This window comes from Micromonospora sp. NPDC126480, assembly GCF_040302465.1.
GTDB lineage: Bacteria > Actinomycetota > Actinomycetes > Mycobacteriales > Micromonosporaceae > Micromonospora.
Genome location: NZ_JBEORU010000002.1, coordinates 190,950 through 304,832 on the forward strand (window position 1 = coordinate 190,950; position 113,883 = coordinate 304,832).

A 113,883-nucleotide genomic window follows, 5' to 3' on the forward strand; every position below is an offset into this window, starting at 1 on the left:
GGGCGGATGTGACGCCCACGCACCCCTCCCGTAAGCCTAGATCCCTGGTGAGGAGCTATGGACTGGTCCCTGGCCGACCGGCCGCTGCGCCTGGCGCCCGGCGCCGCCGTCGTCCCCACGGCGGACGGCTTCCTGCTCGTCACGCCGACCGAGGACTTCCTCACCGTCGACGTGGAGCCCGACCGCCGGGAGCTGGTCGTGGCCCTGCTCGACGGGGACGTCACCCCGCACACGGCGGTCGCGCGGGACGCCGACACCGCGGGACTGCTCGACGCCCTGGCTGGTGAGGGGTTCCTCACGGAGAAGCCGGAAGGCCCCATCGGTCCGGTGGTCCTGCTCGGTGACGGTGTCCTGGTCGAGCACCTGGGGCGCCTCCTCGACGCCAAGCGAACCGAGGACATCGACGGTGCGGCGATGGTCGTCGCCTGCGCCGACTGGCTGCCGGACAGCCGGTGGCAGCGCCTGGACGCCGACTGCATCACGGCCGGGATCCCCTGGCATCGCGGGTACGCCGAGGGTGGCCGCTGGTACGCCGGACCGTTGTCGGTGCCGCACGTCGGCCCGAGCTACGCCGATCTGCGGCTGCGGCGGCTGGCCGCCAGTCCGTTCCCCGACCAGCTGTTGTCCTACTGGGCGTGGCTCGACTCCGGCGGCCGGCCGGCCGGGCCCCCCGACCCGTCGGGAGCGGCTGTGGTCGCCGGCCTCGTCGCGGCCGACGTACGCGCGTACCTGGCGGGCCGGCCGGTGCCGGGCGAGCGCACCCAGTACGGCGTGGACCCGGGCACGGGGATCGTCCGGCGGCACCCCGTCCTTCCGGTGCCGGCGGACCTGATGGTGCAGGCACCGTGAGCATCCGGGTCGGTGTCGAGGTCGCCGGTCTGGCCGCCGACGGGTGGCTGCCGGACGAGCCGGCCACGTCGGTGCTGGTCCGCACGCCGTACGGGACGCCGGGCCTGTGGCCGGAGGCGGCAGCGTACGCGGCGGCCGGCTACGCCGTCGTCCTGCAGGACCTGCGCGGGCGGTTCCGGTCACCGGGCGACTTCGTCGCCGGCACCGACGAGACCGTCGATGGGCACGCCACCCTCGACTGGATCACCGGCCAGCCCTGGTCGGACGGGCGGGTCGTGCTCGTCGGCACCGGATACGAGGCGTACGCCGCCTGGTGCGCCAGCGGCCATCCAGCGGTCACCGGGGTGGTCAGCCGGCAGCCGTGGCCGCCCGCCGACCCGATCCCCCCGGTCGACGGCGAGCTGTGGTGGCGTACCGAACACGGCAGCGGCCGGGTCGGGCATCCGGGCCTGACCGCGTTGGCGACAGCCGCCACCGACCTGCCACTCGACGACGACGAACTGCCAGACCGGTGGCCGGTCGACATGCGGCCCTGGCCGCCACGTCGGGCGGACACCGCGACGGCGGTGCAGCGCGTCGAAGCGGCGGTGGCCGCGTGCCGGGTGCCGTCGCTGCACATCGGGAGCTGGTACTGCCGATCGGTGGCGGCCACCCTCCACCACGCGGCCCTCGCCGGCGACGCCACCTGCGTCGTCGGCGGCTGGGTCTCACCGCTGACGCACGAGCTGTCCGCCGAGTGCGCGATCGACGTACCGGTCGAACCGGACCCGACGGCTCTCACACTGCAGTGGCTCACCGGCACCTGGGGGACGTCCCGGACGCTGTGGCTGGGCAGCGGCGTCTGGCGCGACGGCTCCCCGGTGCCCGCACCCGGACACGCCGGGACGGTGCTCACCGGCCAGCCCGCCGTGCTGACCGCCGACCCGGCCCGGCCGTACCCGTCGCTGCCGCACTCGGCGGACCTCACCCAGCTCGCCGACGTACCGGGCGTCGCGCTGGGCGAGAGAGCCGGGCCGGTGCGCTACCACGGTCACGCCTCCTGCCAGGTCACCGGACGCTCGGACCTGCCGTCGCAGCTCGTCGCGACCCTCGTGCACCAGACCCCGGCCGGCATCCGCACCGTCCTGACCGACGGCCGCACTGCCGTTCCCGCCGGGAGCTGGACGACGGAGATCACCCTCGGGCCGCTCGCCGTCGATCTCCCCGCCGACCACCGGCTGCGGCTGGAGCTGACCACCAGCCGCTACCCGCGCCACCCGAGACCACCCGCGCCGGCGACGCTCCGCCTCGACACGGTCGTCCTGCGTGCCCCCATCCCCGAGGACAGGTGAGACGTGGACGCGCTGATCGACACCCGGACCGGCGTCGTGCGGGGAACCGTGCGGCTGCCCGCCGAGCACTGGTGGCCGCAGGGACTGGACGTCGCGGTCGCCGACGTCGCCGACATGATGCGCCATCTGCCCTGGCCCGCTGACCGGGTCGCCACCGGCACCGCCTTCGCCGACCCCGAGCAGGCCCACCGGGCCGCCGTCGGCGAGGCTGTCGAGCGGTACTGCGGCAACTTCGTGCCGGCCGACCTGCGCCGGGCCAGCCACCGGCAGCTGCGCGCCGCCGGGCACCGGGCAGTCGACCCGGAGTCCCTGGCGCTGCACTCGCCGGCCCAGCACGCGCAACCCGACTTCCCGTTCGAACCCTTCACGCGGGACGTGGAGGTGCTGTGGACGGCCGGCTATGCCCTGGCCGACGGTACCCCGACGGCCGTCCCGGCGTCCCTGGTCTACGTCAACTGGCTCCTGCCACCCCGGGACGGGGAACCTCGTACCAACTTCTCGATGCTGGCCGGGCTCGCGGCGGGACCGACCCGCGCCGCCGCGGAGACCGCCGCCCTGGAGGAGGTCATCGAACGGGATGCCACCGTGATCTGGTGGGCCAACGGCCTGCCCGCCCGACCAGTCGACGTCTCGCACCCGGCCCTCTCCCGCCTGCTGATCCCCGACCCGGAGCGCGGACCGGGCTGGGCCCGTGCCGCCGGCACCACCACCACTATCCGGTACCGGGTCGTCGCCATCCCCACCGTCTTCGACGTTGCCGTCGTCGGCGTGCTGATCGACGACCCGGAACTGCGGATCACCGCTGTCGGGGTGGCCGCCCGGCCCGAGCCGTCGGCCGCGGTCGCCAAGGCCCTCGCCGAGGCAGTCACCCTGCGCCGGTACGCGGCCGGCCTGCTCGACGCCGACGGCGAGATCTGGCAGGCCGCCCGCTCCGGGCTCATCGACGGAACGGTCTTCCGCCCCTGGCGCGCCGACCGCCGTTACACGCAGTCCTACCGTCCCGACTGGACCGACGTCGTGGATCTCGGCTGCCACGGCCAACTATGGCTCGACCCGGCCATGCGCGAGCACCTGCACCCGATCACCGGCGGCGAGGACCAGGTACACCTCGACGACCTGCCCCACCTGCACGGCGACATCCGCGCCGCCTACCTGCACCGGCTCGCCGAACAGGGCATCGACGCGGTGGCCGTGGACGTCACGACCCCCGACGCGGCGAGCGCGGGTCTCGCCGTCATCCGGGTGGTGGCAGCGGGGGCCTACGGCAACTCACCGGCGGCCTACCCCTTCCTCGGCGGTAGCCGCCTCTACACCGATCCCGTCCAGCTCGGCCTCCGCGCGGCACCGCTGCGCGAGGCGGAGGTCAACCGCGTCCCCCTACCCCACACATGATCACCGATCGACGTACCGGCCTCGTCACCGCGCTGCACCACGAACGCCTCCCCACCGACCTGCATGTCACGCACGCCGACCTGGCCTGGGTGGGCCCGACGGGCGGACGCCCCACCGTCTCCGGCGCGTCCTGGACCACCCCCGACGCCGCCACCGCCGCCGCCCTGGGCGAGGCGATGGAGCGCTACTGCGGCCACCGGCAACCCGGGGGGACGAGGGTGGACACCTGGCACGGATTGACCGACGAGGGGTCGCCGGCCGTCGATCCGCGGCTGGTCGCTCTCTACCGACCCGATCAGGCGGCCCCGTTCACCGGGATCGATCGCGGCGACCGGATCCGCTGGACCCCAGCCACCACACCGGACGGCGGCCGGGTGTGGGTGCCGGCGTCGCTGTGCTCGCTGTCCCCACCGCCGACCGGGCCGGCACCCCACCTACCGGTGGCGGCCGGCGTCGCGGCCGGACCCACCCGGACACACGCGCGCGCCGCCGCCCTCGCCGAGGTCGTCGAACGGCACGCCCTGGCCACCTGCTGGCACGCCGGCACCCGCTTCCCGCTGCTCGATGAGACCGTCCCGGGCTTCCCCGGGGTGCTGCGCGCCGTGCCGAACCTGCTGGCCGCACCCGTGGTGCTGGCCGTCGCCGAGGACGACGACGGGCTGCTCGGCGTCGGCTGCGCCCTGGCTCTCGACGCCCGGACCGCCGCCGCCAAGGCAGCGGCCGAGGCGTGCCAGAGCCTGCGCACCGTCCAACTGGTCGCCGACGGCGTCGTGGACTGGCGACCCTTGCACGCTTACCGCCGCGACCGCCGGTACGCCGACTCGTACGCCGTCGACCTGTCCGACGTCACTGACATCGTCTGCCACGCGCAGCTGCTCGCCGACCCGCGCGTCGCCGAAGCCGTCACCGCCCGGCTCGACACCGGTGATCCCACACCGCAGCGGCACGGCTGGACCACGACCGGTCCCGATTTGGACGCATCCCTCGCCGCCCAGGGCCTCACCCCGCTCACCGCCGACCTCACCACCGCCGACGCCGCAGCTGCCGGCTACCACGTCGTCCGCGTCGTCGTGCCGGGACTGCGGTCCACCGCGCCGGCCGCGTTCCCGTTCCTCGGGCCGGGTGCGGAGCCGCTACCGGACCGGCCCTGCCTGCTCCCGGTGCCGCATGTTTGACCGGGAACACCGCACCGACACCCGCCCGGACGTCCGGCGGTCCCGCTGTACCTGCCCGATGAGAGAGAAGGACAGATAGATGAGAAGATTCACCCTCGCCGGCGCGCTGACCCTGGTCCTGGCCCTGAGCGCCTGCGGTGGCGCCGCCGAACCAACCACCGCCGCCGCCGACGAGGCGGCCGGGCCGAAGACGGTGACGAACTGCGGCCAGCAGTACAGCTACCGGCAGGCACCCCAGCGCATCGTCACCTCCAGCACCCCGGCGACCGAGATCATCCTGGCGCTGGGCCAGCGCGACCGCCTGGTCGGCACCGTCGCCCCGGGCGAGCTACTGCCCGAGTACGCCGACGACATGCAGGGTGTCACCATCATCGCCAAGAAGGCGTTCCCGCCACCGTCGAAGGAGACGGTGCTCGCCGCCCGGCCCGAACTCGTCGTCAGCGCCTACCCCGACGACTACGGACCCAAGGCCCTCGGTGACCGGGCCAAGCTCGCCGAGGAGGGCGTCAACTCGTACCTGCTGTCCGGCGCGTGCCAGGGGCGCAAGGCGACGGTCGACGACACCTACGCGGACCTGAAGAATCTTGGCGACCTGCTCGGGGCGACCGATCAGGCCGAGGCGCTGGTCACAAAGCTGCGCGGCGAGATCGACTCGGTCAAGCCGGTGTCCGGCAACCCCAAGGTGTTCGTCTACTCCGGCGGCAAGGACAAGCCCACCACCCCCGGCTCCCAGGCACTCGTGGACGACCTGCTGCGCCGGGCCGGGGCCGCCAACGCCTTCCCCGAGGTCACCGGCTTCGGCCAGGTCAACTGGGAGGAACTGGTCAAGCGCAACCCGGACGCGATCCTCATCGAGGACCAGGCCTTCGAGCCCGCCGACGCGGCGATCGCCTTCCTGACCAGCTACCCGCCGATCCAGGGCGTCACCGCCGTGAAAGAGAAGCGGTTCATCGTCGTGCCGGTCAACGACAACCAGCCGGGGCTGCGCTCCGGCCGCGCCCTGCAGACCATTGTCGCCGGACTCGGCTGAGTGACCACTCGCGCCGCCACCCCCGCCCCGGTCGCCTCGACCAGGGCGGGGGCCCTGCGACTCCCACTCACCATCTGGTTGGGCACTCTGGCCGTGGTGCTCGTCGCCTCGATCGCCGCCGCCGTCAGCCTCGGCCCCGTCGCCATCCCCGTGGACGTGGTGTGGCGCGTCATCGGTCACGAACTCGGCGTCGGCGACGGCACCGGCATCATCGGTCCGGACCGGGCCATCGTCTGGGGTATCCGCCTACCGCGGGTGCTGCTGGGCGCGGTCACCGGCGCCGGGCTCGCCCTGGTCGGCGCCGTGCTCCAGGCGGTGCTGCGCAACCCGCTGGCCGACCCGTACATCATCGGGGTCACCTCCGGCGCCTCGCTGGGCGCGGTGAGCGTGATGCTGCTCGGCCTGGCCCCGGTCGCGGCCGTCTCCGTGCCGACCGGCGCGTTCGCCGGCGCGGTCGCCGCCTTCGCCGCCGTGCTGGCCCTCGGCCGCACCAGCACCGTCCGGCTGATCCTCGCCGGCGTCGCCGTCGCGGCGCTGTGCGAAGCCGTCACCCAGTACCTCGTCCTGACCACACCCGACCGCGACGTCCGCTCCGCGCTGCACTGGACCCTCGGCGGGCTGGCCGGCACCGAGTGGGCGCACCTACCGGTGGCTACGATCGTGACGGGCGCGGCGGGCGCCTGGTTCGTCACCAACATCACTCGGCTCAACGCGCTGACCCTCGGCGACGACACCGCCGCCAGCCTCGGCGTGGACGGCGACCAGGTACGCCGCCGGCTCGTCGTCGGCTGCGCCCTGGTGACCGCCAGCCTGGTGTCGGTCACCGGCGGAATCGGATTCGTCGCCCTCATCGTCCCGCACACCATGCGGCTGCTCGTCGGCCCCGATCACCGGCGCCTCCTGCCGGTGGTCGCGCTGGCCGGTGCGGTCTTCCTGGTCTGGGTCGACCTCGCCGCCCGCACTGTCAACGACCCCGACGAGGTACCCATCAGCGTCATCACCGCGCTGCTCGGCGCCCCCTTCTTCCTGTACCTGCTGCGTAAGGCCCACCCGTGACACCGGCCCACCTCGAACTACGCGCCGTCCGCTGGGGACCCCGCGGCGCGACCATCGTGCGCGACGTCGACCTCGTCGTCGAACCCGGAGAGATCGTCGGCCTGCTCGGCCCCAACGGCAGCGGCAAGTCCAGCCTCCTGCGCTGCGTCTACCGGCGGAACCGCCCCACCGGCGGCTCGGTCCTGCTCGACGGGACGGACCTGTGGCACCAGCCGGCCCGGCAGGTCGCCCGCCAGGTGGCCGTCCTCACTCAGGACACCCCGCCGGACCTCGAGCACACCGTCGCCGATCTGGTCGCACTCGGCCGCGTACCCCACCAATCCGCGCTCGGTGGGACCACCGCCAACGACCGCCGGATCGTGGCGGACGTGGTACGGCGCTGCTCCCTGGAAGATCTGGCCGGACGCCGGGTCGCCACGCTCTCCGGCGGTGAACGCCAGCGCGTCCACCTCGCCCGGGCCCTGGCCCAGCAGCCCCGCCTGCTGCTGCTCGACGAACCCACCAACCACCTGGACCTGGCACACCAACTGGCCGTCCTCGACCTGGTGTGCGGTCTCGGGACGACCGTCGTGGCCGCTCTGCACGACATCGAACTCGCCGCCGCCTACTGTGACCGCCTCGTGGTTCTGCACGCCGGCCGGGTGGCTGCCGCCGGGCCGCCGGGGAAGATCCTCACCGACCGGCTCCTGCGGGACGTGTACGGGGTCGTGGCTGAGGTGATCACCGACGAGACCGTTGGCCTGCGCCTGCGGCTCCCAAGCCCGGCGCACCGCCGGACCCCTGCCCCGGAGTCTCCCTCGGCCGTTGTCCCTCGCTGGTCGTGACGCGTGGGCGGACGGCCGCGCCGGCGGCGGCGCGTTCGGTGGTGATCGCGAACACCGTCCGCGACTGGTACACCGAGGCCCGGCACCTGCTCGTCCCGACCGGACTGCTCCTGGTCGCCGACGCCATGCCCGAGGCGCCTGTTACCGCGAAGCCGTGCAGCGGTGGCGTCGGCCCATGGACCGCGTGGTGGGCCGCGCTGTCCGCGCAGCCGTCGATGGCGCCGCTGCTGACCGAGCGGGCGGCCTCGACCATCGGGTCCCCGAGGCGGCCCTGGTCGGCGTCGAGCCGGCGGGAGGATTCGAGGCGGGCGCGTTGGCGCTTGAGCATCGGCGCCGCCAGGGGCGGCGGCACCGGGTCGAGGTGAACGGCGACATCGACGCGGCCGGGGTAGGACAGCAGCGGGTCCAGCCACGCTGGGCCGACCTCGGCGGGGTAGCCGCACACGGCGTAGGTGGCGGCGTACCCGTCGCCGACCTGCACGTGCCACGGCGTGACCGACAGCGCGGCCGGGGAGGGCATCCCCTCCCCGGCCACAACGTTCTTCTTGCGGGTCTTCAACAGGTTCACGGTGTGCTCCGTAGGGTGATCGGGGCGCCGGGCACCGCGCGGGGGCCGGGCACCGGTGGGGAGAAGGGATCGACCGCGCTCGCGAGGGCGGCGGCGAGCGCCAGCCCGTCCAGCGCGGTGGCTTCGACGCCGAGGCCGGACAGGGCACGCACGGCGCTGTCAGCGGCCTGCTCGCCGGTGACGACCGCGAGCACCTGACGCCGCAACGGGTCGCGCTCGCTGTCGAGGTCGAGCAGGAACTCGGCGTAGTCATCGGCGGCGGCCTGCAACGCCGGATGCGGCAGGCGCGGCGCGTGGTCGACGATGGCCTGCGCGTGAACGGTCAGGTCGTGCCGTTGCGCGGCCACGACGATCTGCGCCGACCCCGTCAAGGAGTTGAGGAACCGCCCGAACCCGTCGAGCAGCGCGCCCTGCTCGCTACCGGTGCGCAGGTGGATGTTCGTGGTGCCGCAGGCGATCAGCACCCGGTTCTTGCCCTCCGAGGTGAGGACTCCGGTCGGGCTGACCGCCGTGACCGGTGAGCGCAGCGGCGCCGGGACGCTCGGCGTGCCGGCCACGGCCGCGACCGCGCTGGCCCGAGGCGTGCCCGGCGCGAACGTGCGTGGGCTGCGGGACAGGGCCAGACCGTGCCGCAGCCACACATCGAGGGGTAGGCCGTCGCGGCGGCCGAGCGCGATCACGATCGCGACGGCGAACACGATGACCCCGGCGACGATCCACGCGATCGGCGGGAGTAGGTGCCCGACGGCGCGGTAGACGCCGAAGCCGGCCAGGCCGGTACCGCCGATGATGCCGAGCTGCCGGAAGGTCAGGCCGAACGCGATCCGGTCGGCCTCGCTGATGTTGGCCGGTACGACGGCGCGCGGGCTGGTGTCCTCGGTGTTCATCGCGCACCCCGCACACGTGCGAGCCGGCCGAACGGCAGGGTGCGGGTGATGCCCTGGATGAACACCGCGCGCAGCAAAACCCCGCCCATGTTCGGCGAGCCCGCGCGGGTGACGTACCGGCGCATCATGCCGGGGATCCTGACGGTGACCCACAGCACGACGATGACCAGCAGCAAGTTGAGGGTGTCCGAGCCGGGTAGGCCGAGCAGGATCGGCAGGTTGGCTTCCGGGTCGATCAGCAGGCTGATGCCTGCCGAGAACGCGACCGCCTGCAGCGTGGGTGTGGCCAGACAGCCCAGCAGGGTGCGCCACCACAGGTCGGCGCGGCCAGGCAGCCATGGGCGGTCGCGCGGAACCGAAGACCATCGTCCGTGGCGATGACAGGAGCATTGCGCCGTGATCAGTGTTTTCGATCTTTTCAGCGTCGGTATCGGGCCGTCCAGCTCGCACACCGTCGGGCCGATGCGGGCCGCCCGTACGTTCGTGGCGGGCCTGAAGGCCGACGGGCAGCTCGCCGACGTGGCGCGGGTACGGGCGGAGCTGTTCGGCTCGCTCGGCGCGACCGGGCACGGGCACGGCAGTGACCGGGCGGTGCTGCTGGGGCTGGAGGGCGAGGTCCCGGAGACAGTCGACACCGACTCGGTCGGGCCGCGTGTGGAGCGGATCCGCACCCAGCGGCGGCTCGACCTGTTCGGCAGCCAGGGGATCGACTTCGACCCGGACGCCGATCTGGTGCTGCACCGCCGGCGCTCGCTGCCGTACCACCCGAACGGGATGACGTTCTCGGCGTACGACGCGGCCGGGAACGAGGTGCGGGCGCGCACGTACTACTCGGTCGGCGGCGGGTTCGTGGTGGACGAGGCGGCCGCCGGTGCGGACCGGATCAAGGCGGACACCACCCGGGTGCGGCACCCGTTCCTGACCGGCGCGGAACTGCTCAAGGTCACCTCCGGGACCGGTCTGTCGATCAGCGAGGTGATGCTCGCCAACGAGCTGTCCTGGCGCAGCGAGACGGACGTCCGGGCGGGTTTGCTGGAGATCTGGCGGGTGATGCGCGAGTGCGTGGAGAACGGCTGCACCCGTGACGGCGTACTCCCGGGTGGGTTGAAGGTCCGGCGGCGCGCGGCCGAGATGCGGCGCAGCCTGGAGGCGGAGACCGGCAGCCAGGATCCGCTGCGCGCGATGGACTGGGTGACGCTGTTCGCGCTGGCGGTCAACGAGGAGAACACCCGGTTCGTGCCGGGCGCGTCCGAGGAGGGCGTGGTCCGGTTCCTGCTCGCGGCCGGCGCGATCGGCGTGCTGTTCAAGGAGAACGCGTCGATCTCCGGTGCCGAGGTGGGCTGCCAGGGCGAGGTGGGTTCGGCGTGCTCGATGGCGGCGGCCGGGCTCGCCGAGGCGCTCGGCGGTACGCCGGAGCAGGTGGAGAAAGCGGCCGAGATCGGCATGGAGCACAACCTGGGGCTGACCTGCGATCCGGTGGGTGGCCTGGTGCAGATCCCGTGCATCGAGCGCAACGCGGTGGCGAGCATCAAGGCGATCACCGCGGCTCGGCTGGCGTTGCGGGGCGACGGGGTGCACGCCGTGTCGCTGGACAAGGTCATCAAGACCATGCGGGAGACCGGCGCGGACATGAAGGTCAAGTACAAGGAGACCGCGCGCGGCGGGCTCGCCGTCAACGTCATCGAATGCTGAGGGCACCTCCGCGCCGGCCGTGATTCGTCGTGCGCCAGATCAGTCGTCGCCGGCGAGGTCGGCAAGCGTGATCGGCTGCATCAGCGTACGAGACGCATGTCCCTGAAGATCCACCGAACTCACCGGCCGGGCCGCTTCTCGGGCGGTGAGGCATGCAGTGGCGTAACCACATATTCGCCCCTGGCACCAGCCCATGCCGGCGCGGGTCAACAGCTTCGTGCCCCTGGCATCGCCCGCGGACAGTTCACGCACCGCCTGCCGAACAGCGCCTGCCGACACCTCCTCGCACCGACAGACGAGAGTCTGGTCGTCACACAGGTCGGGCCAGAAGGCCGGCACGGGATGAACCGCATGCATAACGGCGGCGAAACGACGCAGTCGACGCCGGATCCGCAGCAACCTACTGCGCTCACCCGCGCGCAGCGGCCTCGCACGACCGAGAGACCGGGCGACCGCGTCCCCGGCGAGGTGCCCTTCCACGAGCGCCAGCTTCGCCCCGCCGACGCCGGTCACCTCGCCCGCTGCGTACACGCCCGGTACCGAGGTCGCTTGATCCGGCCCGATCCTCACCACGAGACTTCCATCGCGGTTCATGAATGTCTCGCATCCCAGGGCGACAGCCACCTCCACCTGCGGGGTGAAACCGAAGCCGACGGCGAGACCGTCGCAGCCGACGTGTCTCTCGCTGCCGGGCACCACCGAGCCCAGCGGGCTGATCGCCGCCACTGTCACCCCCACGAGCTGATCGTCGCCGTGCGCGGCCACCACAGCCATACGCCGCCGATACGGCACCCGGCGACGCAGCATCCGCCAGCCGTACCGGCCTGCCTCGGTCAACTTGCTCGCTGCGCCAAGAACCGCACCGACATGCCGTGCGTACTGGACAGGGTTATTCGCCTCGTAGACGCCGACCACCGTGGCGCCGGCGTCGGCCAAGCCGGTCGCGACCGGCAACAGAAACGGTCCGGTACCCCCGACGACGACGCGTCGCGCGAACACCACCCCTTGACCCTTCAGCAGGGCCTGAGCTCCACCGGCGGTGACCACCCCCGGCAGATCCCAACCTGGGAAAGGGACAACCCGGTCATGAGCTCCGGTGGCGATGACGAGTCGCCGGCCGTACACGACCGTGGAGTGCGTGTGGACGGCGAACTGCGGACCGACGTCGTCCGGGCGAGACTCGACGAACCACACTGCCGCGTCCGGATGATGATCGAGCTGATCGAACCGTGCGCGCAGACCGGCGAACACCGCCCAGTCCGTGTGGCTGGGGGCGTCCGCACCGGATCGGTGCCGCCAGTACTGTCCGCCGGGACGCGGCCCGGCATCCAGGACGGCCACCCGGCAGCCGGCATCGGCCGCCGTGACCGCCGCGCCCAGCCCGGCCGGTCCTGCACCGATCACCACCAGGTCGTACGTGCTCATGTCCCCTCCCGCAGCTCGTCCTGAGGTTCGATCACGTCACCGCTGCGGGCGACCACAAGACAGGCCCGCTGCGACGGCACACCGTTGACCGTGACGAGACAGTCGAAGCACACGCCGATGCCGCAGAAGACCCCCCGGCGTCGCCCCTCGACCCGTGTGCCCCGCCAGGATCGGATCCCGGCGGCGAGAAGGGCCGCGGCTACGCTCTGCCGCCCGTCGTGAGGGATCGAGCGGCCGTCAAAGGTGAACATGGTGACGCTCCGGTGCGAACGGTCGTAGATCCACGTGCGGGCGTCGGTCGGTCAGCAGTGCGGCGATGGCGTGCCCGGTCGCCGGGGCGAGGCCGATACCGGCGCCCTCGTGGCCGGTGGCATGAAAGAGCCCCGGCACGTCCTTGTCCGCGCCGATGATCGGCAGATGGTCCGGACTGTACGGCCGGAAACCCCGGTAGGCGCGAATCGCGGAGACGCCGCCCAGGATCGGGAACAGGCGTATCGCAGCCGCTGCGAGCCCTCGCAGTGCCGGCAGAGACATGGCCGGGTCGAAGCCGACATGCTCCCGGCTGGACCCGATCAGGATCGTGCCGGCGCGAGTCCCCTCCACCACCGGAGAGATCTCCAGCCCAGCGGTGCTGCGCTCGACGTTCGCAACGTAACCGGCGGCGTAGACCTTGTGCCGCACGAGCTCAGGCAGCGGCTGGGTGACCAGGACGAAGCCACGTCGAGGCAGGATCGGCAGCTCGACGCCCGCCAACGCGGCGACTCTGCCAGCCCATACGCCGGCGGCGTTCACCACCCTGGTCGTCGACAGCAGGCCATGATCAGTCCGCACAGCTCGAATCCCCCCGGTGCCGTCCCAGAGCAGGCCGACGACGCAGATGCCGGTCAGTACCGTTGCCCGGGCCGCACGGAGCAGGTGTGCGGCGGCGAGCATGGACTGGACCTGCATGTCCTGGGGATAGTGCACCGCACCGACGAGATGGGGGGACAGGTGCGGCTCGTAGCCGGGCAACTCATGCGAGGCGACGGCGTGCGCCTCGACGCCCGCAGCACGCTGGCGGTCCGCGAACGCCGACAGCGTGTCGTGCTCTGTCGCCGAGGCCGCCACCACCAGTCCGCCCTTTCGTTCCAGTTCGATCTGCGCATCGCCTACGGTCTCTCCCAGTTCGCGCCACAGCGCGACGGAATGAAGCGCCAGGCTGAGTTCCGGTCCGGGTGATTTGTCGGACAGGAGGATGTTGCCTTCGCCGGCCCCGGTGGTGCCGGATGCGACGCCGGCCCGGTCCACCACTGTCACCGTCAGGCCAGCCCGTGCGGCGTAGTAGGCGCAGGCGGCACCGGTCATCCCGGCGCCTATCACCACCACGTCCGCGCCGGCGTCGATCACGACGACACCCGGTGCATCCACGCCTCGATCTCGTCGGGACGTCGAGGTAGCCCGGAGGAGAGGACTCGACAGCCGTTGTCGGTGACGAGAACGTCCTCCTCGATCCGAATCCCGATTCCGCGCAGCTCAGCCGGAACCAACTCGTCGTCGGGCTGGAAGTAGAGGCCGGGCTCGACAGTGAGCATCTGGCCGGCAGCCAGCCGTCCGTGCAGGTAGCTGCCGGCGCGGGCAGCCGCGCAGTCGTGGACGTCCAGACCGAGCATGTGGCCTGATCCACACAGCGTCCACCGCCGGTAGAGCCCGGACTCCTCGGTCAAGGCGCGTTCCGGCGACACGGGCAGCACGCCCAGGTCGGCTAGGCCGTACGCCAGCACGGTCATCGCCGCCTGATGGAACGCACGCCAGTCGGCGCCCGGCTTGAGGCAGTCCAGAGCTGCGTCGTTCGCCTTCAGGCACAACTCGTAGAGATCGCGTTGCAGCGGACTGAACCGGCCGGACACCGGTAGAACACGAGTGATGTCTGCCGTGTAGAGCGATCTCGTCTCGGCGCCGGCGTCGAGCAGCAGCAGGTCCCCGTCGCGGACCGCGCCGTCGTTGTCGATCCAGTGCAAGGTGGCGGCGTGCGCACCGGCGGCCACGATCGAGTGGTATCCGACGTCGTTGCCCTCCAAGCGGGCTCGCTGCCAGAACACCCCCTCCAGGTAACGCTCGGACGTACGCTTCGCCATCGGCAGGGCACGCACCATGTCCTCGAAACCGCGGGTGGTGATGGCTACCGCCTCTTCCAGCTGGCCGACCTCCCAGTCGTCCTTGACCAGCCGCATCTCATCCAGTACCGCAGCGAATTCCAGATCGCCGGATCCCGCGGCGTCGGCCGTCAGCCCATCCACGTGCACGTCGACTCCACGCAGCACGCGGGTCGGGACGCCCCGACCGGACAGGGCCGACTCCAGCTCGGCCAGATGACGGGTCGTCACAGCCAGCCGCCGACGGCTCTCTCCCAAGGTGGGGCGGCGTCCGGCCCACAGTTCCCCGTACATCCGGTCACGGAAGAACTCGGGCGTGCTCCGGTCGGATCGGGGGCGAAGAAAGAGCATCTCCTCACCGTCCGGCTCGATGACCAGGACCCCGTCTGAGGACTGGTCGCCGGTCAGCCAGACATAGGCAGAATGCGGGCGGAACCGATAGTGCTGGTCGTTGGAACGCCTCTTGAAGCTTCCGGCCGGGACGACGAGCCGTTCCCCGGAAAAGCGGCCGTGCAACTGTCTCCGGCGTGCCGCCGCCCAGCCGGCGACCTCGTCGACCTGTGTGACGTACTGCTCGCTGTCCGCCCACCCGGAGAGCATTAACTCCTCCAACGCGGGGCTGACCGGCAGATCATGACTACCGGTGTACAGGTCGACCCATTTCATGCGGCCTCCTCGGCGGGCTCGGGTGGGGGAGTGCAGAGGGTGATGGTGCGCAACGAGGTGTAGAAGTCCAACGCGGCTGTGCCCTGTTCTCGAGGGCCCTGGCTGGACGCCTTCTCACCGCCGAACGGCGCATGGAAATCGACTCCGGTAGTGGGCGTGTTGACCCGGATGAGACCGGTGTCGATGGCCCGGACCACCTCGAATAACCGGCCGATGTCGCGACCGTGGACGGACGTCACCAGCCCGTACCGAACGTGGTTGACCAGAGCGGCCGCGGCGGCCGGGTCCGACACGGTGAAGATACTGGCCAGCGGGCCGAACGTCTCCTCGCACGCGACCGGATGGCCGGGGTCGACCGAATCGAGCAGTACCGGCGCCACATAAAGGCCGTCAGCCCGGGACGCGGGACGAGTGAGAACTCGGCCTCCTGCCGCGCGGACTGCCGCGACGCCGTCCAGAACTCGACGGCGCGCGGCGTCGGTGATGACGGGACCGACTGCGACGCCGGCATCGGCCGGGTCGCCGACGCGTAGCCCCGCCACCGCGGCCACCAGGCCTTCGGTGAGCGCGGTGGCGTCGCCCACCACGATGATCCGCCGAGTTGCGGTGCACTTCTGGCCCGCATATCCCATGGCGGCACCTGCCAGCATCGTGGCAGTGGTGGCAGGGTCGGCGTCCGGCAGCACGACCGCGGCGTTCTGTCCGCCCATCTCCGCCTGAACCGGCAGCCCGGCGCGAACGGCGGCGACGGCGACACCCCTGCCGACCGTCGCGGAGCCGGTGAAGGACACGACGTCAGCCGCTTCGACGACGGCCTGTCCGGTGTCCGCACCTCCCGGCACCACATGGAGCAGATCGTCGGGCAGCAGCCCGTCGAACAGGCCCGCCACCAACTCGCCGCAAGCCAGCGCCTCGGGCGACGGCTTGAGCAGCACTCCGTTACCAGTGGCGAGGGCCGGTGCAGCCTTCCACAGAGGAATGGCCAGTGGAAAGTTCCACGGCGTGATCAGACCAGCCACGCCCCGCGGCCGACGCTCGGTGAACAGCAGTCCCGGCTGATTCGCCGGCAGCGTCGGCGCCAGCAGGTCGCCGATCGCCGCGAAGCAGGACTGTGCGTAGTAGTCGAGGATCGCAGCGGCCCGGCTGACCTCGGCGTTCGCCTCCACGACCGGCTTGCCCACCTCACGGACGATCAAAGCAGCCGCTTCACCGGCCCGAGCCCGCAGCCGGTCCGCCGCCCCGCTCAGGGCGGCAGCGCGGCCGGACGGATCCCGACGGCGCCAGGCGCCCTGCGCGACACGGACCGAATCGGCGAGCTTACGCACACCATCAGGAGTGACCGGGGCACGCTCCGCGACGACATCGTCCGGCTTCTGAGGAGAACGGCTCTGAATGAGACTCACAACATGAATCCCGCCGGGAAAGGGTCCTCGGGGTCGAGGAAGAACTGGGCGGTACCGGTAAGCCACGCCCGCCCGGTAACTGTCGGCACCACTGCGGGCCGACCGGCGACGGTGGTCGTATCGATCAGCCGACCGGAAAACCGGCTGCCGATGATGGACTCGTTGACGAATTCCTGTCCGAGGGGGAGCAACCCGCGGGCGTGCAACTGCGCCATCCTCGCCGACGTGCCGGTCCCGCAAGGGGATCGGTCGAACCAGCCGGGATGGATGGCCATGGCGTGGCGTGACAACCGGGCGGTCGCCCCCTCCGCCGCCAGGTAGACATGGTGGCATCCGGAGATGTGTGGCTGCTCGGGGTGCACGGGCCGGGCGATGTCGTTCACCCCTCTCATGACGCTGAGCCCCACCTCCAGCAGCCGTTGTTTGTCCATGCGATCCAGTCGCAGGCCCAACTCCGGCAGGTCGACGATCGCATAAAAGTTGCCGCCGAACGCGAGGTCGTAACGGACGTGGCCGTAGCCGGGGACGTCGACCAGGGCGTCCTGTTCCACCAGGAAGGAAGGAACGTTCTGGATGGTGACAGCGGTGGCGCGGCTCTGCTCGACCTTGACAGACGCCACCACCAGTCCGGCCGGCGTATCGAGGCGGATCGTGGTCACCGGCTCGGTGACCGGCACCATCCCGGTCTCCGCCAGTACGGTAGCCACACCGATCGCACCGTGTCCGCACATCGGCAGACACCCCGACACCTCGATGAAGACCACACCGACATCGGCGTCCGGGCGGGTGGGCGGCTGGAGGATCGCACCCGACATGGCGGAGTGCCCGCGCGGCTCGTACATCAGAAACGTGCGCAGGTCATCGCGGTGGTTCGTCAGGTACTCCCGACGTTGCGCCATGGTGTCGCCCGGCAGGAGCGGCGCGCCTCCGGTCACCACCCGGGTGGGCATTCCCTCCGTGTGGGAGTCGACGACGTGAATGAGGCGGCTACTGCGCATCAGCGGTGCCCTGCCGCGAGCAGCCGTTCGGTCGTGGTACGGATGACCGCGGCGTCGGTGGAGGCCAGTGGCTGGCGCGGCTGGCGCGTGAAGCCGCCAGAACGACCGGCTACATCCATGGAAAGCTTGATCGCCTGAACGAACTCAGTGCGCGAATCCCAACGGAGCAGCGGATGCAGTGCCCGGTAGAGGAGGACGGCCGTCCTGAGATCACCCGCCGTCGCGGCCTCGTAAAGGCGAACGCAGCTTGCCGGAATGGCGTTCTGGTAACCGCCAATCCATCCCACCGCGCCCGCGATCAGGAATTCGAGCGCGACGTCGTCCGCGCCGGCGAGGATGTCGAGACCAGGCGCCGTCTCGGCGATCTGGTACGCCCGGCGGGCGTCGCCGCTGAACTCCTTGACCGCGACGATCAAACCTTCGTCGTGTAGACGCCGCAGCAGGTCGGGTGTCAGGTCCACCCTCGTGTCCATCGGATTGTTGTAGGCGACGATCGGTAGACCTGCCTTCGCCACCTCGCGGTAGTGGGCCAGCACTGCTGCCTCGTCAGCGCGGTACGTCGTCGGTGGCAGCAACATGACGGCCGGGCAGCCTTCCTCCGCAGCCTGCTCGGTCCAGCGCCGTGCCTCGTCGGCACCGTAGGCCGAGACGCCTGGTACGACGGCGAACCCATCAGGGGCGGCTTGCACTGCCGTTCGCACCACCGAAGCCCGTTCCTCGCTGCTGAGCGCCTGGTATTCACCGAGAGAACCGTTGGGGACAACGCCGTGGCAGCCGTTGTCAGCGAGCCACCCGACATGTGCAGCGTAAGCGCCGAAATCGATGCCCTGGTCGGCGTGGAACGGTAGAGCGGTCGCTACGAGAACCCCACGCCACGGCGCCATTTCCATGCGGCCTCCATCAGTAATATGTTACATAGCACCATAGTGGCTGTGCCCGCCCCGTCAAGAGGTGAATCGGCCCGGCCCCGGCGCCTTCGAGGTCAGTCGAAGACGTGCTGAGGGCGTGACCGCATGCGATGGCGGGCCGGCTGCTGCCGGCGAGCACAGTAGGTGTGGCCCCGAGGTGCCATGCTGGCGGCCGGGGGCGGCAGCCAGCATGGCGGACGTGCTAACAGAGCACGTTGATCCTAGTCTTCACGACGGGCCGCCCAGATGCCCCGGACGTGCCGCAAGTGGTGTCGCATCAGGCCGACCACGGCCTCACGGTCACTCCCGGCGATGAGCTCGATCAACTCGAGATGCTCGTTCGCGGAGTCGACCAGACCTCCACTCTCCACCAGTGCGTCGAGACCGTATAAACGGGTGTGATTGCGCAGGTCGGCAACCGTCTCGACCAGCCGTTGATTCCCAGCGGCACGCAACAGTGTCAGGTGGAAGGCGTTGTCCGATTCGATGTACGCCACCAGGTCCCCACGTCCGGCAGCAGAAACGATGTTGTCCGCCAACCTCCGCAGTTCCCGCACCTGCGGTTCCGACAGTCTGCCCGTCTGGTCGGCCACCACCGGAATCTCGAGAAGCTCCCGAATCTGAGTGATCTCGTCCAGATCCCGCTCGCTGAGGGCCTTGACGCGGAATCCCTTGTTCTTGACGATCGAGACCAAGCCCTCCTTGGCCAGGTCGAGGATCGCTTCGCGAACCGGCGTGGGCGAGACGCCGAAGCGTCCGGCCAGCATCGGGACGGAGTAGGTCGAATCCGGCCTCAAGCTGCCAGCCACGATAGCCGCGCGCAGGGCGTGCGCTACGTCCTCGCGTAGGCTCTGCCGACTCTGAAGCGGGTTCAGGTCCAGCGTGGATGCGGCGGCGCTCGCATCGCCAGTCCGCTGGTTGCCTTTCACAGTTGCATCCGCTCCGGTCCCGTCGAGCCAACCCCGAGAACAAGCCGCCCGGGGCCCGCCCTTCATCCCTGCTGACGGCGGCCCTGTCTCTCAGCGCCACCGTCAACCACCGCGCCGATCTCGGAGCCTACCCAGTGGGTATCACCTCGACATCTACCGGGCGACAGCCGGTGGGTCGCAGCCTGCTACGCGACGGCGTAGCCGGATCGATCAGCTCGCCGGAGGACCTTTGTCGTAGCCGACGTCTGAGCAACCCGATGCGACGCGGACCCGATAACCCCAGCGCCCCAGGACAAGCGCGATTCTCGCGGCACCGCCCGGGTTGGCGGAATGGACGACGACCACACCGATGTTGAAGGGGCGGTCGTCGAAGGCGGCCTGCTCCAGGACCTCTACCACCGGCCAGATCGTGTCGTCGCCGCCCAGGTCGTGGTCCAGCCACAGTTCGTCCAGCCGACCATCCCTGTAGCGGGTAAGAAGCTCGACTCCAGCAGCGCTCGTACGGGCCACCTCCGCGCGGCGGCCATCGACGAACGACCGAAGGTCATCGATCAGAGCGATCGCTCGTCGGGCGTCCACCCGGTCATGATGCGCGGGCACCGCCACATGTCGCCATCCGGCTTCCCCGGCGAAGCAGGCGCCCAGAGCGTCGGGGGTGTTGCGGTGATCCATCATGCGAGTGCTTCGGCGGTGATCTCGGCCGCGGTGAGAGTGGCGTTGGTCGAGGTGAGCTTGCCCAATGCGCGGTAGTGGTTGAAGTGTGACTGCGGCGGCGGGTCGATAGGGCTGCAGGCCGGCGGTGATCCGGTCGGGGTGGTCGTTGACGCGTTGGAACATTTCCCCTCCGCAGCGTTCGCAGACCTCGGAGCGTAGGGGAGTGGTGAACTCGGTCTGGCAGGTTCTGCCGCAGTCGCGGCAGGTGCGGCGGCCGGCCAGGCGGTGAAGGACCTCCGTGTCGGGAAGGACGAGGTTGATTGCCCGGTCGAGGGGTGTGCCGAGGTCGGATAACAGGGCATCGAGTGCCACCGCGGTGACGACGTGGTTGGGGAAACCGTCGAGGACAAAGCCACTGGCAACGTCAGGCTGGGTGAGGCGGCTGCGGATCATGGCCAGAAACACCCGGTCGGGCACGAGTTCCCCGGCGTTCATATGCTGTCGGGCCTGAAGCGCCAGCGGGGTGTTCGCTCGAATCTCGGCCTGGGTGATTCGCCAAACTGATGGCGGGAACGCCGAGACGCGCGGCGATGGCGCCGGCGACGGTTTCACGGCCGGAGCCGGGTGGTCCGAGGACAGCCAGGCGCACCCGGACAGCCTATCGGCGCGGCAGCGAACGGCGATGGGTGTCGGGCGGTCATCACTGGCTGTGGCTGCGGTTCCCTCGGTGAGTTGGCCTGACGGATGCCAGGAGGGAGCGGGCTGGGAGCCGCGGGTGTGGTGCCGTCGAGACCGCGCCCCCGTCACAGCAGAAGTACCGGACCGCGCGTCGGATGTCTACCACTGACGCGCAGCCTGCGAGACGAGAGCGCGCCCGCCGATCAGCTGCCATCGGTCGACATGTCGAGGTGCGGGTGGGCGATGCCCAGCAGCCGGACTTCCCGGAAGGCAGCTTCGACGCGGTCCTGGCCGGGCTGGTCGTCTTCCTGCTGCCCGACCCCGGTCAGGCCCTTCGGGCGTACGCGCGGCTGCTCCAACCGGCGGGCCGGCTGGCGGTCAGCACCTTCGCCGCCCAGGACCCGGCGTTCGTCGCCGCCCTGGACGCCCTCGCCGGGCATCTGCCGGCGGACCGGCCCCGACCGGCGCCGGCGGCCGACCCGTTCGCCGACGACGTGGCGGTCACCGCGACCATGGCGGCGGCCGACCTCACCGTCACCGCGATCAGCGAGCACCGGGTGGACAGCCGCTTCCGCGACGTGGACCACTGGATGGAGTGGATGTGGTCCCACGGCGGACGCGCCCTGCTACGGCACATTCCCGCCGACCGGCTGGAGGCCGCGGCCACCGATGCCGCTCGCGCGCTCGAACCCGCCCGCCGTCCCGGCGGCGGTCTGATCTTGACCACCGCTGTCCGGATCACCGTCGCGACGCCGCACCCCGCCGCCGAGCCGCAGGAGACGTCGTAGCGGTCGGTGCGGCGAGCGCATTCCATCCGGGTGACGGTTTCCGCGACGCATAATGGTGGTGTCGCAGTGGAAGATGAGACCTGCAGGGGCAGCGATCCGCCCTGCCTCTACCCGACCCGGGGCGTCGCCTCGCGTGCCGGCGCAGGTCGCGCAGACGCCTCTGAGGTCGAGCCGGTCGGGGCGCGGGTGAAGCCGGTGTGCTGGTGCAGCTCGCTGAGCCAGTTCGTCACGATCTCGGGTGGGCACTCGGTCACCGTCTCGCAGCGGCGCCACACCGCGTCAGTACCCCGACGCCGGACCCGAACCACCGTCGGCGGGTCAGGTGCCGAGGCCGGGTGCGGCGGCACCGGCGGGGGTGGGCCGCCGGTCGACATCGGGTTCGAGGTAGATCGCCGTGGCGGTGGGCAGCACTCGGCGGATCCGGGCCTCGGCGTCGTCGATGGTGGCGGCGACGTCGGCTCCCCGGTCCGTCGTCCCGATGGCGATCTTCGCCGCGACGAGAAGCTCGTCCGGGCCGAGGTGCAGGGTGCGCAGATGGATGACGCCGTCGACGCCAGGGGTGGCGACCAGTTCGGTGTGGATCGCGGTGACCTCTTCGGGCAGGGCGGCCTCGCCGATGAGCAGGCTCTTGGTCTCGACGGCGAGGATGACGGCGATGACCATCAGCAGGACGCCGATGCACAGGGTGGCGATGCCGTCGAATAGGGCGTTGCCGGTGAGCACGCTCAGGCCGATGCCGGACAGGGCGAAGAGCAGGCCGAGCAGGGCGCCGGCGTCCTCAAGGAGGATCACCGGCAGTTCCGGGGCGCGGGCGCGGCGGACGAAGGAGACCCAGCTCCGCTTGCCGCGAACCTTGTTCGCCTCCTTCACCGCGGTCCGCAGGGCGTAGCCCTCGAGGGCGATCGCGATCAGCAGGACGGCGACAGCGATCAGCGGTGAGGTCAGCTCGTGCGGGTCGCTGATCTTGTGGTAGCCCTCGTAGAGGGCGTACAGGCCGCCGAGGGTGAACAGGATGATCGCGACGATGAACGAGTAGATGTAGCGCTCGCGGGCGTAGCCGAACGGATGCAGGGCGGTGGGGGCGCGGCGGGCGCGCTTGCCGCCGAGCAGCAGCAGCGCCTGGTTGGTGGAGTCCGCGACGGAGTGCACGCCTTCGGCGAGCATTGACGCGGACCCGGTGACGCCTGCGGCGACGAACTTGCTCACCGCGATACCCAGGTTCGCGACCAGCGCTGTCACCACGGCCTTGGTGCTGCCCTCCGCCGCCATCAGGTGTGTCCTCTCGTCAGCGGTAAAGGTGTGGGTGCATCGGTGTGCCAGCGGCGCCGCGGGTGCTGTCGGTGCCGGCAGCATGCCGCCGGCCCTTCCGGAAGGGGTTGGGCCGGCGGCACGGTGTGACGGTCAGTGGACGCGGCGGCGGCCGTAGGCCCCGGCGGCGACGGCGACGCCGATCGCGGCGAAGACGACCTGGATGGCCAGCTCGATCCAGTCGATGCCGCGGGTGTCATCGACACCGAGGGCGCCGGCGACGAGGGTGCCGAGGAATGCGGCGGCCACGCCGATGAGCAGGGTCAGCCAGATCGGGATGTTCTGCTTGCCCGGCACCACCAGGCGGCCAAGCGCGCCGATGATCAGACCGATGATGATCGCGGTGAAGAAGCCGGTAACTTCCACGAGAGCCATCCCTCCAGAGGGGGTTTGTCGTCGGCTCCGATCATTGCCCTTCCCCGCAACCGCCGAAACCAGCCACGCCAGCCGTCGCGGACCCGACACCCAAGGGGACGGAGGCCGAATCGCTGATGCCCGATGGCCCGGGGGGGAACTCCTGGCCACCGGGCATCCGCGGTGGTGCTACTTGCCGCCGGTGAGGGCGACCAGGGCGTTGGCGGTGCGGAAGTAGGGGTTACGGCCCAGGTCGCCGACAGTGGTGATGTTGAAGGCGTCCTTGAGCAGCTTGGCGTCGCCGTCGCTGACCCCGGCGAGGGCGGACACCGGGGCGTCGACGATCTCGGTGAGGTTCTTGTCCTGGTAGGCCTTGTCGACCAGCTTGGTGAGGTCGGCGGTGACGGGCATGCACACTCCTTCGAAGTCCGATCGGGCGATCCAACCGGTTACGGACAAACCTGCCGAACTAGATCAAAAAGCGGTGGTGAATTCCACGGTGGATCCAGACGTTCACGCCTCCTCGTCGACGCCCTCGTCGTCGCCGAAGGCGTCGAAGACCTCGTCGGCGACCATGCCGCCGGCGAAGCCGAGCGCGGCGCCGCCGACCACGCCCGCGGCGACGGCACCCATGCCGGGGCCACCATGCCGCTCGTGGTGCTCCTCCTTGTAGTGCCCGCCGGCGTGGCCGTACGCCGCAGGCCCGTGGCCGGGGGCGCCGTAGGTGGGCTGCCCGTAGCCGGGCGGCGGGGGCGGGTAGCCCGGCGTGCCGTAGCCCTGGGCGGGTGGGGCGTAGCCGTGGCCGGCGTGCACGTTCTGGTAGCCGTCGAGGGCCTGGCGGACCCAGCCGTCGACCTGCGCGGCCCAGTCCACGCGATCGGCGTCGGCGTGCGCGGCGTGGTAGCGGCCGTAGGAGTCGTGGCCGCCGGTGAACAGGCCCCCGCGCTTGTCGAACTCCAGCACGACGTCCACGCCGTGCTCGTTCGCGACGAAGGTCAGCTCGACCTCGTTGACGCTGTGGGAGTACCGCGCGGCGGCGTAGTACTCGATCTCCTGATAGAACGGCAGGCTCTGGTGCAGGCCGGAGATGTGCCCGCGCTCCAGGTCGGCGCCCTTGAACTGGAAGCCGAGCCGGCCGAACGCTTCCAGGATGCGTTCCTGCACCGGCAGCGGATGCACGTAAACCGGGTCGAGGTCGCCCTTGTCCACGGCTCCACGGATGGCCACCTCGGTGCGCAGGCCCATGGTCATGCCGTGCAGGTGTTGCCCGTACAGGTCGGTCACGGGGGTCTCCCACGGCATGGCCACCTGGAACGGCAGGGACAACTGCTGGCCCTCGCGCAGGTGCAGGCCACCGGCGACCTGTACGCGCTGGAACTCGACGAGAGCGTCGTACTCCTGCTCCGCGCCGTCGATCTCCACCCGGGTGACCAGCCCGACGGTGATGTGGTCGATCCCCACATCGTGGCTGCCACCGGTCAGGTTCACCTGCCCGCCCAACATCAGCCCCGGGCGGGTGTTCGGATTGGACAGGACGGTATCGACGCTGGGCCCGCCCACCCCGAACGCGCCCAGCATCTTCTTGAACACCACAAACCTCTCCCTCGACGCTCACCGGACGCGCGACACCCGGATCCGGTAGAACTTTCACTAAAACCCTTGTGTCGCAACGAGATCAGCGACCTCCATAATGGAGGCCGTTGCGCCGGGAAGCTACCAACGCCACCTGAGAAGTAGCTGAGTGCATCCGCACGACTACTCTCGGACAGTGCTGTGCGGGGTGTCGGCCTGGCCTCTGCACGCGGGTGCGGTCGACGCCCTCACATCACGCGTGTGCCAGTCGCCGGCCGACCCCTCCGGCTGCTACCCGCGCCCACCGGGGGACGAGGGCCGGCGGTAGGCACTGCCCCCGCGCTGGAAGTGTGATCTGGCCTGCGCAGGTCGTCGGACCCGGCACCTCCGCACGTGACGCACCAATCAAGGAATGTTGAGATCACTTCAGATCCATCGCGATCAGGGGGTAGCGCATTGCTGTCTGTCGTTGGATGATGGCCGCCAGTGTTTTGCTGTTATCGGCGTCAGCGCCAACCCGGAGGGCTTATTCCGTGAAGCACGACCATTCGCCCGTCCTGCCTGGTGCCGGTGCTACAGACTACGCCCGCTACATGCGGACAGATGTGTTGCTCGATCTGCAACGATCGTCGGACGAGGTCGTGCACCGTGACGAGCTGCTTTTCCAGGTGGTGCACCAGTCAACGGAGTTGTGGCTGAAGCTGGCGGCGGCGGAGCTGGCGGAGGCGACCGCTCGGGTGGACGCCGGTCAGCTACTGGCCGCGGAAGCGCTGCTGGTTCGGGCGACGCTCGCGGTCCGCTTGATCACCGACGAGCTGGAGATGCTGCGATTTTTGTCCCCAGTCGACTTCCAGGCGATGCAGCCTGCCCTGGGCAACGGTTCTGGCGCAGAGTCGCCAGGATGGCGGGCCGTCCATGGTGCCAGCCGACAGCTCGGCCGTGCGTTCAACAAGCAGCTTGTCACTCGCGGTCCCCGGGCGGCGGACCTGCGCGCGGCGGATCTGTCTGATCCGCTGCCCCGGCTCGCCGAGGCGATGGTGGAGTGGGACGAACGGGTGTCGGTGTGGCGGGTCCGCCACTACCAGGTGGCCCTGCGGGTTGGCGGTCATCCCCCGGCTGGTAGTCCCGGCAGTCCGGCGAACATGCTGGCGAAACTCGCCGGACATCGGTTCTTTCCCGAGTTGTGGCAGGCGCGGTTGCGTCCCACCACTAACGAATAGCTGCTCAACCCCAGATCTGCGGTCGGCGGCACATCCGGCGACCTCCGGTGTGATTCGTCTTCTCGATGTCGAGGGGTGGTCTGTGCGCGCGTTGATCCACTGGTTGTCCGGCCCGGTCGAACCGCGCAGCTTTCCCTACTCACCCGTGCTTAACGAATTTCACCGGGTCGGCAAACACTTTGTCGAAAAGAGCTTCCTCGCCCTGCTCGACAGTGCCCGACAGGCGGTGGCCAGCCAGGCCCCAGGCAGCAGCGACGCCGCGCACCGGCTACTGACCGACTTCCTGGACGTCGCACTCGACAAGTGGGACGGCCGTTACGACTATTGCAGTTACCTGGCCCTGCGGCTGCTTCGACTGCACTGTGGACCGGACGATCCGACCCCGGCAGGGGAGGCGGAAGCCGGGCGGCAGGCCCGGGATCGGCTCCTCGTCCGCCTGGTGGCCGACACGCTGGCGTTCGAGCTGGCCGCCGCCGCGCAAACCACCGCGCTACTTCCGCTGCAAAGACCCGGGCCAGCGGTGGTCGCCAAACGATGCCGACTCGGTGTCCGAGCCGTTGCCCCTGCACTGGGTCGTCTCGGTGTGGTCGGGGCGGTCAGAGCGGGCGCCCCGACCACTGCCGCCGCCGGCCTTCACACCGCCAGCCATGACCTGGAGTTCCCCGGAGATCCGCCGCTGCGGCTGAGTATGCTGCCGGTCCACGTCACACACGACGAGTACCTGTTCATCCGGGTGCTGCAGGGCTATGAGTGCCTCTTCGCCGGGATTGCCGCCGAACTTCGCGCGGCAGTCACCGCCTTGGCCGGGGATACGCCGACCGCAGCCGCCGACCGACTCGGGTACGCCGGTGACCTGCTGGGTACCGCAGGGCCGCTGTTCTCTCTCCTGGCCACCATGCAGCCGGAATCGTTTCGTACATTCCGGCAGTACACCGAGGGCGCCAGCGCGATCCAGTCCCGCTCGTACAAGCTCGTCGAGTCGCTGTGTCGCACTCCGGAGCCGGATCGACTGGACTCGGTGGCCTACCAGTCGGTGCCGGACGTGCAGGCTCGGGTGCGCCGCGGTCAGCCCACGATCGACGAGACGTACCGGGCAGCGGTCTCCGATGGCCGGCTCACCGGCGCCGACGCTGTCCTGGTGGCGCGGCGGATGCTGGCGTTCGCCGATGTGCTGACGCAGTGGCGCCGTACCCATCTCCGGGTGGCCGTGCGGATGCTCGGCTCGCGGTCCGGCACCGGCTACACCGAGGGCACGCCCTACCTGTCGTCGGTCAGCGCCACACCGGTCTTCACCGCGGTAGGCACCGATCGAGCCGCGGCCGGCCGGCATGGGAGGCGCAGCGCGTGAACCAGCCGGAGCAGACCGCCCGGTGTCTCGACGCCCGCACGCACGCCGCCCTGCGCGCCGAGTTCCCGCTGTTGCAGAGCTGCGTCTACCTCAACAGCAACTCCACTGGCGCCGTGCCGAGGGGGGCGGAGCGGGTGCTGCACGACTACTGGGCGACGTTGCGCACTTGGCGCGACGACGTCTGGCAGGACTGGCACATCGGACTTGACCGCTACGCCGACTCAGTGGCCGCGCTCCTCGGCGCGCCGCCGGGCAGCGTGCTCACCGACGCGAACCTGAGCACCTTCCTGGCTCGGGTAGCCTCCTGCTTCGCTTACCAACCGCCTCGCAACCGCGTCATCGTCACGGATCTCGACTACCCTACGGTGCCGTTCATCTTCCGGGCGTACGGTCGATACGGCGCCGAACTCGACGTGGTCGGTACCGGTGGCCCCCACCTCGACCAGGACGCCCTTGAGGCCAGCCTCGACGAGCGGACACTGCTGGTGTGCGTGCCACACGCCAGCTTCACCTCCGGGGCCACCGTCGACCTGTTCCGCCTGGTGGCCCGGGCCCATCAGGTCGACGCACTGGTGGTGGTGGATGCCTTCCAGACCGTGGGCGTGGTGCCGTTGGATGTCACCGCGACCGGCGTCGACGTCGTCCTCGGCGGTTCCCACAAGTGGCTGTGTGGTGTCGGCACCGCGTTCCTCTACGTCCGACCGGACCTGGTGCCATCGTTGACACCGGCGGCCACCGGCTGGCAGGCGGGCGACCGCGCACTGACGTTCCAGCCCTCGCACGGGTGGGCGGCCGGAGTGCGCCGGTTCGCCGGCGGCACACCGTACCCGCTCACCGCCCTGGTGTCACAGGTCGGCCTGGACCTGCTGTCCGGCGTCGGTGTCGACGCCATCCGGCGGCATTCGCTGGCGCTCACCCAACGGCTGCTTGACCGGGCCGAGGCCGCCGGCATCGTGGTGGTCAGCCCCACCGACGCGGCCCGACGAGGTGGGGTGGTGTGCCTGGACATCCCGGACGGCGAAGCCGTCAAGCGGCGGATGGCCGCCCGTGGCGTGATCTGCAGCTGGCGCGGCTATCTGCGGGTCGGCCCGCATGTCTACAACACCCTCGACGAGATCGACCTGTTCATGGATGTGCTGGAGAAGGAGCTGCATCGGTGACTGTCACCCTCTCGCCCCGGGCGTTGATGAGTCTGCTCGTCAACGGGCCCAGGGCCATGGATGTCCTGCGCACGGCCCTCGACCTGGGACTACTCGACACTCTGGAGCCCGGACCGGTCCGCCTCGACGTGCTGGCGGCCCAGTTGGGGGTGCTCCCGCTGCGGCTGTACAAGTTCCTCGACTGTATCGAGAGCCTCGGCTTCCTGCACCGCGTCGAGTCCGGTGACGACATCGGCGCGACCAGCTACCGAGCGGTGCCGGGGCTACGGGTCGCGGTCGACGCGGTGGTCGGACCTGGCTCCACGGAACAAGACAGGGAACGCTATCCGTGGCAGCAGTTGCACGGCCGGCTGGCCGAGAGCCTGCGGGGCGAGATCAGCATCGACGGGTTCGCCTGGCCGCCGAAGACGGCCGCGCAGACCGCTGAGTTCGAGCGCAGCATGGCCCTCGGGCTGGGGCCGGCGATCCAGGCAGTGCGCCGGCACTCAAGCCGACTCTGGTCAGACCGGCGCCGGTTGCTGGATGTCGGCGGCGGTGACGGAACCCTCGCCGCACACATACTCGACTCCGCGTCGCACCTGCGGGCCGACGTGTTCAACCTGCCGGCGGTGGCACCGCTGGTGGCCGCCACCCGGGAGGCTCGCGGTCACTCGGATCGGCTCGGCTTCATCGGCGGCGACTTCTTCGCCTCGCCCCTACCGCGCGGCTACGACGCCCTCTCCTTTGTGCGGGTTCTGCATGACTGGCCGAACGCCGTCGCCCGTGAACTGGTTCGGCATGCGTACGCGGCGCTGGAGCCAGGCGGCCTGATACTGATCTGTGAGGAGTTCCGTAGCCCCGACCGGCTGGCCATGCAGTTCTTCTGGAGCTACTTCCTGATCGGCGTCGACAGCAGCGTCAGCCGCCTACGCGAGGTGGCCTTCTACACCGAATTGCTCACGGAGGTCGGCTTCCACAGCGTGGCGGTTCTTCCCGGCACCTGGGAACTTGTCACCGCATACAAGCCGACTCGTTGACACAGGGCCCGTCCGGAGCCGGCCCGCTGGACACCAGTTGGGCGGCGCGGCGGGTGAGGTAGCGCTGTTCGGGCAAGCTGGCGGTCATGCGGGCGGCCCGCAGATAGCCGGCGCGGGCCGCAGGTAGGTCGCCGTACTGTTCGAGCAGGTGGGCGCGGACGACTTCGAGGCGGTGGGTGTGTGCCATCCGTTCGTCCGCGTCGAGGGTGCCGAGCAGGGCTAGCCCTGCCGTCGGGCCGTGCACCATGGCCAGCGCGACCGCGCGGCCGAGGGTCACGACCGGCCCCGGGTCGACCTCGGTGAGCAGGGTGTTGAGAGCGAGGATCTGCGGCCAGTCGGTGTCTTCGGCGGTAGTGGCCTCATCGTGAAGGGCGGCAATGGCGGCCTGGATCTGGTACGGGCCGATCGGGCCGGTACCGAGGGTGCGAGTCAGCAGGGTTCGACCCTCGGCGATCGCGGCGTGGTCCCAGCGGGTGCGGTTCTGCTCAGCGAGGGGAACGATCGACCCGTCGGCGTCGGTGCGAGACGCGCGGCGGGCGTCGGTCAGCAGCATGAGCGCGAGCAGCCCGGTGACCTCGGGTTCGCGGGGCAGCAGGCGGTGCAACAACCGGGCCAGCCGGATCGCCTCCGCGGTCAGGTCGTTGCGGTACAGGCTGGGCCCGGCGCTGGTGGTGTAGCCCTCGTTGAAGATGAGGTAGAGCACGTGCAGCACCACGCTCAGCCGCTCGGCGCGCTCAACCGTCGGTGGCAGCGTGAACCGCGCACCGCTGTCGCGGATGCGCTGTTTGGCACGACGGATGCGTTGCGACATGGTGTCTTCCGGAACGAGGAACGCGGCGGCTATTTCGGCCGTCGTCAGCCCGCCGACCGCTCGCAAGGTGAGCGCCAACTGCGAGGGCGCGGACAGGGCGGGGTGACAGCACAGAAACAGCAGCACCAGTGAGTCGTCCTCAACCGACGTGGCGTGGTCGGCCGGGTAGAGGGCGGCACGTACCTCTCGACGGCGACGTGCGCTGTCGGTGCGCCAGCGGTCGACCAGCGCGCGGGTCGCGACGGTCAGCAGCCAGGCCCGTGGCCGCTTCGGGATCCCATGGGTGGGCCACCGCATCGAGGCGGCCAGCAGCGCCTCCTGCACGGCGTCCTCGCAGGCGTCGAACTGTCCGTGCCGGCGGGTCAGCGCGCCGAGGACCTGCGGCGCGAGGTCGCGCAGCAGGTCCCCGAGCGCCGGCGTGAGGGTCATCGCTCCGGCGACGCCGACTCGTCCATGATTCCCCGGACCTCTATCGGGTACTCGGTGACCGCTACCACCCGCGAGGCGATCTCAAGGGCTCGTTCCCGCGTGACCTCGACGATCCAGTACCCGGCGAGGGATTCCTTGATCTCGGCGAACGGCCCATCGGTAGGCGTCGGGGTGCCTCCAGCGAACCGGACCGTGGTGGCCTGGGTGGGGTCCATCAGGTGCTTGCTGTCGACCACCTCGCCGGACTCGCGCAGCTCGCGATCCATGGTCATCAGCGTGGTCTGCATCCGGGAGATCCACTCCGGACTCCGGTCGGCCAGCGACGCACCCAGCCCACCGAACATCATGATCATATACTTCATGGTCGTCCCTTCGTCCGGCGCCCACCGCTCGGGCGCTGGCCTAGGTCGGAGCAGCCACCCCCGTACCCGACATCAACCCAGATTCTCGTACGCGGCGTCGCCGGCAGCGGTCGGAACGACCTGGGCCACACTGCCCGCGATGCGCGACCCGGCACGCGTCGCCGACCTCGAGACCGCCGTCGCGGCGCTGCTCGACACGGGCGCCGAGCCGAGCGAACCTACCCGCGTCCGGGCGCCGGTCGGCTTCACCGACGCCGGAGCGGCCGCCCGATTCGTCGTACGCGACGGCTTCCACGTCACCCACCGGTTGCCGCACCCAGCGACCATCGGAACCGGGGACTTCGTCGGCTGGTGCGCCGACACGCTGGCCCCCTACGCACCCGGTCCATCGATGGCTTACCGGCCACGCGCGCGCTCTCGCCTGAACCGGTGCGGCGGGGCGGTCGGGTCACCGAGCCTTCCAGCCGGCGGCTCGTTGCTCGGTGGGCACCAGCGATTCCGGCGTAACAGCGGAGGCAGCACGAGTACGCGCTCGACGGTGTGAAGGCCAGCCGGTCCGGTAGCCTGCGGAGCCGAGCTAGGATCTGAGCTTCTCCTGCGATCGCAAGGCGTAGTCGAGGACAGGGAGGTCGGGATGCCACTGCCGCGTTGGCTTGCCCGGTTCAACAGGCGGGTAGTCAACCCCAGGGAAATCCGTCGGGGCGTCCGGCCGGTGTTGACGCACGTGGGCAGATCGTCGGGCAGGACCTATCGAACCCCGCTCGACGCCCATCCCCTTCCCGATGGCTACCTATTCATCCCGATGTATGGACCCCGTACCGACTGGGTGCAGAACGTGCTCGCCGCGGGAGCGGCGAGTCTGTTGATCGGTGGTAAGGAGATCCAGTTGGAGTGCCCGCGCATGGTGCGGAAGCAGGACATCTGGCCGCTGCTGCCGGCAGGCACCAAGGCTCCCCCGGGCGTCTCGGGAGAGTCTGAACTGCTTCGTATGGACCTGCGCCAAGGAAACTGATGCCGGAGCCCCGCAGTCAAGAACTCAATGCGGGTCATCGGCTGTTCGAAGGCACCGGCGTACATGCCAACACCCAGCGCAGGTACTGGTAGGAGTGGTACGGCCTACCGCGCTGGCCTGAGGAGCGAGCCGTCGGGCAGTTCCCAGCCCGACGGCCGCCAGGTACACCGCCTCGAGTGCTGGCGGTATGGCGGTCAGCATCAACAGGACCGGCAGCCTGGCCCGAGTTGATTCGGAGCCGGTACCGCTGGACGGTCGAAGTATGCACTCGGCGATTCGCCCTTGAATCCCGGACCTCACCGAATCATCTGCCCGGTCCGACGCGGCGTAAAGGGCATTGACGTACTTCGTAGCGCCATCTAATCTCAGCCGGCACCGGTGCCGTGCAGTTCACGACCATGAACAGTTCCGTCGAAGGGTCGCTATGTGCTAACGCGGCGGGGCTCGGTCGTCGTTTGCTGCGCGTTTGGTGCAGCCCACCACCACGTCCGGAAGGTAGTACCTGTCATGAACTTTCTCGGTAAACGCAAACTCGCCACCACGTTACTGGCAACCATGGCGATCCTGGCCACTCCCGTCGTCGGGCAAAACGTCGCCGCGGCCGCTGCGCCGTGCGACTATCCTGCACAGCAACTCAATCTGAAGAACTGGAAGGTCACCCTGCCGACCGGATCCTCCGGATCACCGACCGAGATCAAGCAGCCCGCCCTGGCCACTTACTCGGCCAACCCCTGGTTCATGGTGAACGCCGCCTGCACCGGAGTGCAGTTCCGCTCGCCGGTCAACGGCGTGACCACGCCCAACTCCAGCTACGCACGCTCGGAACTGCGGGAAATGGCAGGCAACGGCACCACCAACGCTTCGTGGTCGGCCACCTCGGGCACCCACACCATGACCTTCAGGCTGGCGTTCAACAAACTTCCGAACGACAAGCCTCACGTCGTCGGAGCACAGATCCACGACGGCGATGACGATGTGACTGTTTTCCGTCTGGAAGGAAGCAATCTATACATCACCAAGGGCAACACCACCCATCACAAGTTGGTGACGAGCAGCTACAAGCTGAACACGGTTTTCGAGGGCAAGTTCGTTGTCAGCGGCGGCAAGATCAAAGTGTACTACAACGGCGTACTCCAGACGACGATCTCGCACACCGCGTCCGGAAACTATTTCAAAGCCGGTGCTTATACCCAGGCCAATTGTGGCAACTCATCTCCGTGTAGCAGTTCGAACTACGGTCAGGTGAGCATGTACAAGTTGCTCGTCACGCATTCCTGACAAAACAGTGGGTCGGGGTCTCCGGTGGCGGGGACCCCGACTCCCTCTTGTTTGGCATCGTATGCATGTCGCTGGTGGCGAAGACGGTCGATTGACAGGCCACCGGGCGTGCTTGTACGTTAAGCCCAAGATCGCAAGTGCATCGATTTACCGGCCGCTGCGTCGGACACGTGGGCCGGTGAGTCAGGGGGCCCGTGAGGTTCGCTCCCAGCGAGTCAGACGCCGAGAGGACATTGAGACATGAGGTTCATGCGAGTCGGTCGACCGGGCGGCGAGCGGCCGGTCCTGTTCGCCGGCGGCCGTCACTTCGACCTGACGGGTATCGCGGCGGATGTCGACGGGGCCTTCCTCGCCGGGGGAGGCGTCGATCGGGCGCGGGCCGCCTTGTCGGCAGGAGAACTGCCGGAGATTGAGGTCACCGGACAGCGGGTGGGCGCACCGATCGCCAGGCCCGGCACGGTGGCGTGCATCGGCCTGAACTACGCCCGGCACGCTGCGGAGTCCGGTGTCGCGCCGCCGACCGAGCCCGTCGTGTTCCTCAAGGCGTCCAACACGGTGGTGGGCCCGTACGACGACATTGTCATCCCGAGGGGTGCGACCAGGACGGACTGGGAGGTGGAACTTGCGGTGATCATCGGGCGTCGGGCCCGGTATCTGACATCACCCGCAGAAGCCGATGAGGTCATCGCCGGGTACGCGGTCTCCAACGACCTGTCCGAGCGTGAGTTCCAGATGGGTGACTCCGGCGGACAGTGGGCCAAGGGCAAGAGCTGTGAGGCGTTCAACCCGCTGGGCCCGTGGCTGGTAACCGCCGACGAGGTGAGCGATCCCCAGCGGTTGGCCGTGACGAGCTTCGTCAACGATCAGCCCCGGCAGGCGTCGACCACCCAGGACATGATCTTCGACGTACGCCACCTGGTGTGGTATCTCAGTCAGTACCTGGTGTTGGAACCGGGCGATGTGGTCAACACCGGCACGCCGGAGGGGGTGGCGCTGTCCGGTCGGTTCTCCTACCTGCGGGAAGGCGACGTGGTGCGGGCCGGTATCGAAGGGCTGGGTGAGCAGCGGCAGGTCTGTCGCGCTGCCTCCTGACCGCCGGCCGGATTCGACGGGCGCGGCCGGGCGCCGGGCCGGACGCGCCGACGACGTGAGTCGGCCGCCGCACCTGCTGTGCGGCGGCCCGATCTCTTTGCTGGTCAGGGAGCGTTGATCCCGACGTCCGTGACGTCGAGCGGGCTCCGGCGGACCGGAGTGTTGGACAGTTCGTCGGCCCCGACATCGGCGATTCCGCTCCGTGCCTGTCCGTCCATGTCCTGTGCCAGGAACGGGTAGTTACCCGTGGCGGTGTTGACAGCGGGGCTGCCGGAGGCGATCCGGTACACCTCTCCCTGCTTGGTAAGGAGCGGGTTGACGGTTCGGACGCCAACGGTGATGCCGATGCTGGCCGAGCCGGTCGGCCAGCCGATGTTGCCGGCGTACGTCATGTTCGTCGGGATCTTCACTTCGTTGAAGAGTCTGCCGTGGTTGCCGACGACGATGTTGTTGGCGACGGTGCTGTCGACCGGGGCGAGGGTGTAGTTGGCGCCGATCTCGATGTTCGAGACGTTGTTGACGAAGGTGTTGTGCACCGCGGTGGCCCGGTACACCCGCCAGTGCGCGGACAGCGCGCCCGACGTGTCGACGTCGCCTCCATCGAGCTGGAGCGCCGCGTCGTAGCCGGTGCCGGTCAGCCCTTCGAAGTGGTTGTTGTAGATCGTGTGGTCCTGGCCGTAGACCCGGACTCCGCCGGTACCGGGTTTGCCGCCGCCGAGGAAGAAGTTGCCGTACACCTGGCTGCGGTTGCCGTGGCGCAACGACAGGGTGCCTTGCGAGGTCCGGAACGTGTTGTACCGCACCGTGTTGTCATTGCTCTTCACCGAGATGATCTCGGGGTCGCCGTCGCAGTTCTCGAAGAGGTTGCTTTCGATCGTGGTGTAGCCGCTCGACCGGGAGATCGCGCTCCAACCCACTCGGATCGCCTCCATCTCGTTGGTGGCGCGCGGGCCGATGTTGCGGAAGTGGTTGTGGTCGATCAGGTCGTACTGGGACTGAGCGGTGGCCGACCCGTCGATGGTGATGAAGTTGCCGAGCTGGTGTTTCTCCTCGAACAGGTTGTGGTCGATGCGGTTGTGGTGACTGTTCGCGCCCTGGATGATCACCCACTTCAGCGAGCTCGACTCGGTGAGCCGGAAGTGGTTGCGGGTCAACCGGACGTGGTTCGAGCTGGTGATCTTCAACGTGTTGCTGTTCCGCCAGGTGAGCCCGGAGAAGGTGACGTACGACGAGTCCAGGACCTCGAGCTGTCCTCCGGCGATGACGGCCCTGCCCTGGTGGGCGGCCATGATCGTGATCGGGTTGCTCGCGGTGCCGTTGCGGGCGTTGAGCTTGCCGATCGAATAGTTGCCGTCGGCGAGGACGATCGTGTGGCCGGGCGCGGCGTTGGCCATCGCTGTGGTCAGCTGCGCCGACGAGGAGACGTTGACGACGGTCCCGCCGGGCGGCGGGACCGACGGTGTCGGAGTCGGCGACGCCGTCGGGCTCGTGCTCGGTGCAGGGGTCGGGCTCGTGCCGAGTCCGAGAACGTCCACTTCAGTGATCGAGGTCCAGGAGTTCTGGGTGTTGCCGTATCCCAGGATCCGTAGGTAGCGGGCGGAGATGCCAGCGAATTCGTAGGTCTCCGGTTGCAGCGTCGATCCCGAGCTGGCGCGGACCGGCACGGCGGTGGTCCAGGTCGAGCCGTTGGTTGAGGTCTGGACGGTGAAGGTGGTCTGGCGCTGGTCGCCCTTGTACCAGGCGATCGCCACCGCACCTGCGGTGGCGGTCGAGCAGAGGTCGTAGCGGATCCATACGGCATCGCCCGCGGCGGACCATCGGGTGGCGAGGTCGTCGTCGCGGGTGTTCGCGGGAACGTTGCCATCGTGGGCGCTCGCACTTACCGCGCAGACAGGCAACGGGGCGGCTGCGATCGCGGCGGCCTGCTTGGCCTCACCCACTGCCGATCCGCGGTGGCCGACGCCGGCCATGGCGGGAAGTGCCGCGATCACGGTGGCCGCGAGCGCCGCGACGGCGGTCGCACCGGACGTGCTGAGCGTCATTCGGTTCACTGGCCCTCCTGTAACGCATATAAAGACTTAAGATCATCAATCTCTGCCGCTGATCTCGTCCCAGCGCGAATGCCGAGCGGGGGTGGGGCTTGCGTGACGGCTGCCTCAGCCGGCCGCGCCGCCCGGGGGTCGGAACCCCCGGGCGGCGACTGGTTCAGGAGTGGGTGACGGTGAGGCCGAAGATCCGGGTCTGACCGTAGTTGCTGCTGCTGCACGGCGAGGAGTTGGAGCAGTTCGCCTGGGTGTACGCGCCAGCCTTGAAGTAGGCGCCGGAGAAGTTCTTGGTGATGGTGGTCTGCAGGACGTTGTTGTAGTACGCCCTCACCTGGCCGCCGCTGACCACGAACTTGGCCTGGAAGCGGGTGCCGAGCTGGTAGTTGCTGGTGACCAGGTGATAGTGCGTGTCGTTGTCGTTGGTGACGTAGAGGCTGGTGCCCTCGAGCCGGAAGACGGTGACGTCGTCGTCGGAGTCGTGGATCTGGGCCACCACCACGTGCGGCTTGGTCGAGGGCAGGGTGTCGAACACGGCGTCCACCACCAGGGTGTGCGTTCCCGAGGTCGACGACCAGCTCGCGTTGCTCGTCCCGTTGTTCGCCATCTCGCGCAGCTCCGAGCGGGCGTAGCTGGACCCGCTCGTGGTCACCCCGTTGACCGGGGAGCGGAACTGGACCGACTGGCACGAGTTCGCGGTGACGAAGTACGGAGAGACCTGGAAGCTGTCCAGGGCGGGCTGCTTGATCTCGGTGGGGCTGCCGGAGGAGCCGGTCGGCAGGGTGATCTTCCAGTTGGTCAGGTTGAGCACGTCGGCGGGGACGGCACAGTCGCCGCCGCCACCGCCGGTGCCGTCGGCGCCGTAGACCTTCGCCTCGGTGATGCTGTTCCAGTCGTTGGCCGTGTTGCCGTAGCCGACGATGCGGACATAGCGCGCCGACCGGTCGGTGAAGTCGTAGCTTTCCAGCTGGGTGGTGCTGCCGCTGCTCTGCCGCTGGGACACGACGGTCGTCCAGGAGCTGGCGTCGGCCGACGTCTGGACCGTGAAGGTGGCCTGCCGCTGGTTGCCGTTGTACCAGGCGATGCCGACCGAGCCGACCTGCTTGCTGGCGCCGAGGTCGAAACGGATCCACGATCCGTCGCCCAGGGCCGACCAGCGGGTGGAGAGACTGCCGTCGATGGCGTTGGCCGGCACGTTGCCGTCGTGGGAACTGGCCGTCACGGCGGTGACCGGCAGGGCCGTTGCTGCCTGGGCGGGAAGGGCGGCCAGAGCCGCGCCGGCGGCGACGACGAGGACGGCGGGTAGCGCGAGGATTGCGGTTCGTCTCATTAGGGATCCTTCTAATAGGAGTTCCTATATGTGAACTATGTCGCACTAGTGCCGGGTGACCATAGAAGAAGATGACTGGCCGGTCAACGCCGGATTTCAAGATTGTTAAAGCCTGCCGGTGAGACCGGCGGTTATGGCCGCCCGGATCGCGTCGGCGATCTCGCCGGCCCGCGGCTCGGTCAGGTCGGGTGCGCAGACGCCGATCGCGTCGTACGGGCCCAGTTTGGGTGGGGCGGCCACCGCCACACCGCTGCCACTCTCCCGGTCGGTCGACCTCGCGTCCACGGCGTGTCCACGCTCGATGATCCGACGGATGTCGTAACGCAGTGCGTCGAGGGCGTCGGGCGGCAACGCGGTCGACGCGGGCAGCATCCGGGCCAGTGATGTGTCATCAGCCGCGGCACGGGCCAGCACGACGCGGCCCATCGCGGTGGCGTACGCCGGGGCGGGCCAGCCCGTCCGGAGCATGGGTCGCACGTCTGCCTTCTCCCGGGTGAGCAGGCAGACCATGTGCCCGCCCACGAGGCGGCCGAGGTGCACGGTGGTGTCGAGTTCGCGGTGCAGCCGGTCGACGACCGGGGTGAGGCGCCGGACCGCGCGGTCGGTGCGCAGGTAGGCGGTGCCGGTGCGCAGCGCCTGGACGCCCAGGCCGTAGCGGGACCCGCCGGTGTCGGTCTCCACCCACCCGCGCTGCACCAGGGTGCGCAGCAGGCCATGCATGCTGCTCTTCGGAATTCCCAGGTCCCGGGCGAGTTCCACGAGTGTGCGCCGGTCCGGAGTGGCGGCGAGCAGTTCGAGCAGCTCGACGGTGCGGTCTGCCGACTTGACCCGGGGAGCGCCGCCTGTCGTCATCGTCGTGTTCCTACTCCCTGGCGTCGGGCGCCGGACCGGTGGAGGCACGGACCACCAGCTCCGGTCGGAGCAGCAGCGACTGGCTGGGGCCGGTCTCGGTGCTTTCGATCCGGGACCGCAGGTGGCGGAAGGCGGCCGCCGCCATGTCCGCTATCGGCTGGCGTACCGTGGTCAGTGGCGGTGCCGCGAGGTCGGCGAGCACGATGTCGTCGAAGCCGACCACGGAGATGTCCTGCCCCACCCGCAGCCCCGCGTCCCGGATGCCGGCGCTGATGCCGAGCGCGCACATGTCGTTGATCGCGACGATGGCGGTGGGTCGGTCGGTGGCCCGCAGCAGTTCGTGCGCGGCCCTCCGGCCCAGCCCGGCCGCGTCGAGGTCCCCGTACGGCTCCTGCTCCGCGCCGCCGGACCAGACGATCGCCCCGGCCGGATCCAGGCCAGCCTGCTCGAACGCGTCGGTGAAGCCGCGGAACCGTTCCCGGCGGTTGATGCTGCGCAGCGACCCGGAGACGAACGCGATCCGGCGATGGCCGAGCTCGAGCAGGTGAGCGGTGGCGAGGTGGGCGCCCACGACGTTGTCGACGCTGATGTTGACCAGGGTGCCCGGGTCGCCGGCCTGTGCGGTGCGGTCGAACGCGACCAGGCTGAGTCCCGTCTCGACCAGCGGCAACACATGGTCCAGTGAGGGCAGTGAGGAACAGAGGACCACCCCCCGGATGCCGTCGGCCCAGAGCTCTTCCAGGTACCGTCGCTCCCGGTCGGGTTCCCGCTCGCTGTTGCAGAGCAGGACGTGGTACCCGTCGGCCAGCGCGGCCCGTTCCAGGTAGCGGGCGAAATTGCCCCAGAACGGGTTGGCGACCGACGGCACGACGAGCCCGATCACCTGGATCCGGCCGGTACGCAGTTGCCGGGCCGCCCGATTCGGGCGGTAGCCGAGCCGATCGATCGCGTCGGCGATCCGCACCCGCGTCTGCGGGAGCATCCGGCCGGGACGGCCGTTGAGGAAGTTCGACACGGTGCTGGGCGAGACGCCAGCCTCTCGGGCCACCTGGTAGATCGTCACACCACTCACGTCGTACTTCTCCCGTTGTTCAGCGGAACGGAACCAGCCGAGTGTAGGGGTTTACCGGCGGATGACCACTCCTGGCCTCCTCAGTTAAGCCGGTGTTTCGCTGCTGTGTCTAGCCATTGACAGCTCTGCACCCCACTCCTAACCTTGCTGCATCGTTCCACCGGTAAATCGATGCATGATCTGACGTTCACAATCCGAACCGTGATGTGGCGGTTACCCAGTGCGGCGAAGTTTCGCCGCGGGAGGGAAGGCCAGGATGACCAGGACCCGGGGGAGCCGGACGGGTGCGATGGCGGTGGCGCTCGTCGGGGCACTGCTCGCCACCGCCTGTGGCGGGCCGGCGCCCAGCGAGGACAGTGACGACGGCAAGGTCAGCGGCGCGATCCGGCTGCTGACCCCGATCTTCGAGGGCGCCGACGGCAAGACCGTGCTGGAGAAGCAGCTCGGTGCGTTCAAGGAGAAGTACCCGGACGTCACCGTCGAGGTCGACTACACCTCGTACGGCAAGCTCAACGAGAAGCTCACCACCTCGATCGCCGGCGGCCGGCCGTACGACGTGATGCTGATGGGGGTCGGCTGGATCCCGCCGTTCGCGGCCAAGGGTGCTCTGGCCGAGCTCGACGAGAGCAAGCAGGACCTGGTCAAGCGGTACAACGAGCGGGTTGTCGAGCCCGGCATCTACCAGGACAAGGTCTACGGCCTGCCGATCATGCTGGACACCCGGTTCGGGTTGTACCGCAAGGACATCTTCGCCGAGGCGGGCATCAGCGCGCCGCCGAGCAACTTCGACGAGTTGCGGGAGATCGGTCGCAAGCTGACCGTGCGCGACGGCAGCGGCAAGCTCACCCGTGCGGGCGTGGACATCCTCTCCAACGACCTGCGTCAGACGTTCCTCCCGCTGATGTGGGCCAACGGTGGCGAGCTGTGGACCGCCGACGGGAAGCCGGCCTTCAACAGCCCTCAGGCCGTGGGCGCGCTGCAGCTGATGACCGACATCATCCGCACCGACAAGTCCGAGGACTTCGGCTTCACCCAGCCCGGCGCCACCGGTCTCCCGTTGGCCCAGGGCCGGGCGGCGATGATGGTGGGGCACAACAACCACCTGCTGGCGATCGAGGAGCAGGCGCCGGAGCTGGTCAAGGAAGACAAGATCGGCTTCTTCATGATCAAGAATGAGCGGCCCGCGATGTTCCAGGGCGGCACCCTGGCCACCGTCTCCGCCAAGTCCCAGCACCCGGCCGCGGCCAAGGCGCTGGTCCGCTTCCTCACCGACGAGCAGGCCTCGCTCGCCGCGAACGAACAGCGGGGCAATGTCCCGGCGCTCAACAGCCTCGCCGACTCCGAGTACGTGAAGAGCAACAAGGCCGCGCAGTTCGCCATGCAGAACCTCGACGCCGCCTACTCCGAAGGCGGGGTGCCGGCCTGGCTGGAGATCCGGGGCGACTTCAAGGCGGCGATCGAGTCCGCGCTGCTGGGCCAGAAGACCCCGCAGCAGGCCCTCGACGAGCTGACGGCCAAGGCGCAGGCAGCGATCGCCAAGGGTTGAGATGACCAGCACCCTTGAATCCGTGAGCGTGGCGTCCGCTAGCCGGGCGCCACGCCCGCCCCGCCGCCGAAGGCTGGGTGCCGAGCGCCGCCGTGCGGCGTATCTCATGCTCGCTCCATCGGTGATCCACCTGATCTGGTGGATCGGCATTCCGGTGGTGGCCACCTTCGGCCTGGCCTTCACCAACTACGACGTGATCGCCGGCACCGTCGAGTGGGCCGGCCTGGACAACTTCCGCGAGATCTTCGCCGACGACATCTGGAACCTGTCGATCTGGCACACCGTCGTCTTCACGTTCTTCACGGTGCCGGTGGCGATGGCGATCGCGGTGGTCATCGCGGTGCTGCTCAACCAGCAGATCCGGGCGCGGGCCTGGTACCGAGCGGCGTTCTTCATGCCGCACATCACCGCCACCGTGGCGATCGCGCTGGTCTGGATGTGGATGTTCGAGCCCAACCTCGGGCTGTTCAACCTGCTGCTGGACTGGGTGGGAATCAACGGGCCGGCCTGGCTGTCAGACCCCGACTGGGCGATGCCGGCGGTCATCCTGGTCAGCATCTGGAAGGGCATCGGACTGAAGATGCTGATCTACCTGGCGGCCCTGCAGAACATCCCGCACGAGTTGTACGAGGCGGCCGACCTCGACGGCGCCTCGGGCCCGCGCAAGTTCTTCCTGATCACCCTCCCGCTGCTGAAACCCGCCACGTTCTTCGTCTTCATCGTCTCCATGATCGACGCGTTCCAGGTCTTCGACCAGGTCTACGTGCTGACTCCCGACGGTGGCCCGGCGAACTCGACGACCGTGATGACATACGAGATCTACCGGACCGCGTTCGGCGAGTTCGACATTTCGGCGGCCTGCGCGCAGAGCCTGGTGCTCTTCGCGTTCCTGCTCGTCCTGACCGTGATCGGCCGCCGACTGACCGGGAAGGACGGCGATGAAGCCTAGGTTCGATCCGCGCCTGGTCCTGCACCTGCTGCTCGGCGTCGGCGCGGTCGTCATGGTCGTGCCGTTCGTCTGGATGATCCTGACGTCGCTCAAGAGCCGCGCCGACATCGCCGCCTACCCGCCGCAACTGCTGCCCGACGAGTGGGTGTGGAGCAACTACCAGGCCGCACTGGACTACGCGCCGTTCGGGACGTACTTCCGCAACAGCTTGTTCATCGCCATCGGACACACGGTGATCAACCTGATGCTGGCGACGATGGCCGGATACGCCCTCGCCCGGGTGCCCTTCCGGGGCCGGACCGTGCTGTTCATGGCCGTACTGGCGATGATGATGATTCCCACCTACACGAAGATCGTCCCGCAGTACCTCATCGCCAAGGGCATGCCGTTCTTCGGTGGCAACGACTACCTCGGCCGTGGCGGTTACGGCTGGCTCGACTCGTGGTGGGTCCTGATCATCCCGGGAGCGCTCACCCCGTTCGCGATCTTCCTGTTCCGGCAGTTCTACCTGTCGCTGCCCCGCGAGCTGGAGGAGGCGGCACGCATCGACGGGATGGGCGAGTTCGGGATCTTCGCACGGGTGATGACCCCGCTGGTGAAACCGGCCATCGCCACCGTCGCGCTGGTCACCTTCGAGAACAGCTGGAACAACTTCCTCTGGCCGCTGCTGGTCACCACCCGCGACGACCTGCGGGTGATCCAGGTCGGCCTGGCAGCCTTCCAGTTGGCCGAGCGGACCGAGTGGTCCTACCTGATGGCCGGGTCGACGCTGGCCACCGTCCCGATGATCGTGCTGTTCCTGTTTGCCCAGCGCTACTTCGTGCAGGGCTTCGCCACCGCCGGAATCAAGTAGAAGGAGCACCTTGATGACTTTCGACCTGACCGGACGCCGGGCCCTCGTCACCGGTGCCGGCCACGGTATCGGCGCCGCCATCGCCGTCGCGCTGGCCCGGGCCGGGGCGGACGTCGCCGTCCACCACGGGCACTCCGCCGGCCCGGCCGCCGAGGTGGCGGCGGCGGTTGAGGCGCTGGGCCGCAAGAGCGTCGTCCGGCAGGCCGACCTCACCCGGACCGGCGAGGTGACCGACCTCGTCGACGAGGTCACCGGTTTCTTCGGCGGCCTGGAGATCCTGGTCTGCAACGCGGGCGGAATGGTCGGCCGCAGCCCGGTGGCGGAGATGACCGACGAGCACTACGCCCAGGTCGTCGACCTGAACCTGGGCAGCACCTTCCGCACCGTCCGGGCGGCGATCCCGCACCTGCGCGCCGCCGGCCCGGCCGGGCGGGTGGTCACCATGTCGTCGCTGGCCGCGCAGAACGGCGGCGGCGCCGGCTCGGCGGTCTACGCGGCGGCGAAGGCCGGCGTACGCGGCCTGACCAAGGGACTCGCGAAGGAACTGGCGGGCACCGGAACCACCGTCAACGCGATCGCCCCGGGCTTCATCGGCGGCACCGCCTTCCACGACACCTTCACTCCCGCCCAGACCCAGGAGGCGATCATCGCGGGCGTGCCGCTCGGCCGGGGCGGTCGGCCCGAGGACGTCGCCGGCGCGGTGGTGTGGCTCGCCTCCGACGCCGCCGCCTACATCACCGGCGCCACGATCGACATCGACGGTGGCGCATGGTTCCGGTGACCGGCGCGCTGGCGCCGCCACTGCGCGCGCCGGTGCTCCCGGCCGAGCGCGGCGGCTGGTGGCACGCCTACGTCTGCCCCGCGCACGGTGTGGAACTCGACCACGCCGGTTTGCTCGACGGTGCCTTCCCGGCCGATGGCGCCCCATGCCGGCACGGCTGCCGCATCGACGAGCCGTCGGTGCGCGGTGCGTGGACGGTCCTGGCCCACCAGGCGAGCGCCCGACAGATCCGGGCGCTCGCCCGCTCCCCGCGGGCCGCCGACCGCCGCACGGCCGTCGAGCTGCTGACCGCCTACGCCCGTCAGTACGCGGCGCTCGGCGCGGCGCCGCACGACGGCGCCGCCGAGTGGATGCTGCGCGGGCGGCTGTTCCACCAGGCGCTGACCGAGGCCATCTGGGCGGTGAGCATCGGCCAGGCCGCCCGGGCGCTGCGGACGGCCGGACACCCGCTGCCCGCGGAGGTGTCCCAGATGCTGCGCGCGCTCGCCGGGGCGGCCGGGCAGGCCCGCGACGCCCTGATCGCCGCCGGCCGGTTCGACTCGAACTACACCGCCTGGCTGATCGCCGCCGGGGCGGCCTGCTCCGGCCGTCCCGAGTGGGTGACCGGGCCGCACGGCCTGTGCGACCACGTGCCCGCGGCGATCCGACCCGACGGTTGGGAATGGGAAGGGTCCACCTACTACCACGGATTCGTGCTGCGGGCGTACCTGCTGACCCTGGAGGCGATGCCGCACGTCCCGGTGCCGGACGAGGTACTTTCCCGGCTCACCGCGATGGCCGCGGTGCTCGACACCCTGGCCACTCCCGGTGGAATACTGCCCGCCCTGCACGACGGCCCGTACGACCGGCCACCGGCGCGCTACGAACTGGACGAACTGCGGGAGCTGCTGCCGCTGCTGGGCGCCGGGCCGACCCGGCCGGGACCGGTCACCGTGTACCGGGACGCCGGCTACGCGGTGCTGCGCGCCGACGGACTGCACGCCGTCGTCGACTTCGGCCCGCACGGCGGCTCGCACGGGCATCGGGACAAGTTGGCGCTCTACCTGTACGGCGCGGACGCCCCGTGGCAGCCCGACCCCGGTCAGGTGCCGTACGCACACCGTGACTGGCGGCGACACTACGCCTCGACCGCCGCCCACCCCACCTTCGCCGTCGACGGGCTCGACCAGGCGGAGTGCGAAGGACATCTCATCGGGCACGACGACCGGTCGGTGGCAGTCGGCTGCGACACCGCCTACCCCGGCGTGTCGGCCCACCGGCAGATGACCCTCCGCGACGGCACACTGATCGACGAGTTGACCGTGGAGACCGACCGACCCCGCCGGATCACCACCCAGCTGAGGCCCGACGTCGACCTCACCGTCCGGATCGGCGCCGACGGGGCGCTGGCGACAGTCTGGACCGGCCGGCAGACACTGCATGGCCAGCACACCGCCTCGGTAGCCGCGGACGCCCTCTGCCGTCCCGGCCCCGGGCCAGCAGACGATCCACAACGCGTCCGCACCTGGGTCGACTGGACCGCCGTCGACGCGACCGCGGTGACCTTCCGTTCGATCTACCGGCTGGAGACCTGATGCAACCCCTGCTCATCGGCGACCGCCTCGACCAGCTGCGAGCCGCGCTCACCACCACCCACGCCGCCCAGTGGCGGCGCCTGTACGAGCAGTGCGACTGGTATCGCGGGCAGAGCCCACCCGCGGAGCATCCGACCGCGAGCATCACCTACTTCGGCCCTGCCGCGATGAACCTCGCCCTCGCGTACCGCCTCACCGGACAGCACGGCTACCTGCTGGAGGCCCGCCGCTGGATCAGCACCGCCGTGTCGTACCCGCACTGGGGCAAGGCGAAGCTGCCCGATCACGACCTCGACGCGGGCTGGCTGCTGCACGGACTCTCCCTGGCGTACTCCTGGCTGCGCGACGACCTGCCCACCGACGAGGCGGAGGCGCTGCGCGCCAAGCTCACGCTCCAGGGTGAGCGCCTGTACGACTTCGCGGTCGAGACCGAGGGCTCCTGGTGGTCATCGAGCTACTGGCAGAACCACAACTGGATCTGCTACGCGGGCCTCGCCGCCGCCGGCTACGTCCTCGACAAACCGGAGTGGAGCGACCGGGCTCGCGACAACCTCGGCACCGTGCTGGACCTGATGCCGGCGGACGGCTCCGACTCCGAGGGCGTCGTCTACTGGCGCTATGGCGTGCCCTGGCTCGCCATCCACCTCGACCTGCTGCAACACGCCGAGGGCACCGACTGGTGGCAGCGGGGCGGCTTCCTGGGCCACACCTTCGACTGGCGACTGCACCAGTGCGCCCCTGGGTTCGAGGAGAACATCGACCACGGCGACTGCCACGACCGCCGCTCCGGGCACAGCGTCGCGCTGTACTACAAACTCGCCGCCGCCTACCGCGACGGCCGGGCCCGCTGGCTCGCCGACCGCATCGCCCAGCGGCACTTCTGGCGGGAGGCGTACGCCTCCGGTGTGAAGCCAGGGGTGATGCCCGAGGCCGGCTATGAGCTGCTCTGGTACGACCCGGCGGTGCCCCCCGTGGACCCGGCTGGCGACGTTCCGACCACCGCCCACTTCCCGGACCTCGGTCAGGTGACCGCCCGCACCGGTTGGCATGGCGACGCGGCTTTCGTCAGCTTCAAAGCGGCCCCGGGCGGCGGGCACACCGCCTGGGAGACCGCCGAGCGGTTCCGTCGCGACAAGGGCTGGGAGACCCTCAACGCCGGTCACCACCACCCCGACGCCGGGGCGTTCGTCTTCGGCGCGCACGGCGCGTTCCTCGCCGTCGACGACGGCTACTGCAACCGCAAGCGCGCCGCCTACCACAATCTGGTCCTGGTCGACGGGCAGGGTTGGGCGGGGGAGGACCGCTACCACGTGTACAAGGACCTGCCGTACGAGCGGCAGGCCCGGCTGCGCGACGTGCTCGCCGAGGACGGTGTGGTGCACGCGACGGCCGAATCGGCCGCCATGTTCGATCCCGCCCTCGGCGTACGGCAGGTGGACCGGACGTTGGTCTTCACGCCGGCCGGTAGGCTGGTCATCCTCGACGAACTCGCCGCCGACCAGCCCCGCGAGTGGACCTTCCTGCTGCACTCGGACTGGCCGGCCGAGCTCACCGGCGGCGACATCGTGCTGCGCTCCGGGCCGGCGCAGGCGCACGTGCGCCAGTTCGCCCCGGACACCGCCGCGGTCAGCCAGACGACGACGGAGATCGAGGCCAACCCCACCGCCAGTACGCCGAGCCTGCGGATCGTCCGGACCCTGCACACCGTCCGGGTCCAGGTGCCGCCGACTCCGCGCACCCGGATCCTCACCAGCGCCGAACCGACCTCCGCGCTCGCGCCGACGCCAGCCGCCGCCGAGCCGGTGGACTGCGCCGCGGGGACCGGGGTGCGGTTCGGTGTCGACGGCGAGACCGTGCTGCTGGCGCCGACCAGCCGGACGATCGACGGTGCGGCGGTGCGGGCCGACGCCGCGGCGGTGATCCTGCTGCCGCCGGTCGACGGCCGCCCGGCGCGGGTGGGCGTGGTCGGCGCGACCCACGTCGACGTGGCCGGCCGTAACCTGGTGCACAGCGCCGAACCGGTGACCGGGGTGCTGCCGTGGCCAGCCTGAGCACCGCCTCACCCGCCACCGGCCGTGGACCGGCCACCCGCCGCGGCGGGCCGGCGACCGCCACCCACGGCGGCTGGGAGGGCACCGCCCTGCGGGTGCTGGAGTTCGTCGCCTACCCGGCGCTGGCCGGCTGCGCCCTGCTCCTGCTGTGCCTGGGTGTCGTCACCTGGCTTCCGGCCCTGGCCGCCGCCGCGTACGCGCTGCAGCAGTGGCGTACGGGCGGGCGGGTCCGGCCGTTCCTCGGCACCCTCGGCGCGTTCGGGAACTACTGGCGGCGGCTGTGGCGGCACGCGCTGGTGTCCACGGCAGCCGGCGCCGTGCTGGTGGCCAACATCGTCTTCCTCGCCGCTCGTCCCGGCTACCCGGCCATGGTCCTGCTGGCCCTCCAGGCCGGCCTGATCCTGGTCCTGGTGCCGTACCACCTTGCGCTCGCCGTCACCGCCGCCCGCGATCCTGACGGCGACGCCGGCCGCTGGGGACGGGACGCGCTGCTGTTCGCCTTCGCCTCGCCCGGCCGTGGGCTTGCGTTGCTCACCGCGGCAATCGTGGTGCCGGTGGTCACCGCGCCGCTGGCCCTCGGCCCGCTGCTCCTCGGCGTCACGCTCCCGCTGCTGCTCGGTCTCCGGCTCGCGGACGCCGGACGACCCCCGATCTACACCGAGCCGGCCACCCCACCGGCCGCGCACTCCCCGCACGAGAAGAGGACGTCATGACGACACGTATCGTCGCACTGGCGCTGACCGTCGGCACGGCACTGGCGACGCTGCCGGCCACCGCTGCGGTCGCCGCCGTCCCGACCCGCCATCTGTATGTGAGTCCGAGCGGTGACGACAACGCCGCCGGCTCGCACCGGGCGCCGTTCGCCACGATCCAGCGGGCGTTGGACGCCGCGCCCAGCGGTGCGACCGTACACCTCGCCCCCGGCACCTACCGGCAGGACGCCGTCACCCGCCGGCCGGGCGTCACGCTCACCGGGCCGCGCGACGCCGTGGTCACCGGCGGCGGCGGGGCCCGGATCCTCCAGGTGCAGCACGACCGCACCACCCTCAGCGGCTTCACCATCGACGGCCTGCACGGAGCGGCGGACAGCCGCGACGGCTACCGCGACAAACTGGTGTACGTGATGAGCACGACGCCCGGCGACGGGGTCGATGGGCTGCGTATCCGCGGCATGCGGTTGACCAACGCGGGCGGCGAGTGCCTGCGGCTGCGGTACCTGATCACCGACGCCGGCGTGTCCCACAACGACATCGGCCCGTGCGGGGTCGACGACTTCGTCTTCGCCGGCGGCGGCAAGAACGGCGAGGCGATCTACCTCGGCACCGCGCCGGAGCAGCAGGGCCTCAACGGTGCCCCGGACGACCGCCCCGACGTCAGCCGGGACAACCGGATCCACCACAACCGGATCGACACCCAGGGCAACGAGTGCGTCGACATCAAGGAGAACTCCACGGCCAACGTGGTCGAGTTCAACTGGTGCACCGGTCAGCGCGACGACAAGTCCGCCGGCTTCGACGCCCGCGGCTCCGGCAACACCTTCCGGTACAACGTGGCGTTGGGCAACCTCGGCGCGGGCATCCGGTTCGGCGGCGACACCCCGACCGACGGCACCGGCAACGACGCCTACGGCAACGTGCTCGTCAACAACGCCTTCGGTGGGATCAAGTTCCAGGCCGTCCCGCAGGACCGGGTCTGCGGGAACCTGATGTACGGCAACGCCGGCGGCGACAGCGTCGGTGACTACGGCGACCTCTTCGACCCGGCCGCCCCGTGCGGGGTCGACCGATGACGGGACCGCTGGCCGCGCCCGAACTCGGAAACACCGTCCTCGACACGCTCGCCGGCGACCGGATCCTGCCGGTGGTGGTGCTCGAGGACGCCGACCGGGCGACACCGCTGGGCGCGGCCCTGGCCGGCGGGGGCGTCCGCACGATCGAGGTGACACTGCGCACCCGGGCTGCCCTGGCCGCCATCCGCACCCTGGCCGAGCGCACCGACCTGATCGTCGGCGCGGGAACGGTCACCAGCGCCGATCAGGTCGACCACGTCGTCGACGCCGGAGCCCGGTTCGTCGTCTGCCCCGGCTTCTCCACCGCCGTCGTCCGCCGCTGCCAGCAACGCGACGTGACGGTGATCCCGGGCGTCGCCACCCCGACCGAGATCCAGATGGCTCTCGACGCGGGACTGTCCGTGGTGAAGCTGTTCCCCGCCGAACAACTCGGCGGCCTTCCGATGCTCAAGGCACTGGCCGCCCCGTTCCCCGGCCTGCGCTTCGTACCGACCGGTGGCGTCACCACCGCCAACCTCCGCGGCTACCTGGACCACCCGGCGGTCCTCGCCGTCGGCGGTACCTGGATGGCCGCCGCCGCGCTGCTGGCCGCCGGCCGGTGGGATGACGTGACCAAGTTGACCACCGCGGCCGTGGCCGAATCCCGAGAGAGTGACCGATGAGCCTGACCATCCGCCCCGCCGCAGAGTGCCGCTTCGACCTGGTCTCCCTCGGTGAGGTGATGCTGCGCCTCGACCCGGGGGAGGGCCGGGTACGCACCGCCCGTACCTTCCGGGTCTGGGAGGGCGGCGGCGAGTACAACGTCGCGCGTGGGCTGCGCCGCTGCTTCGGCCTGCGCACCGCCGTCGTCACCGCCCTGGCCGACAACGAGGTCGGCCGGCTCGTCGAGGACCTGATGCTCCAGGGCGGTGTGGACACCTCCCTGGTCCAGTGGACCCCCTACGACGGGATCGGCCGCACCGTCCGCAACGGGCTCAACTTCACCGAACGCGGCCACGGCGTCCGTGGCGCAATCGGCACCTCCGACCGCGGACGCACCGCCGCCAGCCAGCTCAGCCCCGACCAGGTCGACTGGGAAAACCTCTTCGGCACCCTCGGCGTGCGTTGGTTGCATACCGGCGGCATCTACGCCGGCCTGTCCGAGGTCGCCGCCGAGACCGCTGCCGTCGCCATGGCCGCCGCCCGCCGGCACGGCACGATCATCTCCTACGACCTGAACTACCGGCCGAGCATCTGGCAGGGCGTAGGCGGTCAGGACCGTGCCCGGCACGTCAACCAGCGGCTCGCCCGGATGGTCGACGTGATGATCGGCAACGAGGAGGACTTCACGGCAGCGCTCGGCTTCGACGTGCCGGACACCGACGCGGACCTGTCCCACCTGGAGGTGGACAACTTCCAGAAGATGATCGACCAGGTGACCCGGGCGTACCCCAACTTCGCGGTGGTGGCGACCACGCTGCGCACCGTGCGGACCGCCACGGTCAACGACTGGGGAGCCATCGGCTGGTCCGCCGGCACCGGCTTCGTCACCGCCCGGCACCGGCCGGGTTTGGAGATCCTCGACCGGGTCGGCGGTGGCGACAGCTTCGCCTCGGGCCTCATCTACGGGCTCATGGAGCGCGGTGACCTGAGGGTCGGCGTCGAGTTCGGCGCCGCGCACGGTGCGCTGGCGATGACCACACCGGGGGACACGTCGATGGCCAGCCTGCGGGAGGTCGAGGCACTGGCGGCCGGCTCCGGCGCCCGGGTACGCCGCTGAGCGCGACCCGCCGCACCGGCACCGACCCCCGGCGCGCGGAGCCGACTCCCGCGCCGGGGGACGCGTCATCGGACGGCCGGCGAACCTGGTGGTCACCCGGTTTACAGATCATGGTCGCCGACACCTTCCTCATGGGCCTCGGCTTCTACGCCCTGGTGCCGCTGCTGGCATACCACCTCCTGCACGACCTCGGCCTCAGCATCGCACTCACCGGGCTGCTCGCCGGCGTACGGTCGGCCAGCCAGCAGGGCATGATGCTCTGGTCCGGCATGCTCGCCGACCGGTTCGGTCACCGGCGCGCGATCTGCCTGGGCGTGCTGCTACGCGCCGCCGGGTTCGCCGCGTTCGGCGTCGTCGACGCCGTGCCCGGCCTCGCGGTGGCCTCGGTCCTGGCCGGCCTCGGCGGCTCACTGTTCCACCCGGCCAGCTACGCCCTGTACGCCGAACTGACACCCGCGCCGCACCGCACCCGCGCCTACGCTGTGCGAGAGATGGCCAGCAATGCCGCCTTCGTTCTCGGACCGGCCCTCGGCGGCGTCCTGGCCGCCACCAATTTTCCCGCCCTGTGCTTCGTCGCGGCCGGCCTGTTCCTGCTCGCCGGGGCGATCACCTGGCTGGGGCTGCGCCCGGACCGCGCCAACGCCGGCGCGCCGGACCGGATGTCGTCCCTGCACCGGCTGCGTACGGTCGCCCGGGACCGCCGGTTCCGGCGGTTCGTCCTGGTCAGCGCCGCCGCCTGGGCCCTGTTCAGCCAGCTCTACCTCGCGGTGCCGGTCCGCGTGGGGCAGGTCCTACCGGGAACTACGTCACTGGGACTCGTCTACAGCGTCGCGGCGATCGTCATGGTCGTGGCGACCGTTCCGCTGACCCGGCTCGCCGAACGGTACCTCCGCACCGGCCAGACGCTCGCCGTGGGCACGAGCGCACTCGCCGTCGGCCTGTGGCTGCTGGGCGTGCTGCCCGGGCCAGCCGGGGTGGTCACCGGTGTCGTCGTGTTCACCCTGGGACAGGTCCTGCTACTGCCCACCCTCAACGGCACCGTCTCGCGACTCGCCCCGGCGGGCGCGGTGGCGTCGTACTTCGGTGCCAACGGCTTGGTGCTGTCGCTCGGTGGGCTGATCGGCAACCTCGGCGGCGGGTGGCTGCTCGACCTCGACGGCGGTCTCGCGCAGTGGGTGCCGTGGACTGTCTTCGCCGCGTGGGGCCTGGCAACCGCAGGCGTGTACCTGCTCGTGCTACGCACGCCCGAACCTGTCGGGAGACAGCCGTCGCCACCTGCCGGACGCACCGCTGAGGCGGCTTCAGACCAGCGCCGGTGACAGTCTGCTCATCGGGCTCGAGCCGCGGGCGATGCCCCGCCGTCCCGGACTGTTGATCAATCTGAGGCGAGGATCGCGTACAGGTCCGAGTCACGCCAACCGTCGCGAACGAACGCGGTGCCGCGCATCCGCCCCTCGTAGCGCATGCCGATCTTGCGGAGCACGGTGGCCGAGGCAACGTTGCGTGGATCGCAGGTGGCGAAGATGCGGTGACGCCCGTGGTCTTCGAAGCCCATCCGCACCAGCTTCCGCGCCGCGGCGGTAGCTATCCCCTGCCCCCACCATTGTGGATGCACCACGTACGCGATCTCACCGGTGCTGCGGCCGTGCAGCCTGAGTTGGGCGCTGCCCACCAATTCGCCGTCGACGAGCACCCCGAAGACCAGGCGCTCGGGCCCCGCCGCCACCGCGTCCCGCACGTACGCCTGTGTCTGCTCGTACGTGTTGGGCCCCCACACCTGGTAGCGGCACGCCTCCGGCAGACATGCCCAGCGGTGCACGGCGGCGGTGTCGTCGAGCGTGAGTGGACGAAGGTCGAGCTCCACGGCACCATGATAAACCCGGGCGGTGTTCATGATCTCGTGGTCGGGTTCCAGGTCGGGGCGACCGCGATGCCACGGGAGATGCAGCAGGCGTCCAATCCAGCAGGCCCGCAAAATTTCGCGGAGCATCTGACTGGGACGACGAGGACCGTCCAGCGTCGTACTGTGTGCGGATGGCAGGGCAGACGCCTCTGGTGGGCCGCCGGTCGGAATTGCGGAAACTGCTCGGCCTCGTGCGGGCGGCGCCGGCGGTGGTGCGCGTTGAAGGGGAGGCCGGCGTCGGCAAGACGCGGCTGTTGCAGGAACTGCGTGCGCAGCCGGGCTTGCGCGGCCGCACCTGGCTCACCGGGTCCGGGCAGCCGCTGCGGGAGCCGCTTCCGCTGGCACCGGTGATCGATGCCATTCTGTCCGACTACGGTGCGCCGTGGAGCACGGATCCGGTGCTCGGGGCGCTGGTCCCGATGCTGCCCGAACTGGGGGCGCGGTTGCCGCCCGCGCTGCCGCCACTCGGTGACCTGCGGGCCGAACGCCACCGGGTGTACCGGGCGTTGCGACATGCACTGGCCGCCGCAGGTTCCGTCGTGCTGGTGCTGGACGACCTGCACTGGGTGGACGATGTGACCGCCGACTTTCTGCGTTTCCTCGCGGGGCATCTGCCCGCTGGGCTGTCTGTGGTTCTTGCCCGCCGGCCGGCGGAGGCCGACCTGCCGGGGGACCGGCTCCGGATCGAGCCGCTGGGTCTCGACGAGACCGTCGAGATGGTCCGCGTGATGGTCCGTGACCGGCCACCTGCGCGCGCCGCGGCGACGCTGCTGCGCCGTACCGGTGGGGTGCCGTTCGCGATCGAGGAGGTTGTCCGGGCGGCGGTGGAACACGGCGCGTTGTGGGCGGGGCTTGACGACGGGTCGGTGCCGGACGGGTACGCCGACGCGATCGCCCGGCGGTTGGAGCGCCTCGACGAGGTCTCCCGGCAGATCGTATTCGCTGCGTGTGTGCTGGGTGCCCCGGTGGACGGGGTTGACCTGCTCACCGTCGCCGGAGTGCCGCTCGCCGCCGGTGAGGCCGCGTTGGACAAGCTGATCGCCGTGGAGTTGTTGCGCGAGAGCGGTGGGCGGTACCAGTGCCGCCACGAACTGGCCGAGCGGGCGGTGCTGCGGGCGATGGGCCCGGCCCGCGCACAGCGGCTGCACCGGCGCGCGACGGAGGTCCTGCTCGGGACGGCCACGCCGCCGCACCGCCGGGTGGCCGACCATCTGCGTGCGGCGGGCGACATGACGGGATGGCGGAAGTACGCGGAGCTGGCGGCGGACCGGGCCGTCGAGGTCGGTGACACGGGCACCGCGGTCGATGTGCTACGCGATCTTCTCGCTGCCGCCGCCGACGACGCGCGGGAACGGCACCGCCTCGCGGTGAAGCTGGGCCGGGTCGCGCTCGACGGCGTGGACGTGACGGCGACCGTGGCCCTGCTACGCGATCTGCTCACCATCGCCGATCTGCCGCAGTCGGTCCGCGGCGAACTGCGGTCGGACCTGGGCCTGCTCCTGCTCAACCAGACGGGCAATCCGACCGAGGGCTATCACGAGCTCGAGCGGGCCGCGGCGGAACTGCGCGGACCGCGGCCCGACCTTGCCGCGCGGGTGATGTCGTCACTGGCCAACGTGCACGCCGGACAACAGCACATCGACGTCCATTTACGATGGTTGGCCGAGGCGGAGAAGCTGTCCGGCGCGATCATCGACGAACGGGCGCGGGTGGCCTTCGAGGTGAACCGGGTGACCACCCTGATGACCCGCGGCGAACGGGACGCGTGGCAGCAGGCTGCGTGGATCTTCGACGAGCCCGCTGACGTGGAGATCGGCCGACACTGCACCCGCGGGTGTCTGAACCTGGCCGATGCCTCCGGTTGGCTCGGTCACCACGACCGGGCGGCCCGCTTCCTGGAACATGGGCGTGGCCTCGACTCGACCTCCAGCTATGTGGCGGAACTGCTCCAGGTCGCGTCGGTGCTGCTGGACTGGCTCGGCGGGCGATGGACAGGGCTGCGACCGCGCGTGGGGGAGATGGTCGTCCGATACGCCTCACTCCCGCGGATCGCCGCCGAGTGCCGCTTGATCGCGGGGGCGTTGGCCGCCGAACAGGGCGATGTCGCCGACGCGTTTCCGCTGCTACGGATGGCGGCAGCGGATGGGCCGCCGCCGGTGGTGGCGACCGCGCACGCGCTTACCGCCGAACTGCGACATCGCCGTCAGGTCCGGTCCGGAGTGGTGAGCGGCATCGAAAGCGCGTTGCGGATGATCCGGGCGACAGGCATGTGGGTGTGGGCAGCCGAGGTGACGCCGGTCGCGGTCGAGTTGTTGTGCGCGGCGGACCGATACGCCGCCGCGAGCGAAGTGATCGAGGAGCACCGGGCCGGGGTACGAGGCCTGGACTGCCCGGCCGCCTCCGGCGCGCTGGCGTTGGCCGAGGCGGTGCTGGCGCACGAGCGTGGCGAGTGGGACACCGCCGAGGCGTGGTACCGGGAGGCCGCGACGCTCGTCGGGGACCGGCCGCAGTGGCTGGCGCGGACCCTTCACCGGCGGGCGGAGTGCCTGTTCGCCGCCGGGCACGACGGCGTCGAGCCGCTGCGCGCGGCGGAGCGGTTGTTCACCGGGTTGGGCGCAACGGTTCGGGCGCAACGTTGCCGCGACGCGCTGCGCGAACACCACGCGCTGCCCGCGCCGAAGCGAGGAAGGCCAGGGTACGGGGAGAAGCTGTCACCGCGCGAGCGGGAGGCCGCGCGACTGGCGGCGCAGGGGCGTACCAACCGGCAGATCGCGTCCACCCTGGGGGTGTCGGTGCGTACGGTGGAACAGCACGTCGCTCGTGCTCTGCACAAGCTGCGAGTGGAGTCGCGGACGGAACTCGCGGCGGTGCTCGGCCCGCCCGAAGCGGATGGGCCGAGCACCGCCGCACCCTGAGTTACACAGTGATCGACCAGCGGTCGAGGACCCCGGTGTCACCGGGTCCGCTGTCCCGGATCCAGAGGTTCCAGGTACCCGCGGCCTGCTCGCCCGAGACCGGCACGTTGTAGGTAGCCGTGCCGGGGAACGGGTGGCAGACGTAGCCGCCGTACTGGTGCAGTGCGTACCACCGGCCCGACGGCGAGAGCAGGTAGATGTCGAGGTCCTCGATGCAGGTGTGTTGCGCCGTGACCTCGACCCGCACCGGGCTGTTGGCGGCACCGGTCGCGGTGGAGCTAATCGGGCTGTACAGGTACTGGTAGTCCCGGATCGGGAAATCGGTGTTGTTGTTGAACGTCCGCGTGCCGCCGGATCCGTCGGCCGTGCGGACGGTGAGCGATCCGCTCGCCGCCGACACGTTCCCGGCGGCGTCGCGCGCCCGGACGGTGAGCTGGTAGCTGGTCGCGGGCGTCAGGCCGGTGAGCGTCGCGGTCGTGCCGCTGGTGCTCGCGGCGAGGGTGGTGCCGCGGTACACGTCGTACCCGGTGACCCCGACGTTGTCGGTCGACGCGGTCCAGGCCAGCGACACGCTCGTCGAGGTGACGCTTGTGGTCCGCAGGTTCGTTGGCACGCTGGGCGGCTGGGTGTCACCACCACCACCGGTGTAGAGGGTGAGGTTCCACTTGTGCAGTGCCTCGTTGACCGGCTGGAACAGGGACTGGTCCGGCAGGTTGCCCGGCGAGCAGCTGGAGTAGCCACCGGAGTGCAGCCCGACCGCCTTGTTCCCGGCCAGCCAGGCGCCACCGGAGTCTCCCGGCAGTGAACAGGCGGTGGTGAACGACACCCCGTCGATCGGCCCGCTGGCGTAGTTGATCGTCTGATTGACCGAGGTGACCCGACCGCACTGCCAGCCCGTCGTCACGCCCGAGTGGCACACGATCTGGTTCACGAACGGCTCGGTGCTGCCGGTCACCGTGACCGGGGCGCTGCCGTACGTGTTGACGGACGCGGACAGTGTCCATCCCGGCTCGGTCACCGCGACGACGCCCATGTCCCCCTCGCGGGCGAACACGCTCCGGGTGCCCCCGGTGTTCGACGTGCCGATCCGGTTCTGCTGGCCGGCGGCGCCGTACGCGGGCTGGTCCCGCTGGGTGGTGCAGTGCCCGGCGGTGAGGAAGTGCTTGCCGCCGGAGCTGTCGAGCGCGGGGAAGCCGATCGAGCAGTTGCCCAGGGTCCCGGGGAACCACGGATTGCCCGGCCGGATCTCGCCCCCCTGCGGGCTGGGCGATCCGGCCAACTCACGCACTCGGGCGCCGAGGGCCTTGGCGCGAACCAGGAACGCACGGGTGGCGGTGGTGGTCCGGGTGGTGTCGACGCGGACGAGCACGTCGTTGCCCTCGGGGTCGATACCCCAACCGATGACGCCGGGGACGTTGTCGGCAAGGTCACTGATCTTCTTGACGAGCCCGTTGAGGTCCGCCCGGCTCCGGCTCACCATCCTCGTCTCGGCTCCGGCGGCGCGGATCCGGCTCGCCGCGGCCGGGTCGGTGACCGCTACGACCACGGCACCGGTCTTCTCGTCCAGCCAGACCCCCGCGCCCCGTTCGGGCAACCGCTCGACGATCCGCTGGGCGGCGTCCTGCCTGTCCAGCGCAGCCCGGGCATCAGCGCGGGACATTTTCAGGTCGCGGCTGATCGAGGCGATCAGGCCATCGTCGGCGGCGGTTGCGGGACTGCCGGCCAGGGGAACGCCGAGGCCGGCGATGCCCAGGGCGAGAACCGCGATCACCGGTACGGTACGGCGCCTCATCGGGTCGCCGCCTGGTGGGTGACGCGGACATCGTCCACGCCCGCTTCGACGAGGCTGCCAGCGGCGACATCCCCGGCCTCCACGAGGATCCGCACCGAGTTCCCCGTCCATGGTGTCAGGTCGACCGTGGCAGAAGTCCAGACCGCGGAGGTGTTGGATGAAGTGGTCTTCTTCTCGAACACCGTCGTCGAGCCGGTTGCCGAGACCACCCGGACCCGCAGGAAGTCCGCGCCAGCCGAGTTGTACAGCCACCCGAGGTACCAGGACAGCGACAGTTTCGCGGTCCCCCCGGCCGGGATCTGGATGGGCGGCGAACTAGCCGACGTGATCCCGCCGTCGATGTCGCCGTCGCCAGCCGAAGCTCCCGGCGCGGCACCGCTGACCAGGGCGCGTACCCCGCTCACGGTGTTCCCCGGCTGCAACGTGTAACCGCTCCAGGAGGTGGCGCCCGGGTCGCCCACCTCGAAACGACCGCTCGTGGCGGTGTCGGTCCCGGAGGGGTTCAGTGTCCAGGTCCCGCTCTCGAAGTCGGTGGCGTAGACGGTGGTGCCCGGACCAGGGCCCGGATCGTCACTGGAGACCGCGCGCAGAGCATTGGCGATCCCCTCACCGAAGTGGGAGTTCTTCGCGAGCGTCCCGGTACAGCGGCTGTCCCCCGAGGGGCAGGGCGTGTCGATGGCCTGGGACAGCAGCATCGAGCGCAGTTGGTCGGGGCTGGCGCCCGGGTTCGCCGAGGCCAGCAGCGCCACCACCCCTGCCGCGTGCGGCGACGAGGCGGACGTGCCGCTGAACGTCGTGTACCCGTTGTTCAGGTCGGTGGTGTTGATCATCCCGTACGCGTCGCCGCCCGGAGCGGTCAACTCGACGGTGTTGAGGCCGTAGTTCGAGTAGTAGGCCAGTTCCTTACGCGCGGTCGTCGCCGTCACCGAGATCGCCTTCGGCAGGTCGCCCGGCAGGAACAGCCCCTGCTCGGTGTCGAGGTTCGTCGAGAAGTTCCCGGCTGCGGCGACGGTGACCGTACCGCGGCTGTGGGCGTAGTCGACCGCGCGCCGCACCGCCTCGATCACCGCGTCCTGGTCGAGGTTGGTCGGGTAGTTGAACGTGTAGGGGTCGACGTAGTAGCTGTTGTTGGTCACCTCGAAGCCGCGCGCCGCGGACCACATCAGTCCGCAGATGACGTTCTCCGGGTACATGTAGCCGGTCGGTTCCATCACCTTCACCGACGCGATCCGTACGTTCGGCGCGACTCCGACGACGCCGCGCCCGTTCCGGGCGGCCGCGATGATCCCGGCGACCGACGTACCGTGACCGGCGGCGGGCGCGTACGTGTCCGGCTCCCAGGCGCCCGGGGCGGTGTTCGTCTTGCCGTACAGGCAGGACACCGAGTTGGTGGCGTCGAAGTTGGCGCGCAGGTCCTCGTGGGTGCCCTGCACACCGGTGTCCAGTACGCCGACGGTGACCGACTGGCTGCCCGGGTTGATGTCCCAGGCCCGGTCGGCGCCCATCATCGACATGTTCCAGTCGACCGGCTCCAGGGGCGCCGAGATGGACGATCCCAGCTGTGGTTCCAGGTAGCGGTGAGCGGTCGAACCCTGGGTGGGAACGTCGGTGTCCCGCGACTGCCCCACTTTCTGCACGCCGGTCACCGCACGCATCCGGCTTGCGAAGTCCGTTGCCGTGGAGTGCGCCACGATGACGCCGATCTCGGCGTGCTTGTTCTGGACCGTGCCGCCCTGAGAGAGCACCGCCTGGGCGATTGTGCTGGTGGAGGCGGGTGCCGTGAGCACCAGGTAGGCGCGGACGCCCTGTGGCTGGGCGGCGGCTGGGGCGACGCCGGTGACGCCGGCCATACCCGCGCCGAGCGCGAGCGCGCACAACGCTCGGAAGGGCCCGATACGGGCCCGTGTTCGTGTCATGCCAGGGACCTCTTCTCGATGAAGCACTCGTTCATCTGCCTGCGATGGTCACGAGTCGTCCAGGCCGAGTTCAATCCGCGTTAACACGCACGAAATTCGAGCCCCACCGAGAAAAATGCGAAGCCACGTGAACGTGACTGCTTGTCAAGGAGGTGCCGGTACGACGGCGTTGGAAGGCCCGGGCCGGGTTCCGTGGGCTCGTGGCGCCAGCGCTCAGCGCTTGCGGCCGACGCCGCAGAAGTCGTTGTACCGCTCGGGGCGGTCGCCCGGATCGAGCGGCTCCTCGGGTCGCCACTCGGGCAGGTACACCACACCTGGCTCGACGAGCTCGAGGCCGTCGAAGAACCGGGTGACGGCGGCCCTGGGTCGCAGCGCGAGTGGGGTCGGGGTGGCCCGGGACAGCCGGAGCAGGCCGTCGACCTGCTCCGGGTCGCCCTCATTGGAGAAGTGGGACAACACAAGGTGGCTGCCCGGGGAGAGCGCCTCTCGGTAGCGCCCGACCAACTGGTGCGGGTCGTCGGAGTCGGGGATGAAGTGCATGAGCGCGACCACCAGTAGGCCGACGGGTCGATCCAGGTCGATCAAACCGCGTAGGGCGGGATCGTCGAGGATGGCGTCCGGCTTCCGGACGTCGGCGTGAAGCACGACGGTATGTGGCGCGTCGGCCAGGATCGCCCGACTGTGGGCCACCGCCACCGGGTCGATGTCGACATAGACGACTCGGGCGTCCGGCTCGATCGTGCGAGCGATCTCGTGGACGTTGCCCACGGTGGGTATGCCGGAGCCAAGGTCGATGAACTGGCGGATGCCCTGCTGCGCCAGGTGCCGGACCGCCCGGGTCAGGAAGGCACGGTTGGCGCGCATGATGCCCGGCAGTTCGGGCCAGAGCCGGGCGCCCCGGTCGGCCAACTGCCGGTCGGCGGCGAAGTTGTGTGAGCCGCCCAGGTAGTAGTCGTACATCCTCGCCGCGCTCGGGCGCTCGATGTCCACCTGAGCGGTGACCCAGTCTGGTTGCGGCACTTCTTCTCCCGTCGAGACGCGCCGGTCGGCGGTAATGGGTGTGGAGGCAAGGGTAGTGCGAAGTGGACGACGCTGTGGGTCCCCAGAAGCCGGCTGGGAGTTTCGCGAGATTACTGACAGGTTGCCATTGACGACATCCGTGTTCGCTGTATACAACGAATACGACGGTACGGATCGACGGAGGTGGCGTCGATGATCGATCCTTCCACCCAGGCTCGGCGCTCGTTGTGGCGGCTTCCCGGCAGCCCGGTGCCGGCGATGTCGCCAGGCCGCTCGCCATCCAGGCCGGCTACCGGCCCGGCGCCACCAGGTTCGGACACGGCCACCACCGTCCGTTCACCGGCCGATCCTTCCCCCACCACCCTCGATTCCGGTCGGCGACCGGATCATCTCCTCTTGGAGTCGCCATGACACCTTCGATCACAACAGGCATGTCCCGACGTCGCGCGTTGCAGCTGGGTCTCGGCACCGGTCTGGCCGTCGCGCTCACCAGCTGCGGTGAGGACGGCACGTCGTCCTCAGGGGGCGGCGACTCCCTCGGCGGCGGAAGCCTGACTGGCCTCATGCGGGCCAGCTTCATCCCCGCCATCCACGAGCTACAGCAGAAGCAGGCCGCCGCCTGGGCCGAGGCGCACGACGGCACCGTCGAGCTGACCTTCGCCAAGGAGTGGCGGGAGCAGATCGCCGCCGTCGTCGAATCCCGCGCCGGGGAGGATCTCGGTGAGCTCTTCGCCAACCAGGCCCACATCTACGCCGACCGGCTGGTCGACCTGACCGATCTGTGCGAGTCCATCGGCGAGAGCAACGGTGGCTGGTACGACGTGGCCAAGGACGCCTGCGTCGTGGACGGCCGGTGGCGGGCGATCCCCCGGGCGTACACGGCGCACGTGATGAACTGGCGGACCGACCTGTTCGAGCAGGTCGGCTTCACGCGGTTCCCGGGCTCCTGGTCGGAGCTCGTCGAGGTGGCGACCCGGCTGCGCGACGCCAAGCTGCCGCGGGTTGCCCTGACCATGAACCAGGCGGGGCCGAACGACTCGGCCAGCGTCGCGTACTCGCTGTTGTGGTCGTACGGGGCGGCGGAGGTGGAGGCGGACGGCAGGACCGTCGCCATCAACAGCAGCCAAACCCGCGAGGCGATCAAGCTGATGCAGGAGCTGGCGGCGGTCAGTGCGCCGGAGATCTCGTCGTACGACGAGGGCGGCAACAACACCAGCTTTCTCGCCGGAAAGATCGCGGTCACCCAGAACGCCACGAGCATCTGGTACACGGCTCAGAAGCAGGCACCGGAGATCGCGGAGAAGATGAGCCACGCGCGGTACCCGGCGGGACCGGTCGGACGCCAACAGCTCGTCGAGATGAACTCTCTGGCCATCTTCGGGCACAGCAAGCGGGTCGAGCCGGCGAAGGCGTTCTACCGCTACCTGATGGAGCCCGAGCAGCTCTCCGCGCTCGCCGAGATCGCCATCACCTACTACACGCCGCTGCTCAAGAACTACGAGGGCCTGCGGTCCATGCCGTGGAACTCCGAGCCCAAGCTCGACGGGCTCCGCGGCCTGGCGGCCGACGGGCGCATGCCCGGTTGGCCCGGCCCGGCCTCGCGGCAGTCGGCCCAGGCGTACAACAACCAGACCATCGTCAACATGTTCGCCCGGGTGATCAGCGGTAAGGCCTCGGTGGACGAGGCGATCCGAGCGGCCGAGGACGAACTCAAGAAGGTCTACGAGAGCTGATGACCATGGCCACGGACACCCTCGATCCGGCGGCGGGCATCGGCCCGCCGCCGGGGCGGCATGCCCCCGGGGCCGCTGCGGGCCGCTGGTCGCTGCTGGAGCGGGAGGCCCCATTGGGTTACCTGCTCGTGCTGCCGATGGCGGTCGTCGTGCTCGGCCTGGTGGGTTATCCGCTGGTGCTGACCGTCTGGTTCAGCCTCACCGACAAGTCACTCGGCAGCGATGCGGTCTCCTTCGTCGGCCTCGCCAACTACCTCGGTCTGATCGACGACCCGGTGTTCGGCCGCACCATGTGGAACACCTTCAACTACACGGTGACCGCGGTCGTCGCCAAGCTCGTCCTCGGCCTGGTGATGGCGCTGGCCTTGAACGAGGTACGGCGGTTCCGCCGGTTCTTCCGCGCGGCGTTCCTGCTGCCCTGGGTGGTGCCCTCGTCGTTGAGCGTGCTGGCCTGGATGTGGATGTTCCAGGCCGACTTCAGCGTGCTGACCTACCTCGGCCGGCAGGTCGGCCTGGTCGACGGCAACATCCCCTGGCTCGGCGAGGCCGGCTGGGCGATGGCCGCGGTGCAGACGGTCAACATCTGGCGGGGTGCGCCCTTCTTCGGGATCATCATCCTCGCCGGGCTGGCCACCGTGCCGAAGGACCTCGTCGAGGCGGCGGTCGTCGACGGTGCCAGCGCCTGGCAGCGGCTGCGGTACATCATCCTGCCGCACCTCGCGCCGATCCTCGTCGTGGTCACCCTCTTCTCGTTCGTGCAGACCCTCGGCGACTTCCAGATCGTCTGGATCCTGACCAACGGCGGCCCGGTCAACAGCACACACCTGATCAGCACGCTGGCGTTCCGTACCGGAATCCGGGGAGCGGACATCGCCACCGGTTCGGCGATCTCGTTCTTCGTGTTCCCCGCGCTGGCCGCGATCATCGCGCTGCAGTTGGCCGTGATGCGACGAAAGGCGAAGTGACATGACCGCCCTGTCCGGCCGGACCGCACGGCCACTGCCTGCTCCCTCGCCACGGACGGCCCGGCTGGTACGCCGGCTGCGGATCACCCGTGGGCTGCTGATCACCGTGACGATGACCCTGTTCAGTCTCTTCACCCTCTTTCCGTTCGCCTGGATGGCGCTGACCTCCCTGCGTACCGGCTCGGACCTCTACCGGGTCGCCGACCAGCCGTTCGCGGTCAGCGGGCTCACCCTGGAACACTTCCGGGCGCTGTTGACCGAGACGAAATTCCTCACCTGGTCCCTGAACAGCCTGATCGTCGCCCTCTGCGCCTCGGCCATCGCGCTGCTCATCGGGGTGCCCGCCGCGTACAGCCTGGGCCGGCTGCGCTACCGAGGCGGTGCGATTGTCGGCGTGATCGTGTTCTCGACGTACCTGCTGCCGCCGGCGCTGCTGTTCATTCCGATGAACGTCGTGATCAACCGCCTGCACCTGGCCAACACGCTCGGCGCGCTGATCCTGGTCTACCTCACCTTCCTGGTGCCGTTCATCGCCTGGATGCTCTCCAGCTACTTCCAGAGCCTGCCGGTCGAGCTGGCCGAGGCGGCGCGGATCGACGGCGCCAGCCGGCTGCGGGCGATGGTGGTGATCGACCTACCGCTGGTGCTGCCCGGAGTGGTGTCGGTCTTCTTCTTCGCCTTCACCCTCTGCTGGCAGGAGTACCTGTACGCGTTGACCTTCGTCCGCTCCGCCGACAAGCAGCCGGTGGCGGTGGGCCTGGTCAACGCCCTGCAAGTCGGCGACGTATTCGCCTGGGGCCAGCTGATGGGCGGCGCGCTGCTCGGAGCGCTGCCCGTGGTGATCGTCTTCTCGTTCCTCATGGACTACTACCTGTCCGGGTTGACCGCTGGAGCGGTGAAGGGATGACGATGCGCGAGCAGATCAACGGGCTCGACCACATCGGCCTCGTCGTACCGGACACCGAGGAGGCCCTGGCGCTCTGGCGGGACCGGCTCGGTTTCGTGGTCGACCATGCAGAGGCCGTCAATGACGGTGCCGTCCTGCTGACCCACCTCGATCTGGGCAACGTCCATCTGCAACTGGTGCAACCCCTGGTCCGGCCGCATCCGCTGTACGACTGGTTGGACCGGCACGGCCCCGGCCTACACCATCTCTGCTTCGCCGTGCCGGACGTCGGGATGGCCTGGCAGGGCGCCGGGGTCGGCGTGCCGCCGGCGCAGCCGGCACCGCACCAGGGCACCCGGGGCCGGCGCGCGGTCTTCCTCGATCCCGCCGGTAGCGGCGGGGTCCAGCTGGAGTTGATCGGGTCATGACCGCCGCTCCGTTCACACCGGACAGTCAAGCCCTGCCACCACCGTGGTCCGAGCCGTTCGTGCCGCCATTGTCGGAGCGGATCGGCGCCGTCGGTCGCACGGTCGTGGTGCTCGACGACGATCCGACCGGAACGCAGACGGTGCATGACGTGCCGGTGCTCACCCGCTGGGACGTACCGTCGATCGCTGCCGAACTCGCTGCCGGACCGCCGGCGCTGTACCTGCTGACCAATTCGCGTGCGCTGGACCCGGTACGGGCGGCGGAAGTCAACTTCCGTACCGGTTGGCAGGTCCGGACCGCGGCGCAGCGAACGGGGCGTGCCGTCGCCGTCGTGAGCCGGGGCGACTCGACGCTGCGGGGGCACTTTCCGAGCGAGACGCTGGCGCTGGCCGAAGGGCTCGGCGGTGCCGTCGACGGGGTGTTGCTGGTACCGGCCTTCCTTGAGGGGGGCCGGGTCACCATCGACGGCCGGCACTGGGTGGCCGACGGCGACCGGTGGCTCCCGGTCGGGGAGACGCCCTACGCCCGGGACGCCACATTCGGATTCACCTCCTCTGACCTGCCGGACTGGGTGGCCGAACGCAGTGCCGGCCGGATCCGGCGCGAGGAGGTCGGGGTGTTGGCCCTCGCGGACCTGCGCCGGGGCGGGCCGGCGGTCGTGGCCGACCGCCTCGCCGGGCTGCGGGGAGGTGCCGTTTGCGTCTGCGACGCGCTGGCGCTGGCCGACCTGGAGGTCCTGGTCGCCGGAGCGCTGGCCGCCGAGGCGGCCGGGGTGCGCCTGCTGTACCGTACCGCCGCCTCGTTCGTTCCGGTCCGCGCCGGAATCGCGCCACGTGGCCTCCTGACCGCGACGGAGGTGGGAACCGGGCGGCGAGGTGGCCCCGGTGGTCTGGTAGTGGTGGGCTCCCACGTACCCGCGACCACCGCACAGCTCACCCGGCTGCTCGCGTCCGACACGGTGCTCGGGGTGCAGACCGATGCGGCGGCCCTCGCCGGAGAGGGCCGGGAGGCAGACGCCGAGGTCGACCGGGTGGCCGGAATCGTCGGCGCCGCCCTCGGCTCCGGGCGGGACACCGTGGTCTACACCAGCCGGGCGGTACTGACCGCGCCGTCTGCGGACGAGACACTCCAGCGCAGCGTCCGGGTGTCGGCGGGTCTGGTCCGCATCGTCGCCCGGCTACCGGTACGCCCCGCGTACGTGGTCGGCAAGGGCGGCATCACAGCGAGCGACGTCGCTACGACCGGCCTCGGCATCGTACGAGCCGAGGTGCTGGGTCAGATCCGCCCGGGGGTGCCGGTCTGGCGGGCAGGCCCGGACAGCCGCTTTCCCGGACTGACCTATGTGGTCTTTCCCGGAAATGTCGGCAGTGCCGAGGATCTGCTGGCCGTGGTGCGGCGGCTCGGGGCAGTGGAGCAACAGGATGGGTGACAACATTAACGTATACGGCGAGCACAGCGAATCCGTCGGAACTTCCCTGATCGACGTGCACGGACACTTCGGCCGGTCCGCCGCTACCGGTTACACGGCGGACGCCGCCGCGCTGCTGACGGCAATGGACCGTTACGACATCACAACCACCCTCGTGATGCCGCAGCCGGACGCCGACCGGACGACGTCCGAACAGGTGCACGCCCAGATCCTCGACGCCGCCACGCGGTGGCCCGGGCGGATCGCGGGGATTGTCAACATCGACCCCCGGCTGCGGGAGGCGGACTACCGGCAGGCGGCCGGCGCGCTTCTGGCCGGCGCGAAATTTGTGGCCATCAAGATCCATACCCACGGGTTCCGGGTGGCGCCCGATGAGGATGCCTGTGACAAGGTGTTCCGGCTCGCCGCCGACCACGGCGTACCAGTGATGATCCACACCGGCCTCGGCGGGCCGCATACCCTCCCGCATCGGGCTCTGGCTCCGGCCAGCCGCTACCCGGCGGTTCCGACGGTGCTCTGCCACGCAGGGTTCGGCGCCTTCTGCGGTGAGGCCATCGAGGTGGCGCACGCCCGGCCCAACGTCTACCTCGAACCCTCGTGGTGCCCGGCCTTCAGTGTGCGGCAGATGGTGCGCCGGCTCGGCGCGCACCGGGTCATGTTCGGCAGCGACCACATCGAGAACATCCCGGTCGAGTTGGCGAAGTTCGACGCGGTAAGGCTCACCCCGGCGGAGCGTCGACAGGTATTCGCCGCCACTGCGGCCGCCGTCTTTCCGCTGACACCTGTGACCGAGGCCCGACCGGAGGTGCCCGCATGACCGAGTACCGCATCGCCGTCCTGCCCGGAGACGGCATCGGTCCCGAGATCACCGACGTGGCGACCCGCGTCCTCACCCACGTCACCAGCCGGCACGGCGGCGTGGGCGTCCACCTCGTGGCGCACGACGCCGGAGCGGGCCGGTGGCAACGCGAGGGTGTGGCGCTCACTGACGAGACGTACGACGAGTGCGTCCGCGCCGACGCCATCCTGATGGGCGCGATCGGCCTGCCCGAGGCGCGCCATCCGGACGGTCGGGAGGTCAACGGCGACGTGATCTTCCGGCTCCGGTTCGATCTCGACCTGTACGCCGGCATCCGGCCGGTCCGGTCCTGGCCCGGCCTGACCAGCCCGCTGACGGCGGCGCCGCCGATCGACTACGTCGTCGTCCGGGAGAACGTCGAGGGTCTCTACGCCTCCCGTACCGGCGGGTGCACCGTCCGGGAGGAGGTCGCGACGGACACCATCGTGATTACCGCGACCGGCACCCGGAAGGTCACCGAGCAGGCGTTCCGGCTGGCCACCAAGCGGACCGGCCGCCCTCGCGACGGCCGCAGCATCGTCACCTGCGTGGACAAGGCCAACGTGCTCAGCTCGTACGCCTTCTTCCGTCGAGTCTTCGACCAGGTCGCGGCCGGGCATCCCGGCATCGCGACCGACCACGTCTACGTCGACGCGATGACCGCCTACCAGGTGCAGCAGCCCGACCTGTTCGACGTGGTGGTGGCCGAGAACATGTTCGGCGACATCATCTCCGACCTGGCCGCCGCCACCGTCGGCGGGCTCGGCCTGGCCGCCTCCGCTGACGTCGGTGACCGGCACGGGCTGTTCCAGCCGGCGCACGGCTCCGCACCGACCATCGCCGGCAAGGGCGTCGCGAACCCGGTGGCCACCGTGCTCTCGGCAGCCATGATGCTCGACTGGCTCGCCGACCGGCACGCCGACCCGGCCGCGGCGGAGGTGGCGACGGTGATCGAGGGCGCGGTCGATGACGTGCTCGCCGCGGGCCGGGTGCTCACCCCGGACATCGGAGGCACCGCCGCAACGGTCGAGGTCGGCGAGGCGATCGTCACCGCCGCCGACCGGCGGCTGTGGCGCGGGGGAGGGAACTGATGGAACGGACGCTGCGGGGACTGATGGTCGGAGCCGGCTACTTCGCGCCGATCCAACTCGCGGCCTGGCGGGACGTGTCCGGCGCGGAGATCGTCGGCCTGGTGGGTCACCGGGACCCGGAACGGGTCGCCACGGTGGCCCGCGAGGCCGGCGTGGGCTGGTCCGACGTCGACCTGGATGCCGCGATCGACCAGCTCCAGCCGGATTTCCTAGACATCTGCACACCTCCCGCCAGTCACGGCGACCTGGTCCGCCGGGCCGTCGCCCACGGGCTGCCGGTGCTCTGCCAGAAGCCGCTGGCCCCGACCGTGACCGAGGCCGCCGAACTGGCCGAGTTCGCGGAGCGCCACCGGGTGCCGCTGGTGGTGAACGAGAACTGGCGGTGGCAGCCGTGGTACCGGGAGGCGAAGCGGCTGATCGACGACGGTGCCATCGGCCGGCCGTTCCACACCACCATGCGGATGCGGCCCGGCGACGGCTGGGGCGAACACCCCTACCCGGACCAGCCCTACTTCGCCACCATGCCGCGGCTGGTGCTGTTCGAGACGGGCGTGCACTACGTCGACACCGCCCGGTTCCTCTTCGGCGAGATCGAGCAGGTGCAGTGCGTCACCGCCACGGTCAACCCGGCGGTGGCCGGCGAGGACCTGGTGGTGGCGGTGCTGCACATGGCCCGGGGCGGCATCGTGGTCTACGACGCCGACCGGTCGGCCGCGACCGCGACGGTCCGCAGCCTGGCGTACGGCACGATGTCGGTCGAGGGTACCGGGGGCACCCTGCAGGTGGCCGACGACGGCACGATGGCCCTCCTGCGCCGGGGCGGCCGGATGGTCCCGCACGACTACCGGATTCCACCGGGTTGGAAGGGCGGATGTGCGGTGGCCGCCCAGCAGAACTTCGTGGACGCGTTGCTCGGCCGGACCGCAGCGGAGACGCCGGCGGCGGACTATGTCCGTACGATGCGGGTCGTGGAAGCCTGTTACCTGTCCGCCGCGCAGTCGCGGGCCGTCCGGCTGCGGCCCCATGGTAGCCGGGCAGGTGCACCGGACCCCGCTGACGAAGGGCTGCTGTGAGTACCGACGCGACCTATCTCCCGGTCGAGGAGAGCACCTACCGGCGGGTCCGCCAGATGCTGCTCAGCGGCGAGATCCCGGCCGGGCATCCGGTCAACCAGAGTGAGGTCGCCGTCGCGCTCGGGGTCAGCCGTACCCCCGTGCGCCGCGCCCTGGCCCGGTTGGAGGGCGAAGGGCTGGTCAGCGCCGGTCCCCGGGGTTGGCACGCCGAGGGCTTCGACGCCGAGCGCATGACCGCTGTCTTCGAGATCCGTGCCGTGCTGGAAGGGCTGGCGTGCCGCCTCGCCGCCGCCAAGGTCGGCCGCGCCGAACTGGCCCGGCTGCGGGTGCTGTTCGAAGAGGCGTACGAGCAGCTCACCGCGACCGGGTCGGCCGAGGCGTACTACCAGGCCGACGTCGCGTTCCACCGGGCCCTGCTGGCGTTGGCCGGCGAACCCCTGCTCAGCCGGACCGCCGAGGTGCACCGGATCCTCACCACGAGTCTCGCCCCCGGCCTCTACCGGGACCCGCATGAGACACATCCGGAGCACTTGGCGATCATCGAGGCGCTCGGCGCCGGTGACGCCGACCGGGCCGAGGAACTGGCCCGGTCGCACATCCGGGCAGCCGTGCCGAACATCCGCAGCGGCACCGTCGTGGTGCCCGCCATCGGCGCGTCCTGAGTCACGACCGGTCGTCGTCGGCGGCGTGCGTCGACCGGCCGCGCTGGACCGGCTCGGTGCGTTGAGGCTCGCTCCAAGTTACCAATCTGTATTTATTGACGTCGATGGTATCCAGTGTATTCAATGGATCCACACCACCAACCGTCCCGAAGGTAAGGAGGAAAGGCATGACACGAACCACCAGGCTGGCGTCGCGCACCATGGTGGCGGCCGCTGCCGCCGCGGCCCTGCTCGGTTTGTCGCTGGCGGCGCCAGCGGCTGCCGCCGCGCCGGCGCTGAACTTCAACTGCGCGCGGATCGCGTGGAGCTCGGACGGCAACTTCCACGACCGCGACGACATCGGCGCCTCGTCGATGGCACTGGCCCTGCTCGCCGAAAAAGGCCAGCAGTCCCGGCTGGTGCACTGGGACTACAACTCCCACCTCGGCAGCTCCAACGCGAGCTGGGAGCGCGACATGAAGACCGCGACCGAGGGAACCGGCGGCCAGTTCGGGTACAACGTGAGCGGAATCTTCCGGGACAGCCAGGCCAACCTGAACGGCGCGGTGACCAGTCTGCGGTCAGCGGTCAACGCCTCAACGGCTGGCAGCCGGCTGTGCCTGGTGGGGGCGGGGCCGATGGGGGTCATCTATCGGGCATTGCAGGGTTCGAACACTGCGGTTCACCAGCACGTCACCCTGATCTCGCACTCCGACTGGAACAACAACCACGACGACGAGCAGAACATCTGGAACCTGGCCGACATCCGTCGGGCCTTCCCTCAGGTGAAGTACACCAGGATCCAGGACCAGAACGGTGGTTTGGGCACCGGTGGCGGCGAGGGCAAGTGGTCCTGGATGGCCAACGACAGCGACGCCCGGCTGCGGTTCGTGCACAACGTCGTCAACAACATCATGAACAAGAACGGCGACGTCTCCGACGCGGGGATGATGTACTACATCATCACCGGCGACGCCGCGGGCAACGCCACCAAACTGCGCACCTTCCTCACCCGGTCCGGCGGCGGCAGTCCCGCGACCGTGCAGGGGGAATCCTTCACCGCACAGTCCGGGGTGCAGATCGCGCAGCACGCGGCAGCCGACGGTGGTGCCACCGTCGGCTACATCAACAACGGCGACTGGGTCGGCTACGCCTCGGTCTCCACGACGGGCAAGTCCACGTTCTCCGGCCGGGTTTCCTCGGGCACCAACGGCGGCACCATCGAGATCCGGTCCGGCTCAGCCACCGGAGCCCTGCTGGGTAGCGTCGCGGTGCCCGCGACAGGCGGCTGGACGACCTTCCGGACCGTCACGACCAACCTGTCCGGTTCCGGCGGCGGCGCAGTCCACCTTGTCTTCAGGGGCGGCGCGGGTTACCTGTTGGACCTGGACTCCTTCACCCTGTCCTGATCCGGGATCCCGCGGTCGGTCGGGCCGGTGGCGGTCTTCCGCCACCGGCCCGACGCCGATCAGTCGGCGGCTCGCCACTCACTCCTGGCCGGTGACCTCGGTGGCGGTGACCGAGTCACCGTCGGCCAGAGGTGCAGGTGGGAGCCCATGGGCGCCGATTGTGCCGGCGGTTCCTGGCCGGCGACTCGGTACCGGCTCGGAACTGCCTCACAGTTGTGCACTCCGAGATGGCTCCGAGGCGCGACCAAGGGCGGCCCGAGGTTTGTCCTCTCTGCCGGCCCAGTGCGGGTGTTCGTCCCGCCAAACGCCCGGAGGAGGAACCCATGTCTGGTAGCCGTCGGCGGCGAACGGTGGCCGTCGGTGCAGCCACGCTCATGCTCGCGGCGGGATGCGGTGGTGAATCTCCGGCGGAGCCGCCGGCGGTGGCCGATGCGGCGAACCGCCTGGCCGCGTACGTCGCCTGCCTGCGCGATCAGGGCATCGACGTGCCGGACGACCTGGCCTCGGCCCGTCCGGGTCGCAGCGGCCAACCGAACCGGACGGCCCGCCCCACCGCCCGCCCATCCGGTTCGCCCGGCAGCGCGGGGCGACCGGGCGGGGAGGACGCGCTGCGGCCGCCCGGCGTCGATGACGCCACCTGGCAGCAGGCACAGCAGGCGTGCGCGGGGTCGCGCCCGCAGGGCGGTCGCCGGGGCAACGGCTGACAGGGCTCGGGCCGACGGTCGTTTGTTTGTCCGTCCCGGACCGGGTTCTTACCGTCGTCGTACATTGGTACCGTACCGTCTGCCCGGTGACTGAGCGGGTGGCGGTGGCGCACCTGTTGCGCCGGGCGACGTTCGGGCCGACGGCCGAGGAGGTGGACGCGGCCGAACGCGACGGGTTCGCCCGTACCCTCGATCGGCTGCTCGCCCCGGACGGCCCGGATCGTGGCGCGGCGGACACCCCGGTGCCGGTCCTCGGCCCGGACCCGGCCGCCCAACTCGACCGCGGGGCGAGCTCGGAGCAGCGGCGGTGGGCCAACCAGCAGCGGCGAGAGCAGGTCACCCGGCTTCTCGACTGGTGGCTGGGACGGATGGTCGCCGCCGAGCACCAGTTGGCCGAGAAGCTACTGTTCTTCTGGCACGGGCACTGGGCGACCAGCGTGCAGAAGGTCCGCTCCGCAGGGTTGATGTTGCGGCAGCTGGAGACCCTGCGCCGGCTCGGGCGCGGAGCGCTGCCACCGCTGGTGGACGCGATGGTGCGCGATCCGGCCCTGATCCTGTGGCTGGACGGGCAGCGCAACACCCGGAAGGCCCCGAACGAGAACCTCGCCCGGGAGCTGATGGAGCTGTTCACCCTCGGCATCGGCGGCGGCTACAGCGAGGCGGACGTGCGGGAGGGTGCCCGCGCCCTCACCGGCTGGACGGTCGACCGCCGCACCGGGATGGCGCGGTTCGAGCCGCGCCGGCACGACCCCGGGCCGAAGACGATTCTCGGCTTCACCGCCGCCTTCGACGCCCGGTCGTACTCCCGGCTGCTGGCCGAGCGGCCGGAGACCGCACGGTTCGTGGCCGACCGGCTCTGGTTCCGGTTCGCCGGCGCGAACCTGCCGGCCCCGGGCGGACTCGCCGGTGCCGACACCGTGGCGACACTACGCCAGATCTTCACCGCGCCGGACTTCGCGCAGACCCGGGACACCCTCGTCAAACAGCCCGTCGAGTGGGCGGTGGGGGCGATGCGGCAGCTCGGGATACGTCCGTGGGCCCTGTCCGCGCAGCGTCGCCGGCAACTGGTCGCAGGCTTGAACGCGCTCGAGCAGGTGCCGCTGCGCCCGCCCAGCGTCGGCGGTTGGCCGGCCGGGACCGCCTGGCTGACCACCTCGTCGGCGCAGGCGCGACTGCGCGTCGCCGAGCAGCTCGTCCGTGCCGTCGCTCCGGCGGTGTTGTCCCGGCTGGCGGCGGCGCCGCGCGACGGTCGGCCCGACGCGCTGGCCCGGCTGCTCGTGGTCGACGGGTGGAGCGAGCGCACCCGGACGGCCCTGGTGCCGCTGGCCGGTGAACCACGCCGGCTGATCGTCGCCGGCCTGATCAGCCCCGAGTACACGGTCAGCTGAAGGAGATCGGCGTGGACATCCTGACCCGGCGGCGGTTCCTGGTGGCCAGCGGCGTGGCCGGGGCGGCAGCCCTGGCCGCCGGTGCCGCCGCGTACCGGCTGGACGACCTGCTGGACACCGCCGGCGATCGGGATTCCGACGCCCGGACGCTGGTCCTGGTGACCCTGTACGGCGGTAACGACGGCTTGAACACCGTCGTGCCGTTCGCCGACCCGGCCTACCACGATGCCCGCCCCGAGCTGGCGTACGCGGCGGAGGAGGTCAAGCGTCTCGACGACGAGGTCGGGTTGAACCCGGCGCTGGCCGGGCTGCACACGCTCTACGGCGAGGGCCGGCTCGCGGTGGTGCGCGGCGTCGGCTACCCGAAGCCCGATCGCAGCCACTTCCGGTCGATGGACATCTGGCACACCGCCGAGCCCGGGCGCCCCGTTACCACCGGATGGGTGGGCCGCTGGCTGGACCGGAGCGGCGGGGACCCACGGCTAGCGGTCTCCTTCGAACCGGCACTGCCGCCGCTCCTGGCGGGGGAGCGCGCGGCGGGCGCCTCGGTGCCGGTGAGCGGCCGGACGGTCCCTCGTGGCCTGCCGGAATCCGCGCTGACCGCGCTGGCGACAGCGGAGCCGGGGGAGTCGGCGGCCCGGGCGCGCGCCGCCGCCTGCTTCGCCGACCTGCGCGCGGTCGACCAGATGATCCGCGACGTCCGCGACGCGACAGCGGGCGAGGAGAGCGACGAGGAGGCGGAGACGGTTCCGGCCACCGCGACCGGAGGCGCCCGAACATCACTGGACGCGCAGCTGGATCTGGTCGCCCAGTGCATCGAGGCCGGCGTCACCACCCGCGTGTTCTCGGTGTCGCTCGGCGGCTTCGACACCCACGCCGACGAGAAGCAGCTGCAGGAGGTCCTGCTCGGGCAGCTCGACCGGGCGCTGACCCGATTCGCCGCCCGGATGGCGCGCACCGACGCCGGCCGGAGGGTGGTCACCGCCGTCTACTCAGAGTTCGGCCGCCGGGTACGGGCCAACGGCTCCGACGGCACCGACCACGGCACCGCCTCGAATGTGCTTCTCCTCGGCGCCGCAGTACGCGGCGGCCTGCACGGCGAGGCGCCCAGCCTGACCGACCTCGACCGCGGTGATATGAAGTTCACCATCGACTTCCGGGACGTCTACGCCACCTTGCTCGAGTCGGTGTTGAACGCCGAGCCGGAATCGGTCCTCGGCGACTGGCGTGGCCGGCTGGCCGGCGTGCTCTGAGAGCGGCAGCTACTTGTCGCCCGCAGCACGCCCGGTCAGATGGGCATTCGGTCGTGCAGCACCCCGACGTGAAGGCGCGCTGGTCGCCCCGGGGAGGCGTCTCGAGTCGCCGTCGAATGCGCTGGTGGGGCCGGCGGCCCGCGCGGCGGGGGTGGGTCCTTCGAGCAGCGCCCGCAGCGCCTGCTTGGCCACCTGGGTCGCCTGATGCTAGCGCACCGGGCCGGTGTGCCGTTCGCGGTCAACTGCCTGGACAGGCCGAGTCGTGACGGATCGCGCTACGACGACGAGACGACCTCCGCCGAGGCGCGGCAGGCGTTTTCACGGCTCGGTGTGGTCGAGTTGGGCTTGGACGGCTGCATGGATCAGAGCGGCGCAGCGGGTGACGTACTCGTCGTCGGTGGCGGCGGTGGCGCCGTGTCGGTCGAAGTGCAGGGGTGGGCCGACGGTGATGGTGATGCGGGCCGGTAACGGTAGATAAGGCACTGCGGGGAGAAAGGTCAGGCCCCACGGCAGGCTGAGTAGCAGCGGCCACCGTGCGAGGCGCAGCCACCGTCGGGTGCGTAGCAGCCGGGCCACGGCGGCACCGTCGTGCAGGACTATGGCGGTGTTGTGTGCTCCGGCCGCGGCGACCGGGATGACCGGCACGTTGCAGGCAATCGCGAGGCGTGCGTGGCCGACGCGACCGTCGAAGATGACCTTGTGGCGGTCGGTCCAGCGGCGGGCGCCGTCGGCGTCGCTGCCGGGGTAGACGAGAACCTTGTGACCTTCTGTGATCAGTGCCGCGGCGGTCGCGAAATCGGCGGGGATCGCGCCGAGGGGCCGGAGCCAGCGTCCGAGCAGGGTCAGCCCGAGGTCGTGGGTGAGTACCCACGGTGTGTCGGCGAGTCCCCGCGCGTGGTGGACGGCTGCGGCGAAGAGGTAGGTGTCGCCGGTGTAGAAGCCGCCGTTGTGGTTGGCGACGTACAGCGCCGGGCCGGACGGGATGTGCTCGAGGCCGATGACCCGCGCGCGGTGGTATGGCACCAGGATGCGCCGGACCCGGTTGGCCGCGCGGGCGATCGCCCTCGGGTCGCGGTGCGGCGTCATGCGGTGCGGGCGGCGGTGCGCAGCGCGGCCAGCAGCGGCCGGGTCAGCCGGCGTGTGGCCGGGGTCAGCAGCCGCGCCTGCAGGTGCTCGCCCACGGCGTCCACGGCGGCAAGCGCATACGTCGGGTAGGGGTGCACGGTGGCGTACAGGTCGGTGAGCCGGCCACGACGGGCGACCATGGTGGCCAGCTCGCCGATGACCTCACCGGCGGCGGGCGCCACCACTGTGGCGCCGACCAGACGACCGCGCGGATCGGCGACCAGTTGCGCCCACCCGTCGGTGCGTCCGGCGGCCACCGCCCGGTCCACGTCGGTCAGGTCGAGACGGGTGATGATGGCACGGTCACCCCACCGGCGGCGGGCCTGCGCGCCGCGCAGGCCGACCCGGGCGACCTCGGGGTCGGTGAAGACCACGTACGGCATCGGCAGGTAGCGCACATGGCGGGGCAACCAGAACAGCGCGTTGAGGGTGGCCGTGCCTGCCTGGTGGGCGGCGACGTGAGTGAACGGCAGCACGCCGGTGACGTCACCGGCGGCGTACACACCCGCGGCGGTGGTCCGCATCCGGCTGTCCACCCGGACCGCACCCTGGTCGGTGACGGCCACGCCGGCAGTTCGCAGGCCCAGTTCGGCGGTACGAGGTCGTCGCCCGCCCGCGACGAGGATCCGGTCGGTGCCGACGGCTCCCGGCTGGCTTCCGGTCAGTCGCACCCGCCATGGGTCAGCGGCGGACACCTCGGTCACCTGGGTGGCGGTGCGCACGTCGACGCCCTCGTCTCGCAGCCGGTCGGCGATCAGCTGCCCGACCTCCGGATCCTCACGTGGTAGTAGGTGCGGTGCCCGTTCCACCAGCGTCACCGCGCTGCCGAGACGGGCGAACGCCTGACCGAGTTCGCAGCCGACCGGCCCGCCGCCGAGCACCAGCAGCCGCGGCGGCAGCACCCGCAGGCCCCAGATGGTGTCACTGGTCAACGGATCGGCCGCCGCCAGCCCTCGCACCGGCGGCAGCCGCGATTGTGATCCGGTCGCCACCAGCACGCACCGCGCCGTCACCTCCCGGCCGTCGGAGGCCAGCCGTAGCCTGCGGGGCCCGACGAAGACGGCCTCGTCCGTGATGACCTCGGCGCCGGCCGCGCGGACCCGCTGCGGTGCGTCATGCGGTGCGATCGCCTCCTGAGCAGCCCTCACGTGCGCCATTACGTCCGCCAGGTCGATGTCCGGCTCCACCGGTGCCAGGCCAACCCGGCTCGCGCGGCGCATCCGGTGCGCCAGGTCGGCCGCCTCGATCAACGCCTTGCTCGGCACACACCCGGTCCACAGACACTCGCCGCCGGTACGGTCCCGCTCGACCAGCGCCACCCGGGCCCCGAGCCCGCCAGCGATCACGGCGGAGACCAGGCCGGCGGTACCGCCCCCGAGCACCAACAGATCCAGATCGGTCATGATCACCTTACCGCCGGCCAGATCGGACGCGGCACGTCATCGAACACGACGCGACGCTACCCAACGGCGCACCGTCCGGCATCCCGTACGGCAACTCGTCAGCAGCCGGTAAGCCCGCGAGGTCAAGGGCAGGTGGCTCGCGTGCCGGACACCACGTGCACGTGCCCGCCACGGATCACCTCGTGCGTGACGTCCGTGAAGCCGCTGTCCAGAAGCCTCCACGGCTGCCGGTGAGGATCCGACCCGCCGGCCAGGCACGCCAGCCGCGCGGCACGCGACAGGATCCGCCAGCGGCCCGCCGGCAGGGCCAGGGAGACCGGCCTGGGGACCGGGGTCCGCGAGTAGCTGCCGCGGCGACGCGCCAAGGCTTCGCCTGTGACCGCCGCCGCGTCCACCGGGCATCCCTACATCGGCTCTGCCCGTGGCGGCGGGACCGCGGGGTCCTGCTTTGCTTGGGTGTGCTGCAGTGGCCTGATGGATGCGGTGCAGATCGCTCGGCGTTTCGCGCTCGGCCGGGTCGTGCGGATGTCGGACGGGCCGGTGGCGCGGGGCAGGCAAGGTGTCGTGTGGCGGCTGGACACGGCAGACGGCAGGTGGGCGGTGAAGGTACCGGTCCGCCAGTCCGGCGAGGATGAGGTGCGGGTGGCGGCGGCGTTCCAGGAGGCCGCCCACGCGGCTGGCGTACCGACCCCGCAGGTGCGGCGGACCAGCGAGGGAAGTGTCTTCGCCACCGTGGCAGGCCGGCAGGTCAGGGTGTACGAGTGGGTCGATGTGGAGGCTCCCGACCCCTGTCTCGATCCGGCGCTGGTGGGTGCGGTGGTGGCCGCCATCCACCGCGTGCCGTTCGCGGAGCCCGGCAGGGTGGATCCGTGGTATCACGAGCCGATCGGCGCGGATCGCTGGGACGAACTGGTGCGGTTGCTGGCAGCAGCAGGGGCGCCGTTCGCCGGCCGGTTGGCGGATCTGCGTGACGAGCTGGTCGCACTGGAGTCCTGGATCGAGCCGCCCCGGATGCTGCGGACCTGTCACCGCGACCTGTGGGCGGACAACGTCGTGCCGACCGCGGCCGGCGGAGTGTGTGTCATCGACTGGGACGACAGCGGGCCGGGGGATCCGAGCCAGGAGCTCGGATGCGTGCTTTTCGAGTTCGCCCGTTCCGACCCTGGCCGAGCCCGCGCGTTGATCGATGCGTACCGGGGGGCGGCTGGGCCGGCGACGGTGCATCGGCGCGGGCACTTCTCGATGCTCATCGCCCAGCTCGGGCACATCACCGAACTCGCCGCGACCGACTGGCTGAAGGCGAACGCCCGTTGCCCGGAGCGCGCCGACTCCGCAGCGTGGATCGGTGAGGTACTCGACGAGCCGCACACCCGCGAACTGCTTGACACCCTCCTGGCGGCGGTGCGCGGAACCAGCGCGCCGTAGCCATCGGAGGCGCGGATCTGTTGAGCAGCCGTCGGCGGGTCGACGGGCCAGTGTCCGACGGTGATGAACCGGTCTACTACATCACCCAGCTGGGCGGCGGTGGCGGCATCGGCCGGACCGCGTCCAGGATCTGCGTCCACGACGTGCGGCCGGTCTCCAGCGCGGCCACGAACGAGCCGGTCGATGTCGATCCTGCCCGCGTTCAGCCCGCCGTGCAGGGCACCGTGACCCCGACGAGGCTCCGGCGCCAACGTGAGATCGACCGGGCCGTGCACCGGCCCGGCGGTGCACAAGAGCGCGTCCGTCAGCGCGAACAACGCGTCAGCCCGTCGGGGCCGGCGCTGGTAGAGGTCCCGACGGAAGTCAGCCAACAGCACCGCCGTCACGGCGCGCTGGACGGGGCAACGGGTACGCCGAGCAGCCGGGCGGCCAGGTGCAGCCGCTCCTCACGGACGTCCCGTAACGGCGGGAGCAGCAGTGTGGTCATCCCGACCTCGACGGCGCCGCCGTCGTAGCCGTGCCGTTCGCCGACCATCGGGATCTGCTCGGGCGGAACGCCGAGGTCGTCGGCGGCGCGCCGGAAGGTCGCCGGATCCGGCTTCTGGACCCCGTGCTCGTACGAGAGCACGAAGGCGGAGACGACGTCCGCGATGCTGGCGGCGGCGAAGGCCGGGCGCGCGTCGTAGTGGATGTCACTGACCACCCCGATCGGCACACCATGCCCAGCGATCTCCCGGAGCACCGGTGCCGCGTCCGCCGCGAACGGGTTGTGGGCGGCGTCGGACTCCACCGAGTACAGCGCTTCGGACAGGGCAGGGTCGAGCCCCGCGTCCGCGAAGACCCGGTGGTACGTTTCGCGATGGAGCGCGGCGTCGCAGTCGGTTCCAGCCGGTCCGGCTCTCCCGCCGCGCCGACGATAGCCGCCACAATCCGGCGTACGGCGGCCGGCCGGTGATCGCGACCGAGTTGCCGCAGCGCCGTACTCACCCAGTCCTCGTAGGACGGCGTCGTGACGAGGGTGCCCTGCCAGTCGAAGAGCACCGCCCCGAAGTCCGTCACGCCTGCGCCTCCGCTCCTGCGCGCGCCGGGCTGGCCGGCCTCCGCGGCGTTACCGCGGCGACCGTCGACGGAGTCCGCGCTGGCTCCCCCGGACTCGCGATGAGCAGCTCCCGGCCGCCCGCAGCGGACCACGCGACCGCGTCGCCAGTCAATGTGGCCCGCTCCCGGTGCCGCCCGTCGCGACGTGGAAGCACCGATCGAGCCGCTCCTGCTCCTGCTCCGTCAGCGTCCGCCCGACCAGCAGGTCGTAGAACGACTTGATCGGCTGGGTGTGGTGCCGCTGACCGTCGGCACGGTGACCGGCGGCAGGCCGCACGCCGCGAATACGTCATCATCGCGTCGATGAGGGCCGCGCTGTCGCCGAAGGCGTTCCATTCCAGTCCCAGATGAGGTGTTCGATGACTGGTGAGGTGCTGCTCGCGTCGACGTTCGCGCATGCGCGGATTGTCACCAGCTCGTTGACACGCGAATTTCTTGGCACGGTGCTTCCCGAGGCGTCACGCCGGCACGCGACATGGTGGCCGCGCGACCGTGCGCATACTCTGGTGTCCGCCAGGACGATCAACCATCAGTCGTCGACAAAGCGCACCTGAGAGGGGCTTACGGCATGACGGCGGTATCGGGTCAGCGGTCGACCGCTGCGAGTCCGTCGGTCGCAGGGTGGGCAGCGGAGGACGATCTGCGGGCGCTGTTCGGGCAGTCCACCGCCGTTTTCGCGTTGCTGGTGGGGCCGACGCACGTCGTGGAGGTGGCGAACCCGGCGTTTTTCTCCGCAATCGGTGAAGGACGGGCGCGTACCGGGTTGGCGATCGCGGAGCTGATGCCGGAGTTGGCGGGCCAGGGCTTCATCGCTCTGCTGGACGAGGTCTACCGCACGGGTGAGCCCTACACCGGCCGGGACGCCCGAGTCGTGCTCGGTACCGGCCCGCAGGCGCGGGAGGCGTTTTTTGACTTCAGCTACGAGCCGCGCCGCGACGCCGGCGGCGCGGTAACCGGGATCCGGGTGATCGGCGTGGAGACCACCCAGGTCAAGCACGCCCAGCGGCTGATGGCCGAGCACCGCGCCCTGCTGGAGCAGATCGCTCGCCAGGCGCCCTTGACCGAGGTGCTCGACGGGATGGCCCGCTGTATCGAGAACCTCGCACCGGAGGAAGTGCTCGTTTCGGTTCTCCTCGCCGATGCCGACGGACGGCACCTGCTTCATGGTGCCGCACCGAGCCTGCCCGACTTCTACAACCAGGCCATCGACGGGATCGCCATCGGCGAAGGCGTGGGCTCCTGCGGCACCGCCGCCCACCGGCGGGAACCGGTGATCGTCACCGACATCGGCACCGACCCGTTCTGGAACGACTTCCGGGATCTCGCCGAAGGGGCAGGGCTGGGCGCGTGCTGGTCCACGCCGATCCTCGCCCGAGACGGAAGCCTGCTCGGCACCTTCGCCATGTACCACCGTAGCCCGCGCGCCCCGCAGGAGACCGACCTCGCCCTCATCCGGGTCTTCACCGGCACCGCGGCCCTGGCCATCGAGAACCACCACATCGAGCAGGCGAAAGTGGCCGCCGAGGCCCGCGCCAGAGCCGCCCACGACGAGCTGGCCAAGGCGGTACGCGCCGAGCGGGAGCTGCGCGCCGAGGCCGAGAAGCGCGCCGCTGCCGCCGCGGAACTCGCCACCCGGCTGCGTGCTGCCGCCGCCGCGCAGGCCGCCCGGCCACGCCCCGAGCATTGCCAGCTCGGCGGCAGCGAAGGATGCGCCGCGGCGGCCGAAATCAAGATCGCCGACTCGTGGGGCGACTCGGCGTGGGGCTGCCCCACCCACGTCGAGGAAGCCATCCTCAACGTCCGGTCGGTGTTCATCGCCAGCGAAGAACTCGGCGGCCTCGCCGCCTACCGCAACCGCTGATTACCGACGTGTCGTGTGGTACGACGTGTTTGTCGGCGGGCAGAGTCCGAAACGGGCGCGCAGCTCCCGGAACCTGTCCGACCACTTCGACGCAGCTAGATGTTGCGTGCCGGTTACGGCAGCCCTAGGCTGCCGTGGGAGCGCTCCCGAACGGCCCTCCCACCACCGGAATGAGACCTTCTGATGAGACGACTCTCCCTTGCGTCGCGACGCAAACTCTTCGCAACCGGCGCCGTCTGTGCGCTGACCCTGGGCGCGTCTGCCGCGCTGTCCACCGCGAACGCGGTGGCGGCCACCGGCTGCGCCGTGACGTACACGACCAACAGCTGGCCCGGCGGATTCACCGCCTCGGTCGTCATCCGCAACCTGGGTGACCCGGTCAGCGACTGGACCCTCGGCTTCAGCTTCCCGGACTCGGGACAGCGGGTGGTCCAGGGCTGGTCGGCGACGTACAGCCAGTCGGGCGCGGCGGTGACCGCGCGCAGCATGAGCTACAACGGCGCCCTGGCCACCGGCGGATCCACCACGATCGGCTTCAACGGCAGTTGGACCAGCAGTAACCCGTCGCCGACGTCGTTCACCCTCAACGGCACCGTCTGCACGGGCGGAACGACGAACCCACCGACCACGCCGCCACCGACCACTCCGCCGCCGACCACTCCGCCGCCGGTCGGCCAGACGCCGGTTGCGATCAACGGTCAGCTTCGCGTGTGCGGGGCCAACCTGTGCAACCAGTACGGCCGGCCGATCCAACTACGGGGCATGAGCAGCCACGGCATCCAGTGGTTTCCGCAGTGCTCGAAGGACCAGGCGCTCGACGCCCTCGCCACCGACTGGCACGCCGACCTGTACCGGATCGCCATGTACGTCCAGGAGCAGGGCTACGAAACCGACCCGGCCGGCTTCACCGCCCGGGTCAACGACCTGGTTGAACGGACCACCGCAAGGGGCATGTACGCCCTGATCGACTTCCACACGCTGACCCCGGGTGACCCGATGTACAACCTGGAGCGGGCGAAGACCTTCTTCTCGGCCGTCTCCGCGCGGCACGCCAACAAGAACAACGTGATCTACGAGATCACCAACGAGCCCAACGGCGTCAGCTGGTCCACCATCAAGAACTACGCCGAGCAGGTCATCCCGGTCATCCGCGCCAACGACCCGGACGCGGTGATCATCGTTGGGACCCGGGCCTGGTCATCGCTGGGTGTCTCCGAGGGCGGCAACGCCACCGAGGTCATCAACAACCCGGTCAACGCCAGCAATGTCATGTACGCCTTCCACTTCTATGCCGCATCGCACCGCGAGAGCTACCGGGCGGAGCTCGAGCGGGCCGCGGCCCGACTGCCCATGTTCGTCACCGAGTTCGGCACCGTCGCGTACACCGGTGACGGTGCGGCCGACCTGGCCAGCAGCGCCGCCTGGCTGGACATGATGGATCGGCTGAAGATCAGCTATGCCAACTGGACGTTCTCCGACAAGGCCGAGGGCAGCGCGGCGTTGCGTCCGGGCACCTGCGGCGGCACCCAGTTCGCCGGGACGTCGGTGCTGACCGAGTCGGGCAACTTCATGCGCAACCGGATCCGCACCCCGGACAACTTCCCGACCAGCTGACCCGTCCGCACTACCAGCAGGCGCCCCGTCCTTGAGGAAGGACGGGGCGCCTCCTGCTGACCGCGAGCCACGCCTCCACCAGACCAGCAGACAGTCGACGCACCTGCAGGGTGCTCGGTCGGTGTGCCGACCTGCTGCCCGTCGCGTCGAGCCGTGGCCCCACCGCCTCTGCGGGGGCCGGGAACGTGGAGTCAGCCGGTCGCGATCATGCGCGTTTGGTGAACGTGGCTCGCGCCGCAGATGTCCGACGAGGGCGATTCCGACGTACCAGGTGAGAGCGACCATCAGGTCGCGTCGAGTCGGACATGGACAGCGCCGGCGACGGTGCACTCGACAAGATCGCCGCACCTGTGGCCCGACCTGCGGAGACGGCCGCAGGTGTGCAGATCGCGGGCGCCCTTCCGGGGTCGGCGTGCTGTGGGTCATTCGAGCCCTCTCACTGTGCGACCTCCCAGGACGGTGAGTTGCCCCATCAGGAGGCTCCGGTGGTGGGTCGCTTACGTGAGCGTGGAGTTAAAGAAGTTTCGTCCTGTATGGCACCTTCTGTCCGTTTAGCATCTACGCCGACAGTCGAACTGGAACCGGCAGGGAGTGGTGATGTACGGGGTTCCCACGAAAGGGCCGTCCGTGGGCGGGGGTCTGGCGGCTACTGGCGCCGCCGTGCACTCCTGGCTGCTGGTCGGAATCGGGCTGATCGTTCTCGGCATCGCCCTGTGGTTCACCGCCAACGCGCGGCGGTCCGGATGAACCGCATGACCATCGCCACCTGGATGCGGGTCGCGGTGGGCGGGGCGTTCGCCCTGGTGGTTGCGGCTGCCCTGGTGTGGCGGTGGCACGAGGTCGCAACTGTCGAGGCGTGGCTGAACGCTCGCCTGGTTCGGATGCTCGGCGTGGCCGAGACGAGCTCTATCGGCGCCGCCGTGGTCTTCCCGCTGGAGCAGCGGTGGGTGGGTTTCGTGGTGTCCACCGGCTGTTCGGTGGCGGTGTTGCTGATTCCGCCGGTGGTGCTGGCGTCACTGTTCGTGGCCTTCGGTCGGCTGCGCCCGCTGCGCGCAGTGCTGTCCGTCGGGGCCGCCTTGGTGTTGCTGGTCGTGATAAATCAGGCACGGCTCGCCGCGGTCGTGGTCAGCATGCAGACGTGGGGATTCGAGGAGGGATACCGGCGTAGCCACGTACTGATCGGTTCGGCGATCACGATGGTCGGCCTGATCGCGGTCGCGATCGTGTTCGCCGTCCTGGTTGGCCGGGCCAGCCGGCCTGGCCCGGTGGCGCATGCCTGCTGAGTTGATGTCACTGGCACTGCTGAACACCGTGGCGTTCCTGCTGTGCGTCAGCTTCTGCGCCTACGTGCTGAGCATCCTAGTGACGCACCTACGCACGCCACGGTGCGGCGGTGGCGACCACACCCGGTTCAGTTGGCACATCATCGTCCCGTGTCGCAACGAGGGCGCGGTCATCCGGGGGACCCTCCACCGTCTGCTGCGGGACATGCCCGACGTAACCGTGTGGTGCGTCGATGACGGCTCCGACGACGGGACGGCGGCGGAGCTGGCAGCGTTCCGCGACGACGTGCGTGTGCGGGTGATCAGCCGGACTCCTCCGGAGGCTGGGCAGGGGAAGGGCGCCGCTCTCAACGCGGCGTGGCGGGAACTGCGTCAGTCTGTCCCTGCCGCCAGTGACCTGGACCGGGTCATCGTCGGCGTGCTCGACGCCGACAGCTACCTGGACCCGCACTGCCGGGCCGCGCTGGCCGGTGGCCGCTACTTCGGAACGGCCCAGGTCGCTGCCGTGCAGATCGAGGTCCGCATGCTGCAGTGCGCTCGGGGCCATGGCTCCTCACTCGGGCCGTGGGCGCGGTTGTTGGTGCGTCTGCAGGACATGGAGTTCCGTGCTCCGATCGCTGCCATGCAATCGTTGCGGCGGCGCACCGGCAGCGTCGCGATGGGCGGCAACGGGCAGTTCACGCGGCTGTCCGCGCTGGAAGCCGTGGCGGCGGAACACGGGACCCCGTGGCACGGCGCGCTGCTCGAGGATTTCGAACTCGGGCTGCACATCCTGCTTACCGGCGGTCGTACCGAGTACTGCTCCGAGGCCTGGGTCGCGCAGGAGGCGTTGACGCGGGTCCGTCCGCTGATCAGACAACGGGCGCGCTGGGCGCAGGGGTCGATGCAGTGCGGGCGCTATCTCACCGCCGTCCTGCGATCTCGCGCTATCCGGAACCCGGCGACCCTGGAGATTGCACACTTCCTGTCCGCCCCTTGGACGCAGCTCGTCGGTGCACCGGTCTACCTGGCGTGCCTCGGTGTCCTCGCCTGGTACGTGAACCGCACCGGGGGCCTCGATGAATGGTGGCGAGCCGGAGGCTGGGGCGTGCCTCCGCTGGTCGCGGTCTTCGGCATCGGGCCCTTCGCGGTCTGGGGCCTGGTGTATCGGACCCGCTGCGAGCGGCACCTGGGACTGGTTACCGCGATCGGCCTCGGGCTCAGCCATTGGCTCTACAGCTACGTCCAGTCGGCTGCGGTGTGGGTGGCGTTCGTCCGCCTTCTCCGTGCCAGATCGGACTGGCAGAAGACAGCTCGCGCAGCCGAGGTGCCACGCCCGGTCGACCGTCCGCCTCCTCTCGGCGAACTCCCCCGCAAAGGCCGCCCCGATCTTGTAACCAACACCAGAAAGTAGGACCAGTTCATGCTCATCGTCAAACCCGGCATCGGTCGGGTAGCCACGGCCCTGGCCGCTGGAACCGCGCTCGCCGTCCTCGTGGCGACGCCCGCCATGGCCGACACCTCCCAATCGTCCGCGTCCGCACTGCGCATCGATCTGGTCGGCGGCGGGGTCGCCTCCTCCGGTACGGCGAGTGCCACCAATGACGGCACGACCGAGTCGATCTCCGGCAACACCAACCCGTCGCTGGCCGTGCTGGGTAGCCAGGACGTCATCACCGCTGGCGTTCTCGGCCAGGATGTTCGCGCCTTCAACGACGGGACCTCTGCCGCCTGTGCTGGCGTGGCCGGTGCCAGCGGCACGTTCGACATCGGCGCCGGCGGCTCCTGTCTCGTGACACCGGGCGCGGAGGTCTCGCTCACCCTGGGTACGAACGGCCTGGCCACCATCGCGCTGGTGGCGGATGCGATCTACTCCTCCTGCACCGCGACGAGCGCGCCGTCCGCGACCGGTACGACCAGCCTGGTCAACGCTCGCTTGACCAGCACGACCGCTGGGATCACCACGACGCTGCTGAGCCTGCCGGCGAACCCGGCACCTAACACCGGGCTGTCAGTGCCAGGTGTCCTCTCGATCACGCTGAACGAGCAGACGAGTTCGACGAGCGGACAGTTGAGCGTCACGGCCTTGAGCATCGACGCGCTCGCCGGAACCCTCGCCTCGGTCACCATCGGTGAATCGAACTGCGGGCCGAATGCCATCGCCCCGCCCATTCCGGTGATCCCGCTGGCCGGCGCACCCATCGCTCTCGGGGTTGGTGCGATCGCTGCCGGGATCGGCTTCGTCCTGCACCGCCGTCGCGCAACCGCCAAGGGCTGAGCCGACATGAGTCGAGACAGAACGGGCGCATCGGACATCATGCTGCTCTGCGGCACCCGTCCTGAAGGAGTCAAGACAGCACCCCTGGCGCGTCTGCTCTGTCTCGACTCACGATTCACCGTCACCGTCGTCGATACCGGTCAACAACCGGGGCGCGTCAGCGAGGCGCTGGCACCGTTCGGCCTGATCCCGAACGTCACCCTCCGACCGCAGCGGAACACCGGCTCCCTCGCGGAGCTAGCCGCCGCGCTGACCGCCGGTATCGACCAGGTCATCGGTGAACGTCGACCAGCGGCGGTGGTGGTGCAGGGGGACACCACCACCGCCTTGGTCGGCGGCATGGTGGCGTTCTGGAACCGGGTCCCCGTCGTACACCTCGAAGCGGGTCTACGCACCGGCAACCTCGACCAACCGTTCCCGGAGGAAGCGAATCGGGCGATGATCGCCCGCTTCGCAGCCCTGCACCTGGCCCCTACCGATCAGGCCCGACACAACCTCCTCGACGAGGGCATCGACCCGGACACCGTCATCGTCACCGGCAACACCGTCGTCGACGCCCTCCAGCTTCTATTGCGCTCGGGAGCAGCGCAGCCGCCGGACTGGACCGACCCACAGCGCAGGACCGTCGTGGCCACCCTGCACCGACGCGAGAACTGGGGACAGGGCATCAGAGACGCCGTCGCCGGCCTGGCCCGGATCGCCCACCGCTGCCCGGACATCGAGCTGGTCATGGTCGCTCATCCCAACCCCCAGCTGCGCGAGCACCTCACCGACGGGCTCCGGCACGTGCCCAACGCCCGCATCACACCCCCACTGTCCTATCCCCAAATGATCGGGCTGCTCGACACCGCCAGCCTCGTCATCACCGACTCCGGAGGACTTCAGGAGGAAGCCGCCACCCTCGGCGTGCCCGTCGTCGTCACTCGCGACACCACCGAGCGGCCCGAGGCCGTCCAGAGCGGCCTCGGTTGCCTTACCGGCACCGATCCGCGCCGCATCGAGGAGGCTGCCATCACCCTGCTGGGCTCACCGCCGGACAACACTCGTGCCTCGCCGTTCGGCGACGGGCGGGCGAGCCAACGAGCCATCACAGCGATATCGAATCTGCTCCACCTGGCGCCGGCCCGCCGGATTCCCGTACCCCACCGATCAACTTCGCCGGCTACGCGCTCACGGGTTGCCGGCCAGACGGCCGGCACACGTTGACAACATTCGGAACGCGAACGGACCACGGCGTGGCGTCCACCCGTACCCGTGCCGGAAGCGCTGGTTAGGAAAGATCGCCCGTGCTTGATCAAGCGACTCGTGACCCCGTCGCACGGGGAGGAACGGCGAGCCGAGACGAGACCGTGCTGGCAGGCCGGTACCGCGACGACATCGAAGGACTGCGTGGGCTCGCCCTCGTGCTGGTGCTGCTCGGTCACGCCGGCGTGCCCGCCCTGCCCGGTGCCTTCGTGGCCGTCGACGTCTTCTTCGTGATCTCGGGCTTCCTGATCACCGGTCTCCTCGTCGACGAACTGCGCCGAACTGGGAGAATATCTCTCACCGGCTTCTACCTGCGGCGCGCCAAGCGTCTGCTGCCGGCCGCCACCGTGGTCGTCGTGGCGAGCCTGCTGCTCACGTACCTCTTCCTGCCCCCGATCCGGTGGTCGGAGACCGCCCGGGATGCGCTGGCCAGCACGCTGTACGTGATGAACTGGCGCCTGGTTGAGCAGTCGACCGACTACCTGCGTTCCGACGAGGCGCCGAGCATCCTGCAGCACTTCTGGTCGCTCGCGGTGGAGGAGCAGTTCTATCTGCTCTGGCCGCTGCTCCTGATAGTTGCGGTAAAAGTTGGCCGCCGCCGGGGCCGGGCCACCCGCGCGCGGCGATCGAGTGAGCGGCCAGCGCGGACCCGGTCGGCCCACGTACACGCCGACGTGATGTCGGTGCGGTTGGCCGTCGCCATCGCCCTGGTCGGCGTTCCGTCGCTGGCCTGGTCGGTACACCTGAGTCAACATGACCCCGCCCGAGCGTATCTCGTCACAAGCACCCGGGTGTGGGAGCTGGCACTCGGTGCCGGGCTGGCGCTGCTGGGCCGGCACCTGTCCCGACTGCCCGGCCCGGCCGCGGTCGCGATTGGCTGGACCGGCATGGGCATGATCGCGCTCGCCGCCGCGCTGATCCGGCCGGAAACGGCGCTCTACCCGGGCTATCTCGCGCTACTGCCCACACTCGGCGCCGTCGCCGTCATCGCGGCCGGTCCGGGTGCCGGACAGCACGGGCCCGCACTGCTGCTCGAGATGCGGCCGTTGCGCGCGGCCGGCGTCGTTTCGTACTCGTGGTATCTATGGCACTGGCCGCTGCTGGTCCTGGCGGAGGCGCGATGGGGTCCGCTAGGGATCAATGCCGGGCTCATGATGATCCTCTGTTCCGCGATTCCGGCCGTACTCACCTATCACCTGGTGGAGAATCCGCTCCGGCACGCACGGCTGTCCACAGCCCGCACTGTGCGAATGGGAATGGTCGCCACCTGCGTCTCGATTCTTGCCGGGATCGGGCTTCAACTAGCGGTCCGGCCGCCAGCGTCCGCTGTTCCGGCCGCGCCGCAGATCGCCGGTGCCGCCGCGGTGAGCGCGTCACCCCGCACGAACAACAGAGCTGCTCCGGTGGACCGGTTCGACCGGATCACACCCGACCCGCTCGCCGCCCGCGCCGACCTACCCGACGTCTATCGGGACGGCTGCATCACCCAGGCGCAGGAATCAATCCTGCGCAGCTGTGTCTACGGCGACCGCGACTCGACGGTGGAGGTGGCGCTGGCCGGAGACTCCCATGCGGCGCACTGGGTGCCAGCCCTGCAGAGCATCGCGGCGGAGCGCGGCTGGCGTCTGGTCACGTACATCAAGACCACGTGTTCCTTCCTGGCGACGCCGATCACCATCGCCGGCCGGCCGGACGAGAGCTGCACGAAGTGGAATGAGCGGCTTCGGACCGCACTCACCGGTCAGCGGCGACCCCGACTGCTGATCGTCTCCAGCGTGACCCAGATACCGCTCGTCAACGGCCGCACACCGGCACCCGGGCCGGCGACGGCGGATGCACAGACGGCGGCGCTGGTGGACACCTGGTCGGAACTCACCCGGGCCGGGCTGCCGTTGGTCGTCATCCGGGACACCCCGGCCTTCAACACCGATATGGCCGAGTGCGTTTCGGCAAACCGCGAGCGCCTCACCGCCTGCGCCCGGCCTCGGCAGAGGGCCCTGGCCGGTGGTTTGCCTCAGGAGCGCGCCGCGGCCGCACTGCCCGACGTGCACCTGGTCGACCTCAACGACGCGATCTGCCCCGCCGAGCAGTGTGCCGCGGTGATCGACGGGGTGTTGGTCTATCGGGACGGGCACCACCTCACCGCAACGTACGCGCGCAGCCTCGCGCCGCGCCTGCACGCGTCGTTGCGTCAACGCGTACCGCAGCATGTGCCATGACACGGCCCCGACGTGACCGCGGGCTTGACGTGCCGGTACTCCGCGGCCTGAACGAAGGGTATCCCGCAATTCGGCGGTGAAGGCGTTGCCGGTCAACCGCGTCGGCGTCACCCGTCCGTGTTGGTGCGGCCCCACCTCGGCAGCAGCGGCGAAGGCTCGGCGGGCGGCAGAGGGTCATGCTCGGTCGGAGGCGCTGAACAGGTAACGCAGATCGTCGAGCATGACGACCAGCACGCCCGCGACCAGGGCCGCCGCGACGGCGGGGAGCGCCTCGCCCGGGCGTTCGGGTCCGGTCGGCGCGAGCACGCCGACGGCGGCGCAGCCGACGAGGAGAGCGTTGCGCCACACGTGGTGCCTGCCCAGAGGCGCAGGGGTGCGGCCGAAACAGCGGCAGGTGGCGCCGCCCCGCCGCAGGTTCACGACGACGGCGGCGGTGAAGGCCAGCAGCAGGGCGGCGGCGGCGATGAAGCCGGCCGCCGGGTACACCGCCAGCATGACGACGACGGCGAACTCCGCGACGACCACGGCCGCGGCGAGCGGGCCGGCTGGCCGGTAGCCCATGTCACGCACCGATCGGGTGAACTCGCCGAAGGCGACCCGCCCGGAGACCTTGCCGATCGCGGCCGCCAGTAGGACCGTGCCGAGCAGCACCCGGCACGCGATCTCGACATACATCCTCATCGCCTCCTGTTGGCCACGCCGAGGACCGCCGCGCGTGGCACCGTCCCGAAGTGCCGCGAATCCTGGCTGTTGGCGTTGTCCCCGCGGACGGTCACGGCGCCGTCCGGTTCGACCCGCTGCACGCGTTTGACCATCCACGTCAGGTCGGTGCTCGCAACGACGTCGCGGGCCCGGAAGACGACGAGGTCGCCGGCGGCTGGTGCCCGCCCGACGCGGACGACCAGCCGGTCGCCGTCGCGCAGCGTCGGGGCCATGCTGTCTCCGCGTACGACCACCAGCCGCCAGCGGCGGCGCAGCCAACCGGTCATGACACAGCCAGTTGGTAGCCCTCGGCCTGCAGGCGGAACAGCCGCGCGTACTCACCGCCGGCTGCCATCAGTTCGTCGTGAGCGCCGGACTCGGTGATCCGTCCGGCGTCGAGCACGACGATGCGCCGCGCGTCGCGCAGGGTGCTCAGCCGGTGAGAGATGAGCAGCCCGGTGCGCCCGTGGCGGATGCGGGCCAGTGACGTGTGCACGCGGGTCTCGGCGTCGGCGTCGAGCCCGGAGCTCGGCTCGTCGAGGATCAGCAGGTCGGCGTCGGGGCGCATCAGCGACCGGGCGAGCGCGACCCGCTGCCACTGCCCGCCGGAGAGCGTCACCCCGGGCTCGCCGTCGTGTCCGGCGAAGGTACGGCTGAGCAACGTGGCATATCCGTGGGGGAGGGCGCGCAGGCGGTCGTGGATCTCGGCGCGGACCGCGGCGTCCTCGATCTGCTCGGCGGTGGGCGGCAGCCGGCCGATGCCGATGTTCTCCGCTGCCGTGAGGTCGTAGCACATGAAGTCCTGGAACACGGCGCCCATCCGCCGGCGCAGCGTCTCGACCCGTAGCTCGCGCAGGTCCACGCCGTTCCAGGTGATCCGCCCGCGGTCCGGGTCGTAGAACCGGCAGAGCAGCTTGACCAGGGTGCTCTTGCCGGCGCCGTTGAGGCCGACGAGTCCGACGGCCTCACCGGCGGTGATCGTAAGGTCGACGCCCTGGAGGATCCAGGGGCCGTTCTCGTCGTAGCGGAACCAGACGTCCTCGAACCGGATTCCGGTGCGCAGCGGCGGTGCCGGCAGAGTCCCGTCGGGCAGGTCGGCGGGAGTGCCGAGAACGGCGACGTAGTGCCTGAACAGCCGCATCGCCGTGCCGGCCTCACCGAGTTGACCAGCGACACCGGCCAAACCGTTGTGCGCCGCGGCGAACGAGGCCAGCAGGAGGGTGAGATCGCCGAGGCTGAGCCGGCCGCGGACCGCGGCGTTCACCGCGATCACCGTCGCAGTGAGGGTCACCGCGGCACCGGCCAGCGCCCAGCAGGTCTGCACCACGGTGGCGTGCCGCGCGGCGGTCAACTCGATCCGGGCGGCCGCCCGCACCGCACCGGTGAGCCGGTCGTGGAAGAACCGGCCGAGGTGGAACAGGCGGACCTCCCGGGCGGCGCGCAGGTCGGTCAGCACGGTCTGGAACAGGAACCGGGCCCGGAACAGGCTGGCGCTGTCCTCCACGGCCCGCGCGGCCCGCCGGGACAGCCGCAGTTGAATGAGGAACTCGGGCACGGCCACGGCGAGCAGGAGCAGGCCGGCCGGTGGCCAGAGAGAGGCCAGGATCGCGGCGAAGCCGCCGATGGTGACGACGCTCTGGGCCACGCTGACCGTGAACATGACGATCGCGTACGGCGCCTGGTCGGCGGCCTGCTGGGCCAGCGTCAGCCGGTCGCGCAGTGCCGGCTGCTCGAAGGGGCCGAGCCCGAGAAATCCGTTCAGCTTCCGGTACAGCCGCACATCGGCGGCGATGGTGATCGCGTGCTGCAACGCCATGGTGAAGTAACCGGACAGACGGTTGGCGATCACCGCGAGGGCGCCCAGCACGGCGATCGCCACGGCGTACCAGGTCGCGGCCGACGGGCTGGCCGAGCGGCCCCTGCTGACCTCGTCGAACAGCAGCTTCATGAACCACGCGACGCCGAGCGGTGGCGCCGCCCCGACGAGAACGAGGACGACCATGGCGGTGAGCGCCTTCGGGTCGGCGTAACCCAGTCGCAGGGCGGCTCGCAGCGTGGCCACCGTCAAACCAGGACCGGAAGCTGGTGATCGGCGTCGACGACGACACCGTCGACGACCGACAGTACGGCGGGAAACCCCCTGACCTGGAACTCCCGCTCGGCGAGGGCTTCGGTGATGGTCGCGGTGTCGAAACCGGTCAGGCGTGGCGCCATGGACGCCGTCTCCTCCGGCGTGCCGACCATGAGGACGAGAGTGTCGTGGCGGTAGCGCACCGCGTCGGCGGTGAGGGCGTCCAGGAGGGTCTGGCACGGCGGGCAGGTCGGGGTCAGCATGACCACCGTGCGCCGACCCGAGGCCAGCCCGGCGTGCGGGAAACCGCTGACATCCAGGCCGGCGGCGGGCAGCACCTGCGGGACGGGCTCGCCATCGTGGGCGTGGCCGGTCCGCGCCTCGCGTAGCCGCCGGGCCAGAGCCAGAGTCAGGACGAGGTTGAGTACGGCGACCGCGCCGACGACGGTGATGGCGGCGTAGGCGAAACCCGGCATGGGAACTCCTCGGCAAGTCGGAGGGGCGGGGGCCGCACCGGTCGGCGCGGCCCCCAGCGGGAAACAGGTCAGCAGGCGCCGGCCTTCTTGACGTAGCAGACCGGCCGCGATGTCGACGTCACGCAAGCGCCGTTGCAGTTGTAGTAGCCCTGCCGGTAACGGCGGAAGTAGCTGCCGCCCGAGCAGTAGCCGTCGGACGCGACGCACGAACAAGCCTGACCGTGTTCCGGCACGCAGGCGCCGGCCTCTTCGTGCCCGAGCACCTTGCCGAGGACGGCGTCGCCGACGCGGGTGATGATCCTGGCCATGGGCAGACCTCCTTTGTGAGTGGTTGCCCATCACTGTGCTGACCGCCGCTGCGCGCGCTCTGCGCTTCTACTGCGGCTGCGCTGCGCTGCGCCAACGTGCCAGCCATCCGCGCAGGTCATCGGCGTACGCGGCGTCGAAGTGCTCGAAGATGCGAAGCGCCTCCTCGCCCAGCGCGACGGCCCGGTTGTGTCGGCCGACGGTGGCCTGGGCACGCGCCAGCAGGCTCAGCGAGTTCGCGAGCGGAAACGGCTGCCCGATGCCGCGTAGCATCGCCACCGAACCTTCCAGTTCGGCCACCGCCCGATCCGCGTCGCCCTCCTCAAGGTGGGCTTTGCCGAGCAGCCGGCGGGAGATCGCCTCGCCCCACTCGTGGCGCATCTCGCGAAATGCCGGCACCGTACGGCTCAGCAGCCGGCGGGCGGAGTCGCTGTCGCCAGCGGCGAGATGGGTCGCGGCCAGCGCCTGCTCGGCGGTTGTCACGCTCATCCGGTCACCGAGCCGGCGAGCGGTGTCCACCGCCTGCCGCAGGTGTTCCAGGGCCTGCGGCCACCGCTCGGCATGCCGGTACAGCAGCCCGATGCTCTCCCGCGCGAGGGCCTCGCCCCAGCGGTCGCCGGCCTCCTTGAAGATCCGCAGGGCCCCGGTGAAACAGGCGTGGGCGAACGGCGAGGTGTGCTGGTACTGCCCGTACTGCATGCCCAGAGTCAGCAGCACGTGCCCGCCGGCCGGGCCGACCGGCCAGTGCGCGGCGCACAATCGCACCATCAGCAGCAGCGCGGCGTCCGCCTCCCGCAACCGGCCGAGCTGACGGCAGCACAGCGAGTAGCCCTGCAACGCTACGAGCCGGTGTGCCACCAGCGACCCGCGGCTGTCCCGGTGCGCCGCGCGTAGCAGCGGCACCGCCTCGGCGTGCCGGTTCAACATTCGGAACGCCGTGCCCAAGTGCAGCCGCAGCGACATCCGGGTCGGCGCCGGAAGCTCGGTGTGGCGGTCCAGCACGCCGCGCAGGCAGTCGACGAACTCGGGCAGGTGCTGGCTGCGCATAAGCGCGAAGTTGCCCATCGTGCAGGCCAGCCGTCCGGCCAGGTCGACCGCACCCAGCCCCAGCAGGTCCCGCACGGCCGCGACCAGGTTCTCCAGTTCCGCCTCGAACCAGTCGACGGCTTCACCGGCGTCGATCATACGCTCACCGTTCGCTACCGGCAGGGCCTTACAGGGCAGTGACGCGTCGGCGCGTTCGGCGTAGGCGTGCAGTCGGGCGTACCAGGCGTGCAGCTCCTCGGCGGTGACCCCGGTGCGCTCCCGGGCGTGCAGGCGGACGAGGTCGTGCATGCGTACCCTGCCGTCGGGGTCGGCGGTCAGGAGGTGAGATCGGCACAACTGCTCCAGCAGCGGTTCGGTGGTCTCGTCCCACATGCCGAAGCCGCGCAACGAGGTACGACTGAGCAGCGCGAGCAACCGCGCGGCCGACGGCGGCAACCGCTCGAACCCAACGGTGAAGCTGGTACGCACGTCGAGCCCATCGAGCGACAGCTCGTCGAGGCGGCGCCGCTCGTCGCGCAGCCGGTCACGCAGCCGCGCCACGGTCATCGCCTCCCGCTCGCCCAGCCGCACGCCAGCGATGCGCAACGCCAGCGGCAGGCGGCCGCACAACTCCACGACGCTGGCGGCCGCCGCGGCCTCCCGGCTGATCCGCTCGGCCCCGGCGAGCCTGGCCAGCAGGTCCAGACCGTCGTCGACCGGCAGGACGTCGAGCGCGACGACCTCGGTGCCCGCCAGCCCGGGCAACGCCGAGGTGCTGGTGATGAGGGCGCTGCCGGCGGTCGGCAGCAGCGGACGCACCTGGGCCGCGTCCGCCGCGCTGTCCAGCATCACCAGCATGGGCTGGTCGGCCAGCACGGATCGGTACAGCGCCGCGCGTTCCTCGGCCGCTGCGGGAATGGCCTCGCCGGCCACCCCCAGTGCGCGCAGAAAGGCGCCGAGCACGGCACCCGGCCGCGCCGGGTCCGTGGTGTTGCCGCGCAGATCCGCGTACAGGCATCCGGCTGCGAAGCGATGGCGGCTCTCGTGGGCCGCCCGCAGCGCCAGCGTGGTCTTGCCCGTTCCCGCCAGTCCGGTCACGACGACGACCTGAGCGACGCCGGCGGCTGATGGGTTCCGTCCCAGCAACGAGAGCAGCAGCCCGAGCTCCTTGTCCCGCCCGACGAAGTCGCCGGCGACGCCGGGGAGCTGGTTGGGACGTACCCACGCCCGTGGGGGCGCCTCCTGCTCGCTGCCGAGGATCTCCCGGTGCAGCTGCCGTAGTTGTGGCCCCGGGTCGATGCCGTGCTCGTCGGCGAGGATCCGGGCCCCGTTCCGGTAGACGGCGAGCGCCTCGGCCTGCCGGCCGCTGCGGTGCAGGGCCACCATGAGCTGACCGCGCAGCCGTTCCCGCAGCGGCCGATCGCGAACCAGCGTGGTCAGCTCGGGCACCAGCTCCTGATGTAGACCGAGCGACAGCAACGCCTCGACACGCAGCTCGATCGCGTGCTCGCGCAGCTCCCGGAGCCGATCGCGCTCGAAGTCGACCAGCCGTGCACCGACGTCGACGAACGCGTCGTCGCGCCACCGCGCCAGCGCCCGGTCCAGCAGCTCGATCGCATGCCGTGCGTCGGTGACGGCCGCAGCGCCCTGAACCTCGGCGACGAACTCCGCCGCGTCGACGACCACCGAGGCGTTCAACTGGTAGCCGGGTGATCTGGTGAGGATCAGCTCCGACGTCGCACTGCGCCGAACCGAGGCGACGATCGCCTGGATCCGGTTACGCGCTCCTGCGGGCGGATGAACCGGCCAGAGACCATCGATCAGACGGTCGACGGAGACGATGCGTCCCCGGTGGGCCGCCAGGCTCGCGACGAACGCCCGTTGCAGCGGGGCGAGCGACACAGCTACCCCGTCGACGCTCAACTCGATCCGTCCGAGGACGCCGATCCGATACCCGCGCACGGCGCAAAGCTAGCGCGCCGGGTCAGACACGGCCGACGGTGAGGTCGGCGACCCCCGCGACGGCGTTGACGTCGTACCGGTCGGTCGCGTTGGCCCAGCCGGCCGGCGTGAACACGGTGCCGCCGGCTACCCCGGTGCGGTCGACGCCGTCCACGCTGACCCGGCTGGCCCCGCCCGTGGCGCTCACCCGCACGGGTGCGTCGTCGGCAAGGTGCACCAGCAGTTGGCTTGCACCGCCGGTCATCGAGAGCCGGACGGTGCCGTCAGCCGGCGGCAAGGTAACTTCCGCGCGGCTCGCGCCAGCCGTCAACTCGACCTCCTCGACCCGGCCGCTGCGCAGGTCGAGCACCATCTCCCGAGCGCCACCGCCGAGCCGCACACGCCATCGCACGTCGTGGTTGAGCGCCACCTCGACCAGCGCCGGACCGGTGCCGTCGGCAGCGGCCAGGCCGGCCATGACCGAGCCGTCGGAAACGGACACCGCCGGGCGGACCTTCGCACCCTCAGGCGTCGATATCCGATAGAGATCGTCGCCAAGTTCGGCGGTGTGCACCCGCACCACGTCCGCACCGTCGACCAGCATGAAAGTCGCCGAGCGCAGGTCACCACGGCCGGCCACTACAGTGTGCGGGCCGCCTCGCTCGGCAGGCCGGCCGGTGTCCCACGGTCCACCAGAGCGGCAACCACCCGCCAGTGTCACCAGCAGAGCCAGCGCCACGAGCGCCCCGGCCGTCCGCAGTCTGCTCACCCGACAACTCTTCCCAACCGCAACCACCCGCGTCACGGGCCTGTTCCTACCCAGCGGGGTAACAGCCGACTCCTCCGGCTGCTACCGCGCCCACCGGCCCCGGCCCGACTGGGCCACAAGACTCCGCCGGTGCCGGTCCGTCGCTGTCAGCCCCGCGGCTCCGGCCTGCTGGCCGCTGGGCCGCCCGTCGGAGGTCGAGGTGACTGATCCGGTGCGATGTCGCGCGGGCCGCAGTTTGGATCGCCGTAGTCGGGGGACCACAGGCGGCATGACGTCGACAATCACCCCGTACGAGGACGGACCGCTGATCGTCCGCGGCGACTTCGAGTTACGCACACCGGAGGGCACGCCCATCGCACCGGGCCGGGCGACGATCGCCCTGTGCCGGTGCGGGAAGTCAGCCATCAAGCCCTTCTGCGACGGCACCCACAAGGTGATCAACTTCCGTGCCGGCGTCGACCGTGGCACGTCGAAGCCGCAGTGAACCATCGAGACGACCGGGACGCGTACGCGCCGACCGACGCCGGACCTCGGGTTTGTGGCGGTCGGGAGCGGGGACAGGCAGCGGGACGACTGTGCGGGGAGGCCAGGGTGGTGGAGTCTGGTGACCGTCGCTACGGTCCGGCGCCGCTGCCGCAGCCACGCGGGCCGGTTTCCGCGGCGCTGCACGACGCGCTCAGGTGCGCCCCGCACGACCTACCCGCAGATCTGGTCGCCGAGTTCGACGGGGTGGACCCGATCGATGACGAGGACCTTCAGCTGACCCTGTTCCTCTGCTACGAGCTGCACTACCGCGGTTGGCGCGGGGTGGACGACCGGTGGGAGTGGCAGCCGTCGCTGATCGCGCTGCGCAGCCGCGCCGAAGCGGTCTTCGAGGCGGCCGTGCGCGCGCTCGCCGGCCCGCAGCCCCCGCTCCTCGACGGGCGGATGGCCTCCGCGCTCGCCGCTGTGGTGGCGGCCGACGACGGCCCGGCGCTCTCCGCGTACCTGCAACGGCGGGCGACCCACGAGCAGTTCCGTGAGTTCGTCATGCACCGTTCGATCTACCACCTTCGAGAGGCGGACCCGCACAGCTGGGCCCTGCCGCGGCTGGGCGGCCCGGCGAAGGCCGCTCTGGTCGAGATCCAGGTCGACGAGTACGGCGGCGGCCGGCTCGACCGCATGCACGCCGAACTGTTCCGCGTCACCCTTGAGCGGCTCGGTCTGGACACCGGATACGGGGCCTATCTGGATGCGGTGCCCGCGGTGACCCTGGCGGGCAACAACCTGATGTCGCTTTTCGGGCTGCACCGCCGGTTGCGCGGGGCGCTGCTCGGACATCTCGCCGCCTACGAGATGACCTCGTCGCTGCCGAACCGTCGCTACGGGCGGGGCCTGCGGCGTCTCGGTCTCGACGAGGCGGCCACCCGCTTCTACGACGAGCACGTCGAGGCGGACGCGGTGCACGAGCAGATCGCCGCACACGACATGTGCGGCGGGCTGGTCCGGGTCGAGCCGCACCTCGCCGCCGACGTGCTCTTCGGGGCTTCCGCCGCCCTGGCGCTGGACCGTCTCTTCGCCGCCTGGACTCTAAACAGCTGGCAGGCCGGACGCAGCTCCCTGCGTCCCCGCCGTCCCGGCGCGCCGATCACCCTGCAGGTCGACGAGCCGCAGCGCGCCACCGGCTCGCAGACGGCGAGCCTGATGACCGGCCTGGCCTGCTGAGCCGCGAGCGGCGACGGCCCGTTTGCGGCGCGACGAACGGGCACCGGCAGGACCATCGTCGTGCGGGAGGCAGAGTTGTCGTTCGACGCGAGTGCCTACGGGCGGTACGTGGCCGACGTGTATGACGAGACCTACGCGTATCTGACTCCGGACCGCGCCGTGGATGTCCTGGCCGAGCTGGCCGACGGCGGGCCGGTCTGCAAGTTCGGCATCGGCACCGGGCGCCTGGCGCTTCCGCTTGTCGAACGCGGCCTGACGGTCGCCGGCATCGAGGGTTCTCCCGAGATGGTGGCGGGCCTGCGGAGCAAGGCGGGCGGCGACCGGATCGACGTGGCGGTGGGGGACTTCACCCACACCCGCGTACCCGGCGAGTTCGCGTTGGTCCTCCTCGCCTTCAACACCGTCTTCGCGCTGCCCGACCAGGCCGCGCAGGTGGCCTGTTTCCGCAACGCGGCCGCCCACCTGCGTCCCGGCGGTCGGTTCGTGGTCGAGGCCTGGGTGCCGGACCCGGCGGCGTTCCGCAACGGCTCGGCGCTGCGCCCGGTACGGGTCGCGGAGGACTCGGCATGACCGGCGCCGCCCGGCCGCGACCGATGCCGATGTCGTACGTGCTGCCGATCCGGCGGGTGGACGACAGCGACCCGGAGCGGTTGACCGACTACCTGCGCTGGCTCGCCGCCCGGGTGGAGGTGATCGTGGTGGACGGGTCGCCGCCCGAGGTCTTCGCCCGCCACCACCGGCGGTGGCATCCGCTGGTCCGGCATCTGCCGCCCGACCCGAGCCTGTCCGGCCGGAACGGCAAGGTGCTCGGCGTGCTGACGGGTGTCCCGGCGGCCACCTACGAGGACGTGGTGATCGCCGACGACGACGTCCGCTACGACGAGGACGGACTGCGCGAGGTCCGGTGTCTCCTGCGCCGGGCGGACCTGGTGCGACCCCAGAACTACTTCGACCCGCTTCCCTGGCACGCCACCTGGGACACCGGTCGGATCCTGCTCAACCGGGCGATCGGCGCGGACTTTCCCGGAACTGTCGCGGTGCGGCGCAGCGTCTTCCTCGCCGCCGGTGGCTACGACCCGGACGTCCTCTTCGAGAACCTCGAGCTGATCCGGACCGTGCGAGCCTTCGGCGGCAGCGTGGCGGCCCCCGCCGGGCTGTACGTCCGGCGCCTGCCTCCCACCACGAGACACTTCGCCTCCCAGCGCGTCCGCCAGGCGTACGACGAACTCGCCCAGCCGGTGCGGCTGGTGGCCGCGCTGCTCGTGCTGCCCGGGGTGGCGGCGGCGGTGGCCGCCCGGCGTCCGGGGCTGCTGGCCGCGGCTGCGGCGGCGGTCATCGGAGTGGCCGAGACCGGCCGGCGCAAGGCCGGCGGTCCGGCGGTCTTCCCGCCGGCCACCGCGGTGCTGGCGCCCCTGTGGTTGGTCGAGCGCGGCGTGTGCAGCTGGCTCGCGGTCGCCCAGGGGGTGTTCTGCGGTGGCGTGCGCTACGCCGGCGGGCGGCTCGGCCGCGCCGCCCACTCCATACGGACCCTGCGGCGGCGGCTCGCCGCATCGGATACGCCTGATACTTCAACGTCACGTGGCCGGTCTGCGCTGGCGGTGGGAGGAGCAGGCGGGATTTCGGCGACGGTGTCCGGCACACTGGCGTGATGACAGCAGACGGATCAGTGGTGGCGATGCGGGCTGCTCCCCGCTCCGATGTGCCTGTCGACGAGGCGCTGGCCCGGGCCCGTGCGTTCGCCGCGAACCTGTCGACCCGACGCTCCATCCGTCAGTTCGCCGACCGCCCGATACCCGAGGGCGTCATCGAGGAGGCCGTGCGGGCCGCGGGCAGCGCACCCAGTGGCGCCAACCTCCAGCCGTGGCGGTTCGTGGTGGTCACCGACCCCGGCGTACGCCGTGCGTTGCGCGAGGCCGCCGAGGCCGAGGAGCGCGACTTCTACCGGCGGCGGGTCTCCGACGAGTGGCGGGACGCGCTGGCGCCGCTGGGCACGGACTGGCGCAAGCCGTTTCTGGAGACGGCGCCGGGATTGATCGTGGTGTTCGAGGTGCACAAGGGTCCGACCTCGCCGAAGCCCTACTACGTCAAGGAGTCGGTGGGGATCGCCGTGGGGTTTCTGCTGGCGGCGCTGCACCAGGCAGGTCTGGCGTCCCTGACCCACACGCCGAGCCCGATGCGGTTCCTCAACGACATCCTTGGTCGGCCCCGCGAGGAGCGCGGATACGTCGTGATTCCCGTCGGATACCCCGCGGTGGACGCCGAGGTGCCCGCGATCGACCGCAAGCCGCTCGACGAGATCCTCGTTCGCCGCTGAGATGGATCGATTGCCGGTGCGCCATGGTCCTGCTCGACCAGTGACGCCGGGTGGAGCGGGACCAACGCGCCGATGGCCGCTTCCCGAGGGAGCGGCCATCGGCAGCTGCGGAACCGCCTCGCGGCGACCGGATACTCAGCCCCTGATTTCGCGGGGGTCGCGGCTGCGGGGGTAGGTGTTCTTCTCGCCGATGGTGCCGTCCTGCTTCTTGATCACGTGTTCGGCGTCGCGCTTCATCGCCATCTCCCGGCCCGCGGCCTCCGCGTCCGCCTTGGTGTCGTGCACGCTGCTCGCGCGCTGATTGCCCTCGGGCCGGTTCTTCCACTGGCCGTCCTCGTGGTAGGTGTCGACGTCGCCCTTGGTCATGATTCGTGGCCTCCCTGGTTCGTCGCGGATCGTGGATGAACTGCCCCGGCGGGATCCGGCCGAAACGCCCACACCATCTGCCCGACGCGGCGCGGCTGTTCGAGGGGTCGGCGGGCTATGCGCCGGTGGCGGTGGGAGCCGAGGACCCGCGGGGCTTGGCGTCCGGGCTGGGCTTGCGGCCGTTGTTGAGCGTGACGTTGTCGAAGTGGACCTCGACGGGCTGGGCGTAGCGGCGGCCGTTGACTGGGTCGTGGCGCATGAACCCGGCGGGTGCGATGCGAATGGTGACCCGGTAGGGGCCTTGGCCGGGGACCTTGGCGTTGGTTCCGTAGTGGTGCAGGAAGGGGTGCCACAGGAACGGCAGGTCGGTGGCGAGGACCGGGGTGCCGTCGCGGCTGAGTTCCAGGTGCACGGCGAGGCCGGGGACGAACCGTCCGTCGGCGGCGTCGGCGACGGCGACCTCGAGGTGGACGTTGGCGTCTTCGGCGGCCTCGCGCCAGACGAGGGTGTCGCCGTCGAGGGCGTACATGCCTTCGGTTTCTTCGTTGACGAAGCCGATGAGGTAGTCGCCGGCCTGGGCGGTGTGGGCTCCTTCTTCCTTGGCCATGGCCTGCATGGCCTGGTGGTAGGCGTTGCCCTGGTTGCGGGCCACGTCGAGTTGTTCCCTGGTGGCCTCGTTGCTGGGTGCCATCGGTGGGCTGGTCTGTCTCAACGTCGTCCCCCTCTTCGTGCGTGCCGGCTACGTGCGGCGTGCCTTCGCGGTGGCGCGGGCGTTGGCCTTCTCGATCTCGTCGATCAGGTCGCCCTTGTCGATGTTCTCCGGGTTCTCGATCCCGACCCGGCGGGCCACGTCGTCGAGGTGTCCCTTGCTGGCGTTGGCGTCGACTCCCTGGGCGGTGTCGCGGCGCTGCTGCACCGAGGCCGGCGTTCCCTGCGCGGCCTGTGGATCGGAGGGGCCCTTGTGTTCCTTGGGTTCCCAGTGGTCGCCGACCTTCTCGTGGGTGTGCTTGAGGGAGGCATAGGCTGCACGGTGGGCGCGGGCCCCGTCGCCGTACGTGTCCTCCGCCGATTCGAGGGTCTTCTTGTACGTGCGTACCGCCTTGTCGTCGGAGCGCGCGATGGTCGACGGCACGTCGTCGCGCATCTGCTCGGCCTGTTCGTGCTTGTCCGGCATGCTTGCCTCCTCGGGCTGACGGTGTCGCCCTCCGGCGGCGGCCGGCGCGCGACCTGGACGCGGATGGAGGGCCCGGTCGTCCGCATGCCCGCCACGCCTCCGTGGAAACCGCCCGGTCACGGTGCGATCGGGCGTGGCGTCGGCCTCAGCGGGTGGCGGCGGTCGGTGTGACGGTGGTCTGCCGGGTCTCGCCGTCGCGCAGGTAGGTCACCGGCACTCGCTGGCCAGGCTCGACCGACCGCAGCGCCCCGAGGAACGCCTCCAGCGTGTCGGTGCGCTCACCGGCCACCTGAGTGACGATGTCGCCCGGGCGCAGGCCGGCCGCGGCCGACGGACCGTTTCCGTCGACGTCCCGAACCAGGACCCCACGGTCAGTGCCGGCATTCAGCGACCGGGCGATCTGCGGGGTCAGCCGGGCCACCGCCACCCCGAGGTACGGCTGGGTGACGCGGCCGTCGTCGAGCAGGTCGTCGGCGATGTCCAGGGCGGTGGCGGCGGGGATCGCGAACCCGATGGACACCGCGCCGGTCTGCGGCGGGAGGTAGGCGTCGTTGATGCCGATCACCCGCCCGGAGTAGTCGGCGAGCGCGCCGCCCGAGTTGCCGGGCGAGATCGCCGCATCGGTCTGGATCAGGTCGACCAGGGCGTTGCCCTGGCTCGCCGAACCGGGGATCTCCCGGCCGACGCCGGAGACGATGCCCGCGGTGACGCTGTTGAGAAAGCCCAGCGGGCTGCCGAGAGCGACCACCGGCTCGCCGGGCGGCGGCAGTTCGGTGCGGAACGGGGCGGGCGGCAGGTCGGCGCGCTCGGCGCGCAGCACGGCGAGGTCGGTGACGGCGTCGGCGGCGACCACCCGGGCCGGTACGCGCGTGCCGTCGGCGAGGGCGATCTCCACGTTCTCCCGGTCACCCACGACGTGCTCGTTGGTGAGGATCAACCCGCCTTCGCGGAACACCACCCCGGAACCGAGGCCCTGCCCGACCCGAACGGTGACGACTGACGGTTGCAGGCGGGCGACGATCTGCGGCAGATCGACGGTGCCCGGCACCGGCGCGGCCGTCGACGCGGCGGTCGGCGTCGCCGTCGCCGTGTCACCGTCGCCGGCCGTGCAGCCGGCGGTGGCGACAAGCATCGCTCCGCTGCCCAGCAGTGCCACCCAGCGCGATCGGCACGTCACGGTCCTGTCCTCCCCGGCGGTAGTGCGGCGACGCCGCGTTTCCTGCGCCCTGGCTGGCCCGCTACCCGAACCCCCCGGCGACAAACTCGGGACGGCCACCCGGCGCCGTACCGTCACGGGACCGGGCAGGAAGCGTCATCCGTCCGTCGCGTTGTCCACCGCGCGCCGCGGGGCGGTGGCGTGCCGGCGGGTCCGGCCCGCCACCGCGCGCGTCCGTCAGAAGCGGTAGTAGGGGTAGGCCGGGTAGACGTAGCCGGCCCCCCAGTACGGCGGGTAGCCGTAGTGGTCGTAGAGGGACTGGTAGTAGTCGGATTCGTCCGCGAGCTCCGGGTCGTACCGGGGCGCGTCGGACACCCGATCCCGGGACTCACTCACGCACACGAGGTCCTCGGTGACGCTGGTGACGGCGTCGACCGGGATGAACGAGGGAGTGGCGCCGAGGCCGAGGATGCCGCCGTGCTCCACCCGCAACATCCGAACCTTGTGCTGCTCGCCGTCGACGAGCAGGTCGTCGACCTTGCCCAGGTCGTTACCGTCCCGGTCGCGGACCTTGCGGCCTCGGATGTCCTCGGCGGGGTCGACGAGGACCTGGTCGCTGTCGCTGAGCTTGGTCAGGGACAAGGACAACTGGCGGGTCATGATGATCTCCCTTCTGTCGTCCTGCGGATGAACAGCGACGGGTCACGCCAGGTGAGCCGGTGCCCGCCGGGCGACGCCGGGCCAGTGGGTGACGAATCCGGCCTTGTCGAAGGAGAGCGTGGCGTTGCCGGTGTCGGACTCGACCCGCATTCCGCCGTCGGGCAGCGGATGCCGCCGGCTGTCGACGACGACGACGGCCAGTGACGGTGGTACGACCAGGCCGACTCGGGCGCTCGTCGGTTCCGCCTCGTCACCGTGGCGCCGCGGCAGCGTGGCGAACAGCGGTGCGCGGGCGATGGCGATCTCGCCGACCGCGTCGAGGCGGCCGGTGTCGTCGATGCCGGCGAGCGGGGCCGCCGCCCGGCCGGCGCGGCGCAGCGCGGCGTCGAGATCGCCGCTCTCGTGCGTGTCGACCCGCCATTGTTGCGCGTCGCGCCGAAGGTCGACCTCGCGGCGCCAGCCGGCGCCCTCGGCGGTGACCGACAGCGTGGTGCATCGGCCGTCCGGCTCCCGTCGCAGACGGTAGTGCAGGCAGTACGGCAGGACACCGCCGATGAGCGCGACGCCGTCGGCGGCGGTGAGCTGCTGGTCGAAGACCGCGAAGTCGGTCCCGACGACGTCGACGCGTTGCCACAGCAGCGCACGGTCCAGGGCCGGATCGAGCAGGGCGGTGGATTCCTCGGCGGCGGTGTCGCGGTTGGCAATGAGGCTGAACATGATCGTCTCCCTTCTCGGTCGGCGGCTGGCTCTACCCCTCCCGACTCGCCCCGACGCACCTGACGGCGGTCCGATCGACGTTGCACGGGCCGATGACAAGTCGTTGACGATCCCTCAAAGCCGGTTTTCCGGTCGCCGTCGAGGAGATTGCTGGCGGTGAGGCGCCGGATGGAAGTCCGGATCCGGCGCGAGGTGGCGGGCGTGACCGGGTGTGGAGCGCGTCAGCAGCGCTGGCGCTGCCCGTCGAGCACCATCCGGGTCCGCGTCGGCAGGCGCCGGCCCGCCCACTCGACGATCACGGGAGCGCCATGTCTTCGATCGATGCCGTCCAGGGCACCCACACCGGTGTCGCTGCCGAACGCCGGGAGGAAGCGACCGTCACGGCGATCCGCCGGCTGCGTGACCCACGGTGTTGCGGCGGCGAGCGTGACCGCCTGCGGGAGGCCGTGGTGCGCTGGAACCTGCCGGTGGCCCGGCGGCTGGCGCGCGGCTACCAGCACCGGGGCGAGGCCCTGGACGACCTGCAGCAGGTCGCGGCGCTCGCGCTCGTCAAGGCGGTGGACGCGTACGACCCGGACCGGGGCCCGAGCTTCACCGGCTACGCCACCCCCACGATCCTCGGCGAGCTGAAACGCCACTTCCGGGACCGGGTGTGGAGTGTGCACGTGCCGCGGCGGTTGCAGGAGCGCTGCCTGGAGGTCACCCGTGTCCGCGAGCACCTGACGCAGAGTCTGCGCCGGCGGCCCTCGGAACGCGAACTGGCCGCGGCACTCGGGATCAGTACGGTGGACGTGCGTGCGACCGAGGGGAGCATGTCGGCGTACCGGGCGGACTCGCTGAACCGGCCGGCCGGGCCCGACGACGACAGCTGCGAGCTGCAGGACCTGCTCGGCGCGCGGGACGAGGCACTGGAAGCGGTGTGCGACCGGGTGACGGTGCGGTCCGCCGTCGGACGACTGGCGCCCCGAGCCCGACACGTCGTCAACCGGTACTTCTACGGCCGCCGTACGCAGGCGCAGATCGCCGCCGAGCTGAACACCTCGCAGATGACGGTGTCGCGGGTGCTCACCCGGGCCCTCGCCGAGTTGCGCGTGCTGCTGTCCGACCGGGCCTCGGCACCGCTCGCCGCCGGCGGCCGGGGAGACCTGCGTACGCGAATGAGCGAGGTCGGCGGGCGCCCGGCAGCGGCGTCACCGGTCGCTGGTCGTACACCTGCTCCGCCGGCCGTCACCGGCGGCCGTACCCCGGGTGCCCGCCCGGTCGGGGCGGCCGGCGTCCTGTCGGATCAGGGCCTCGGCGCGACGCGGCGCCGACACCTCACCAAGGTGGCCCGGACGCCTGGCCCGGGCTGCCCCAGTCCGGTCCGGGGTCGGTCGCACCGCAACCCCTGGCCGATCGATCGGTCGGTGTCGCCGCACCCGCCATTGACCGGTCGCGGAACATCCGGCGTCTCGTGGCCTGGCCGAGCCGGAGCCGTCCCGGCGTCCGGGGCGCGGCGCGGCTGCCGATGGACCGGACGCCGGTTCAGGTCACGACTCGCCGCCGGCCGCCTCGCGGAGGGTCACCTCCTGGGTCGCGGAGGCGATGGGAATGCCGGCCTCCCCCAAGCGGTGCAGGACCGTGCGGGTCACCGCGTCCTTCACGGCACGCGCTTCCCGGACCGGTACGACGAAGCGCGCAGACAGCTCGATCCAGTTGTCCGTGGCCCGGACGAAGACCCGGGGTTCGACCTCCGTGTGGCCGACCGGGTAGCGGCGGCGCATCTCCTTGATCGCCTGCCGGGCGCCCAGCGACGACGACGCCCGCTGCGCCTCCTCGCGCAGGATCCGCTCCGCCCGTTGCCAGTCGTCGCGGTAGGAGACGGTCAGGGTCAGCTCCTCCCACAGGTACTGCAGGGTGGCGGTGCTGTTGTAGACGGGTTCGCTGAACACCGCCTTGTTGGAGATCGACACGGTGCGGCCGGTGTACTGCCGGCCCCGCACCCACGAGCTGCTGTCGTTGCCGGAGCCGATCTCCAGCACGGTGGTGCGCAGCGGCGTGATGTCGAGGACGTCACCGCGGACGCCGCCCATCTGGATCCGGTCGCCCACCCGGAACTGCCGACCGGTCAGAATGCTGACCCAGCCGGCGAGGGCACCGATCACCTCCTGCATGGCGAAGGCGACGCCGGCGGCGACGAACCCGAGCACGACGCCGATCCGGCCGGCGAACGGGCGCCACAACACGGCCAGCGCCACCAGCAGGATCAGGAAGGCGCCGTAGTGCGTCGCCTTCCGGACGTAGTAGCGGGTGTAGGCGTCGGTCACCCGCCAGCCGGCCAGCCGGGCGGCCGCCGACCCGATGAGCACCGCGGCGACGACCAGCACGGCAGTGGTGACGAGCCGACCGGCGACGCTGCTGTTGTCCCGCAACAGATCGAGAAACGCGTCCATCCGGTGGTGCTTCCCCGCCCTCGGCCGGCCGAAGCGCTCGCGGTCCGGCCGAAGGCGTTGCTACTGCCAACGGTGCGCCTGACCGGCGGTGGTGCTACCTCGACGCGCCCTGAAGCTGTGTCACCCGTAGCCGGTCGCGGTCCGCCGCGTTCCGGAGAAACTCGATGGCGATCCCGTTGCGGCCCGTGTCGCGGTACGGCACCGTCACGGGACCCGTAGCCGCTGCCGGGACCAGGCTGAGCAACTCCCGCAACGCATCCTCCTCGACCCCCTTGCCGAGGGCGGGGCAGGAGACGAGGAGCAGCTCGGCCACCGGACCGGGGGGCGCCTGGCGGACACCGACCGCCGCGCCGACGCCGTAGTCGCCGAACCGGTCCCGCACCCGGGCGAGCCGGACGTCCAGTTTCCCGTCGGCGAGCGCTGCTGCCAGTGCCTCCTCGCTGTGCTCGAGTCCGAGTGTGAAGTCCTTCGTCCGCAGCAGCATCTCGGCGATCTGGGGTACGTCGTCGGCTCCTGCCGTGCGCCAGTCGATGGACACGTCGAGGCTGGCGACGTAGTCCGCGAGGGATGTCCGGGACCGGATCGACGAGCTGGCCTGGGCAGCCGGCTCCGCCGGGGCGCCCCGCGGTGGGCACGGCCACCGGTCGAACACACCGGCCGACCGTACGGCTGCCGACCAGTCTGCGGGGTCGGGCGGAAGGGGCACCGTGGTGACGCCGACCGGGGTGCTCGGCGGAGCGTCGGAGCCGGTCACCAGCGTCACCTCCTCGGATGTCAGGTCCCAGGCGGCGATGAGCGCGTCGAGCCGGCCCGGCTCGGCGTCAGGCTCGACGACCGGGTCGGCAGCCGGCGGGGCCTCGGCATCCGGGTCGCCGAGCCCGTCCGGACGGTTGCCGTGCCAGGCGATGCGGATGCCGTGCCGGCGTAGCTCCCCGACAAGCGGTGCGAACCGGGTCGGGTCGACCTCCTCGGCACCGACGCCCGAATCGAGGACGACCGCACGCGTGGCGGGGGAGTACCGCAGCCGGACCAGGCGGGTGATCTGTGCCGCGAGCGCGGCGAACACCTCCTCGGTGTACGGGATCCGGGCGTGCCGGAAGAGCGACTCGTGGTGGGCGTTGCGTGCGCCGATCGCGCGGACCACCGCCTCGGCGTCGGCGATCAGCACGTTCGGCCGGTTCTCCAGCATCCGCCGCAGCCGTTCCCGGGTCGCCGTCGCCGATGCGACAAGGCCGCCCGAGCTGAGCTGGTCCCCGACCCCGTCCGGTGCCTCGTCCGGGAGCGCGGGGAGGACGAAGACAAGCGCCGCGTGCCAGCGCCCGGCTGCGGCGACGGCGGCCTCCGCGACGGCCAGCAGGTGCTCCTCACCGGTCGGCTCCCGACCGGTGGAGTCCGGTGCGGGCACCGGTCCCGACTCCTCGAAGCGAGGTGACACGACAAGCACGTCGGGCGCGGACCTGGCCGTTTCGGCGGTGTCGTCGAGACACTGCTGGACGATCTGGTTGAACGGGCCGACGGTGAGGGCCGGGGGGAGCCCGAGCCGGTGCAGTCCGAGTCCGAGGTAGGGCACCAGCGGATCGATGGTGTAGCTGGCCAGCGCCGTGACCCGCAGCACGGCCGGCGGGTGGACCATCCGGTTCCACTGCAGCCGGTCGGCCAGCAGCGACCTGCCCGTGCTCACTGCGTCAGGTCCAGACCGGTGAGCCGCTGCGGCGATTCGAGGGTGGTGCGCAGCCCCTGCAGGAAGGCGACGGCGTCCCGTCCGTTGAGAACCCGGTGGTCGTAGGCGAGCCCGAGATGCACCACCCGCCGCGGACGCGCCTCGTTGGTGGTGGCGTCGAGGACTGTCTCGTCGAGCACTCCGCCCAGCGAGACCATGCACGTCTGTCCCGGGAAGACGATCGGCCGGGTGAACACGACCGCCTCGTCGTTGCTCAGCGAGAGGGTGATCACCCCGTCCGCCAGGTGGCTCTCCTGGAGGTCGTCCCGAAGTGACCGGATCCGCAGGTCCATCAGTGTGTCGGCGATGTCGGCGAGGCTCCGGCCGTCCGCGTGCCGGACGACGGGAATCGACAGGCCCCGGCCGACGTCGATGGTGACGCCGACGTGCGCGGCGTCGGCGAGTTCGAGCGTGCCGGGGTCGACCAGCCGGGCGAACGCGGCCGGACAGTCGGGCCGGGCCCGGGCGATGGCCTTGACCACGAGCTCCACGAGGCCGATCGCCGTCGGCCCGTCGGCCGTGCGCCGGGCGGCGAACGCCAACGCCTCCCCGACGTCGACCTTGATGACGGTGAACGCCGCCGGGATGGTCCGGGCGGACTCGGCGACCACCTCGGCGATCGCCCGCTGCCGCCGATCCAGTGCTCGCCGCCGGCCACCGTTGTCCGCCGGGCCGGTGGCGGCCGGGCCGGGCGGCGTGCCGCCCCGGTCTGCGCTGATCAGGCGTTCGATGTCGGCGCGCTTGACCACCGCCTTACCGAGACCGCGTACCGCCTCGTCGGAGATGCCGTGCTCGTCCATCAGCTGCCGGGCGGTGGCGGTGATGACGAGCCCTTCGGGGTCGTCCCCGTCGGCCGGCGCAGCGGCTGCGGCCGAGGCGTCCAGGTGGCGCTGACGCTCGGCTTCGTCGGCGAAGAGCCAGGCGATCGTCTGCCCGGGCCGGCACTCCGACTTCTCCGCCACCAGGCGGTGCAGCGTACCCCCTGCGTCGCAGAGCAGGTCCTGCGCCGCCTTGGAGGTCTCGACGACCGCCACCGCCTCGCCGTCGGGCACCTGGTCGCCGTCCTGGAACAACCAGTCCACCAGCACGTACGAGTCGTCGTTGTTGTTCAGCTTGGGCACGGTGAGGTCATGCATCCTCGGTCTCCCGCAGGGCTTGGTAGATGGTCGACTCCTGGACGAGCACACCGCGCTCCAGGTGCGGGGCGGTGGGTACGACCGACGGCGCGGAGTGCACGAGCCGCACGGGCCGGCGCAGGTCGCGCCAGAGTTTCTGGTGGATGAGCTGGGCCACGTCGGCCCCCCAGGTGCCGCCCGCCGTGCCCTCCTCGACGATGACGACCCGGCCGGCCCGACGCAGTGACGGCAACAGCGGGTCGAGATCGAACGGATAGAGCTGGCTCGGCACGTAGACCAGGCAGCTCCGTTCCTCCGCGAGGAAGAGCGATCGCACCGCGGCCAGGACCGGGTTGGCCAGGCCACCCGGCACGATCACCACCTGCTCGGCCTCGTCCGGATCCTCGACCCGGACCCGGGCGGTGCCGCCGTCCGCGCCGACGAAGTCGTACCGGAGCAGGCCGTCGACCCGGCCGCCCCGGTACATCCGCTGGGTATAGAGGATCTTGTCCTCGAAGTGGATGCACGGCTCGCCCCGGTCGAGCATCCGGCTGAAGGTCGCCGTGTTGTCGTGAAACGGCGTCATCTCGAACAGGGCCAGGTTGGGTACGCCGACGAAGTGCTTCTGCGGGCTCTGGCTGTGCGTCGGCCCGTAGCCCCGGTTTCCTCCGACCGGGCAGCGGACCACCAGCCGCATCGGCACCCGCCGGCCGTACATCGTGACCGACTTGCTGGCGAAGTTGACGATCTGGTCGAAGCAGAGCGCGAGGAAGTCGCCGAACATGATCTCCACGATCGCCCGGTCACCCGCCAGCGCCAGTCCGGCGGCGATCCCGGTGATACCGCCCTCGCTGATCGGGGTGGCGAGGACCCGATCCGGATGCCGGGTGGAGGCCCCGCGGGTGGCCTTGAACGCGCCGCCGTACGGGTCGACGATGTCCTCGCCCAGCAGGAACAACGATGGATCCTCGTCCAGCAGCCCGCGGAGGGCCTGGTTGAGGTTCTCGACGACCCGCATCACGCCTCCGTCCAGGTGCTCAGCGGACGGGCGGTGACCTCCCGGACCACGTCGGCGAGCTGCTCCCGCACGGCCAGGTCGAGCCGCTGGAACTGCGCCGGATGGTGCCGGGCGTACCGCCGGTACCAGTCCTGCCCCTCGATCGCCCGGAGCTCCTCCGGGCTGCGGGTGTCGTCGCCCTTGCTGTGCGGGCCGACCCGGCGCGTGACGAACTCCACGACGAGGGGACGGCCGGTGAGCCGGACCTCGGTCACCCGCGGCGCCAGCTCCGCCCGGATGACGTTGACGTCGGTGCTGGTGACGAGCCGGTGCCGGATCCCGAACGCCGCCGCCCGATCCGCGATGGTCCCGGCCATCTGGTGTTCGGTCGCGGTGGACTGGGCGATTCCGTTGTGCTCGACAAGCACCAGTACCGGCAGGTTCCACAGCGCCGCGACGTTGAGCGCCTCGTAGACGGCCCCCTCTCCCCACGTGCCGTCACCGATGTAGACGGCGGCGAGCCGGCCCTGCCCGGCCCGCTTGAGGTGCAGGGCCACCCCGACCGCCACCGGCAGGCTCTCGCCCTGCACTCCGGTGGAGAGATAGCCGTCCCGGAGAATGTGCTGGCTTCCGCCGACGCCGTGACAGACGGCGCCCTGACGTCCCATGATTTCCGCGAGCAGCCCGGCCGGGTCGGCGAACCGGGCCAGGTAGTGGCCGTGCCCACGGTGGTTGCTGAAGATGTGGTCCCCCTCGCCGATCAGCGGCCGCAGGGCGACCGGCACATACTCCTGCCCCAGACAGGTGTGCGTGGTGCCGTTGAGCTGCCCCCGGCCGAACAGGTCGAGCAGGCTGAGCTCGAAGTGCCTGATGGTCAGGAGCAGTTCGAGGTCGGCGTCGGCCAGGGCGGACAGCTCCGTCGGGTCGGCGGCGGCCGGCGTTGGGGCTGGAAGCCCGCCGGGCGCGGCGCGCCATCCGCTGATGACGTCCATGGAAGGTGGACCTTTCTCGTGAGGGGCCCGAGTGCGAAGCGCGGGGTCAGACCGCGACGCCCCGGCCGGTGAGGGCCTGGCGTACGTCGCCGACCGACCGGAACGACTTGATCTCATCCGCGGAGAAGGCGACGCCGTAGACCTCCTCCAGCGTCACGACGAGCTGGATGTGCCGCATGCTGGTCCAGGCGCCGATGGTCGTCGGGCCGGCGTCGTCGACCACCTCGGCGGGTTCGACACCGAACAGGTCTGCGAGCAGTTCGGCGAACGGCGGTTGGCTCATGACGCCATCCACTCCCGCAGGCTCCGCGGCCGCATGTCCGTCCACACCTCGTCGATGTGGGCGAGACACTCCTCCTTCGAGCCGGTGACTCCGTCCGGCGTCCAGCCGGCCGGCAGCTCCTTGTGCTCCGGCCAGATCGAGTACTGCTCCTCGTCGTTGCGTACGACCTGGTAGGTCATCTCGCCTTCGGTCACGGTGCGTGCCTTCCTGTGTCGTGGCGGGTGGATCGTGGTTTCCGTCGATCGGACGGACCATCGAGCGGTCAGTCCAGGGCCGCGGAGCGGGCGGGCCGCGCCGCCGGGTCGCCCTCGACCGGATCGTCGAGGGTCGGCTCGTCCGGCCCCGGGCCGGCCGGGACCGGTTCGGTGGGCTCGGGCGCGTCGTGATCGGGGACCAGGCTCTCCACGTCACGGACCCGGCGTACCGCGAATCCGGCGATCGCGACCCCCACGCCGAGCAGTCCGGTGACGAAGAAGATCAACGCCATCCCGGCTCCGGGCCCGGTGCCGACCAGGCCGCCGAAGACCGTGGCGAGGCTCCCGCCCTCCGCCATCGCGGGTTCGAGGACGAAGTCCGCGAGCGGACCGGCGACGCCGAGAGCGATCGGCACCGCGAGGTTGTCGATGAGCTGCCGGGTCGCGAACACCCGGCCCTGCTCCGTCGGGGAGACCTTCTCCTGCCAGATCGACTCGCCGTACCCGTCGATGAACGGGATGCAGAACCAGGCGCAGCTCCAGGCGAACGCCCAGATCACGAGGGAGTCGCCGGTTCCGAGCAGGACCCGGCCCAGCAGGCTGAAGACGATGATCGCGGTGAGCAGTCGCAGCATCTTGCGGCGGGTGGGTTTGAGCACGCCGAGCACGGTGGCGCCGACGACACCGCCGACGGCGCCGATCGAGAGGACCGTGGCCACCGCCGATTCGTTGTTGTCGGTGCGGGCCAGGACCATCGGTGTGAGCAGGATCCACCCCATCGCCGCGAAGAGCCCGATCGAGAAGAGGATGCCCTGTAGCGCCAGCAGGCTGGGTCGGCGGCGGATGTACCCGAAGCCGTGCAGCGAGTCGCGCCAGATGCCGACCCGGAGGTGCTTCTCCTGCCGGGG

At 70.6% G+C, this 113,883-nt stretch carries 107 protein-coding genes and 2 pseudogenes (1 of these 109 cut by a window edge); 58 read left to right on the top strand and 51 right to left on the bottom strand.

Annotated elements, in window-relative coordinates; translation table 11 throughout:
* Positions 1–57: 57 nt before the first annotated feature.
* The 8 genes from ABTW87_RS02495 (at position 58) to ABTW87_RS30170 (ending at position 8,022) form a co-directional block, all read left to right on the top strand.
* A complete protein-coding gene (locus ABTW87_RS02495; RefSeq protein ID WP_350647786.1) occupies positions 58–849 on the top strand; it encodes a hypothetical protein in 792 nt (263 codons plus the stop codon).
* Positions 846–2,180 (top strand): CocE/NonD family hydrolase, encoded by a 1,335-nt coding sequence (locus ABTW87_RS02500; protein ID WP_350647788.1) that lies wholly within the window; start codon positions 846–848, stop codon positions 2,178–2,180. The genes ABTW87_RS02495 and ABTW87_RS02500 overlap by 4 nt, the downstream gene beginning before the upstream one ends.
* A 3-nt stretch (positions 2,181–2,183) precedes the next feature.
* Positions 2,184–3,572 (top strand): YcaO-like family protein, encoded by a 1,389-nt coding sequence (locus ABTW87_RS02505; protein ID WP_350647789.1) that lies wholly within the window; start codon positions 2,184–2,186, stop codon positions 3,570–3,572.
* A complete protein-coding gene (locus tag ABTW87_RS02510; protein ID WP_350647791.1) occupies positions 3,569–4,747 on the top strand; it encodes a YcaO-like family protein in 1,179 nt (392 codons plus the stop codon). Before ABTW87_RS02505 ends, ABTW87_RS02510 begins: the two co-directional genes overlap by 4 nt.
* Before the next feature lie 79 nt (positions 4,748–4,826).
* A complete protein-coding gene (locus ABTW87_RS02515; RefSeq protein WP_350647793.1) occupies positions 4,827–5,777 on the top strand; it encodes an ABC transporter substrate-binding protein in 951 nt (316 codons plus the stop codon).
* Entirely contained in the window at positions 5,778–6,833 is a 1,056-nt protein-coding gene (locus tag ABTW87_RS02520) for a FecCD family ABC transporter permease (protein ID WP_350647795.1), read from the top strand.
* Positions 6,830–7,657, top strand: coding sequence for an ABC transporter ATP-binding protein (locus ABTW87_RS02525; protein ID WP_350647796.1), 828 nt, complete (start codon positions 6,830–6,832; stop codon positions 7,655–7,657). Before ABTW87_RS02520 ends, ABTW87_RS02525 begins: the two co-directional genes overlap by 4 nt.
* Positions 7,654–8,022, top strand: coding sequence for a hypothetical protein (locus ABTW87_RS30170; protein WP_502891516.1), 369 nt, complete (start codon positions 7,654–7,656; stop codon positions 8,020–8,022). Before ABTW87_RS02525 ends, ABTW87_RS30170 begins: the two co-directional genes overlap by 4 nt.
* A 199-nt stretch (positions 8,023–8,221) precedes the next feature.
* Here ABTW87_RS30170 and ABTW87_RS02535 read toward each other — a convergent pair whose 3' ends face one another.
* Entirely contained in the window at positions 8,222–9,112 is an 891-nt protein-coding gene (locus ABTW87_RS02535) for a PrgI family protein (protein ID WP_350647798.1), read from the bottom strand.
* A complete protein-coding gene (locus ABTW87_RS02540; RefSeq protein ID WP_350647799.1) occupies positions 9,109–9,564 on the bottom strand; it encodes a hypothetical protein in 456 nt (151 codons plus the stop codon). Before ABTW87_RS02540 ends, ABTW87_RS02535 begins: the two co-directional genes overlap by 4 nt.
* Between ABTW87_RS02540 and ABTW87_RS02545 the strand changes: the two genes are divergently transcribed.
* Positions 9,509–10,804 (top strand): L-serine ammonia-lyase, iron-sulfur-dependent, subunit alpha, encoded by a 1,296-nt coding sequence (locus ABTW87_RS02545; RefSeq protein WP_350647801.1) that lies wholly within the window; start codon positions 9,509–9,511, stop codon positions 10,802–10,804. The genes ABTW87_RS02540 and ABTW87_RS02545 overlap by 56 nt on opposite strands.
* A 39-nt stretch (positions 10,805–10,843) precedes the next feature.
* Here ABTW87_RS02545 and ABTW87_RS02550 read toward each other — a convergent pair whose 3' ends face one another.
* From ABTW87_RS02550 to ABTW87_RS02595, 10 genes and pseudogenes are all read right to left on the bottom strand, one after another.
* Positions 10,844–12,229, bottom strand: a complete 1,386-nt coding sequence (locus ABTW87_RS02550) for an FAD-dependent oxidoreductase (protein WP_350647802.1) — start codon at positions 12,227–12,229, stop codon at positions 10,844–10,846.
* Positions 12,226–12,480, bottom strand: coding sequence for a (2Fe-2S)-binding protein (locus tag ABTW87_RS02555; protein ID WP_350647804.1), 255 nt, complete (start codon positions 12,478–12,480; stop codon positions 12,226–12,228). The genes ABTW87_RS02550 and ABTW87_RS02555 overlap by 4 nt, the downstream gene beginning before the upstream one ends.
* Complete coding sequence (locus tag ABTW87_RS02560) at positions 12,467–13,636, bottom strand: NAD(P)/FAD-dependent oxidoreductase (RefSeq protein ID WP_350647806.1); 1,170 nt, start codon at positions 13,634–13,636, stop codon at positions 12,467–12,469. Before ABTW87_RS02560 ends, ABTW87_RS02555 begins: the two co-directional genes overlap by 14 nt.
* Positions 13,612–15,027, bottom strand: coding sequence for an aminopeptidase P family protein (locus tag ABTW87_RS02565; RefSeq protein ID WP_350647807.1), 1,416 nt, complete (start codon positions 15,025–15,027; stop codon positions 13,612–13,614). The genes ABTW87_RS02560 and ABTW87_RS02565 overlap by 25 nt, the downstream gene beginning before the upstream one ends.
* Entirely contained in the window at positions 15,024–16,430 is a 1,407-nt protein-coding gene (locus ABTW87_RS02570; RefSeq protein ID WP_350647809.1) for an aldehyde dehydrogenase family protein, read from the bottom strand. Before ABTW87_RS02570 ends, ABTW87_RS02565 begins: the two co-directional genes overlap by 4 nt.
* Entirely contained in the window at positions 16,427–17,428 is a 1,002-nt protein-coding gene (locus ABTW87_RS02575; protein WP_350647810.1) for a proline racemase family protein, read from the bottom strand. Before ABTW87_RS02575 ends, ABTW87_RS02570 begins: the two co-directional genes overlap by 4 nt.
* Positions 17,428–18,318 carry a dihydrodipicolinate synthase family protein gene (locus tag ABTW87_RS02580; RefSeq protein ID WP_350647812.1) on the bottom strand — a complete coding sequence of 297 codons (891 nt, stop codon included), beginning with the start codon at positions 18,316–18,318 and terminating at the stop codon, positions 17,428–17,430. Before ABTW87_RS02580 ends, ABTW87_RS02575 begins: the two co-directional genes overlap by 1 nt.
* 239 nt (positions 18,319–18,557) lie before the next feature.
* On the bottom strand, positions 18,558–19,265 hold the full coding sequence (locus ABTW87_RS02585) for a GntR family transcriptional regulator (protein WP_350647814.1): 708 nt from the start codon (positions 19,263–19,265) through the stop codon (positions 18,558–18,560).
* A gap of 210 nt (positions 19,266–19,475) precedes the next feature.
* On the bottom strand, positions 19,476–19,844 hold the full coding sequence (locus tag ABTW87_RS02590; protein WP_350648044.1) for a cyclic-phosphate processing receiver domain-containing protein: 369 nt from the start codon (positions 19,842–19,844) through the stop codon (positions 19,476–19,478).
* A 207-nt stretch (positions 19,845–20,051) separates the two neighbouring features.
* Positions 20,052–20,726 (bottom strand): annotated as a pseudogene (locus tag ABTW87_RS02595) (adenylate kinase family protein); the annotation flags it as partial.
* Here ABTW87_RS02595 and ABTW87_RS02600 point away from each other — a divergent pair.
* Positions 20,657–21,385, top strand: a complete 729-nt coding sequence (locus ABTW87_RS02600) for a class I SAM-dependent methyltransferase (RefSeq protein ID WP_350648046.1) — start codon at positions 20,657–20,659, stop codon at positions 21,383–21,385. The pseudogene ABTW87_RS02595 and the gene ABTW87_RS02600 sit on opposite strands and share 70 nt — an antisense overlap.
* A 318-nt stretch (positions 21,386–21,703) precedes the next feature.
* Here ABTW87_RS02600 and ABTW87_RS02605 read toward each other — a convergent pair whose 3' ends face one another.
* The 4 genes from ABTW87_RS02605 to ABTW87_RS02620 all read right to left on the bottom strand — a co-directional run bounded on the left by ABTW87_RS02605 (position 21,704) and on the right by ABTW87_RS02620 (position 24,640).
* Positions 21,704–22,654: a cation diffusion facilitator family transporter gene (locus ABTW87_RS02605; protein ID WP_350647816.1), complete on the bottom strand. Its 951-nt coding sequence runs from the start codon at positions 22,652–22,654 to the stop codon at positions 21,704–21,706.
* A 132-nt stretch (positions 22,655–22,786) separates the two neighbouring features.
* Positions 22,787–23,059, bottom strand: coding sequence for a GlsB/YeaQ/YmgE family stress response membrane protein (locus ABTW87_RS02610; protein WP_350647817.1), 273 nt, complete (start codon positions 23,057–23,059; stop codon positions 22,787–22,789).
* A 177-nt stretch (positions 23,060–23,236) separates the two neighbouring features.
* The gene (locus tag ABTW87_RS02615) at positions 23,237–23,458 is read right to left on the bottom strand and encodes a hypothetical protein (protein WP_350647819.1); all 222 of its coding nucleotides are present in this window, start codon (positions 23,456–23,458) and stop codon (positions 23,237–23,239) included.
* A 102-nt stretch (positions 23,459–23,560) separates the two neighbouring features.
* Positions 23,561–24,640 (bottom strand): sporulation protein, encoded by a 1,080-nt coding sequence (locus ABTW87_RS02620; protein WP_350647821.1) that lies wholly within the window; start codon positions 24,638–24,640, stop codon positions 23,561–23,563.
* A gap of 512 nt (positions 24,641–25,152) precedes the next feature.
* Between ABTW87_RS02620 and ABTW87_RS02625 the strand changes: the two genes are divergently transcribed.
* From ABTW87_RS02625 to ABTW87_RS02640, 4 genes are all read left to right on the top strand, one after another.
* Positions 25,153–25,839: a tryptophan 2,3-dioxygenase family protein gene (locus ABTW87_RS02625; protein ID WP_350647823.1), complete on the top strand. Its 687-nt coding sequence runs from the start codon at positions 25,153–25,155 to the stop codon at positions 25,837–25,839.
* Positions 25,840–25,921: 82 nt separating this feature from the next.
* The gene (locus ABTW87_RS02630; protein WP_350647824.1) at positions 25,922–27,187 is read left to right on the top strand and encodes a tryptophan 2,3-dioxygenase family protein; all 1,266 of its coding nucleotides are present in this window, start codon (positions 25,922–25,924) and stop codon (positions 27,185–27,187) included.
* Complete coding sequence (locus tag ABTW87_RS02635; protein ID WP_350647826.1) at positions 27,184–28,347, top strand: aminotransferase class V-fold PLP-dependent enzyme; 1,164 nt, start codon at positions 27,184–27,186, stop codon at positions 28,345–28,347. Before ABTW87_RS02630 ends, ABTW87_RS02635 begins: the two co-directional genes overlap by 4 nt.
* Positions 28,344–29,363 (top strand): methyltransferase, encoded by a 1,020-nt coding sequence (locus tag ABTW87_RS02640; protein ID WP_350647828.1) that lies wholly within the window; start codon positions 28,344–28,346, stop codon positions 29,361–29,363. The genes ABTW87_RS02635 and ABTW87_RS02640 overlap by 4 nt, the downstream gene beginning before the upstream one ends.
* Here the strand turns inward: ABTW87_RS02640 and ABTW87_RS02645 are convergent.
* A complete protein-coding gene (locus ABTW87_RS02645; protein ID WP_350647830.1) occupies positions 29,338–30,603 on the bottom strand; it encodes an RNA polymerase sigma factor in 1,266 nt (421 codons plus the stop codon). The two genes, ABTW87_RS02640 and ABTW87_RS02645, sit on opposite strands and share 26 nt — an antisense overlap.
* The gene (locus tag ABTW87_RS02650) at positions 30,600–30,965 is read right to left on the bottom strand and encodes a YciI family protein (RefSeq protein ID WP_350647832.1); all 366 of its coding nucleotides are present in this window, start codon (positions 30,963–30,965) and stop codon (positions 30,600–30,602) included. Before ABTW87_RS02650 ends, ABTW87_RS02645 begins: the two co-directional genes overlap by 4 nt.
* 139 nt (positions 30,966–31,104) lie before the next feature.
* Here ABTW87_RS02650 and ABTW87_RS02655 point away from each other — a divergent pair, with 139 nt between their 5' ends.
* The 4 genes from ABTW87_RS02655 to ABTW87_RS02670 all read left to right on the top strand — a co-directional run bounded on the left by ABTW87_RS02655 (position 31,105) and on the right by ABTW87_RS02670 (position 34,347).
* Positions 31,105–31,509 carry a hypothetical protein gene (locus ABTW87_RS02655; protein WP_350647834.1) on the top strand — a complete coding sequence of 135 codons (405 nt, stop codon included), beginning with the start codon at positions 31,105–31,107 and terminating at the stop codon, positions 31,507–31,509.
* A gap of 258 nt (positions 31,510–31,767) precedes the next feature.
* Entirely contained in the window at positions 31,768–31,977 is a 210-nt protein-coding gene (locus tag ABTW87_RS02660) for a hypothetical protein (RefSeq protein WP_350647836.1), read from the top strand.
* Between the two features lie 507 nt (positions 31,978–32,484).
* A complete protein-coding gene (locus ABTW87_RS02665; protein ID WP_350647838.1) occupies positions 32,485–33,255 on the top strand; it encodes a polysaccharide lyase family 7 protein in 771 nt (256 codons plus the stop codon).
* A gap of 240 nt (positions 33,256–33,495) precedes the next feature.
* The gene (locus ABTW87_RS02670) at positions 33,496–34,347 is read left to right on the top strand and encodes a fumarylacetoacetate hydrolase family protein (RefSeq protein WP_350647840.1); all 852 of its coding nucleotides are present in this window, start codon (positions 33,496–33,498) and stop codon (positions 34,345–34,347) included.
* A 104-nt stretch (positions 34,348–34,451) separates the two neighbouring features.
* Here the strand turns inward: ABTW87_RS02670 and ABTW87_RS02675 are convergent, their stop codons facing one another.
* The 4 genes from ABTW87_RS02675 to ABTW87_RS02690 all read right to left on the bottom strand — a co-directional run bounded on the left by ABTW87_RS02675 (position 34,452) and on the right by ABTW87_RS02690 (position 39,643).
* Complete coding sequence (locus ABTW87_RS02675; protein ID WP_350647841.1) at positions 34,452–36,389, bottom strand: chondroitinase-B domain-containing protein; 1,938 nt, start codon at positions 36,387–36,389, stop codon at positions 34,452–34,454.
* Positions 36,390–36,552: 163 nt separating this feature from the next.
* Positions 36,553–37,719 (bottom strand): polysaccharide lyase family 7 protein, encoded by a 1,167-nt coding sequence (locus ABTW87_RS02680; protein WP_350647843.1) that lies wholly within the window; start codon positions 37,717–37,719, stop codon positions 36,553–36,555.
* 105 nt (positions 37,720–37,824) lie between these two features.
* A complete protein-coding gene (locus ABTW87_RS02685; protein WP_350647845.1) occupies positions 37,825–38,571 on the bottom strand; it encodes an IclR family transcriptional regulator in 747 nt (248 codons plus the stop codon).
* Positions 38,572–38,581: 10 nt separating this feature from the next.
* Positions 38,582–39,643 carry a LacI family DNA-binding transcriptional regulator gene (locus ABTW87_RS02690; RefSeq protein WP_350647846.1) on the bottom strand — a complete coding sequence of 354 codons (1,062 nt, stop codon included), beginning with the start codon at positions 39,641–39,643 and terminating at the stop codon, positions 38,582–38,584.
* 256 nt (positions 39,644–39,899) lie between these two features.
* On the opposite strand from ABTW87_RS02690, the gene ABTW87_RS02695 reads away from it, so the two are divergent.
* The 11 genes from ABTW87_RS02695 (at position 39,900) to ABTW87_RS02745 (ending at position 52,264) form a co-directional block, all read left to right on the top strand.
* Positions 39,900–41,189 (top strand): ABC transporter substrate-binding protein, encoded by a 1,290-nt coding sequence (locus tag ABTW87_RS02695; RefSeq protein ID WP_350647848.1) that lies wholly within the window; start codon positions 39,900–39,902, stop codon positions 41,187–41,189.
* A gap of 106 nt (positions 41,190–41,295) precedes the next feature.
* Positions 41,296–42,138, top strand: coding sequence for a carbohydrate ABC transporter permease (locus ABTW87_RS02700; RefSeq protein WP_350647849.1), 843 nt, complete (start codon positions 41,296–41,298; stop codon positions 42,136–42,138).
* Positions 42,128–42,991: a carbohydrate ABC transporter permease gene (locus ABTW87_RS02705; RefSeq protein WP_350647850.1), complete on the top strand. Its 864-nt coding sequence runs from the start codon at positions 42,128–42,130 to the stop codon at positions 42,989–42,991. The genes ABTW87_RS02700 and ABTW87_RS02705 overlap by 11 nt, the downstream gene beginning before the upstream one ends.
* Positions 42,992–43,004: 13 nt before the next feature.
* Positions 43,005–43,772, top strand: coding sequence for an SDR family NAD(P)-dependent oxidoreductase (locus ABTW87_RS02710; protein WP_350647851.1), 768 nt, complete (start codon positions 43,005–43,007; stop codon positions 43,770–43,772).
* Positions 43,760–45,346 (top strand): heparinase II/III domain-containing protein, encoded by a 1,587-nt coding sequence (locus ABTW87_RS02715; protein WP_350647853.1) that lies wholly within the window; start codon positions 43,760–43,762, stop codon positions 45,344–45,346. The genes ABTW87_RS02710 and ABTW87_RS02715 overlap by 13 nt, the downstream gene beginning before the upstream one ends.
* Positions 45,346–47,397 (top strand): DUF4962 domain-containing protein, encoded by a 2,052-nt coding sequence (locus tag ABTW87_RS02720; RefSeq protein WP_350647855.1) that lies wholly within the window; start codon positions 45,346–45,348, stop codon positions 47,395–47,397. The genes ABTW87_RS02715 and ABTW87_RS02720 overlap by 1 nt, the downstream gene beginning before the upstream one ends.
* Positions 47,385–48,110, top strand: coding sequence for a DUF624 domain-containing protein (locus ABTW87_RS02725; RefSeq protein WP_350647857.1), 726 nt, complete (start codon positions 47,385–47,387; stop codon positions 48,108–48,110). The genes ABTW87_RS02720 and ABTW87_RS02725 overlap by 13 nt, the downstream gene beginning before the upstream one ends.
* Positions 48,107–49,186: a DUF1565 domain-containing protein gene (locus ABTW87_RS02730; protein WP_350647858.1), complete on the top strand. Its 1,080-nt coding sequence runs from the start codon at positions 48,107–48,109 to the stop codon at positions 49,184–49,186. Before ABTW87_RS02725 ends, ABTW87_RS02730 begins: the two co-directional genes overlap by 4 nt.
* Entirely contained in the window at positions 49,183–49,848 is a 666-nt protein-coding gene (locus ABTW87_RS02735) for a bifunctional 4-hydroxy-2-oxoglutarate aldolase/2-dehydro-3-deoxy-phosphogluconate aldolase (RefSeq protein WP_350647860.1), read from the top strand. Before ABTW87_RS02730 ends, ABTW87_RS02735 begins: the two co-directional genes overlap by 4 nt.
* The gene (locus ABTW87_RS02740; RefSeq protein ID WP_350647862.1) at positions 49,845–50,945 is read left to right on the top strand and encodes a sugar kinase; all 1,101 of its coding nucleotides are present in this window, start codon (positions 49,845–49,847) and stop codon (positions 50,943–50,945) included. The genes ABTW87_RS02735 and ABTW87_RS02740 overlap by 4 nt, the downstream gene beginning before the upstream one ends.
* A gap of 107 nt (positions 50,946–51,052) precedes the next feature.
* Positions 51,053–52,264, top strand: coding sequence for an MDR family MFS transporter (locus ABTW87_RS02745; RefSeq protein ID WP_350648048.1), 1,212 nt, complete (start codon positions 51,053–51,055; stop codon positions 52,262–52,264).
* A 56-nt stretch (positions 52,265–52,320) separates the two neighbouring features.
* Here ABTW87_RS02745 and ABTW87_RS02750 read toward each other — a convergent pair whose 3' ends face one another.
* On the bottom strand, positions 52,321–52,809 hold the full coding sequence (locus ABTW87_RS02750; RefSeq protein WP_350647864.1) for a GNAT family N-acetyltransferase: 489 nt from the start codon (positions 52,807–52,809) through the stop codon (positions 52,321–52,323).
* A gap of 170 nt (positions 52,810–52,979) precedes the next feature.
* Between ABTW87_RS02750 and ABTW87_RS02755 the strand changes: the two genes are divergently transcribed.
* Positions 52,980–55,763: an ATP-binding protein gene (locus tag ABTW87_RS02755; protein WP_350647865.1), complete on the top strand. Its 2,784-nt coding sequence runs from the start codon at positions 52,980–52,982 to the stop codon at positions 55,761–55,763.
* A gap of 1 nt (position 55,764) precedes the next feature.
* Here the strand turns inward: ABTW87_RS02755 and ABTW87_RS02760 are convergent, their stop codons facing one another.
* From ABTW87_RS02760 to ABTW87_RS02770, 3 genes are all read right to left on the bottom strand, one after another.
* Positions 55,765–57,555: a proprotein convertase P-domain-containing protein gene (locus ABTW87_RS02760; protein ID WP_350647867.1), complete on the bottom strand. Its 1,791-nt coding sequence runs from the start codon at positions 57,553–57,555 to the stop codon at positions 55,765–55,767.
* A complete protein-coding gene (locus tag ABTW87_RS02765; RefSeq protein ID WP_350647869.1) occupies positions 57,552–59,471 on the bottom strand; it encodes a S8 family serine peptidase in 1,920 nt (639 codons plus the stop codon). The genes ABTW87_RS02760 and ABTW87_RS02765 overlap by 4 nt, the downstream gene beginning before the upstream one ends.
* Positions 59,472–59,684: 213 nt before the next feature.
* On the bottom strand, positions 59,685–60,491 hold the full coding sequence (locus ABTW87_RS02770) for an SAM-dependent methyltransferase (RefSeq protein ID WP_350647870.1): 807 nt from the start codon (positions 60,489–60,491) through the stop codon (positions 59,685–59,687).
* Positions 60,492–60,922: 431 nt separating this feature from the next.
* Between ABTW87_RS02770 and ABTW87_RS02775 the strand changes: the two genes are divergently transcribed.
* From ABTW87_RS02775 to ABTW87_RS02835, 13 genes are all read left to right on the top strand, one after another.
* On the top strand, positions 60,923–62,224 hold the full coding sequence (locus ABTW87_RS02775; protein ID WP_350647871.1) for an ABC transporter substrate-binding protein: 1,302 nt from the start codon (positions 60,923–60,925) through the stop codon (positions 62,222–62,224).
* A complete protein-coding gene (locus tag ABTW87_RS02780) occupies positions 62,224–63,189 on the top strand; it encodes a carbohydrate ABC transporter permease (protein ID WP_350647873.1) in 966 nt (321 codons plus the stop codon). The genes ABTW87_RS02775 and ABTW87_RS02780 overlap by 1 nt, the downstream gene beginning before the upstream one ends.
* A 1-nt stretch (position 63,190) precedes the next feature.
* Complete coding sequence (locus tag ABTW87_RS02785) at positions 63,191–64,096, top strand: carbohydrate ABC transporter permease (RefSeq protein WP_350647875.1); 906 nt, start codon at positions 63,191–63,193, stop codon at positions 64,094–64,096.
* The gene (locus ABTW87_RS02790) at positions 64,093–64,503 is read left to right on the top strand and encodes a VOC family protein (protein ID WP_350647876.1); all 411 of its coding nucleotides are present in this window, start codon (positions 64,093–64,095) and stop codon (positions 64,501–64,503) included. The genes ABTW87_RS02785 and ABTW87_RS02790 overlap by 4 nt, the downstream gene beginning before the upstream one ends.
* Entirely contained in the window at positions 64,500–65,933 is a 1,434-nt protein-coding gene (locus ABTW87_RS02795) for a four-carbon acid sugar kinase family protein (RefSeq protein ID WP_350647878.1), read from the top strand. The genes ABTW87_RS02790 and ABTW87_RS02795 overlap by 4 nt, the downstream gene beginning before the upstream one ends.
* A complete protein-coding gene (locus tag ABTW87_RS02800; RefSeq protein ID WP_350647879.1) occupies positions 65,863–66,750 on the top strand; it encodes an amidohydrolase family protein in 888 nt (295 codons plus the stop codon). The genes ABTW87_RS02795 and ABTW87_RS02800 overlap by 71 nt, the downstream gene beginning before the upstream one ends.
* Positions 66,747–67,862, top strand: a complete 1,116-nt coding sequence (locus ABTW87_RS02805) for an isocitrate/isopropylmalate dehydrogenase family protein (RefSeq protein ID WP_350647881.1) — start codon at positions 66,747–66,749, stop codon at positions 67,860–67,862. Before ABTW87_RS02800 ends, ABTW87_RS02805 begins: the two co-directional genes overlap by 4 nt.
* Positions 67,862–68,935 carry a Gfo/Idh/MocA family protein gene (locus ABTW87_RS02810; RefSeq protein WP_350647883.1) on the top strand — a complete coding sequence of 358 codons (1,074 nt, stop codon included), beginning with the start codon at positions 67,862–67,864 and terminating at the stop codon, positions 68,933–68,935. Before ABTW87_RS02805 ends, ABTW87_RS02810 begins: the two co-directional genes overlap by 1 nt.
* Positions 68,932–69,597, top strand: a complete 666-nt coding sequence (locus tag ABTW87_RS02815) for a GntR family transcriptional regulator (RefSeq protein ID WP_350647885.1) — start codon at positions 68,932–68,934, stop codon at positions 69,595–69,597. Before ABTW87_RS02810 ends, ABTW87_RS02815 begins: the two co-directional genes overlap by 4 nt.
* 104 nt (positions 69,598–69,701) lie before the next feature.
* Entirely contained in the window at positions 69,702–70,985 is a 1,284-nt protein-coding gene (locus ABTW87_RS02820; protein ID WP_350648049.1) for a carbohydrate-binding protein, read from the top strand.
* 350 nt (positions 70,986–71,335) lie between these two features.
* Complete coding sequence (locus ABTW87_RS02825) at positions 71,336–71,689, top strand: hypothetical protein (protein ID WP_350648051.1); 354 nt, start codon at positions 71,336–71,338, stop codon at positions 71,687–71,689.
* Positions 71,690–71,775: 86 nt separating this feature from the next.
* Positions 71,776–73,077, top strand: a complete 1,302-nt coding sequence (locus ABTW87_RS02830) for a DUF1800 domain-containing protein (protein ID WP_350647886.1) — start codon at positions 71,776–71,778, stop codon at positions 73,075–73,077.
* Between the two features lie 11 nt (positions 73,078–73,088).
* Complete coding sequence (locus ABTW87_RS02835) at positions 73,089–74,330, top strand: DUF1501 domain-containing protein (RefSeq protein ID WP_350647888.1); 1,242 nt, start codon at positions 73,089–73,091, stop codon at positions 74,328–74,330.
* Positions 74,331–74,648: 318 nt separating this feature from the next.
* Here the strand turns inward: ABTW87_RS02835 and ABTW87_RS02840 are convergent, their stop codons facing one another.
* Entirely contained in the window at positions 74,649–75,416 is a 768-nt protein-coding gene (locus ABTW87_RS02840; protein ID WP_350647890.1) for a 1-acyl-sn-glycerol-3-phosphate acyltransferase, read from the bottom strand.
* Complete coding sequence (locus tag ABTW87_RS02845; RefSeq protein ID WP_350647892.1) at positions 75,413–76,858, bottom strand: dihydrolipoyl dehydrogenase family protein; 1,446 nt, start codon at positions 76,856–76,858, stop codon at positions 75,413–75,415. The genes ABTW87_RS02840 and ABTW87_RS02845 overlap by 4 nt, the downstream gene beginning before the upstream one ends.
* 474 nt (positions 76,859–77,332) lie before the next feature.
* Here ABTW87_RS02845 and ABTW87_RS02850 point away from each other — a divergent pair, with 474 nt between their 5' ends.
* Positions 77,333–78,283 carry a phosphotransferase enzyme family protein gene (locus ABTW87_RS02850; protein WP_350647894.1) on the top strand — a complete coding sequence of 317 codons (951 nt, stop codon included), beginning with the start codon at positions 77,333–77,335 and terminating at the stop codon, positions 78,281–78,283.
* A gap of 382 nt (positions 78,284–78,665) precedes the next feature.
* Here ABTW87_RS02850 and ABTW87_RS02860 read toward each other — a convergent pair whose 3' ends face one another.
* Positions 78,666–79,313, bottom strand: a complete 648-nt coding sequence (locus tag ABTW87_RS02860) for an HAD family hydrolase (RefSeq protein ID WP_350648053.1) — start codon at positions 79,311–79,313, stop codon at positions 78,666–78,668.
* 177 nt (positions 79,314–79,490) lie between these two features.
* The gene (locus ABTW87_RS02865; RefSeq protein ID WP_350647896.1) at positions 79,491–79,658 is read right to left on the bottom strand and encodes a hypothetical protein; all 168 of its coding nucleotides are present in this window, start codon (positions 79,656–79,658) and stop codon (positions 79,491–79,493) included.
* 198 nt (positions 79,659–79,856) lie between these two features.
* Between ABTW87_RS02865 and ABTW87_RS02870 the strand changes: the two genes are divergently transcribed.
* The 8 genes from ABTW87_RS02870 to ABTW87_RS02905 all read left to right on the top strand — a co-directional run bounded on the left by ABTW87_RS02870 (position 79,857) and on the right by ABTW87_RS02905 (position 89,860).
* Positions 79,857–81,242, top strand: a complete 1,386-nt coding sequence (locus ABTW87_RS02870; RefSeq protein WP_350647897.1) for a GAF domain-containing protein — start codon at positions 79,857–79,859, stop codon at positions 81,240–81,242.
* Positions 81,243–81,425: 183 nt separating this feature from the next.
* A complete protein-coding gene (locus ABTW87_RS02875) occupies positions 81,426–82,856 on the top strand; it encodes a cellulase family glycosylhydrolase (protein ID WP_350647898.1) in 1,431 nt (476 codons plus the stop codon).
* Positions 82,857–83,483: 627 nt separating this feature from the next.
* Positions 83,484–83,603, top strand: a complete 120-nt coding sequence (locus ABTW87_RS02880) for an LPXTG cell wall anchor domain-containing protein (RefSeq protein ID WP_350647899.1) — start codon at positions 83,484–83,486, stop codon at positions 83,601–83,603.
* Positions 83,604–83,608: 5 nt separating this feature from the next.
* Positions 83,609–84,139 carry a hypothetical protein gene (locus ABTW87_RS02885; protein WP_350647901.1) on the top strand — a complete coding sequence of 177 codons (531 nt, stop codon included), beginning with the start codon at positions 83,609–83,611 and terminating at the stop codon, positions 84,137–84,139.
* Between the two features lie 4 nt (positions 84,140–84,143).
* Positions 84,144–85,532, top strand: a complete 1,389-nt coding sequence (locus tag ABTW87_RS02890) for a glycosyltransferase (RefSeq protein ID WP_350647903.1) — start codon at positions 84,144–84,146, stop codon at positions 85,530–85,532.
* A 9-nt stretch (positions 85,533–85,541) separates the two neighbouring features.
* Positions 85,542–86,396, top strand: a complete 855-nt coding sequence (locus tag ABTW87_RS02895) for a choice-of-anchor P family protein (protein ID WP_350647905.1) — start codon at positions 85,542–85,544, stop codon at positions 86,394–86,396.
* Positions 86,397–86,402: 6 nt separating this feature from the next.
* A complete protein-coding gene (gene wecB, locus ABTW87_RS02900; protein WP_350647907.1) occupies positions 86,403–87,602 on the top strand; it encodes a non-hydrolyzing UDP-N-acetylglucosamine 2-epimerase in 1,200 nt (399 codons plus the stop codon).
* A 143-nt stretch (positions 87,603–87,745) separates the two neighbouring features.
* Positions 87,746–89,860, top strand: a complete 2,115-nt coding sequence (locus ABTW87_RS02905) for an acyltransferase family protein (protein WP_350647909.1) — start codon at positions 87,746–87,748, stop codon at positions 89,858–89,860.
* 174 nt (positions 89,861–90,034) lie between these two features.
* Here the strand turns inward: ABTW87_RS02905 and ABTW87_RS02910 are convergent, their stop codons facing one another.
* From ABTW87_RS02910 to ABTW87_RS02940, 7 genes are all read right to left on the bottom strand, one after another.
* Complete coding sequence (locus ABTW87_RS02910) at positions 90,035–90,535, bottom strand: MauE/DoxX family redox-associated membrane protein (RefSeq protein WP_350647911.1); 501 nt, start codon at positions 90,533–90,535, stop codon at positions 90,035–90,037.
* Between the two features lie 2 nt (positions 90,536–90,537).
* Positions 90,538–90,849, bottom strand: a complete 312-nt coding sequence (locus tag ABTW87_RS02915; protein WP_350647913.1) for a S24/S26 family peptidase — start codon at positions 90,847–90,849, stop codon at positions 90,538–90,540.
* Positions 90,846–92,624, bottom strand: a complete 1,779-nt coding sequence (locus tag ABTW87_RS02920; protein ID WP_350647914.1) for an ABC transporter ATP-binding protein — start codon at positions 92,622–92,624, stop codon at positions 90,846–90,848. Before ABTW87_RS02920 ends, ABTW87_RS02915 begins: the two co-directional genes overlap by 4 nt.
* Before the next feature lie 2 nt (positions 92,625–92,626).
* Complete coding sequence (locus tag ABTW87_RS02925; protein WP_350647916.1) at positions 92,627–93,109, bottom strand: thioredoxin domain-containing protein; 483 nt, start codon at positions 93,107–93,109, stop codon at positions 92,627–92,629.
* A 68-nt stretch (positions 93,110–93,177) separates the two neighbouring features.
* The gene (locus ABTW87_RS02930) at positions 93,178–93,417 is read right to left on the bottom strand and encodes a hypothetical protein (protein WP_350647918.1); all 240 of its coding nucleotides are present in this window, start codon (positions 93,415–93,417) and stop codon (positions 93,178–93,180) included.
* A gap of 67 nt (positions 93,418–93,484) precedes the next feature.
* A complete protein-coding gene (locus ABTW87_RS02935; RefSeq protein WP_350647919.1) occupies positions 93,485–96,403 on the bottom strand; it encodes an AfsR/SARP family transcriptional regulator in 2,919 nt (972 codons plus the stop codon).
* Positions 96,404–96,425: 22 nt separating this feature from the next.
* The gene (locus ABTW87_RS02940; protein ID WP_350647921.1) at positions 96,426–97,151 is read right to left on the bottom strand and encodes a hypothetical protein; all 726 of its coding nucleotides are present in this window, start codon (positions 97,149–97,151) and stop codon (positions 96,426–96,428) included.
* A 268-nt stretch (positions 97,152–97,419) separates the two neighbouring features.
* Here ABTW87_RS02940 and ABTW87_RS02945 point away from each other — a divergent pair, with 268 nt between their 5' ends.
* From ABTW87_RS02945 to ABTW87_RS02965, 5 genes are all read left to right on the top strand, one after another.
* Positions 97,420–97,635 (top strand): CDGSH iron-sulfur domain-containing protein, encoded by a 216-nt coding sequence (locus tag ABTW87_RS02945; protein WP_350647923.1) that lies wholly within the window; start codon positions 97,420–97,422, stop codon positions 97,633–97,635.
* Positions 97,636–97,742: 107 nt separating this feature from the next.
* Positions 97,743–98,855 (top strand): iron-containing redox enzyme family protein, encoded by a 1,113-nt coding sequence (locus ABTW87_RS02950; protein ID WP_350647924.1) that lies wholly within the window; start codon positions 97,743–97,745, stop codon positions 98,853–98,855.
* Positions 98,856–98,915: 60 nt separating this feature from the next.
* On the top strand, positions 98,916–99,425 hold the full coding sequence (locus ABTW87_RS02955) for a class I SAM-dependent DNA methyltransferase (RefSeq protein WP_350647926.1): 510 nt from the start codon (positions 98,916–98,918) through the stop codon (positions 99,423–99,425).
* Positions 99,422–100,504, top strand: a complete 1,083-nt coding sequence (locus ABTW87_RS02960; RefSeq protein WP_350647928.1) for a glycosyltransferase family 2 protein — start codon at positions 99,422–99,424, stop codon at positions 100,502–100,504. Before ABTW87_RS02955 ends, ABTW87_RS02960 begins: the two co-directional genes overlap by 4 nt.
* Positions 100,505–100,530: 26 nt before the next feature.
* Entirely contained in the window at positions 100,531–101,169 is a 639-nt protein-coding gene (locus ABTW87_RS02965) for a nitroreductase family protein (protein WP_350648055.1), read from the top strand.
* Between the two features lie 135 nt (positions 101,170–101,304).
* Here the strand turns inward: ABTW87_RS02965 and ABTW87_RS02970 are convergent, their stop codons facing one another.
* From ABTW87_RS02970 to ABTW87_RS02995, 6 genes are all read right to left on the bottom strand, one after another.
* Positions 101,305–101,535: a DUF2188 domain-containing protein gene (locus ABTW87_RS02970; protein ID WP_350647930.1), complete on the bottom strand. Its 231-nt coding sequence runs from the start codon at positions 101,533–101,535 to the stop codon at positions 101,305–101,307.
* 115 nt (positions 101,536–101,650) lie between these two features.
* The gene (locus tag ABTW87_RS02975) at positions 101,651–102,226 is read right to left on the bottom strand and encodes an iron transporter (RefSeq protein ID WP_350647931.1); all 576 of its coding nucleotides are present in this window, start codon (positions 102,224–102,226) and stop codon (positions 101,651–101,653) included.
* Between the two features lie 48 nt (positions 102,227–102,274).
* Positions 102,275–102,709: a ChaB family protein gene (locus ABTW87_RS02980; protein ID WP_350647932.1), complete on the bottom strand. Its 435-nt coding sequence runs from the start codon at positions 102,707–102,709 to the stop codon at positions 102,275–102,277.
* A gap of 145 nt (positions 102,710–102,854) precedes the next feature.
* A complete protein-coding gene (locus ABTW87_RS02985) occupies positions 102,855–103,886 on the bottom strand; it encodes a S1C family serine protease (RefSeq protein WP_350647933.1) in 1,032 nt (343 codons plus the stop codon).
* A 216-nt stretch (positions 103,887–104,102) separates the two neighbouring features.
* The gene (locus tag ABTW87_RS02990) at positions 104,103–104,525 is read right to left on the bottom strand and encodes a PRC-barrel domain-containing protein (protein ID WP_350647934.1); all 423 of its coding nucleotides are present in this window, start codon (positions 104,523–104,525) and stop codon (positions 104,103–104,105) included.
* A gap of 42 nt (positions 104,526–104,567) precedes the next feature.
* Entirely contained in the window at positions 104,568–105,242 is a 675-nt protein-coding gene (locus ABTW87_RS02995; RefSeq protein ID WP_350647936.1) for a putative glycolipid-binding domain-containing protein, read from the bottom strand.
* Between the two features lie 308 nt (positions 105,243–105,550).
* Between ABTW87_RS02995 and ABTW87_RS03000 the strand changes: the two are divergent.
* Positions 105,551–106,321, top strand: a pseudogene (locus ABTW87_RS03000) (sigma-70 family RNA polymerase sigma factor); the annotation flags it as partial.
* Between the two features lie 450 nt (positions 106,322–106,771).
* Here ABTW87_RS03000 and ABTW87_RS03005 read toward each other — a convergent pair.
* The 8 genes from ABTW87_RS03005 to ABTW87_RS03040 form a co-directional block, all read right to left on the bottom strand.
* Positions 106,772–107,674: a mechanosensitive ion channel family protein gene (locus tag ABTW87_RS03005; protein WP_350647937.1), complete on the bottom strand. Its 903-nt coding sequence runs from the start codon at positions 107,672–107,674 to the stop codon at positions 106,772–106,774.
* Between the two features lie 94 nt (positions 107,675–107,768).
* Entirely contained in the window at positions 107,769–109,355 is a 1,587-nt protein-coding gene (locus ABTW87_RS03010; RefSeq protein WP_350647938.1) for a hypothetical protein, read from the bottom strand.
* On the bottom strand, positions 109,352–110,530 hold the full coding sequence (locus tag ABTW87_RS03015) for a 2-oxo acid dehydrogenase subunit E2 (protein WP_350647940.1): 1,179 nt from the start codon (positions 110,528–110,530) through the stop codon (positions 109,352–109,354). Before ABTW87_RS03015 ends, ABTW87_RS03010 begins: the two co-directional genes overlap by 4 nt.
* Complete coding sequence (locus tag ABTW87_RS03020; RefSeq protein WP_350647942.1) at positions 110,523–111,527, bottom strand: alpha-ketoacid dehydrogenase subunit beta; 1,005 nt, start codon at positions 111,525–111,527, stop codon at positions 110,523–110,525. Before ABTW87_RS03020 ends, ABTW87_RS03015 begins: the two co-directional genes overlap by 8 nt.
* A complete protein-coding gene (locus ABTW87_RS03025; protein WP_350647944.1) occupies positions 111,527–112,498 on the bottom strand; it encodes a thiamine pyrophosphate-dependent dehydrogenase E1 component subunit alpha in 972 nt (323 codons plus the stop codon). Before ABTW87_RS03025 ends, ABTW87_RS03020 begins: the two co-directional genes overlap by 1 nt.
* 46 nt (positions 112,499–112,544) lie before the next feature.
* The gene (locus tag ABTW87_RS03030) at positions 112,545–112,781 is read right to left on the bottom strand and encodes an acyl carrier protein (protein WP_350647945.1); all 237 of its coding nucleotides are present in this window, start codon (positions 112,779–112,781) and stop codon (positions 112,545–112,547) included.
* Positions 112,778–112,960: an MbtH family protein gene (locus ABTW87_RS03035; RefSeq protein ID WP_350648057.1), complete on the bottom strand. Its 183-nt coding sequence runs from the start codon at positions 112,958–112,960 to the stop codon at positions 112,778–112,780. Before ABTW87_RS03035 ends, ABTW87_RS03030 begins: the two co-directional genes overlap by 4 nt.
* Before the next feature lie 83 nt (positions 112,961–113,043).
* On the bottom strand, positions 113,044–113,883 hold the 3' portion of the coding sequence (locus tag ABTW87_RS03040; RefSeq protein ID WP_350647947.1) for an MFS transporter. The gene runs 582 nt beyond the window's last position; the window shows 840 of its 1,422 coding nt (coding positions 583–1,422); its start codon lies off the right edge, out of view — the gene reads right to left on this strand; the stop codon is at positions 113,044–113,046.

Excerpts from the sequence above, each read along its gene's own strand:
- ABTW87_RS02840 (WP_350647890.1), bottom strand. The coding sequence starts at position 75,416 with ATGACGCCGCACCGCGACCCGAGGGCGATCGCCCGCGCGGCCAACCGG.
- ABTW87_RS02915 (WP_350647913.1), bottom strand. The coding sequence starts at position 90,849 with ATGACCGGTTGGCTGCGCCGCCGCTGGCGGCTGGTGGTCGTACGCGGA.
- ABTW87_RS02990 (WP_350647934.1), bottom strand. The coding sequence starts at position 104,525 with ATGACCCGCCAGTTGTCCTTGTCCCTGACCAAGCTCAGCGACAGCGAC.
- ABTW87_RS03015 (WP_350647940.1), bottom strand. The coding sequence starts at position 110,530 with ATGCATGACCTCACCGTGCCCAAGCTGAACAACAACGACGACTCGTAC.
- ABTW87_RS02550 (WP_350647802.1), bottom strand. The coding sequence starts at position 12,229 with ATGAGCACGTACGACCTGGTGGTGATCGGTGCAGGACCGGCCGGGCTG.
- ABTW87_RS02845 (WP_350647892.1), bottom strand. The coding sequence starts at position 76,858 with ATGACCGATCTGGATCTGTTGGTGCTCGGGGGCGGTACCGCCGGCCTG.
- ABTW87_RS02665 (WP_350647838.1), top strand. The coding sequence starts at position 32,485 with ATGAACTTTCTCGGTAAACGCAAACTCGCCACCACGTTACTGGCAACC.
- ABTW87_RS02790 (WP_350647876.1), top strand. The coding sequence starts at position 64,093 with ATGACGATGCGCGAGCAGATCAACGGGCTCGACCACATCGGCCTCGTC.
- ABTW87_RS02820 (WP_350648049.1), top strand. The coding sequence starts at position 69,702 with ATGGTATCCAGTGTATTCAATGGATCCACACCACCAACCGTCCCGAAG.
- ABTW87_RS02760 (WP_350647867.1), bottom strand. The coding sequence starts at position 57,555 with ATGAGGCGCCGTACCGTACCGGTGATCGCGGTTCTCGCCCTGGGCATC.
- ABTW87_RS02795 (WP_350647878.1), top strand. The coding sequence starts at position 64,500 with ATGACCGCCGCTCCGTTCACACCGGACAGTCAAGCCCTGCCACCACCG.
- ABTW87_RS02995 (WP_350647936.1), bottom strand. The coding sequence starts at position 105,242 with ATGTTCAGCCTCATTGCCAACCGCGACACCGCCGCCGAGGAATCCACC.
- ABTW87_RS02535 (WP_350647798.1), bottom strand. The coding sequence starts at position 9,112 with ATGAACACCGAGGACACCAGCCCGCGCGCCGTCGTACCGGCCAACATC.
- ABTW87_RS02685 (WP_350647845.1), bottom strand. The coding sequence starts at position 38,571 with ATGACGACAGGCGGCGCTCCCCGGGTCAAGTCGGCAGACCGCACCGTC.
- ABTW87_RS02680 (WP_350647843.1), bottom strand. The coding sequence starts at position 37,719 with ATGAGACGAACCGCAATCCTCGCGCTACCCGCCGTCCTCGTCGTCGCC.
- ABTW87_RS02670 (WP_350647840.1), top strand. The coding sequence starts at position 33,496 with ATGAGGTTCATGCGAGTCGGTCGACCGGGCGGCGAGCGGCCGGTCCTG.
- wecB (WP_350647907.1), top strand. The coding sequence starts at position 86,403 with ATGAGTCGAGACAGAACGGGCGCATCGGACATCATGCTGCTCTGCGGC.
- ABTW87_RS02495 (WP_350647786.1), top strand. The coding sequence starts at position 58 with ATGGACTGGTCCCTGGCCGACCGGCCGCTGCGCCTGGCGCCCGGCGCC.
- ABTW87_RS02555 (WP_350647804.1), bottom strand. The coding sequence starts at position 12,480 with ATGTTCACCTTTGACGGCCGCTCGATCCCTCACGACGGGCGGCAGAGC.
- ABTW87_RS02800 (WP_350647879.1), top strand. The coding sequence starts at position 65,863 with ATGTCGGCAGTGCCGAGGATCTGCTGGCCGTGGTGCGGCGGCTCGGGG.
- ABTW87_RS02930 (WP_350647918.1), bottom strand. The coding sequence starts at position 93,417 with ATGGCCAGGATCATCACCCGCGTCGGCGACGCCGTCCTCGGCAAGGTG.
- ABTW87_RS02575 (WP_350647810.1), bottom strand. The coding sequence starts at position 17,428 with ATGCGCAGTAGCCGCCTCATTCACGTCGTCGACTCCCACACGGAGGGA.
- ABTW87_RS02580 (WP_350647812.1), bottom strand. The coding sequence starts at position 18,318 with ATGGAAATGGCGCCGTGGCGTGGGGTTCTCGTAGCGACCGCTCTACCG.
- ABTW87_RS02655 (WP_350647834.1), top strand. The coding sequence starts at position 31,105 with ATGCGCGACCCGGCACGCGTCGCCGACCTCGAGACCGCCGTCGCGGCG.
- ABTW87_RS02890 (WP_350647903.1), top strand. The coding sequence starts at position 84,144 with ATGTCACTGGCACTGCTGAACACCGTGGCGTTCCTGCTGTGCGTCAGC.
- ABTW87_RS03030 (WP_350647945.1), bottom strand. The coding sequence starts at position 112,781 with ATGAGCCAACCGCCGTTCGCCGAACTGCTCGCAGACCTGTTCGGTGTC.
- ABTW87_RS03025 (WP_350647944.1), bottom strand. The coding sequence starts at position 112,498 with ATGGACGTCATCAGCGGATGGCGCGCCGCGCCCGGCGGGCTTCCAGCC.
- ABTW87_RS02705 (WP_350647850.1), top strand. The coding sequence starts at position 42,128 with ATGAAGCCTAGGTTCGATCCGCGCCTGGTCCTGCACCTGCTGCTCGGC.
- ABTW87_RS02850 (WP_350647894.1), top strand. The coding sequence starts at position 77,333 with ATGGATGCGGTGCAGATCGCTCGGCGTTTCGCGCTCGGCCGGGTCGTG.
- ABTW87_RS02885 (WP_350647901.1), top strand. The coding sequence starts at position 83,609 with ATGACCATCGCCACCTGGATGCGGGTCGCGGTGGGCGGGGCGTTCGCC.
- ABTW87_RS02675 (WP_350647841.1), bottom strand. The coding sequence starts at position 36,389 with ATGACGCTCAGCACGTCCGGTGCGACCGCCGTCGCGGCGCTCGCGGCC.
- ABTW87_RS03035 (WP_350648057.1), bottom strand. The coding sequence starts at position 112,960 with ATGACCTACCAGGTCGTACGCAACGACGAGGAGCAGTACTCGATCTGG.
- ABTW87_RS02735 (WP_350647860.1), top strand. The coding sequence starts at position 49,183 with ATGACGGGACCGCTGGCCGCGCCCGAACTCGGAAACACCGTCCTCGAC.
- ABTW87_RS02605 (WP_350647816.1), bottom strand. The coding sequence starts at position 22,654 with ATGGCGGCGGAGGGCAGCACCAAGGCCGTGGTGACAGCGCTGGTCGCG.
- ABTW87_RS02730 (WP_350647858.1), top strand. The coding sequence starts at position 48,107 with ATGACGACACGTATCGTCGCACTGGCGCTGACCGTCGGCACGGCACTG.
- ABTW87_RS02720 (WP_350647855.1), top strand. The coding sequence starts at position 45,346 with ATGCAACCCCTGCTCATCGGCGACCGCCTCGACCAGCTGCGAGCCGCG.
- ABTW87_RS02775 (WP_350647871.1), top strand. The coding sequence starts at position 60,923 with ATGTCCCGACGTCGCGCGTTGCAGCTGGGTCTCGGCACCGGTCTGGCC.
- ABTW87_RS02780 (WP_350647873.1), top strand. The coding sequence starts at position 62,224 with ATGACCATGGCCACGGACACCCTCGATCCGGCGGCGGGCATCGGCCCG.
- ABTW87_RS03020 (WP_350647942.1), bottom strand. The coding sequence starts at position 111,527 with ATGCGGGTCGTCGAGAACCTCAACCAGGCCCTCCGCGGGCTGCTGGAC.
- ABTW87_RS02870 (WP_350647897.1), top strand. The coding sequence starts at position 79,857 with ATGGTGGCCGCGCGACCGTGCGCATACTCTGGTGTCCGCCAGGACGAT.
- ABTW87_RS02970 (WP_350647930.1), bottom strand. The coding sequence starts at position 101,535 with ATGACCAAGGGCGACGTCGACACCTACCACGAGGACGGCCAGTGGAAG.
- ABTW87_RS02875 (WP_350647898.1), top strand. The coding sequence starts at position 81,426 with ATGAGACGACTCTCCCTTGCGTCGCGACGCAAACTCTTCGCAACCGGC.
- ABTW87_RS02910 (WP_350647911.1), bottom strand. The coding sequence starts at position 90,535 with ATGTATGTCGAGATCGCGTGCCGGGTGCTGCTCGGCACGGTCCTACTG.
- ABTW87_RS02785 (WP_350647875.1), top strand. The coding sequence starts at position 63,191 with ATGACCGCCCTGTCCGGCCGGACCGCACGGCCACTGCCTGCTCCCTCG.
- ABTW87_RS02700 (WP_350647849.1), top strand. The coding sequence starts at position 41,296 with ATGCTCGCTCCATCGGTGATCCACCTGATCTGGTGGATCGGCATTCCG.
- ABTW87_RS02710 (WP_350647851.1), top strand. The coding sequence starts at position 43,005 with ATGACTTTCGACCTGACCGGACGCCGGGCCCTCGTCACCGGTGCCGGC.
- ABTW87_RS02565 (WP_350647807.1), bottom strand. The coding sequence starts at position 15,027 with ATGAAATGGGTCGACCTGTACACCGGTAGTCATGATCTGCCGGTCAGC.
- ABTW87_RS02975 (WP_350647931.1), bottom strand. The coding sequence starts at position 102,226 with ATGGCACCCAGCAACGAGGCCACCAGGGAACAACTCGACGTGGCCCGC.
- ABTW87_RS02645 (WP_350647830.1), bottom strand. The coding sequence starts at position 30,603 with ATGACCCTCACGCCGGCGCTCGGGGACCTGCTGCGCGACCTCGCGCCG.
- ABTW87_RS02805 (WP_350647881.1), top strand. The coding sequence starts at position 66,747 with ATGACCGAGTACCGCATCGCCGTCCTGCCCGGAGACGGCATCGGTCCC.
- ABTW87_RS02945 (WP_350647923.1), top strand. The coding sequence starts at position 97,420 with ATGACGTCGACAATCACCCCGTACGAGGACGGACCGCTGATCGTCCGC.
- ABTW87_RS02650 (WP_350647832.1), bottom strand. The coding sequence starts at position 30,965 with ATGAAGTATATGATCATGATGTTCGGTGGGCTGGGTGCGTCGCTGGCC.
- ABTW87_RS03005 (WP_350647937.1), bottom strand. The coding sequence starts at position 107,674 with ATGGACGCGTTTCTCGATCTGTTGCGGGACAACAGCAGCGTCGCCGGT.
- ABTW87_RS02980 (WP_350647932.1), bottom strand. The coding sequence starts at position 102,709 with ATGCCGGACAAGCACGAACAGGCCGAGCAGATGCGCGACGACGTGCCG.
- ABTW87_RS02510 (WP_350647791.1), top strand. The coding sequence starts at position 3,569 with ATGATCACCGATCGACGTACCGGCCTCGTCACCGCGCTGCACCACGAA.
- ABTW87_RS02695 (WP_350647848.1), top strand. The coding sequence starts at position 39,900 with ATGACCAGGACCCGGGGGAGCCGGACGGGTGCGATGGCGGTGGCGCTC.
- ABTW87_RS02960 (WP_350647928.1), top strand. The coding sequence starts at position 99,422 with ATGACCGGCGCCGCCCGGCCGCGACCGATGCCGATGTCGTACGTGCTG.
- ABTW87_RS02615 (WP_350647819.1), bottom strand. The coding sequence starts at position 23,458 with ATGCCCGTCACCGCCGACCTCACCAAGCTGGTCGACAAGGCCTACCAG.
- ABTW87_RS02925 (WP_350647916.1), bottom strand. The coding sequence starts at position 93,109 with ATGCCGGGTTTCGCCTACGCCGCCATCACCGTCGTCGGCGCGGTCGCC.
- ABTW87_RS02755 (WP_350647865.1), top strand. The coding sequence starts at position 52,980 with ATGGCAGGGCAGACGCCTCTGGTGGGCCGCCGGTCGGAATTGCGGAAA.
- ABTW87_RS02515 (WP_350647793.1), top strand. The coding sequence starts at position 4,827 with ATGAGAAGATTCACCCTCGCCGGCGCGCTGACCCTGGTCCTGGCCCTG.
- ABTW87_RS02765 (WP_350647869.1), bottom strand. The coding sequence starts at position 59,471 with ATGACACGAACACGGGCCCGTATCGGGCCCTTCCGAGCGTTGTGCGCG.
- ABTW87_RS02895 (WP_350647905.1), top strand. The coding sequence starts at position 85,542 with ATGCTCATCGTCAAACCCGGCATCGGTCGGGTAGCCACGGCCCTGGCC.
- ABTW87_RS02965 (WP_350648055.1), top strand. The coding sequence starts at position 100,531 with ATGCGGGCTGCTCCCCGCTCCGATGTGCCTGTCGACGAGGCGCTGGCC.
- ABTW87_RS02810 (WP_350647883.1), top strand. The coding sequence starts at position 67,862 with ATGGAACGGACGCTGCGGGGACTGATGGTCGGAGCCGGCTACTTCGCG.
- ABTW87_RS02740 (WP_350647862.1), top strand. The coding sequence starts at position 49,845 with ATGAGCCTGACCATCCGCCCCGCCGCAGAGTGCCGCTTCGACCTGGTC.
- ABTW87_RS02660 (WP_350647836.1), top strand. The coding sequence starts at position 31,768 with ATGTATGGACCCCGTACCGACTGGGTGCAGAACGTGCTCGCCGCGGGA.
- ABTW87_RS02715 (WP_350647853.1), top strand. The coding sequence starts at position 43,760 with ATGGTTCCGGTGACCGGCGCGCTGGCGCCGCCACTGCGCGCGCCGGTG.